Consider the following 114,390-nt stretch of genomic DNA (forward strand, 5'->3'; position numbering starts at 1 on the left):
GCGGCGCGGGTGAAGCTCAGGTGGCGGGTGGCCGCTTCGAAGCACTGCAGAGCGGTGATCGAGGGCAAATAGCGTTTGTTCAGCACGGCACGCCTCTTTTTATTCTTTGCATGAATAAACGGAATGATATCTCGCCTAATCGTCGTTTGTTGGCAAGTCTTGGGCCAGCTACAAATAGGGTTTGAATGGCCGTGCGTGTGGCGGCGCGATTTTTTGTGTGCAGATTGAAGGAGTGACCCATGGTTGCCGCATTGCTTGATCGTCTTGGGGTGAACCCGGCGCTGTACCAGGCGGGTAAACAGCCCGTGCATTCGCCGATTGATGGCAGCCTGATAGGCCGTGTGCACTGGCAAGGTGCCGCCGAGGTGGAGCAACAGGTCAGTCGCGCCGAGCATGCATTCGACGCCTGGCGTAAGGTGCCGGCCCCGCGTCGCGGCGAGCTGGTGCGCCAGTTGGGTGATGCGCTGCGCCAGCACAAGGCTGACCTGGGCGAACTCGTGTCCTGGGAAGCCGGCAAGATCACTCAGGAAGGCCTGGGCGAAGTACAGGAAATGATCGACATCTGCGACTTCGCCGTCGGCCTTTCGCGTCAGCTCTACGGATTGACCATCGCCTCCGAGCGTCCCGGCCACCACATGCGTGAAACCTGGCATCCATTGGGCGTGGTCGGCGTGATCAGCGCGTTCAACTTCCCGGTGGCCGTGTGGGCGTGGAACACCGCCCTGGCGCTGGTGTGCGGCAACGCGGTGATCTGGAAACCGTCGGAAAAGACCCCGCTCACTGCCCTGGCCTGCCAGGCCTTGTTCGAGCGCGTGCTGAAAACCTTCGATGGCGCCCCGGAGTACCTGAGCCAGGTGATCATCGGCGGTCGCGACGCCGGCGCAGCCCTGGTGGATGACCCGCGTGTGGCGCTGATCAGCGCCACCGGCAGCACCCGCATGGGCCGCGAAGTGGCGCCCAAGGTTGCGGCACGCTTTGCCCGCAGCATCCTCGAGCTGGGCGGCAACAACGCAATGATCCTCGGGCCGAGTGCCGACCTGGACATGGCCGTGCGCGCCATCCTGTTCAGTGCGGTGGGCACCGCCGGCCAGCGTTGCACCACCCTGCGCCGGTTGATCGCCCATGAGTCGGTCAAGGCCGATATCGTCGCGCGCCTCAAGGCCGCCTATGCCAAGGTGCGCATCGGCCATCCGCTGGAAGGCAATCTGATCGGCCCGCTGATCGACAAGCACGGTTTTGACGCCATGCAGGACGCGCTGGAACAGGCGTTGAGCGAAGGCGGCAAAGTGTTTGGCGGCCAGCGCCAACTGGAAGACACGTTCCCCAACGCCTACTACGTGTCGCCGGCGATTGTCGAAATGCCCGAGCAAAGCGACGTGGTATGCACCGAGACCTTCGCGCCGATTCTCTACGTGGTCGGTTACACCGAATTTGCCGAGGCCCTGCGCCTGAACAACGCCGTGCCCCAGGGCCTGTCATCGTGCATCTTCACCCTTGATGTGCGCGAGGCCGAGCAATTCATGTCGGCGGTGGGCAGCGATTGCGGGATCGCCAACGTCAACATCGGCCCGAGCGGCGCGGAGATCGGCGGCGCGTTCGGCGGCGAGAAAGAAACCGGCGGCGGGCGTGAGTCGGGTTCGGACGCATGGCGCGGGTACATGCGTCGCCAGACCAACACCGTGAACTACTCGCTGGAGCTGCCGCTGGCGCAGGGCATTACCTTCGACTGATTCCTTCAGTCGGAGCGGGGTCAATGTGGGAGCTGGCAAGCCAGCTCCCACATTTGATTTGCAATGATAAGAATGTTGTTTGTTGGGTCTCATCGGAGTCTGGCAATGGCACTGCGCGAAGCATGTTTGTGGGAACACCTCACTCCTGGCCGGCCGGACCGCGCCGCGCTCAAGGGCGAGGTCAAGGTGGATGTGTGCGTGATCGGCGCCGGCATCACCGGCTTGTCTGCGGCTGTGCACCTGCTCGAACAAGGTAAAAGCGTCGCCGTGCTCGAAGCCCATCGCACCGGCCACGGCGGGTCGGGGCGAAATGTCGGGCTGGTGAATGCGGGCCTGTGGATCCCGCCGGACGAGATCGAAGCCGGTTTCGGCGAAGCGGTGGGCAGCCAGCTCAACCGCATGCTGGGTGCGGCGCCGTCGCTGGTGTTCAGCCTGGTCGACAAATACAGCATCGATTGCCAACTGCGCCGCGAAGGCACCTTGCACATGGCGCACAACGCCCGTGGTGAGGCGGATTTGCGCAGCCGTGAAGAACAGTGGAAGCGCCGTGGTGCACCCGTGGAACTGCTGACCGGCCAGGCATGCGAGCAGGCCACCGGTACCCGCAAAATTTCCGCCGCCCTGCTCGACAAGCGCGCCGGCACCTTGAACCCGATGGCGTACACCACAGGCCTGGCGAATGCCGCGGCCCGCCTGGGCGGGCAGATGTTCGATCATTCCCCGGTGACCCAATTGGAGCGCCAGGGCGCGAACTGGTCGGTGCAGACCGCCCAAGGTTCGGTGCAGGCGGCCCAGGTGGTGATCGCCTCCAATGCCTACACCGAGGGCGAATGGACCGAGTTGCGGCGCAATTTTTTCCCCGGTTACTACTATCAGGTCGCCTCCGCGCCGCTTGCCGATGACGCCGCCCGGCAAATCCTCCCCGGCGGCCAGGGATCATGGGACACCCGCCAGGTGCTCAGCAGTATTCGCCGCGATGCCGATGGCCGCCTGTTGCTCGGCAGCCTGGGCAATGGCAATCAGAAGCCGGGCTGGTTCCTCAAGGCGTGGGCCGATCGAGTGCAGCGGCATTACTTCCCGTACCTCAAACCGGTGCAGTGGGAATACACCTGGACTGGCTGCATTGCGTTTACCCCGGATCACCTGATGCGCCTGTTCGAACCGGCGCCGGGCCTGGTCGCCGTCACCGGCTATAACGGACGCGGCGTCACCACCGCCAGCGTGGTGGGCAAGGCGTTTGCCGATTATCTATGTCAGCAGAATCCCCAAGCCTTGCCGATACCGTTTGCGCCGATGCTGCCCCTGACTGGCGTGGGCGTGCGCAGCTGTCTGTATGAGGCCGGGTTCTCGCTGTATCACGCCGGGCAATGCCTGCGGATCGTGATCTGATCAGCGACATAGCGCGTAAAAGCCTGCCTCTTCCAGGCAGGGTTCCCATCTGTATTGGTGCAAGTCGTAGCAATCGCGCACTGTAAATGTGCAGTTCCGTTACGCCTGTTGTTACAGACGAAGGGGCCTGCTGTTTGCGGTCCGGTTGCAGGTGCCACCGTGTCGGGTTGTACTTTTTTCGCTGGCTGGTTGCACCTCTGCGAGCCAGAGGGTTGCACGTACTGGCAAGCGGCGCCGAAACACCTGCAATAACAATGACACCGTGTCTTTTTGAAGAATAAAAAAGTAATGGCACGCGGCTTGCTCAGAGCTTCCCGTGAAAGGATTGAATGCAAGTCGTCGTGCCTAAAATCAAAAAATACGGAGCACCACTCATGTCTCAGACGTTTTACAAGAAAGGTTTTCTGGCCCTCGCCGTTGCAGCGGCGCTGGGTGTTTCTACGTTTGTTCAAGCTGATGTGAAAATCGGCGTGGCCGGCCCGATGACGGGTGCCAACGCTGCTTTCGGTGAGCAGTACATGAAGGGTGCCCAGGCGGCGGCCGATGTTATCAACAAGGCCGGCGGCATCAATGGCGAAAAAATCGTGCTGGTGGCCGGCGATGATGCGTGCGAGCCCAAACAGGCCGTCGCCGTGGCCAACCGCCTGGCCGACCAGGACAAAGTGATCGGCGTGGTCGGGCACTTCTGCTCCTCCAACACCATCCCGGCATCCGAGGTGTATGACGAGGCCGGCATCATTGCGATCACGCCCGGCTCCACCAACCCGCAGGTCACCGAACGCGGCCTCGGCGCGATGTTCCGCATGTGCGGGCGTGACGACCAGCAGGGCGTTGTCGCCGGCGACTACATCGTCGACGTGCTCAAGGGCAAGAAAGTCGCAGTCATCAACGACAAGGACACCTACGGCAAAGGCCTGGCCGACGCCACCGCTGCCCAGTTGACCAAGCGCGGTGTCAAGCCGGTGCTGGAAGAAGGCCTCACCCGTGGCGAGAAAGACTTCAGCGCCCTGGTCACCAAGATCCGCTCCACCGGCGCCGACGTCGTGTACTTCGGCGGCCTGCACCCGGAAGCCGGTCCTCTGGTACGGCAGATTCGTGAAGCGGGCCTCAAGGACGTCAAGTTCATGTCCGATGACGGCATCGTCACCGACGAACTGGTCGCCACCGCTGGCGGCAAGCAGTACGTGGACGGCGTGTACATGACCTTCGGCGCCGACCCGCGCAAACTGCCCGACAGCAAAACCGTCGTGGAAGAGTTCCAGAAGAGCGGCTATGAGCCGGAAGGCTACACCCTGTACGCCTACGCATCGGTCCAGGCCCTGGCGGCCGGCTTCAATGGCGCCAAGTCCAACAAGGGCGAAGATGCCGCCAAGTGGCTCAAGGCCAACCCGGTACAAACCGTGATGGGCAAGAAGGAATGGGACGGCAAGGGCGACCTCAAAGTCTCCGACTACGTGGTTTACCAGTGGGATAAAGACGGCAAATACCACCAGTTGGAAAAGCAGAAGTAAGCCTGAGCACCACCGTTCCAATGTGGGAGGGGGCAAGCCTCCTCCCACAGGGGACGGGGTTGTTATCGAGATCTGACTTTTCCTCCAGAAGCGCCGCACACCCACCCGGTGTGCAGGTGCTCACCGCGTGAGATTTGCGTTATGGATGGTATTTTCCTGCAGCAACTGGTCAACGGCCTGACCCTCGGGTCGGTCTACGGCCTGATCGCCATCGGCTACACAATGGTCTACGGCATCATTGGCATGATCAACTTCGCCCACGGCGAGGTTTATATGATTTCCGCTTACCTCGCGGCAATCAGTCTGGCACTGCTGGCTTACTTCGGCATCGAATCCTTCCCGCTGCTCATACTCGGCACCCTGATCTTCACCGTGGTTGTCACCGGCGTGTACGGCTGGGTGATCGAACGGGTCGCCTACAAACCGCTGCGCAACTCTACCCGACTGGCCCCGCTGATCAGCGCCATCGGGATTTCGCTGATCCTGCAGAACTACGCGCAGATCGCCCAGGGCGCCAAGCAACAAGGCATCCCGACCCTGCTGGCCGGCGCCTGGCGCGTCGATATCGGCAGCGGGTTCGTGCAACTCACTTACACCAAAGTGTTCATTCTCGTGGCCGCGTTTGCCGGCATGGCCTTGCTCACCTACATCATCAAGTACACCAAGCTGGGCCGCATGTGCCGCGCGACGCAGCAAGACCGCAAGATGGCCTCGATCCTCGGTATCAACACCGACCGCGTGATCTCCTATGTCTTCGTCATCGGTGCCGCCATGGCGGCCTTGGCCGGCGTGCTCATCACCCTCAACTACGGCACCTTCGACTTCTATGCCGGCTTCATCATCGGCATCAAGGCGTTTACCGCAGCGGTACTCGGCGGCATCGGCTCCCTGCCCGGGGCGATGCTGGGCGGGATCATCCTTGGTATCTCCGAGTCGCTGTTCTCGGGGTTGATCAACTCCGACTACAAAGACGTCTTCAGTTTCTCCCTGCTGGTGGTGATTCTGATTTTCCGTCCCCAGGGCCTGCTTGGTCGTCCTCTTGTGGCGAAGGTGTAAACATGTCTGCTGCCAAACCCATCGATATCAAGAAAAGTGTGGTCGATACGGTCCTCGCCGGGCTGATTTCCTTGATCGTGTTCGGTCCGATCGTCGGCGTGGTCCTCGACGGCTACAGCTTCAACCTGGAACCGGCCCGCGTCGGCCTGCTGGTGGCCATCGTGATGGTCGGCCGCTTCGCCATGAGCCTGTTCCTGCAAACCCCCAAGGGCCTGAAGATTCTGCAGGGCTTCGAAAGCAGTGGCTCCGGCGTGCATGTGCTGCCACCGGACTACAAGTCGCGGCTGCGCTGGATCATCCCGGCGCTGATCGTGATCGCCATCGTGTTTCCGATCTTCGCCAACAAGTACCTGCTTACCGTGGTCATCCTCGGGCTGATCTACGTGCTGCTCGGCCTGGGCCTGAACATCGTGGTCGGCCTGGCAGGCCTGCTCGACCTCGGTTACGTGGCGTTCTACGCCATCGGCGCCTACGGCCTGGCGCTGGGTTATCAATACCTCGGCCTGGGCTTCTGGACCGTGTTGCCACTGGCTGCCATCGCGGCGGCATTGGCGGGGTGCATACTCGGGTTTCCGGTGCTGCGAATGCACGGTGACTACCTGGCCATCGTGACCCTGGGCTTCGGTGAAATCATTCGCCTGGTGCTCAACAACTGGTTGTCGTTCACCGGCGGGCCGAACGGTATGCCGGTGCCGTCGCCGACCTTCCTCGGCCTTGAGTTCGGCAGGCGCGCGAAGGATGGCGGGATTCCGTTCCATGAATTTTTCGGCATCGACTACAACCCCAATATCAAATTCCTGTTTATCTACATCGTGCTGTTTCTGGTGGTGCTGGCCGTGCTTTATATCAAGCACCGCCTGACCCGCATGCCGGTCGGCCGCGCGTGGGAGGCCCTGCGTGAAGATGAGATCGCCTGCCGCTCCATGGGCCTGAACCATGTGCTGGTCAAGCTCTCGGCGTTCACCATCGGGGCATCGACAGCCGGTTTGGCCGGGGTGTTTTTTGCCAGCTACCAGGGCTTCGTGAACCCGTCGTCGTTCACCTTCTTCGAGTCGGCGCTGATCCTGGCCATTGTGGTGCTGGGTGGCATGGGCTCGACAGTGGGGGTGGTGATCGCGGCGTTCGTGTTGACCGTGGCGCCTGAACTGCTGCGCAGCTTCTCGGAATACCGCGTGCTGCTGTTTGGCGTGCTGATGGTGGTGATGATGATCTGGCGGCCGCGCGGCTTGATCCGCATCAGCCGAACCGGTGTGACCCCACGTAAAGGAGTGGCGCCATGAGCAAGGAAGTCGTCCTCAGCGTGGAACATTTGATGATGCACTTCGGTGGCATCAAGGCCTTGAGCGATGTGAGCCTCAAGGTCGAACGCAACTCGATCTTCGCCCTGATCGGCCCCAATGGCGCCGGCAAGACCACCGTGTTCAACTGCCTCACCGGCTTCTACAAGGCCAGCGGCGGCAAGATCCAGCTCAACGTGCGTGGCAAGCAGACCAACGTGATCCAGCTGCTGGGCGAACGCTTCCGGGCCACCGACTTCGTGTCGCCCAAGCGCTTTCTCAGCCGCGTGTACTACAAGATGTTTGGCGGCACCCACTTGGTCAACCGCGCAGGCCTGGCCCGGACGTTCCAGAACATTCGCCTGTTCAAGGAAATGTCGGTGCTGGAAAACCTGCTGGTGGCTCAGCACATGTGGGTCAACCGCAACATGCTGGCGGGCATCCTCAACACCAAGGGTTACCGCAAGGCTGAAAGCGATGCACTCGACCACGCCTTTTACTGGCTGGAAGTGGTCGATCTGGTGGACTGCGCCAACCGCCTGGCCGGCGAACTCTCCTATGGCCAGCAGCGCCGCCTGGAGATCGCCCGCGCCATGTGCACCCGGCCGCAGATCATCTGCCTGGACGAACCGGCGGCGGGCCTGAACCCTCAGGAAACCGAAGCCCTCAGCGCGATGATTCGCCTGTTGCGCGACGAGCACGATCTTACGGTGGTGCTGATCGAACATGACATGGGCATGGTGATGAGTATTTCCGACCACATCGTGGTGCTCGACCACGGCAACGTGATCGCTGAAGGCGGGCCGGAGGCGATCCGCAACGACCCGAAAGTGATTGCCGCCTATCTGGGCGCCGACGAAGAGGAGCTGGTATGAGCGGGCCTATCCTCGAAATGAAGGACCTGGATGTGTTCTACGGCCCGATCCAGGCCCTGAAAAAAGTCTCGCTGCACATCAACGAAGGTGAAACCGTGAGCCTGATCGGCTCCAACGGCGCGGGCAAGTCCACGCTGCTGATGTCGATCTTCGGTCAGCCACGGGCAGAGTCCGGGCAGATTCTGTACAACGGCGTCGACATTACCCACAAGTCCTCCCACTACATCGCCTCCAACGGCACCGCGCAGTCGCCGGAAGGGCGGCGGGTGTTCCCCGACATGACCGTCGAGGAAAACCTGCTGATGGGCACCATCCCCATCGGCGACAAGTTCGCGCAGGAAGACATGCAACGCATGTTCGAGCTGTTCCCACGGCTCAAGGAGCGGCGTAACCAGCGTGCCATGACCATGTCGGGCGGCGAGCAGCAAATGCTCGCCATCGCCCGCGCGCTGATGAGCCGGCCCAAGCTGCTGCTGCTGGACGAGCCAAGCCTGGGCCTGGCGCCGATTGTGGTGAAGCAGATCTTCTCCACCCTGCGCGAACTGGCGGCGACCGGCATGACCATCTTTCTGGTGGAGCAGAACGCCAACCACGCGCTGCGCCTGTCGGACCGCGCCTATGTGATGGTCAACGGCGAGATTCGCCTGACGGGCACCGGCAAGGAGTTGCTAGTGAACGAGGACGTGCGCAACGCCTACCTCGGCGGCCATTGATCGCTGTGGGAGGGAGCAAGCTCCCTCCCACATTGATTTTCTGTGTTCCACAAGACCCATTTCGAAATTGTGGAAAACAAATCCAGCCCCCCTCCAAACCGCGACATATAGCCGCCGCAAATCCCTGTTTTGTCACAGTTTTGACTTGTCCCCATCCGCTGTGGAACCGGCTGTGGGTAACGTGGGTGTAGCTGGCTGAAGGCCTTTAATTACGTGGCTTTCAGCGCGGTGGTTGTTTATTGATCAGCGTTTTTTTCGCGGGCTGTCGAGGGGTTTGTCAACCTGTTTAAAGACACAGGTATATGACCAAAACATGTCGGATCAGCCTGTGGATAAGTCTGTGACTAAACTCTGGAAAGACTGCCGTAGGGGGCGGATTAACTGGCCTGGAGCCATCGTTCGGATTTTTCCTCTTCACCCGGCCTACATACGACCCGGCCCAGGTCAAGCAAAAAACTTTGCAAAACCGCCTGCGGGCCTTGTGTACAGCGGCCTGAAGCCATTTCGACTTGCCCCCAAAGACTGTGGGCGCAGTTGTGGATAACCTGCGCGCACATGGCTGCAAGCCACGGTTCACAAGGTGTTGAGTCAGGCGATCAAAAAATGATCAGCAGGTGTGCCTGACGGTTGCCGCAAGCGCCGCGTACGGGCATTCTGCTGGCAACTTTTTTCCGATGTCCGCAAGGAGAACACCATGTCCGACACGTTGTTTATTACTGGCGCCACCTCAGGTTTCGGCGAAGCCTGCGCCCGTCGTTTTGCTGAGGCCGGCTGGAAACTGGTGCTCACCGGTCGCCGCGCCGAACGCTTGAATGCGCTGGTCGAAGAGCTTTCCAAACAGACCGAAGTGCACGGCCTGGTGGTGGATGTGCGTGACCGCAAGGGCATGGAAGAGGCGATCGCCCAGCTGCCGCCATCGTTCGCCACCCTGCGCGGGCTGATCAACAATGCCGGACTGGCGGTGGGCACCGACCCTGCGCCCAAGTGCAGCCTCGACGATTGGGAGACCATGGTCGACACCAACATCAAGGGCCTGCTGACCACGACCAACCTGCTGCTGCCGCGCCTGATCGCCCACGGGCGGGGCGCGGGCATCGTCAACCTGGGCTCCATCGCCGGTAACTACCCGTATCCGGGCAGCCACGTGTATGGCGCCTCCAAGGCATTCGTGAAGCAGTTCTCGCTGAACCTGCGTTGCGACCTGCAAGGCACCGGCGTGCGCGTGACCAACATTGAGCCGGGCTTGTGTGAGAGTGAGTTTTCGCTGGTGCGCTTTGGCGGCGATCAGGCGCGCTATGACGCCACCTACGCGGGCGCCGAGCCTATCCAGCCGCAGGATATTGCCGACACCATCTTCTGGGTGATGAACACTCCGGCGCACGTGAACATCAACCGGTTGGAACTGATGCCGGTGAGCCAGACGTGGGCAGGGTTTGCGATCGAGCGTGGTGCCAAGTAAGACTGCGTTGCCTGCATCGGGAGCAAGCCCCCTCCCACATTGGAATGTGGGAGGGGGCTTGCTCCCGATGGGGCCCTGAAGGTCAGCCCAACTGCCTGACCAACCCCTGATAACACGTCGCCAGGTGATAAGGCGTGGTCGAAGGCATATCCCGTCGGCTCACTGCCCCTTGCGCATCCAGGCATTCATGCCAGCCCTTGCGATGCAAAAAATGCTGCGCCAGCGCCTGCAACTGGCGCTGCACCCGCGCCTCGTTTCCCGGGCGCAAGGTCAGTGCGCGCAGGTATTCAGCCTGGGCCCAGATACGCTGAGTGCCGTCACGCACATGACCGTCAAGGTCGAGCATGCCGCTCACGGCACCGCTTACGTTATCCACACCCTTTTCTTCGGCGTAGGCAAACGCGCGGCTGAGTGACGCATGCAGCGGCGTGCCGCGCAGCACTGCGGATGAGTCGAGCAGGAAGAACCATTCGAACTGGTGGCCCGGCTCGAACCAGTTATCCACAGCGCCCAGCGGTTTTTCCAGCATCACGCCGTGCCCGGGGTCGATGAAACGCTGCTGCATGGCCGTCGCCAGGTTCAGCAGGGCGGTTTGCACGTCGGTGTCTTCACGTACCGCCAAGGTGGCGAGGAACGCTTCGGCCAAGTGCATCAATGGGTTTTGCAGCGGGCCGGACGAGAGCGACGACCAGTCGCGGTCCAGCACTGCGTCGTACAGACCGTCGCCGCTGGCGAAGCGCTGGGCAACCACTTCGAGCGCGGCATTGAGGACCGACGCCACCAGCGGCTCGCGCACCTTGGCCCAGTAATGGGCGCAGGCGAAGATGATGAACGCGTGGGTGTAGAGGTCTTTGCGCGTATCCAGCGGTTGGCCCGCGGGGTCGATGCTGTAGAACCAGCCGCCGTGCTCGGCGTCATGGAAGTGCTGTTGCAGGGAGCGGAACAGCGCGGCCGCGCGCGCGTGCGCAAAGTCGGTGTCGGGCTCGCCGATCAGGCTGGCAAACAGGTACAGCTGACGGGCGCAGGCCATGGCGCGGTAGCGTTGGGGTGGCAAGGGATGGTGATCAGCGTCGAGTGCCTCGTAGGGCAGCGCCAGCTCGGCATTCCAGCCCGGGCCTTGCCAGAGCGGCACGATCAGGTCACGGAAATGGGTGAGTACGGTATTCAAAAACGGTTGGGAAGCGCTGGGCATCGGCTGGCGTCGTCACGGCAGGGGCGTAGGCGCGCATGGTAGCAGGCTTGGGTGCGGTGGTGTCTGCGCCACCGTTATCGCGGACAAGCCCGCTCCCACATTTTTGAATGACGAATCCGCTCAAATGTGGGAGCTGGCTTGCCTGCGATGGGCCCGGCACAGGTGCCGAAATCAGCCCGCGAGCAACCACACGCCAGTCGCCGCCGAAGCTGCCCCAGCCACCCGCACCAACGGTGCCGCCGCTGCCGGCAACACACGCACCACGGCATAGCCGGCCGCGTGCAACAGGGCCGTCGCACCGACAAACCCCGCCGCGTACGCCCATGGGCTGGACATCGCCGGCAGCTCCAGGCCATGCGCCACGCCATGAAACAGCGCAAACAACGCTGTCGCACCCACCGCCACAAACAGCGGCGGACGCACCGCCAGCGCCACCGCCAGGCCCAGCGCCAGCACCGATGCGGCAATGCCGCTTTCCAGCGCTGGCAATGCCAGGCCTTCAAACCCCAGCACGCCGCCGATCAGCATGGTGCCGACGAAGGTGCAGGGCAGCGCCCAGCGCGCCGCGCCTTTTTGCTGGGCGGCCCACAGGCCCACGGCGAGCATCGCCAGCAGATGGTCGATACCGCCCAGGGGGTGGCTGATGCCGGCCACCAGGCCGTTATCGCCATGGCCCGGATGGGCGAAGGCCAAGGCAGGGGCCAGCAGCAGCGCAGCGGCGGCGAACAGTTTGTTGAGGCTCATAAACAGGCTCCGTAATGGGTTGATCAGGCGGCGGTCAGCAGGCCCTGGCGTTCGATGAAGGCGACGATTTCGTCCAGGCCGACGCCGGTTTTCTGGTTGCTGAACACAAAAGGTTTACCGTTGCGCATGCGCTGGGTGTCGCTGTTCATCAGTTCCAGCGAGGCGCCCACCAGCGGCGCCAGGTCGATCTTGTTGATCACCAGCAGGTCGGATTTGCAAATACCGGGCCCGCCCTTGCGCGGCAGCTTGTCGCCGGCCGACACATCGATCACGTAGATAGTCAGGTCTGACAGTTCCGGGCTGAAGGTGGCCGACAGGTTATCGCCGCCGGACTCCACCAGGATCAGGTCCAGGCCGGGAAAGCGCCGGTTGAGCTGGTCGACCGCTTCGAGGTTGATCGAGGCGTCCTCGCGGATCGCCGTGTGCGGGCAGCCGCCGGTTTCCACGCCGATGATGCGCTCCGGCGCCAGGGCTTGGTTGCGCACCAGAAAGTCGGCGTCTTCGCGGGTATAGATGTCATTGGTGACCACGGCCAGGTTGTAGCGATCGCGCAGCGCCAGGCACAGGGCCAGGGTGAGGGCAGTCTTGCCGGAGCCCACCGGGCCGCCGATGCCGACACGCAGGGGTTGTGAGTTCATGTGCTTCTCCACATCAAGGGAATCTAGGAACGGAACAGGCGGCTGTATTGGCGCTCGTGGGCCATGCATGCCAGAGACAGGCCGAACGCGGCGCTGCCCAGTGAGTGGGGGTCGATGCGCGCGGCGTCCTGCTGGGCCTGCTGCAGCAGTGGCAGCAGTTCACTGGTCAGGCGCTGCGCGGCTTGCTGGCCCAGGGGCAGGGTTTTCATCAGCACCGCCAGCTGGTTTTCCAGCCAGCTCCACAGCCAGGCGGCAAGGGCGTCGTCGGCGCTGATGTGCCAGGCGCGCGCGGCCAGCGCCCAGCCCAGGGCCAGGTGAGGTTCAGTGCGTTGCGCCAGAAAATCCCGTGCCGCGTCGTCCAGCTCGGGCAAGCCATTGAGCAGTTGTTGCAGCGAGTAGCCCATCTGCCGGCTCTCCTGGTACAGCTCGCGGGTTTCACGGCTGGCGCGGTGCTCTTCGCACAGCTGCGCCAGTTGCGACCAGTCATCCACGGCGGCGGCGCGGCAGTGGGCGAGCAGCAGTGGCGCCTCGAAGCGCGCCAGGTTGAGCAACAACTGGTCGCTGATCCAGCGGCGAGCGCTGGCGGCATCCGGCACGCGGCCGTTGTCCACGGCCATTTCCAGGCCTTGGGAGTAGCTGTAGCCGCCAATCGGCAATTGCGGACTGGCCAGGCGCAGCAATGCCCAGGCTGGATTCATGTACGCACGCCGAATTGATGCAGCTTGGGCGGGTAGTTGAAGTCTTCATCGCCATGGCGCGAGTGATGATGGCCGCCTCCGTACGCCCCGTGTTCGGGCTGGAACGGCGCCTCGATGGTGTCGGCCTGCGCGCCCAATTGTTCGAGCATGGCCTTGAGCACGTAGTCATCGAGCAGGCGCAACCAGCCATCGCCGACTTGCAGGGCCACGTGGCGGTTGCCCAGGTGATAGGCGGCGCGGGTCAGTTCAAATGCGCTGCTGCAGGTGACGTGCAGCAGTTGTTCAGGCCGTGCACACACGCGCACCACCCGGCCGTCTTCAGCCTGCAAGCATTCGCCGTCATGCAGCGGCGGCTGGCCACGCTCCAGAAACAGGCCGACGTCTTCGCCGTCGGCACTGAAACAGCGCAGGCGGCTTTTGCTGCGGGCTTCGAAGTTGAGCAGCAGCTCGGCGGCCCATTGGGCCTGGGGGGCGATTCGGCGGTGGATCACCAGCATCAGAGGGCTTCCAGCTATGAGCGATAACGGAGCTAGAGCAAGGGGCTTGCCAACGTGGGGCAGGTTGTAGGAATTGCCTGTCGGCGCGCGGCGCTGTGCCTCCGAATAGGGCGGCAGCTTATTCGGGGCGTGACTCACGATGGTGCGCTGCATGCGCTACGGCACTGGATGAGGGCGTTTTGCCTGGCGGCTTATTCGGTGCTGCCCAGGCCTTGCCAATGCTTGAGGCCAATGAAGATAAAGCGCAATTGCTGAGTGATTTTCGCCTGGGGCGTGAGGTGTTCAGGCAGGGCGTGGGCGGGTGGATCGATGATATCGGGCAGGGTGGCGAACACGCTCTTGACGATCAGGTCGGCCATCACATGCAAACCGTCGGCTTGCAGGTGCGCCAGCTTGGGCATGCGCGTGAGGTCGGCGGCGAGGTCACGGGTGATGTCTTCACGCAGGGCGCCGATGGCCTGGCGCACGGCGAGGCAGCCGCCGTATTGCTCACGGGCCAGGAACAGGAATTGCGAACGGTTGGCCGACACCACATCGAGAAAGATCCGCACCGAGGCATCGATGATGCCGCCCATCACGAATTCATTGTGGCGTACCAGGCGAATGGTGGCGCGAAAGGTCTGGCCGACCTCGCTGACCAGCACGAGCCCGAGCTGATCCATATCGGCAAAATGCCGGTAGAAACCTGTGGGCACGATCCCGGCCGTCTTCGCCACTTCACGCAGGCTCAGGCTGCCGAACCCACGGCCGCACTCCATCAGGTGGCGGGCTGCGTCCATCAGGGCGAGGCGGGTCTGTTGCTTCTGTTCGGCACGGGGCAGCATGGGCGGGTGAGCTTTGTCGGCAAGTACAGCGACGCACTCTAGCAAAAGCGCTTTGCTGGCGTCGAACTTGGCGGCGTGGAGCGAGGGGGATGCATTAAATTCAGGGAGGGGGCAGCGTCAGCGACCCTGGCGAGCAGGCTCGCTCCTGCGGATGCCGGAGCGAGCTGTCTGGGCCACCACAGGCTCAGCTCTGTGCTTGATGCAGTTCTTGCAGGCGATCGGCACCACCTTCGGCAACACCTTCAGTGTAGGCGCGCTCGTTGGCTTGCTCGGCGCCGCCTTCAACTAGGCCTTTTTCTTCCAGGCGGTGACGGCCGTTTTCGCTCAGGCCTTCGGTGTAGGCGCGTTTGTTGGCTTGCTCCGAACCGTTTTCAGCAACGCCTTTGGCGTAGTCGCGGTTCTCGTCTTCCTGCGAGCCGCTACGGGCCAGCGTCTGGCTCGACTGAGCGGCCTGGGCATGGTTTTGTGGGATAGTCTGTTCGGCGGCTGGCAGGGCAAAGGCACTGGAAGCGAGGACAGACAGCAGAACGGTAGCGAGTACTTGGCGTTTCATGATGGTTGCTCCTTGGGAGGGCGATAAAGTGGGTACAGGACTCATGCTACTCTCGATATATCGATATAAAAGTTCATAAACGCAATGGTAATAATCAACGCAATTGATGGTTCTGGCGGAAGGCTCTAGAGCGGGCCTCTCAAGCACGCGGTTTTGCACCCAAGTGGGTATTTTCGACACAATGGCGGGTAGCAATGGTGCAGGCGAGCAAACAAAATCTGTCGATCCGGTCAGGTAAAGAGCGTTCTGCGGTTAAATCAATCAACGGGTTAAACCCCGCTGCGGTTTGCCAGTCGTACCCTTATGAGCTGTATTCCAGCTATTCGTGTTCAGGAGTTCTGTGCAATGACGCGCACTCGTAAAATCGTCGCCTGGTGCTGCGCCAGCGTCGTCGTGTTAATCGCCGTGGTTGTGGTGTTCCTGGTGTTTTTCGACTGGAACCGCATCAAGCCGCCGCTCAATGCCAAAGTCTCCGAAGAACTGCATCGCCCGTTCGCCATCAATGGCAACCTCGCCGTGGTGTGGCAGCGCGAACCCGAGGAAGGCGGCTGGCGCGCCTGGGTGCCGTGGCCCCATGTGATCGCCGAAGACCTGACCCTGGGCAACCCGGACTGGTCGAAACAGCCGCAGATGGTCACGTTGAAAAAGGTCGAGCTGCGCATCTCGCCCCTGGCCCTGCTCGCGCAGCGCGTGGCGATCCCGCGTATCGACCTCACCGAACCGAGTGCCCAGCTGCAGCGCCTGGCCGATGGCCGCGCCAACTGGACGTTCACGTTCGACCCCAAGGACCCGGACGCCGAGCCGTCCAACTGGGTGGTCGACATCGGCGCCATCAAGTTCGACAAGGGTCATGTGACCCTCGACGACCAAACCCTCAAGACCCAGCTCGATGTGATCATCGACCCGCTGGGCCAACCTATTCCCTTTGCCGAAATCGTTGGCGATGCCGATGCCAAAAAAGCCCTGGAAAAAGGCTCCTCGCCGCAGGATTACGCGTTCGGGCTCAAGGTCAAAGGCCAATACCATGGGCAGACACTCGATGGTAACGGCAAGATCGGCGGCCTGCTGGCCCTGCAGGACGCGGCCAAACCGTTTCCACTGCAAGCCCAGGTCAAGATTGGCGACACCCGTATCGCCGTGGCCGGCACCCTGACCGACCCGCTCAACCTCGGCGCCCTGGACCTGCGCCTCAAACTCGCCGGCGCGAGCCTGGGCAACCTCTATCCGCTCACCGGCGTGACCTTGCCGGATTCGCCGGCCTATTCCACCGACGGCCACCTGATTGCCAAGCTGCATGAAGCCAGCGGTGCGTCGTTCCGCTATGAAAACTTCAACGGCAAGATCGGCAACAGCGATATCCACGGCGACCTGGCCTACGTCGCCAGCCAGCCACGGCCCAAGCTCAGCGGCACACTGGTGTCCAACCAGTTGCTGATGACCGACCTTGCGCCGCTGATCGGCGCCGACTCCAACGCCAAGCAAAAAGCCCGTGGCGGTGCCAGCAAGCAGCCGGCCACAAGGGTGCTGCCGGTGGAAGAGTTCCGCACCGAACGCTGGCGTGACATGGATGCCGATGTGGAATTTACCGGCAAACGCATCGTGCACAGCGCCGATCTGCCCTTCACCGATCTTTACACCCATGTGGTGCTCAACGACGGTGAACTGAGCCTGGAACCGCTGCGTTTCGGCGTGGCTGGCGGCAAACTGAATGCGCAGATTCGCCTCAACGGTCGCATCACACCGATGGAAGGCAGCGCGAAACTCACCGCGCGCAACTTCAAGCTCAAGCAGTTGTTCCCAACCTTCGAACCGATGAAAACCAGCTTTGGCGAACTCAATGGGGATGCCGACATTACGGGGCGCGGTAACTCCGTCGCGGCTTTGCTCGGCAGTTCCAACGGTGACTTGAAGATGTTGATCAACGACGGCGCGATCAGCCGTGGGCTGATGGAGATCGCCGGGCTTAATGTGGGTAACTACGTGGTTGGCCGCCTGTTTGGCGACAAGGAAGTGAAGATCAACTGCGCAGCGGCAGACTTCGGCATCAAGACGGGCCTGGCGACCACCCGACTGTTCGTGTTCGATACCGAGAACGCCATCATCTACATCGATGGCACCGCGAACATGGCCACCGAGCAGCTTGACCTCACGATTACCCCTGAATCCAAAGGCTTTCGCCTGTTCTCACTGCGTTCGCCGCTGTACGTGAATGGGCCGTTCATCAAGCCCAACGCCGGCGTCAAAGCCATCCCGCTGGCCCTGCGTGGCGCCGGCATGGTAGCCCTGGGCGTGATCGCAGGTCCGGCCGCCGGTCTGCTCGCGCTGGTGGCGCCGAGCGGCGGAGAGCCCAACGAGTGCGCACCGTTGCTGCAACAGATGAAGGAAGGCAAGGCGCCCAAGACTGTTAAATAGCTGACTCAACCCACAAGCCAATGTGGGACGGGCAAGCCCCAATGCCGTTCAGTTGAGCGAACGCGATGCTCAAAGCGACGAAGATTTAAGGTGGGAGTGGCGGTGCGACTCGCTCGCTAATGCTCGGTGTTCCCGAACGCAGGCTTTGGAGGATCGAGATCAAGAGCGCGGCGGCCTTATAGCCGACCGGTATTGTGAGCGCGACCAAATGTGGGAGCTGGCTTGCCTGCGAAAGCATGGGTCAGTCAACACCAATGCTTGCTGACCCACCGCTTTCGCGAGCAAGCCCCTCCCACCGTTCAAAAAAAGAGGGGAGCCGTTTGACCGGCTCCCCCCTCGTTTTTGCGTGACGACTTACAGGCTTTCGAGAATGTCCGCCATGTCGTCTGCGTGCTCTTCTTCCTGAGCCAGAATCCCTTCAAACAGACGACGGGTGGTTGGGTCCTTGTCGCCGATGTACTGGATGATCTCGCGGTAGCTGTCCACCGCGATGCGTTCGGCCACCAGGTCTTCGTAGACCATTTCCTTCAGCGAATTACCCGCCACGTACTGAGCGTGGGAGTTTTTCGACAGCAGGTCGGGGTTGAACTCCGGCTCGCCGCCCAGTTGAACGATGCGCTCGGCGAGTTTGTCGGCGTGTTCGGCTTCCTGGGTCGCGTGCTCGAGGAATTCATCGGCAGCTACGGAAGCCTTGATGCCGCTGGCCATGAAGTAGTGACGCTTGTAGCGCAGCACGCACACCAGCTCAGTGGCCAGCGATGCGTTGAGCAAGCGAATGATCTCTTCGCGGTCGGCGTTGTAGCCTTCGGTCACAGCGCCGTTTTCGACGTTCTGGCGGGCGCGACTGCGCAGGGTCGCAACGTCAGTCAAATGTGCTTCGGTCATCTCAATCTCCTGGTGCTAATCCGGTTGTACGCCACGCTCTGTCGGCGTGATCGCTACAGGTTGTGAGTCGCGGCCAGGGCAAAAAGTTTTATTGGATTTTACCGGATGTGTCACAAGGGCCTCGCTGACGGCTCTGTTTCACCGGTGTCGTCCAGCGTTCCGACAGGATCACCCCGCCCAGGGTCAGCAAGCCACCGACCAAGTGATACAGCGCCAGATCTTCTTTGAGCACCAGCGCCGCAATCAGCGCGGTGATCAACGGCAGCAGGTTGAAAAACAGCGTGGTGCGGCTCGGGCCCAAGGTCTTCACCGAATGCATCCACGCCAACGGCGCCAGCATCGATGCCAACAGACACGCGTACAGCACCAGCGGCACATTCGCCCAGCCCAGGCCCGCCTTGGGTGAGAACAGGAACAGCGGAAACAGCACCACCACCGCCACCAGCACCTGCAAATACAGCAACACCAACGGTGGCAGGCGCAGTTGCCATTTTTTCAGCAGGGTGCTGTAGATCGCGTAAGCCAGGGTAGCGACCAGCATCATGCCGTCGCCCAGGTTCACCCCGTGTTGCAACAGCACGCGCAGGCTGCCGGACGACACCACCACGACCACGCCGGCAAACGACAGCACCGCACCGGCCAGCGCACCGTACGTGAGGCGCTGGCCCAGGCTGATGATCGCGGCAGTCAGGGCCATCAAGGGCATCAGCGACAGGATGATGCCCATGTTGGTCGCCGAGGTCAGCGTCGCCGCGTAATAGGCCAGGCTCTGATACACCGCCATGCCCAGCACGCCCAGCACGAAAACCTTGCTCAGGTTCGGGCGGATGACTGACCAGTGGGCAATCACCGGCTTCAGCATGAACGGGGTGAACAGCAGCGCCGCCAGCAACCAGCGGTAAAAGCCGATTTCGGCCGGGAAGATCGCGCCCACGGCCAATTTGTTGATAACGGTGTTGCCGGCCCAGATAAAAATGGCCAGCAGGGGATACGCGTATTGCATGAACATCGCCGTACAGATGGATGGACGAGGATTATCCATCGTCCGCACAGGAAGGTGTAACAGGGTTTGACTACACTCTGCCCAGGCCGTGCCCGTCGGCGCGGTAACCGGGAGAAAATCCATGAAGATGCTGCGTATTCCATTGTTGATGATGGGCCTGCTGATGTGCTCTCAAGGCTTTGCCGCTACCGCCCAGCAAAACAAGATGACCACTTGCAACGCCGAAGCCACCACCAAGACCCTCAAGGGCGACGAGCGCAAAGCCTTCATGAAGACCTGCCTGTCGGCCCCGGCTGCCAACGATGCCAAGACCGTCACGCCGCAACAACAAAAGATGAAGGATTGCAATGCGTCGGCAAAAACCAAGGCGCTGGCCGGCGATGCGCGCAAGGCCTACATGAGCACCTGCCTCAAGGGCAACTGACAGCGCACATCCCCTGTGGGAGCGGGCTTGCTCCCACACTTGATCGCATTCACACCGTCACCTCTCGCTTGATTCCTGGAACGCTGGCAGACTGCCCATCCTTTTATCGCCGTTCGTTTTGAGGCTGTATGCCAACGTTTTCTCAGCGTCACGTGATATTGCTGGCCAGCTACATCATCATTTTTGGCGGGTTGTTGCTGGTGCTGCCGCTGAAGCTGCTGCCCAGCCTGCTGGCTGGCCTGCTGGTTTATGAACTGGTCAACATGCTCACCCCCCAACTGCAGCGGCTGATCGAAGGTCGCCGCGCGCGCTGGCTGGCGGTGGCGCTGCTCGGCACGCTGATCGTCAGCGTGCTGGCGCTGATCTTCGCCGGCGCCATCAGCTTTCTGCTGCACGAAGCGGAAAACCCCGGCGCCTCCCTCGACAAGTTCATGGGCGTGGTCGACCGCGCGCGAGGCCAGTTGCCACCGTTCCTCGACGCCTACCTGCCCGCCAGCGCCGCCGAGTTCCGCGTGGCCATCGGCGACTGGCTGAGCAAGCACCTGAGCGAGCTGCAACTGGTGGGCAAAGACGCCGCGCACATGTTCGTCACGCTGCTGATCGGCATGGTGCTCGGCGCCATCATCGCCCTGCAGCGTGTGCCTGACCTGACCAAACGCAAACCCCTGGCCGCCGCGCTGTTCGACCGCCTGCACCTGCTGGTGCAAGCCTTTCGCAACATCGTCTTCGCCCAGATCAAGATCGCCGCGCTCAACACCGCCTTCACCGCGATCTTCCTGGCCGTGGTGCTGCCGCTGTGCGGCATCCACCTGCCCCTGACCAAAACCCTGATCGTGCTGACCTTCCTGCTTGGCCTGCTGCCGGTGATCGGCAACCTGATGTCCAACACCCTGATCACCATCGTCGCGCTGTCGCTGTCGATCTGGGTGGCAGTGGCCGCGTTGGGTTACCTGATCGTGATCCACAAGGTCGAGTACTTCCTCAACGCCCGCATCGTCGGCGGGCAGATCAGTGCCAAGTCGTGGGAATTGCTGCTGGCGATGCTGGTGTTTGAAGCGGCGTTTGGCCTGCCGGGGGTGGTGGCGGGGCCGATTTACTACGCGTATTTGAAGAGTGAGTTGAAGCTCGGCGGGATGGTCTAGGGGGGCAAGGGCCTAGTCTTCGTTGCACTGGCGCTCCTTGCCGGGTGCGCCCCTTCGCATTCGGCCTGGGTCTCCAGCCGAGACGGCTCGAATGGCACACCGCTGGACTCACACATCTGCGCAAAATCGCCGGGTAAGTGTTCGGATTCGCTCTGGTCGCCTGCCAATCAGAACAGGGTATTTGACCGCGTCGTGGAGGAGGGACGGGCAAGAGCTATTACATTACGAGGATACGCGACTGTCGTTATTCCGTCTGGGTGCACGAGGACAGGGTGATCAAGTACTGGCGGTATGAGACGGAAAACACCGCAAGCTGCTACATTTTTTGAGGCGGCCGCTTGCCGGGGTGCCGATGCGCTTTTTTACAGGCGGCTACAGGCAGGTATTAATGCTATGTGCTGCAGTTATTTAGTTATTTCGTGGCCGAATCAGTGGGTACATTTGATTTAAATCAACGGTATTCAAAGGTGGCGGAATGTCCGGTATTAATGTTTCTAAAGATAATGATCAGGCGTTAGTTAAGGGCGTGGAGGCGATGGTGCATGGCGACCTTATTAATATCGTGGCGACCGCAGTTCCGGCGTGTCTGTTAACCGCTTCGACACAGACGCAGGGTGCTTTCAAGAATCTGAAGGTGTCCATGCCCGACTGGTGGGCGTCGGCTACTCGTGAGGAGCGCGCAGTTGCGGTCACTTACGTCGAGCAAAGTATAAAAACACACACTGAATACAGCGACGCGATTCGAGCAGTCAAAAGTCTCAACGATTTTGCAGCCCCGCTTTTGAAAAAAGAAATCAAAAAAGTTTTCGCCCTTGACCTGGATGTTAATCAGGTTTGGCTTGAGTTATATAGCCATGTCGGGGTGTTTCAGGATTACAGGGTTGAGTGTTTTTCGTTGTTAGAGGCTGCGCTTCATAATTTTGAACCCGCTGAGGAACGCTCGCGCGCGTTTTATATTAGTCAGTTTTTTAACTATAAAAGTTCAGGTGTTCGCAATGGAGTCAAAGGGCTGGATATCACGAAATTCGTCACGTTGTGTCGACGGCTTGATCTTGGTAAGAAGTACCAGCAACACATAAAAGAACAGTTGGGCTGGATTGACCCAACGCGACCTGCCACTGAGAAAAATGCCTTTATTCAGTACCAAAAAGCCTCGCTCAAGGCCGCCAGCTACATTGCCCTTTTGAAAAAAGATATTGAGCAAAAGCACTACCAGGCGTTGCTCTCGGTGATCAATCAGGAGAGTGATGTGAAGGTCGATGGCAAGCCGCTCTGGTTTCGTGGCTTGAGTTTCATGAAGATGAACCTAAGTGATTGTCTGGTGTTTCAAATTGCCGAAAAGGACCCAAACTGGTTCATGGATATGCTGTGGCCCCTGGTGGACAAGGACTCGGGGGCGGGTTTTATTGTTTATATCCCGGACGACCCTGATCATCCTGTCAAATACTACACCTCGTTGACTCAACTTAAGGCGCGGCTGACGTTGCAACTTCTGCGCAGAGACGAAATCTCTTCAACGGCCGCCCCCTCGCCCTATCAACAGTTCCTCAGCCGGTTCGTCGCACACAGGGCTCGCCCGGCTTTTTTGACTTACTTTACCGAACAGTTACCACGCAGTAGCTTTTTCGATAACCGGGTACATGAGCGACGTCAAAAAACGCAACTGGATTTTTTGCTGCAATTTTATCCACTCGGCCCTGCGCGAGATCCATGGGAAGACGGCGTTGACCTCTGGGCCTGTTTGTACAGACACCGGCGAGACCGACTGTTGGCGGATGCTGGTAGCCAAGCCGTGCCTACCGAGGAGGCTGATGCGCAAGGCCGTCGCAAGTGGCTGGCAGAATTGCTGGATGATTTTGTGACCATTGTCGGCATGGCCGCCTTTGTTGTTCCCCCGGTGGGTGTGGTGCTTTTGGGGGTTACGGCGGTTAACTTGATGAATGAGGTGTTGGAAGGTATCGAAGACCTTTCCATGGACGATAGGGAAGCGGGCTGGGCGCATATACTCGGAGTGGTCGAGGGTGTGATGAATATTGCGTTGACCGGCTTGGCGCTTGATTACGTGATGGCCGAAGAAATGAGCGCGTTCAAACCCGTGACGCGACCTGATGGAAGTAAACGGTTATGGAAACCTGATCTTTCCAGGTACCGCAGCGATGTATCGCTGGAGGGCATCGAACCCAACTCACGCGGGCAGTATGAGGTCGGTGGAAAAACATATGTACGGGTGGCGGGTGACACCTATGAGCAACGCCTGGACCCGACGCTTGGCAAGTGGCGCATCAACCACCCGACGGATGAAGGCGCCTATCAGCCGGTGCTCGATGAAGGCGCCAGTGGCGGAGTTTGGCAGCACGCCATGGATGATGCGCAGCCTGGCCCCAATACGCAGCAAAACCCAGTGTCATCGGAGCCAGTCGTCGATGTGCCCCAGACTGATGCCCCTGTGCCGACGCCTAACGTTCCTTCGGAAACGGATTCAGCACCTGCCCATTTGCGATACAGCGAGTATGCGGTGGAGCCATCAGCGATCGCCACGCTCACGCCCAATGAGCGGGGAATCTACCGTAGTAAGGATGGGCAGCGTTTCTTCATTCGTGAGACTAGAGAAGCAGGGGGCGAGTATGTTTATCAGATTCGCGACAGTTTCAATCTCAACGCCGACATCCTTGACGTCAATATTGTCGACGGTTCGACGAACCGGCAAACGGGGTACTGGCTACGACGTGTCGGTCCCGATCAGTGGGAGTCAATCGGGTTGGATGGAGGCGTTGGTCCGAGCCGTTTGATCAATGCAGGCGATGTGCGTGAGTGGAACGCTTTGCCCGCAGCCGCCCGCGCAGGCACTTCACTGCGCAAATTTGCCCGGCGCCGAGGGCTTTTTTACCCGACATTCAATCGCTATGTATTGGTGGATGGAGCGATTACACCGGAGGGGCAAGCGTTCCTCAACAATGCCCAAGCGCCTCGAGTGAGCGTGACTGCCGAACACCTGATTGAATGGGAGGGCATGTCGGCGCGAGAGCGGCATGAAACGACTCGCGAAGGTTTTGCCAACCAGCATTTGATCGATACTGAGTCACTCATGGCACACATCGCTCAGGATGGCTCGGTCAATGACGTAGGGAAGATGTTGCTCAAGCATGCGGGAGGTGGGGCTTATACCCGGATAACCAGTGACCATCTGGCTCAATGGAAAACGCTGTATGAAACCTCGGGTGCCAACGTGACAGCCAGTGAGTTCGCATTGCGTAATGACCTGAATCCTGTGCTGTGGGGCGACTACGTCAAACCCGACGGCAGCTTCACCAAGGCGGGCCTGCTTAAATTCGCCTTTGAACCCGCTGCTTATAATCCGCTCACGAATGCTCATCTTGCGAGGTGGTGGGAGCTTTCTGATACGCCTGCTAATAGTGTTTCGATGCAGGCCTTCGTCGAGCGCAACCAGATTGACCCAGCCGTTTGGGCACGTTATGTCGATGTGAACGGAAAGTTCACGGTTGAAGGCCGGCATCAGTTGATTTTCGGTGACGAAATGCCCTCGGGCTCAGGCTCTTTCGCGCCTGAAAGTGGGAGCAATAGACCGTTTATGGCACGTAAAAGTGCGAAAGTGGGCGTCAAGCGTTCCGCGCAAGGCGCTGGTTCCAGCAACATCAAGGTACCTAAGAAAGATGTGCGTGCGGGTTTTTCGGGTGACGCGAATTCGCCACTATTTGGCCATGAAATCAATAACGACCTGCCTATCCTGCAAGATCCGAATGATGTCACGCGTAGTCTCACAACGCAGCTGGAAGGCGACGTTGATGAAATAGTGGTGACTTACTGGAACCGTTTGCTGGCCGATGTTCCGACGCAGGAGCGGCTCAGGCTGCAGGAAAAAATCACTTGGGAAGCCCGTGACTGGGTTCGAGACGAAGGGCACCATAAGGTACGTTTTGACAGCCTGATGAAGGTCGCGAAGCTGAACGGGGGGCCGGAACGCGGCCTGTCGGTGATCGCACGCCGCAATATCAAACGATTCGAAGTGCTGGGCCCCTATTCAGGCAAGTTGCACCAGGGTGATAAGACGCTGCTTAAGGAGATTGCAGCCAAGGGGCACAAGGCGGTGGAAAGTTATTCGTTCTCCACGTTTTCCAATGATGGAACCCAGAGTGCCTACGGGAGCGGTAATACGCTAAGCCTGATCAACAGTCACGTTGCTCCGGGTCGGGAGTCGTTGGGGGCTGATAATGTCTCGAGCATTAGCTTTGGTCGTTACATGACATTTTTTGTGGCATGGAGTGATATTGAGAAGGGGGCGGAATTGCTGTTGGACTATGGCCCTGCCTACAAGTGGGATTGAGTGCCGGCGTGCAGGCAGAGGAAACCAAGGAAACGCCGAAGTAGGCGCATATTTCCGATAGATCGTAATGTTTGCACAGGAGGGGACTTGATTTGTGTTGGCCGGTTTTGGGGCCGCTACGCAGCCCCGCGCAAGCAAGCCCCCTCGTGTCAGTGGCCGTAGCGCTTGCTCGCCTCAATCGCCAACCCACTGCCGATACTGCCAAAGATATTCCCTTCCACATGCCGCGCATTCGGCAGCATCGCCGAGATGCTGTGGCGCAGCGCCGGGATGCCGCTGGAGCCGCCGGTAAAGAACACCGTGTCCACCTGCTCAACGCTCACCGAGGCGTCATTGAGCAATTGCGTGACACTGCCGCGCACGCGCTCCAGCAAATTGTCGATGGACGACTCGAACAGTGCCCGGCTCAACTCCACGCTCAGGCCTTTTTCGATGCGGTCCAGCGCCACATGGCGGCTGTCCTCATGGGTCAGCTGGATCTTGGTTTCTTCCACTTCCATCGCCAACCAGTGCCCGGCGCGCTGTTCGATCAACTTGAACAGGCGGTCGATGCCGCCGGTGTCTTCGATGTCGTAGCGCATGCTGCCCAGGGCCAACTGGGATTTTTGCGAGTACACCGAGTTGATGGTGTGCCAGGTGGCCAGGTTCATGTGGTGGCTGGTGGGCATGTAGGCGCCGCTCTTCATGCGGCTGCCGTAGCCGAACAGCGGCATCATGCCCTGCAGGCTCAGTTGCTTGTCGAAGTCGGTACCGCCGATGTGCACGCCGCCGGTGGCGAGGATGTCGCTTTGGCGGTTGTCGTTGTGGCGACGGTCCGGCGACAGGCGCACCAGCGAGAAGTCCGACGTACCGCCGCCGATGTCGACGATCAGCACCAGCTCTTCTTTCTGAATGGTCGACTCGTAGTCGAACGCCGCCGCAATCGGTTCGTACTGGAACGAAATGTCCTTGAAGCCAATGGCACGCGCCACGTCCACCAGGGTGTTTTCCGCTTCCTGGTCGGCCATGGGGTCGTCGTCGACGAAGAACACCGGGCGGCCCAGCACAACCTCTTCGAACTCACGACCCGCAGTGGCTTCGGCGCGGCTCTTGAGCTGGCCGATAAACAGCGCCAGCAGGTCGGTGAACGGCATGGCCGTGCCCAACACGCTGGTGTCGTGCTTGATCAGCTTGGAACCCAGCAGGCTCTTGAGCGAGCGCATCAGCCGGCCTTCGTAGTTTTCCAGGTATTCGTGCAGGGCCAGGCGGCCGTACACCGGGCGACGCTCCTCGAAGTTGAAGAACACCACCGACGGCAAGGTGATCTTGTCGTCCTCCAGCGCAATAAGCGTCTCCTCGCCGGGGCGGATCCAGCCGACGGTGGAGTTGGACGTGCCGAAGTCGATACCGCAGGCACGGGCTGGGGATGAGTTTTTCATGTCTATCGGGTTCCGGTCGAAAAACGGCCGCGCAGTGTATGCCAGTCGAGAGCGGATGCGTAGGCCGACCATCCGTTAAATAGTGCTTGAAACGGCGCGATTCGCCCCCACATCTGCTGCATACGGCACGCGCCGATAACACTTTGACGCACCCCCCGTGCACACCACTCAACACGTGCAAACCATCGCACGGTGTGGAACGGGCGGTGCGATCTCGATTTAAGGAAGGTGAACCGCCGATGGATTTCAAAGACTACTACAAGATTCTGGGTGTCGAGCCGAGCGCCGATGACAAGGAAATCAAGGCCGCTTATCGCAAGCTCGCGCGCAAATATCACCCGGATGTGAGCAAGGAAAAAGACGCCGAGTCCAAGTTCAAGGACGCGTCCGAAGCCTATGAGGCCCTCAAGAGCGCCGACAAGCGCGCCGAGTACGATGAGCTGCGCAAATACGGCCAGCATGGCCAGCCGTTCCAGGGCCCGCCGGGCTGGCAGAGCCGTGGTGGCTTTGGCGGTGGCGCGGGCACTGAGGATTTCTCCGACTTCTTCAGCTCGATCTTCGGCAATCGCGGCGACGGTTTTGGCGGCGGTCAGCGCCGTCCTGCCGGCCGTAAAGGCCAGGACGTGGAGATGCAACTGACGGTCTCGTTGGAAGAGACACTGTCCACCGAGTCCAAACAGATCAGCTTCCAGGTGCCGCAATACGACGCTTCGGGCCGGCATGTGAGCAACACCACCAAGAGCCTGAACGTGAAGATCCCCGCCGGCGTGGCCGACGGTGAGCGCATTCGCCTCAAGGCCCAGGGCGCGCCTGGCATCGGCGGCGGTGCCAACGGTGACCTGTACCTGATCATCAAGTTTGCCCCGCATCCCAAATTTGAAGTGGACGGCAACGACCTCATCATCAACCTGCCGCTGGCGCCTTGGGAGTTGGCGCTGGGCACGGAAGTGGCGGTGCCGACCCTTACCGGCAAAATCAACCTCAAGGTGCCGGCCGGCAGCCAGAACGGCCAGCGCATGCGCGCCAGGGGGCATGGCTTGCTGAACAAGGCGGGGGAGCGTGGTTATCTGTTCGTGCAGCTCAAGGCGGTGATGCCCAAGCAGGCTGACGACGAGACGATCGCGTTGTGGCAGGCGCTGGCCAGGAAAGCCAGCTTCAACCCGCGCGAGAACTTCTAAGGCGCCTCACTGCCGGTGCGAGCACGGCGAGTGTCAGAACAGAAAGTACCGCTGCGCCATCGGCAGCACGTCGGCCGGCTCGCACCACAGCAACACGCCGTCAGCCTTGACCTGATAGGTCTGCGGGTCCACTTCGATATCCGGCAGGTAATCGTTGTGGATCAGGTCGGATTTCTGCACGTTGCGGCAACCCTTGACCACCGCAATCTGCTTTTTCAAACCCAGGGCCTCGGGCAAGCCGGCGTCCTGCGCGGCCTGGCTGATAAAGGTCAGGCTGGTGGCGTGCAGCGAGCTGCCGAAACTGGCGAACATCGGACGATAATGCACCGGCTGCGGCGTTGGAATCGACGCGTTGGCGTCGCCCATCAAGCTTGAGGCAATCGCGCCGCCCTTGAGAATCAGGGTCGGCTTGATACCGAAAAACGCCGGACGCCACAGCACCAGATCCGCCCACTTGCCCACTTCGATCGAACCGACGATATGGCTCACACCGTGGGTGATCGCCGGGTTGATGGTGTATTTGGCGATGTAGCGCCTGGCGCGAAAGTTGTCGTTGCCAGGGCCGTCGCCGGGCAGCGGGCCACGCTGTTTTTTCATCTTGTCGGCGGTCTGCCAGGTGCGCGTGATCACTTCACCGACGCGGCCCATGGCCTGGCTGTCGGAGCTGATCATCGAGAACGCGCCGAGGTCGTGCAGGATGTCTTCGGCGGCGATGGTCTCGCGGCGGATGCGGCTTTCGGCGAAGGCCACGTCTTCGGCAATGCTGGGGTCCAGGTGATGGCAGACCATCAGCATGTCCAGGTGTTCGTCGATGGTGTTGCGCGTGAACGGCCGCGTCGGGTTGGTGGAGCTGGGCAGCACGTTGGGGAAACCGCAGGCCTTGATGATGTCCGGCGCGTGGCCGCCACCGGCGCCTTCGGTGTGATAGGTGTGAATGGTGCGGCCCTTGAGCGCAGCCAGGGTGGTTTCGACAAAGCCTGACTCATTGAGCGTGTCGCTGTGAATCGCTACCTGCACGTCGTATTGATCGGCGACACTCAGGCAATTGTCGATGCTCGCGGGTGTGGTGCCCCAGTCTTCATGCAGCTTCAAACCGATGGCGCCGGCCTTGACCTGTTCGATCAAGGGTTCGGGCAGGCTCGCGTTGCCCTTGCCGGTGAAACCGATGTTCATCGGGAACGAATCGCTGGCCTGGAGCATGCGCGCCAGGTGCCAGGGGCCCGAGGTGCAGGTGGTGGCGTTGGTGCCGGTGGCCGGCCCGGTGCCGCCGCCGATCATGGTGGTGACACCGCTGGTCAGCGCCTCTTCGATCTGCTGCGGGCAGATGAAATGCACATGGCTGTCGATGCCGCCAGCGGTGAGGATCATGCCTTCGCCGGCAATCACTTCGGTGCTGGCGCCGATGGCCATGGTCACGCCGGGTTGAATGTCCGGGTTGCCGGCCTTGCCGATGGCGTGGATACGACCGTTCTTGAGGCCCACATCGGCCTTGACGATGCCCCAGTGATCGATGATCAGCGCGTTGGTGATCAAGGTGTCGACCACTTCGTGGGCGAGCAACTGGCTCTGGCCCTGGCCGTCACGGATCACCTTGCCGCCGCCGAACTTGACCTCTTCGCCGTAGACGGTGAAGTCCTGTTCCACTTCGACGAACAGCTCGGTGTCGGCCAGGCGGACCTTGTCACCGACGGTGGGGCCGTACATGTCGGCGTAGGCTTGGCGGCTGATTTTCATAGGGGTGTCCTGAATAATGTGTGTTGAATATGAAATCGTTATCGCAGGCAAGCCAGCTCCCATAGGGGAATGCATTTCAACTGTGGGAGCTGGCTTGCCTGCGATGAGGCCCTATAGGTTGCCCATGATCCGGCCGGCAAACCCAAACACCCGTCGCCCACCGCTCAAATCCACTAACTCAATGTCGCGACTCTGCCCCGGCTCAAAGCGCACTGCCGTGCCCGCCGGGATATTGAGGCGCATGCCACGGCTCGCCGCACGGTCAAAGGTCAGCGCGTCGTTGGTTTCGAAAAAATGATAGTGCGAGCCCACCTGAATCGGCCGGTCGCCGCTGTTGGCCACGCTCAGCGTGACAGTGCGGCGGCCGACATTCAGCTCGATCTCGCCCGGCTGGATTTGATATTCACCAGGAATCATGCAGGTTGCCCCAGGGTCTTGAAGTAGATGGCGGTCGGGCTGTAGCGCCCGTCCGGGCTTTGGCAGTAGTCGGGCAGTTCACCGACTTTGGTGTAGTGCAGCGATTGGTAGAAGGCTTCCGCGCCGGAGCCAGCCTCGGTGTCCAGGAACAAGAGGCCGCGCCGGTGCTGGCGCGCGGCGAGTTCCAGAGTGTTCATCAATTGCTGGCCCAGGCCATGGCGGCGCGCAGTGCTGTGTACCAGCAGCTTTTGCACTTCGGCGCGGTTGCGGCCGTTGGCTTTCTGGCACAGCGCCAACTGCACGCTGGCGATCACCTGCTCGTCGCGCACCACCACCCACAGCAGCAGGCTCTGGTCTTCGATGCTGGCCTGTACGCCGATCAGGTAGGCGCGCGCCTGGGCCTCGTCGAAATCGGCCATGAAGCCGACCGAGGCGCCATGGCGCACCGCGTCCAGCAGCAGCTCGACCAACCCCAGGCGGTAATGGGCAAAGCTTTCAGCATTGACTCGACGCAGGTGCGCAGCACTCATCGATGTCACTCCTTGGGCGGTTCGGCGCCCGGGTTCAAGGCCAGTTGCATAAAGGTCAGGTCCAGCCAGCGGCCGAACTTGATACCCACTTGGGGCATCTGCCCGGTGGTGATGAACCCCACGCGTTCATGCAGGTGGATCGACGCCAGGTTGCCGCTTTCGATGGCGGCGACCATCACGTGCTTACCGCAGGTGCGCGCGCGTTCGATCAGCGCTTGCATCAAGCGCGGGCCGAGGCCTTTGCCGCGCTGGTCATGGCGCACGTACACCGAGTGTTCGACGCTGTAGCGAAAGCCTTCAAAGGGCCGCCAGTCGCCGAACGAGGCGTAGCCGGTGACTTCGTCGTTTTCGATGGACACCAGAATCGGGTAGCCCTGGGCCTGTCGCGCCTGGAACCAGGCTTGGCGGTTGGCCAGGTCCACCGGTTGTTCGTTCCAGATGGCGGTGGTGTTGAGCACCGCATCGTTGTAGATGGCGCGGATCGCCGGCAGGTCGCTTTCAATGGCATCACGAATCATGGCCGGTTTCTCACGCGATGGGCTGGTGGACGGTGACCAGCTTGGTGCCGTCCGGGAAGGTCGCTTCCACCTGGATATCCGGGATCATCTCCGGGATGCCTTCCATCACCTGTTCACGGCTGAGCAGGGTGGTGCCGTAGTGCATCAGGTCCGCTACGGTGCGGCCATCGCGCGCGCCTTCCATCAAGGCGGCGGAAATGTAGGCGATGGTTTCCGGGTAGTTGAGCTTCACTCCACGCGCCAAGCGGCGCTCGGCCACGAGGCCTGCGGTGAATATCAGCAGTTTGTCTTTTTCCCGTGGGGTCAGATCCATGGTTCAAGGTCCTTCAAAAAAGCATTCTTAAATACAACGAAGATCCCCTGTGGGAGCTGGCTTGCCTGCGATACAGGCGACTCGGTGTCTCTGATGTACCGAGGTGATGCCATCGCAGGCAAGCCAGCTCCCACAGGAAGACAGGCTACATATTGGGATCTTCATGTGCTCCAGATTCTCGGTGCTACCGCTTCCCGTCCCAGCACCGCCGGGCGCAGCAAACGCCATAAATCAATCAACCAGGCCCGCGCCAGCAGCGCTTCACTGGCCAGGCAGCGGGCCACCAGCAGATCGGGCAGTTGGGTCAGGTCGCCGCGCACCGCATGGGGCAGGGCGCGGCAGGCTTCAAGTAATTCAGGATCGATGTCGCCGGTGAGCAGCAGGGTGGCGAACACCGGTTGCCCGTCCAGCCCAATCGGTGAGTCAAGCAACCCATCGCCGCCCACGATGCGCTGGCGCTCATGCCAGAGCAACTGGCCGTCGCGGCGGATATCCAGGTGCGATTGAAAGTGCCCGAGGTCGAAGCGCTCGCCACTGGCCGGGCGGCCAAGGGCGACCACGTCCCAGTAGAACAGCCGGGCGTCGCCGTGCAGCTCGATACGCGTGGTGAGTTCGGCCTGGGCGGCGCTGAACACGATGGTTTCCTGGGGCAGCCATTCCAGGGTGGCGCCGGCTTCAACGGTCAATTCCAGCTGCTGAAACGCCGGACCGCCCGCGCGGTACCACTTGGCTGCGCCGGGGCTGGTCAGTTGCGCCCAGGCACCTTCGCCAACGTGCGCGCGGATATCCAGGCGATCACCGCCGGCAATACCGCCTGGCGGGTGCACGATGATGTGCTGGCACACTTCGGGGCCTTCGGCGTACAGGTGTTTTTGCACGCGCAGCGGGCCGATGTGCCTGCGCAGCACCGGGCGCGTGGTATCGCCGAAACGCGCGTAGCCGAGGTCCAGCGCGGCGTGCCAGCTGGGGGTGAACAGGGCAGGGGAAACGGGCAGGTTCATGGTTTTTGCTTAATGTCGGGACGCCACAGGTTAGATGGTTACGAGGCCGCGTACACCCTCGCTGTGCATATTTTCGCCACGGCCCTGCTGCACGATTTCACCCCGGGACATCACCAGGTACTGGTCGGCCAATTCGGCGGCGAAGTCGTAGAACTGTTCCACCAGCAAAATCGCCATATCGCCGCGTGCCGCGAGCTTCTTGATCACCGCGCCAATCTCCTTGATTACCGATGGCTGGATACCTTCGGTGGGTTCATCGAGAATCAGCAGGCGCGGGCGGCTGGCCAGGGCGCGGCCGATTGCCAATTGCTGTTGCTGCCCACCGGACAAGTCGCCGCCGCGTCGATGTTTCATTTGCAGCAACACCGGGAACAACTCGTAAATGAAGGCGGGCACCTCTTTGGCCTCGGAACCGGGGAAGCGTGACAGGCCCATCAACAGGTTTTCCTCCACCGTCAGCCGACCGAAAATCTCCCGGCCCTGGGGCACGTAGGCAATGCCCGCGTGCACACGCTGGTGCGGCTTGAGACCGGTGATCGCCTTGCCTTCCCAGTTCACCGCACCTTCTTTGGCCGGCAGCAAACCCATCAGGCACTTGAGCAGGGTGGTCTTGCCCACGCCGTTGCGTCCGAGCAGGCAGGTGACTTCGCCGATCTTCACGTCAAACGAAAGCCCGCGCAGGATGTGGCTGCCGCCGTAGTATTGGTGCAGTTTGTCGACTTGCAGCATGTTCAAATTCTCCTCAAATCGCGCTGGTGTCTGGCCTCTGTGGCGAGCAGGCGTGCATACCACCCACTGTTCAGCGACCGAGGTAAACCTCGATCACCCGCTCGTTTTCCTGTACCTGTTCCAGCGACCCTTCGGCCAACACGCTGCCCTGGTGCAATACGGTGACGTGATCGGCGATCGCGCCGACAAAGCCCATGTCGTGTTCCACCACCATCAGCGAATGCTTGCCCGCCAGGCGCTTGAACAGCTCGGCGGTGAACTCGGTTTCGGCATCGGTCATGCCCGCCACTGGCTCGTCGAGCAGCAACAGTTGCGGGTCCTGCATCAGCAGCATGCCGATTTCCAGAAACTGTTTTTGCCCGTGGGACAGTAAGCCGGCCGGGCGCTGCATCGAAGCGGTCAGGCGAATGGTATCGAGCACTTCCTCGATGCGGTCCTTCTGCTCGCCACTCAGGCGCGCGCGCAGGCTGGCCCAAACCGACTTGTCAGTCTTCTGCGCCAGCTCCAGGTTTTCGAACACGCTGAGCGCTTCGAACACTGTGGGCTTCTGGAATTTGCGGCCGATGCCAGCCTGGGCGATCTGCACTTCGCTCATGCGGGTCAAGTCCAGGGTTTCGCCGAACCAGGCCTTGCCGTGGCTGGGGCGGGTCTTGCCGGTGATCACGTCCATCAGCGTGGTCTTGCCCGCGCCGTTGGGGCCGATGATGCAGCGCAGTTCGCCAACGCCGATGTACAGGTTCAGCTCGTTGAGCGCCTTGAAACCATCGAAACTGACGCTGATGTCCTCTAGCGTCAGGAGGGTGCCGTGACGGGTATTGAGGCCCTTGCCTGCGGCTTGGCCGAGGCCGATGGCATCGCGGCCGCTGCCCGCATCGAAAATAGGTTCCAGCATGACGTTCCTCATTTTTTCAGCAGCCCGATCACGCCCTTGGGCAGGTACAGGGTGACGATGATGAACAGCGCCCCGAGGAAGAACAGCCAGTATTCCGGGAAGGCCACGGTGAACCAGCTCTTCATGCCATTGACCACGCCGGCGCCGAGCAACGGCCCGATCAGCGTGCCGCGTCCGCCCAGCACCACCCACACGGCGGCTTCAATCGAGTTGGTCGGCGACATTTCGCTGGGGTTGATGATGCCCACCTGCGGCACATACAACGCGCCGGCCAGGCCGCACAACACCGCGCTCAACACCCACACGAACAGCTTGAAACCGCGCGGGTCGTAGCCGCAGAACATCAGACGGTTTTCGGCATCGCGCAGGGCGGTCAGCACCCGGCCGAACTTGCTCTGCGCCAGGCGCCAGCCGATGTACAGGCTGGCGATCAGCAGCAGCACGGTGCTGATGAACAGCACCGCGCGGGTGCCGGGCTCGGTGATGCCGAACCCGAGGATGCTGCGGAAATTGGTAAAGCCGTTATTGCCGCCAAAGCCGGTCTCGTTGCGAAAGAACAACAGCATTCCGGCAAAGGTCAGCGCCTGGGTCATGATCGAGAAATACACGCCCTTGATGCGCGAGCGAAACGCGAAGAAGCCGAACACCAGCGCGAGCAGTCCGGGCGCCAGCACCACCAGGCACAGGGCCCAGAGGAAGTGATTGGTGCCGACCCAATACCAGGGCAATTGGGTCCACGACAAAAAGGTCATGAACGCCGGCAGTTCATCGCCAGCGGCCTGGCGCATCAGGTACATGCCCATGGCATAACCGCCCAGCGCAAAAAACAAACCGTGACCGAGGGACAGCATCCCTGCGTAGCCCCACACCAGGTCCAGCGCCAGGGCGACAATGGCGTAGCAGAGAATCTTGCCCACCAGCGTCAGGGTGTAGGCCGACACATGCAGCGCGTTATCGGCAGGCAAAAGCGACAGTAGCGGCAGCGCCAGCAGCACAGCGAGGATCACTGCACCGACGGCAATCGTCACTCTGGGGCCGGCCTTTTGCGTGGCCGTGAGCATCAATGGCTGGTTCATCAGTCGATCACCCGTCCTTTCAGTGCGAAGAGTCCCTGCGGACGTTTCTGGATAAACAGAATGATCAGCGCGAGGATCAGGATTTTTCCCAGCACGGCGCCGATCTGCGGTTCCAGAATCTTGTTGGCGATGCCCAGGCCAAACGCGGCCATGACGCTGCCGGCCAACTGGCCGACGCCGCCCAATACCACCACCAGGAACGAGTCGATGATGTAGCTCTGGCCCAGGTCGGGGCCGACGTTGCCGATTTGACTCAGCGCTACGCCGCCCAGGCCTGCGATGCCCGAGCCGAGGCCAAAGGCGAGCATGTCCACGCGCCCGGTGGGCACGCCGCAGCAAGCGGCCATGTTGCGGTTCTGGGTGACGGCGCGCACGTTGAGGCCCAGGCGCGTCTTGTTCAGCAGCAGCCAGGTCAGCACCACCACGAACAGCGCGAAGGCGATGATCACGATGCGGTTGTAAGGCAGCACCAGGTTGGGTAGCACCTGGATGCCGCCCGACAACCACTCCGGGTTCGACACTTCGACGTTCTGCGCGCCGAACACCAGGCGCACCAGTTGGATCAGCATCAGGCTGATGCCCCAGGTGGCGAGCAGGGTTTCCAGCGGGCGGCCATAGAGGTGACGAATCACCGTGCGCTCCAGCGCCATGCCGATGCAGGCGGTGACGAAGAATGCCACCGGCAGCGCAATCAGCGGATAGAACTCAATGGCGGCGGGCACGCAGCGCTGCATCAGCAACTGCACCACATAGGTGGAGTACGCGCCGAGCATCAGCATTTCGCCGTGGGCCATGTTGATCACGCCGAGCAGGCCGAAGGTGATCGCCAGCCCCAGCGCGGCCAGCAGCAGGATCGAGCCCAGGGACATGCCGCTGAAGGCCTGGCCGAGAATCTCGCCGACCATCAGCTTGCGTTTGACCTGGGCCAGGCTGGTCTCGGCGGCGGTGTGCACGGCGGCATCGGTTTCCACGCCGGGGGCGAGCAATGCTTCAAGGCGGGTACGGGCCAGCGGGTCGCCGGTGCCGCCGAGCAGGCGCACGGCGGCCAGGCGCACCACCGGGTCGCTGTCGACCAGTTGCAGGTTGGCCAGGGCCAGGCTGAGAGCGGTGTGCACGTTCTCGTCGGTCTCGGCGGCGACCTGCTGGTCGAGGAATTTGAGTTGCGCAGGCACGGCGCTTTTTTGCAGGGTACGGGCGGCCGCCAGGCGCAGCTTGGGGTCGGCGGCGAGCAATTGCTGGCTGGCCTGTACGTTGTCGATCAGGCCGCGCAGGCGGTTGTTCAGGCGCACGGTTCTGGTTTCGCCGTTGAGGGTGAGCTGGCCTTGTTGCAGGGCGTCGACCAACTCGATGCGCGCCGGGTCAGGCTGGGCGGCCCAGTTCTGCAGCAGCTTGGCTTGCTGCATCGGGTTAGCGTTGATGAAGTCTTCGGCGTCGCTGGCGTGTGCGGCGAGGGGCAGCCACAGCAGGGCGGCGAATATAAGGCGGTGCAGGGCAGTGGGCATAGTCTTGGGCCTTGCTCGAACAAATGTGGGAGCTGGCTTGCCTGCGATAGCGGTGCATCAGACCGACCGAGGTGTCTGCATCGCAGGCAAGCCAGCTCCCACAGGGTTGGGAACGATCGGCGGCTTAGTTGCTCTTCACCGCGTGATCCGGCTTCTTGTCATTGCCCGGAATGTAAGGGCTCCACGGTTGCGCGCGGATCGGCTCTTCGGTCTGCCACACCACCTGGAACTGCCCGTCGGCCTGGATCTCGCCGATCATCACCGGCTTGTGCAGGTGGTGGTTGGTCTTGTCCATGGTAAGGGTGAAGCCGGACGGCGCGGCGAAGGTCTGGCCAGCCAGGGCTTCACGCACTTTGTCGACATCGGTGGATTTGGCTTTCTCCGCCGCTTGCGCCCACATGTGGATACCCACGTAGGTGGCTTCCATCGGGTCGTTGGTCACGGCTTTGTCGGCGCCCGGCAGATTGTGTTTCTTCGCGTAGGCTTTCCAGTCGGCCACGAATTTCTTGTTCACCGGGTTCTCCACCGACTGGAAGTAGTTCCAGGCGGCGAGGTTGCCCACCAGCGGCTTGGTGTCGATGCCGCGCAGTTCTTCTTCACCCACCGAGAACGCCACCACCGGTACGTCGGTGGCTTTCAGGCCCTGGTTGGCCAGCTCTTTGTAGAACGGCACGTTGGAGTCGCCGTTGACGGTGGAGATCACAGCGGTCTTGCCGCCTGCGGAGAATTTCTTGATGTTGGCGACGATGGTCTGGTAGTCGGCATGGCCGAACGGGGTGTAGACCTCTTCGATGTCTTTATCCGCTACGCCTTTGGAGTGCAGGAACGAACGCAGGATTTTGTTGGTGGTGCGCGGGTACACGTAGTCGGTGCCCAGCAGGAAGAAGCGCTTGGCGCTGCCGCCTTCTTCGCTCATCAGGTATTCCACTGCCGGGATCGCTTGCTGGTTGGGCGCCGCACCGGTGTAGAACACGTTCGGCGACATCTCTTCGCCTTCGTATTGCACCGGGTAGAACAGCAGGCCGTTGAGTTCTTCGAACACCGGCAACACCGATTTGCGCGATACCGAGGTCCAGCAGCCGAACACCACGGCGACCTTGTCTTGGGTCAGCAACTGGCGGCCTTTCTCGGCGAACAGCGGCCAGTTCGACGCAGGGTCCACCACTACCGGCTCCAGCATCTTGCCGTTCACGCCGCCCTTGGCGTTGATCTCGTCGATGGTCATCAGCGCCATGTCTTTGAGCGAGGTCTCGGAGATGGCCATGGTGCCCGACAACGAGTGCAGGATGCCGACCTTGATGGTCTCGGCGGCTTGCACGGTCCAGGTCAGGCCCATGGCGACGATGGAGGCGGAAAGAGTGAAAGCCTTGATCAAGCTGCGACGCTTCATGGTGCGATCTCCGAAGACTCATGGTGTTGTAAGGGGCAGATGCAGGAGGCTTTGCAAGGGGTGTGCCTAGTCGCATAACCGCCCGCGGCCCTTGCCCGGCTCGAATGCAGGGCAGCGCCGCGCACCACAAACGGGCGAGTGGCGCAGGCGGTGCGCTCAGGCGCGCCACAATGGCGCGCACTCGCTATGTAGCGACTGGCGCGCGCCGGTTGGGTGGACAGTAGGGGGGATCTTCCATGCCATGGTGGCGTGGACGGCGGACCGCGAGTACGGGGGGAGGCCCTAACGCTTGCGCATCAAGCCGATAAAGAACAGCCCGCCAATCGCCGCCGTGGCCACGCCAATCGGCAGGTCCTCGGGGGCGATCAGGGTGCGTGCGGCCACGTCCACCCACACCAGAAACAGGCTGCCCAGCAGTGCGCACACCGGTAGCAGGCGGCGATGCTCGGCGCCTACCAGACGCCGCGCGATATGCGGCACCATCAGCCCGACAAAGCCGATGGAGCCGCTGATGGCCACCAGCACGCCGGTCATCAGCGAGGCCACCAGAAACACCTTCAGGCGCACCGTGCGTGCGTTGAGGCCCAGGGTCACGGCGGTCTGTTCGCCGGCCATCAGCGCGTTCAGCGGCCGGGCCATGCCCAGCAGAATCAGCAGGCCCAGCAGCACCGTGGCGGCGGGAATCGCCAGCAGCTCCCAGCGCGCCAAACCGAGGCCGCCGAGCATCCAGAACATCACCGCCGACGCCGCGCGGTGGTCGCCCATGAACAGCAGCAAATTGGCGGCGGCCATCATCACAAAGGACACCGCCACGCCGCACAGCAACAGGCGATCACTCTCCAGACGGCCATTGCGACTGGCCACCGCCAGCACCACCAGCATGCTCGCCAGCGCGCCGATGAACGCTGCGATGGGCAGAGTCAGCAAACCGATGATTTCCCCCACATGCAGCACCACGATCACCGCGCCCAGCGTGGCGCCCGAGGTCACGCCGAGCAGGTGCGGGTCGGCCAGTGGGTTGCGCGTGACCGCCTGCAACACCGCGCCGATCAGCGCCAGGCCCGCGCCCACCAATGCGCCGAGCAACATGCGCGGCACGCGAATCAGCCAGACAATATGTTCCTGCCCGGACGGCCAGTTCACCTCGCCGAATCCAAAGGCCTTGTGCAGCAGGATGCGCCACACCACGTCCACCGGCACCCGCGCCGGGCCAAAGCCCAGCGAGACCACGCAGGACACCAGCAACAGCGCGCCGAGTGCGGCGAGCAACAGGGCGTAGCGACGGCTGATCATTCGCCGTGAAACCCCTTTGCCAGGGTTTCCACTGCCTGCACGTTGTCGATGCCCGGCGTGGCCTGCACGTACGGAATCACGATAAAGCGCTGGTTCTTGATCGCGTCCACCCCTTGCAGCGCGGGATTATTGAGCAGGAATTGCTCCTTCTGGTCGGCCGTGACTTCGCTGTAGTCGACGATCACGATCACCTGGGGATTGCGCTCCACCACGGTTTCCCAGTTGATCCGGGTCCAGCTGGCGTCGACGTCGTCGAGGATATTGCGCCCGCCGGCGGCGGCGATCAGCGCCTGCGGCATGCCCAGGCGCCCGGAGGTCATGGCGCGGTCTTCGCCGCTGTCGTAGAGGAATACCCGGGGTTTGTCGGCGGGCAGGTCTTTTTGCACCTCGGCGATCTGCGCCTGCATCTGTGCGATCAGCCCATTGGCGCGGTCCTGCACGTCGAAGATCTTGCCCAGGTTGCGCAGGTCGTTGTAGGTGTCGTCCAGCGTCGCCGCCTTGCGTTTCATCACGAACGCGCAGGACTCGGTCAGCTCGTACACGTTGATGCCCAGGGGTTGCAGGGTGGCGGGCGTGAGGTCACCGCCCACGCGCATGCCGTAGTCCCAGCCGGCGAAGAAGAAATCCACGTTGGCGTTGAGCAGGGTTTCCACCGACGGATACTTGCTCGCCAGTTCCGGCAGGCCGTCGAGGATCGCGGACATCTCGGGAGTGACCGACTTCCAGCCAGTGACGCCGCTGTAGCCGGCCATGCGCGACTTCAAGCCCAGGGCGAGCATCATCTGGGTCATGTTGATGTCATGGCTGACGGCGTGCTGCGGCGCTTCCTGGAAGGTCACGTTGCGGTTGCAGCTCTTGATGGTCACCGGGTAATGGGTGGCCTCGGCGAACGCCTGGGCGGTGCCGAACAGCAGGGCGAGAGACAGCAGGGAGCGCAGGATCATGGTTGAGTTATCCAGGTGATTCGGGGGTAGCCGGACAAGGGATGAGTGTCGATCAGTGCCTGCACGCCAAACACGTCGTGCAGCAGTTCGGCGGTGAGGACTTCATGGGGCGTGCCGCTGGCGATGATGCGGCCGTGATCGATCACGTACAGGCGATCACAGAACGCGGCGGCCAGGTTCAGGTCGTGGATACTGGCCAGGGTGCCGATGTTCAGGCGCTTGACCAGGCGCAACAGCTCCAGTTGGTAACGCGGGTCGAGGTGGTTGGTCGGCTCGTCGAGAATCAGCAGGTGCGGCTCCTGGGCCAGGGCACGGGCGAGGATGACGCGCTGCTTTTCGCCGCCGGAGAGGGTGGCGAAGGCGTGGTCTTCGAAGCCGCTCATGCCGACCGATTCGAGCATGCTGCACACCAACTGCCGGTCGTGCACGGTATCGCCGTCGAACAGGCCCTTGTGGGGCGTGCGGCCCATGGCGACCACTTCGTCGACGCGCAGGCCGAAGGCATCGGGGAATTCCTGCAGCACCACGGCGATGCGTCGCGCGCACCACTTGGCGCTTTGCTGCCACACGTTCTGGTGCTGCAGCAGCACGTCGCCCTGGTCTGGTTTGCTGAAGCGGTAGGCGCAGCGCAGCAGACTGGTCTTGCCGCTGCCATTGGGACCGATCAGCCCCACGAACTCACCGGCGGCGACATGCAGGCTGGCGTCGCACAGGTGGAACTGATGATGACAGCTGCCATGGTCCCTTGGGGTCCAGGTGAGGTGGGCGAGGCTCAGTGCGGTCATGGTTTTCTCTGGTGCAAGGCCGATCAAATGTGGGCGCTGGCTTGCCTGCGATAGCGGTGCATCAGACTGACCGAGGTGTCCGCATCGCCGGCAAGCCGGTTCCCACAGGGGGTGTGTTGTGGCGGTTAGAAGGTGTAGTCCGCCGTGACAAGCAGGGAGCGTGGCTCGCCGAGGATCCACTGTTGGCCGTCGTTGTACTGGCTGACGGCGTAGGTGCGGTCGAGCAGGTTGTTCAGTTGCAGGCCCAGCGTCGTGTCGCGCAGCGCTTTCCATGACACGCTGGCGTCCACCACGGTGTAGCTCGGCAGTTCGTTCTGGTTGGCCATGTCGGCATAACGCGCGTCGACATACCGCACGCCGGCACCGGCGCGGATGTTATCGCTCAAGGCCTTGCTCAGCCACAGGTTGGCGGTGCGGCGCGGCACGTCCACCGGGCGGTTGCCGTCGCGCGATACCTGCACGCCGCCGACGTCCTGCTGGAAGTCGTCGTACTGCGCACGAACGAGGGCGGCGTTGGCTTGCAATTGCCAGGCATTGGGCAGTTGCAGGTCGAGGCTGGCTTCCAGGCCGCTGGAGGATTGCTGGCCGACTTGCTGCTTGAGGTTCGGGTTGCCCGGAACGTCGGTCAGCAGCTTCTTTTTCACGATGTGGTAGGCCGCCAGGGTCCAGTCGCCACGTCCGTTCCAGAATGCTTGCTTGATGCCGATTTCGCTTTGTCTGGCCGTGGACAGGTCGAACTGCTGCTGGCCCGGGCTCAGTGAGATCAGGCCGCCGACGCCGTCGGTGCTGGTGGCGTACTGGCCGTAGACCGAGGTGTCCGGCGTGATCGCATACACCAGTCCGGCCTTCCAGTTGTTGCCGGTAAGGGTTCTGCTTGTTTGGCTGCCATCGCGCAAGTCATCGCGATCGACATGGGCGTAGTCGCGGCGAATGCCGGTGACCAGTGCAAGCTGGTCGGTGAGCTGCAGGCGGTTCTCGGCAAAACCTGCGACGGTTTTAGTGGTGGTGGCAAACAGCGGTTTGAACGGATCGGCGCTGGCGAACGGCCCCGGTTGCGGGTGGTTCACGTCGATGGGCTGGCCGTTGGCAAAGGTGTCGTCAAACGGCGAGTTGCTGGCCAGGCGAAAGCGGATGCGGTTGTACTCAATGCCGGTCACGGTCTGGCTGTCGAGACCGAACAGTGCGTGCTTGAAGGTGAAGGTCTGGCGATCACCCACCTGTTCCTGATTGTGCTTGATGCCGAAGTTGCCGCTGCGGGTGAGTTGGCCGTTGGTGAAGTTGTAGTTCTCGGCGTTCTGCCAGCGGCGCTGGTTTTTCAGGTAGAACAACTCGTTGGTGGCGCTGACGTTGTCGCTGATCTGCCACTCGCTGGTCAGGCGCGTCCACTGGTCGTTGTAGTGCTGTGTGTCATTGCTGACGTTGTAGTTCCTGTCGCGCAGGCCCTTGTGCAACTGGCCATTGATCAACGGGGTGCCGAAGTAGTTTTGCGGTTGCTGGTCGCCGTAGTCGCTGGCGAGGGTAAAACTCAGGGTGTCCGCCGCCTGCCAGCGCAGGGCTCCGCTGACGAAGTCGCTGGCCGAGTCGCCACGGTCGATGAAGCCGTTGCTGCGCAGGCGGTTGAGGTTGAGGCGGTAGCTCAGCGTGTCGGTCAGTGAGCCGCCGCTGTCGAGGGCTTGCTGTTGGCGGTCGTAGGAGCCATAGCCAAGGCGCACATGGTTTTCGATTTCGCCTTCGAACGGCTTTTTCGGCACGGTATTGATCACCGCGCCGGTGGCGCCTTCGCCGTACAGCACTGAGGCCGGGCCGCGCAGCACGTCCACGCGTTCCACCGACCAAGTGTCCACCGGGAAGGTCGAGGTGCCCATGCCTATGTACATGCGGTTGCCGTCGTACAGCTGCATCACCGAACCCTGGCCGGTAAAACCACGGGCCGACAACGAGGTGCCGCCGTCGCCCGGTGAGCCTGTGCGGCTGATGCCGGTGGCGCGGGAGATGGCGTCCTGCACACTGGCATCGCCACGCTGGCGAATCTGCGTGCCGGTCTGGCTTTCGACACTGCCCGGGGTTTGCAGGGCGGTGAGGTTGAGGCGCGAGCCGGCGGTGGTCGGGGTGTTCAGGTCGACGCGTTCGTCATCCACGGCGGGCGCGGTGACGGGGCTGGCGGGCAGGGTCAGGGCCTGGGCGCTGTTGTGCAAGGCGAGCAGGCACAGGCCGGACGCTAGGTACTTGTTCATCGGTCGATCAGTCTTCCTGGGGTGTGCTCGCCGCAGTGCGCGGCGAGCAACGATAACGCACAAAGTGTTATAAGTTAACACTTATCGGCTGCGTGACTAAGGTTCGAGCAGCCTACACAAGCCTTGTGGCGTGGGCATCTCGCCGGATTCATGCGGAACCTGAGGCCGACTCACCTTGGGCAAACAGACGCGACAGTACCAGGCGATCCAGTACCCACACGGCGATCAAAGAAGCGCCCACCAACGGAAAAATGATCGCCAGGCCGAGCATGATCAGCATCGCGGTTTTCCATTTCGGCAGGTCATGGCGCAGCGGCGGAACACCGAGGCCGCCCAGGGGCCTGCGCTTCCACCAGATCACCACGCCACTGACCGCGCTGAGCAGAATCATCAGGCAGATCAGCAGGACGATCAGTTGGTTGACCCAGCCGAACATCTTGCCCTCGTGCAGCATCACACCGGTCTCGGTGGCGCGTGCAGCCAGGTTGTAGTGCTGCCAGCGCACGTCGGCGAGAACCTTGCCGGTGTACTGGTCCACGTGCAGGGTGGCGTCATTGCGCGGGTCGTCGGCGAACACCGAGACCGTGAACACGCCCGTGGCGGTGGTGGGGAAGGTGATGCTGTAGCCGGGTTCGACCTTGCGCGCAGTGGCCAGGTCGACCACCTGTTGCAGGCGCACGCTGGGCGCGGCGGGGCCTGCGTGCATGGCGCCGTGGTTCATGTGTTCGGCATGGTCGCCGGACATCGGCATCGGCGTGTTTTCCATGGCCCAGGGTACCGTCTGTTGGCTGGCAGTGTTGAGGATGCGCGCCTGCTGGTCGGACTGCGGCACGTTGTTCCACATCGCCGCCGGAAAGGTGTTCCACAGGTCGGCGTATTGCTTGCCCCAGAAGCCGGTCCAGGTCATGCCGCTGAGCAACATCACCAGCAGGAAGGCCGCGCCCCAGAAACCGGCGACGGCGTGCAGGTCGCGCCACAGCAGGCGCCCCCTGGCGTTCAGGCGGGGCCACAACACCCCGGCCGATGACTGGCCGCGCGGCCACCACAGGTACAGGCCGGACACCACCAGCATCACGCCCCAGCCTGCGGCAAGTTCCACCAGGCGGTCGCCGGTAGTGCCGATCATCAACTCACCGTGCAGCGCGCGGGCGATGGCTTGCAGGTTGTATTTGGCGTCCTGTTCGCCGAGTACGTTGCCGCGATAAGGGTCGACGAACACGGTGATTTCACGGCCGCCGTTATGCATGACGAACTGCGCGCTGCGAGTGGCGTCGGACGGTGGCAGGTACTTGCTGATCGTCGCCAGCGGGTAAGCGGCCCTGGCGCGCTGCAATTGTTCGTCGGCGCTCAAGGCGTGCTCGGCGCTGTCTACGGTGAGCAGGTCGGCGTACATCAGCGGGTCGAGCTGGGGTTTGAACAGGTAGATGATGCCGGTGAGGGCCAGCAGCACCATGAACGGCGCCACGAACAGGCCGGCGTAGAAGTGCCAGCGCCAGGCGAGGTTGTAGAAGGATACTTTTTGGGTGGTCATCAGGGGCTCCGCAAGCCTTTGAATGTTGGATGCCAGTTGGCTGTCATCGGGAGCAAACCCCTCCCACAGTTGATCTGTGAATACATTCAACAGATGGGAGGGGCTTGCTCTCGATGCTTTTAAGAAGCACTGGGTGTAAAGGGCTTATGCGGCAGCGGGCGGAGCGCGGCTACGGGCGCCGGGGAAGGTCTTTTGCCGGGCATGGCCCAGGCGCGGGGCGGGGATGATTGCGCCTGTCGGCGGCGGCGTGTCAAGGGCGACCCAGGACATGCCGCCGGGCAGAGCGGGGCAGCTGAACAGCAGGTCGCAATAGCCGCATTTTGCCCAGAGTGCGTGATGGTCGTCGGGGGCTTGAGGGTGGTGGGATTCGCCGTGGTGTGCCGGCATGTCCATGGACATGCTGGCGTGATGATTCATCGGCATCGCCTGGGAAATCAGCGGGCCGATAAAGATCATCAACATGGCGAACAGGCTGACCCAGCTGCCGCGTGCGAGGCGGTGGCGTGCAGACAACCCGGCGCGAGGGGCGCCCATCGATCAGCGACCTATTGGATGTGGTTGTGCGCGTGGGGCGGTGCCTTTTGCACCGACACCTGCACCTCGACCTTGCCGGCCTTTTCGAAGGTCAGGGTCAGCGGGAAGTGCTCGCCATCGGCCAATAAACTGCGGTCCTTGAGGCCCAGCAGCATCACGTGATACGCCATGGGTGCGAAGGTCAGCTCGCCCTTGGCCGGCACCGCGACGCTGGTCACCTGCTGCATCTTCATCAGGTCACCCTGCATCACATGCTCATGCAACTCGGCCTTGTCGGCCACGGGGGTGTCGACGCCGAGCAGGCGGTCCGGGGTTTTGCCGTCGTTATGAATCACGAAATACGCGGCGACAGTGGGCGCATTCGGTGGCAGCTCCTGGGACCAGGGATCGCTGACCAGCAGTTCGCCGGCCTTGTAGTCGTCGGCATTGGCGGCGCTGAACACCGGCATCAGCAAGGCGGCCAGCAACAGGGAAGATTTGAGCATGACAGTTCTCCAGAACGGTTTTGAACGCAGTTCACATGCGAAGCCAATCAAACCGTGGGAGAGGCGCGGGGGTTAAGGCTCGGCCATTGACCGCGCTGGGCGGGGGCTTGCAGCGACGGCGGTGCCAGGCCCTGCGAGGTTTCAAACCGTGTGACATACAACGGCGGCACATGCCCCGGCAGCGCCACCCATGGCGTCGAGCCCGAGCAGCACCAGCAATGCTGCATCGTGGAGTGATCGTCCTGCTGCGGCGCCGGGATTTCCAGCTTGCCCAGGGCGAGGGTCTCCAGGCTTGCGCCAGTGGACGAACAGAACCCGCCCCAGAACAGCTGCTTGATCGGATCGTGCGTCGTCTGCATCGCACTGGCCAGCGGCATGGCAAACGCATTGAACAGCACTGCAAGGCAGGCGATCCAGGCAAGTGCAAAGCGGTGACGGGCCATGGTGGACAATCCGTGGGGGGTAAGCGATCGGGCGGGTATTTAGCCTGATCGGGGTGGATAAGTAAAAAGCGCTGGTGTGGTGTCGCAGGGTTTGAGGATAGACGGGGTATCACCGCAACGCAGGCCCGCTATTGAGGCTCGCTCAGCATTGGAGTGGTCAGGCACGTTTAACGTGGCTGACACGCCGCCATGGGAAGCAGTCCCTCCCGCCTTTTGGCTATGCAGTGGGAACGCCATGGACCTGCATGTTCACCCCTAAAGCTTTTCTAATCACTGCGAAAATCGCCGCGAGGTTGTCCATGCTTGGGTTGCCGCTGGCTGAAAGCATCCGATGCAGGCTTTTACTGGGCTTGGCGGTTTCTTTCGCGAGCCCTTCGAAGCCGACTGTGGCGTTGACCAGATCACGCAGAATGACGCGTGAAATCTCCGGCTCGCCATCAAGGAGAGCTTGAGCAAATTCAGGATCGCGCTGAGCACGTTCGGCGATGGTGTGTTTATAGCTGCGGGTTAACGCCATGCTGGTTACCTCTTTTGCTTCAATTTCTTGTCTAGCTGATGACGATTGATCAACGATTTGACCTCTCTGAGATCGCGCCTTTGACTGGACTTGTCTGCGCCACCAAACAGGATGATTAAGCGGGGAAATTTGCCAACGCGATGAGTGTTTCTCCAGGCGACAATAGTTCCAGGTCCACGGTTGCCAAGACTGGCCGCCTCAACACCAGCACCGGCACCCCCAACTCCCGCGCCACCTCCAGCTTTGGCTCGGTGGCCGTGCTGCCACTGTTTTTGCTGATCAGCACATCAATTTGCTGCCGCGCGAACAACTGGCGCTCATCCTCGAGTAAAAACGGACCCCGCGCGCCGATCACTTCGCAGCGTTCATTGCCCGGGTACACCTCCAGTGCGCGCAGGGTCCAGAACTGGTGGGCAGGGATTTCATCAAGGTGCTGCAACGGCTCGCGGCCCAGGGTGAACAACGGTCGCTTGAACGGTTTCAACGCTTCGGCCAACTGCGTCCAGTCACCGACTTCGCGCCAGTCATCCCCGGCCTGCGGCTGCCACGCGGGACGTCGCAGCGCCCAGCACGGCACCCCGCAGGCGCGTGCCGCCTGGGCCGCGTTGTGGCTGATCTGCGCCGCATACGGGTGGGTGGCGTCGAGAATCAGGCTGATGCCTTCAGCGCGAACAAACTGCGCCAGGCCGTCCGCCCCGCCATAGCCCCCCACGCGCACCTGGCAGGTCAAGTCAGTGGGCACGCGCCCAACCCCTGCCAGGCTGTAGATATGCGGCGGCCCTAACGTGCGCGCGATGGCCAGCGCTTCGGTCACGCCGCCCAGCAGCAGAATCCTGTTCATAACGGCTTGACCACGTCCAGCAGGGTGATCGGCAGCGCCTGGCGCCATGTATCGAATTCCCCCAACGGCTGCGCCTGGGCCACGTGGATGCGCGTGAGTTCGCCGCCATGCCGGGCTCGCCAGTTCATCAGGGTCATTTCGCTTTGCAGGGTCACCGCATTGGCGACCAGCCGTCCGCCCGGGCGCAAATGCTGCCAGCAGGTTTCCAGCACGCCCTCGCGGGTGACGCCGCCGCCGATGAAGATCGCGTCCGGTGCCTCAAGTCCCGTCAGGATCTCCGGCGCCTTGCCGCGAATCAGTTGAAGGCCGGGCACGCCAAGGGCATCACGGTTGTGTTCGATCAGGCCCTGGCGCCCGCTATCGGCTTCAATCGCCAGCGCGCGGCAGCTGGGGTGCGTGCGCATCCATTCGATGCCGATGGAGCCGCTGCCCGCGCCCACGTCCCACAACAGTTCGCCGGGCATCGGCGCGAGGCGGGCGAGGGTCATGGCGCGCACGTCGCGTTTGGTCAGTTGGCCGTCATGCTGGAACGCCGAATCCGGCAGGCCGGCCAGGCGTGACAGGCGCGGCGTGTCACCGCGGGCCTGGCAGTCGATGGCGACCAGGTTCAAATCGGCGACCCGGGCGAACGCCCACGACTGCGCCAGCCCATCAATGCGCTGCTCATCCGCGCCGCCCAAGTGTTCAAACACGCTCAGTCGGCTCGGTCCAAACCCGGCCTGCGTCAACAGCGCGGCGATCAAGCCAGGGCTGCTGCCGTCGTTGCTCAGCACCAGCAAACGCACGCCGCTGGCCAGATAGGCATTCAGTGCTGCCAACGGCCGAGCGACGACGGACAGCGTCACCACATCCTGCAATGGCCAGCCCAGCCGCGCCGCCGCCAGTGAGACGGAGGAAGGTGCCGGCAACACCAGCAGCTCATCCACCGCCACCTGTCGCGCCAGGCTGGCGCCCACGCCGTAGAACATAGGGTCGCCACTGGCCAGCACGCACACCGGCTCACCGCGCTGCGCCAGCACCGGTTCCAGGGAAAACGGGCTCGGCCACCGCTGTCGTTCGCCGCGGATACACACCGGCAGCAGGTCCAACTGGCGCTGAGCACCTATAATCCGCGTGGCGCGCAACAGGGCGTGCCGGGCGTTTCTGCCCAGCCCCTTGAAGCCGTCTTCACCGATGCCTACAACCGTCAGCCAGGGCGACATATCCATTCCTTGAGCGACATCCGACGGGCAGGCTTTTCATGCCGCCGGACAAAGCAGGCATAATACCGCGCCTTTACCCGTCAACCGGTAGCCCCGTGAACCCATCGCCCGCCCTGAACACCTTGCGCCCCTCGGCTTGTCCGGGGTTGCTGCGTATCGTCCAGGCGTTGGATGGCGGCATCTGCCGGATCAAACTGGCCGGCGGCTCGATCACCGCAATGCAAGCCCACGCCGTGGCGGACGCGGCCCGGGCCTACGCGGGCGGCGTGATCGAGGCAACCAACCGCGCCAACCTGCAGGTTCGCGGGATCGGTGCCGAGCAGGACGCCCTGATCGCGGCGCTGCTGGCCGCAGGCCTTGGGCCCAATAATGCAGCGGGCGACGACGTGCGCAACCTGATGCTCAGCCCCAGCGCCGGCATCGACCCGCAGATGCTGCTCGACACCCGCCCGCTGGCCGAGCAGATTCTCGCTACCCTGGAAAACCATCCGCGCTTTCATGAGCTGTCGGCCAAGTTCGCCGTGCAACTGGACGGCGGCGAAGCCCTGGCGATGCTCGAACACCATCACGACTTGTGGCTGTCGGCGTTTGAGCAGGACGGCGATACCTTGCTGGCGTTCGGTCTGGCCGGATGCCCGGGGCGGGATGCGCCACTGGCCGCCGTGCGCCTGGAGCAGGGGCATGCCCTGGTGGTCGCGGTGCTGGAAGCCTTCCTGGCGCTGGCGACGGCGCAACAAACGCGCATGCGTCATCTGGTTGTGGATAACCTAGTCAGCCGTCTGAGCCTGCCGCTGCTGCCGGCGGAGGGTTTCAAGCGCCCGGCCAGTGGCGCCTTGCGGCACCTGGGCAGTTATCCACAGCGCCAGGACAACCGGTATTACGTCGCCGTCGTTGCCCCTTTGGGTCGACTGGATTCGAAGATGCTCCACGGTGCCGCGCAACTGGCCAGTGAATACGGCGACGGCACCTTGCGCTTCACGCCCTGGCAAGGCGTGCTGTTGCCCAACCTCACCCAACCTGAAGCGGTGACTGCAGGTTTGGCGCAGCTGGGCTTTGTGTGTTCGGCCGGCCAACCCCTGGCCCGCGTGATCGCCTGCACCGGTTCCAGCGGCTGCGCCAAGGGCCTGGCCGACACCAAGACCGATGCCCTTGGCCTGCCGCCCGGTCATGACGTGCACCTGTCCGGCTGTTCGCGCTCCTGCGCCGCCGCGCACACCGCGCCGGTCACCTTGCTGGCGGTGAGCCCCGGCCACTACGACCTCTATTTTCGCGATGCAGCCCAGCCGGGTTTCGGCCGGCTGCACGCGCGCAACCTTTCCATTGAAGCGGCGAGCGCCGTGTTGCGCGCTCGTCCACGGAGCAACACCGATGATTGATTACATCCGCGACGGTCAGGAGATCTATCGCAACTCCTTCGCCATTATTCGCGCGGAAGCCAACCTGGAGCGCATCCCGGCCGACCTGGAAAAGCTCGCGGTGCGGGTGATTCATGCGTGCGGCATGGTCGACGCCATCGACGGCCTGCAGTTTTCCGAAGGCGCCGGCAAGGCCGGGCGCGAGGCTTTGGCCGCCGGCGCGCCAATCCTGTGTGACGCGCGGATGGTCTCCGAAGGCGTGACCCGCACGCGTCTGCCGGCCAACAATCAGGTGATCTGCACCCTGCGTGACGACAGCGTGCCGCAGTTGGCGCGCGAATTGGGCAACACCCGTTCTGCCGCCGCGCTGGAGCTGTGGCGCCCGCACCTGGAAGGCAGCGTGGTGGTGATCGGCAACGCACCGACCGCGCTGTTTTACCTGCTGGAGATGCTCGATGCCGGCGCGCCGAAACCGGCGCTGATCCTCGGCTTCCCCGTTGGCTTTGTCGGCGCCGCCGAATCCAAGGCGATGCTCGCCGCCGACAGCCGTGGCGTGCCCTTCGTGATCATGCAGGGTCGCCTCGGCGGCAGCGCCATGGCCGCCGCCGCCGTCAATGCGCTTGCCACGGAGGTGGAGTGATGCCGGCACGCGGACGCTTGATTGGCCTGGGCGTCGGCCCCGGCGACCCGGAGCTGATCACTGTCAAGGCGCTGCGCCTGCTGCGCGAATCGCCGGTGGTGGCGTACTTCGTGGCCAAGGGCAAGAAGGGCAACGCGTTCAGTATCATCGAGGATCATCTGGTGCCCCAGCAGACGCTGATGCCGCTGGTGTACCCGGTGACCACCGAAGCACTGCCGGCGCCGCTGTCCTACGAAGAGGTGATCAGCGATTTCTACGACACCGCCAGCCTGCACGTTGCGGCGCATCTGGACGCCGGCCGCGATGTGGCGGTGATCTGCGAGGGCGATCCGTTCTTCTACGGCTCCTACATGTACCTGCACGACCGCCTCGCCGAGCGCTACGAAGCGCAGGTCATTCCCGGCGTGTGCTCGATGCTCGGCGGCGCTTCGGTGCTCGGCGCGCCGTTGGTGTATCGCAACCAGAGCCTGTCGGTGCTGTCGGGCGTATTGCCCCATGAAGACCTCAAGCGCCGCCTGGCCGATGCCGACGCGGCGGTGATCATGAAACTGGGCCGCAACTTCCCCAAGGTACGCCAGGTGCTGGAAGAGCTGGGGCTCGCTGACCGTGCGCTGTATGTGGAGCGCGCGACCATGGCCAATCAGAAAATCGTGCCGCTGGATCAGGTGGTGCCAATGTCGTCGCCGTATTTCTCGCTGATCATCGTGCCCGGTGAACGGTGGCAAGGGTGATCAATCCTGCGATCGTCATCCTTGGCCAGGGCAGCCTCGCCACTGCGCGCCTTATTCAGCAGGTGTACCCCGGCGCGTTAATCCATGGCCTGGCCGGACGCGTCGAAGGCGCTGACCACGCCTACAGTGAATTTGGCGCCACGCTGCGCCAGCTGTACCAGCAGGGCACGCCGCTGATTGCGCTGTGCGCCGCCGGCATCGTTATTCGCACACTGGCGCCTTTGCTGTTGGAAAAGGGCGAAGAGCCCGCCGTGCTGGCGGTGGCCGAGGACGGCAGTGCGGTGGTGCCGCTGCTCGGTGGCCTGGGCGGTGTGAACGTCATGGCGCGGGACATCGCGGCAGCATTGAACGTGGCGGCGGCGATCACCACCAGTGGCGAGCTGCGTTTCGGCACCTGCTTGCTCAACCCGCCCAAGGGGTATGAGCTGGGGGACCTGGAGCTGGGCAAGCGCTTTGTCAGCGATCTGCTGGCCGGCGAACGGGTGCGCATCGAAGGGGCGGCGCCGTGGTTGGACGAGGCCAACCTGCCCCAGGATCAGCAGGCACATCTGGCGATTCACGTGGGCAGCGCCGCGCGCGCGCCTGCGGCCAATGAACTGCTGATCTACCCGAAAAATGTAAGCGTCACCTGCAAACCGGGTGCGCAATTGGCTGAGCGGGTTCGCGAAGCGTTGGACCAGGCCGGCGTCGCGCTGCAGTCGCTGGCCTGCCTGTTGGCCAGTGACACGCAGATGGCGGACGCGTCGCTGCACGACGCCGCTGCGCAGTTGGCGGTGCCGCTGCGGTTCGCCAGCGTCAGCCAGGACGCCGATATCGTGATCAACGTCGCCGAGCAGCCGCTGGATCTGGCCCGGGTAGGTCGCGCGCGTGGCCGTGTGGCAGTGATCGGCCTGGGCCCCGGCGCTGCCGAGTTGATGGTGCCAGCGGTGAAAGCCGAGTTGGCGCGCTGCACCGATGTGCTGGGCTACGAGACTTACGTGCGCATGGCCGGGCCGTTCCGCGACGATCAGGTGCAACACTGCACCGACAACCGCGAAGAAATGCAGCGCGCGCGTCACGCTTTCGAACTGGCCGTGCAAGGCCGTTCGGTGGTGGTGGTATCGTCCGGCGATCCGGGGGTATTTGCGATGGCGGCGGCAGTGATCGAGGCGCTGCACGAATCCAGCGACCCGGCGTGGCATCAGGTCGACCTGCAGATCTTGCCAGGGGTGTCCGCGTCGCTGGCGACCGCCGCCCAGGCCGGCGCGCCGCTGGGTCATGACTTCTGCATGATGTCGCTGTCGGACAACCTCAAGCCCTGGTCGATCATCGAGAAACGCCTGGACCTCGCGTCCCAGGCTGACCTGGCGTTGGCGTTCTACAACCCGATCTCCCGCGCACGGCCGTGGCAGCTGGGGCGAGCGCTGGACATCGTCGCGCAGCACCGCACGCCCGAAACGCCGGTGGTGCTCGGCCGTGACATCGGTCGACCGGGCCAGACCTTGCGCGTCACCACCCTGGGGCAACTCACGCCCGAGCAGGTGGACATGCGCACCATGGTGCTGATCGGCTCGTCCACCACCTGCACGTTCCCGCGTGCCGGTGGCGGTGAATGGGTGTACACGCCGCGCTGGTACGGCGACAAACCCAACGCCTGATGCCGTGGGAAAGCGCCGATTAATCCTGGGTTTTGCCTCGGGTTATCCGGCGCTTTTTCTTTTTCCATCGACGAAATGTGCGCGACCTGGCGTTGCGCCCCGCAATGGCTGGGCGGCGTGTTCCGGTGCGCGCCAGCAAGGGATAAGTGTCGTCTGGCAAGCCCGCCCGCCCCTGGACTAGGGTGAAAGCAGCCCCAATGTGGGGTGCTTGTGGAGAGCTGAACATGGAGCGACATCATAGAAGGATCAACAGTACAAAAAGGCGCAAGTTGATTGCGGCCTACAAGCTGCCGGCGTCGGCAGGCGCGCCGGCTACCGCCGCGCCCGAGCCGGAGGACGAATCGAATGCGGCGGTGGTCAATAACAGCGTGATCTCGTTTGCCGAGGGCCTGTCGAGCCTGAGCCGCGAATACATCCGTAAAAGTTACCTGCTGGCCAGCAGTTATGTTAGCGATGTGTTGAAGATTCATCGCGGCACCGAGGCGTGGTACGACGAATTCATCAAGGTGATGATCAGCCTGGGCTGGCTGCCGATGCGCAGCAGCTTCGAGCGGGTGTCCAGCAGTGGCAAGGGCCTGACGGTGCAACTGACGGTGCTGAACATGATCGCCGCGATGCTCGCTTCGACCGCACTGGCCGGGCCGGTGCTGGCGGCCTTGCCCCGGCTGGCGGCGGATGCGCTGGAGGCCATGAAGCAGCAACCCGCCTCGCTCGAGCTGTTCAAGCGCAACAGCTCGCTGCAGCAGGGCGGTGACTTTGGCGTGGCGTCCTGCACCGAAGCCAACGGCGAAGTGATGATGGTGCTGGTGACCTACAGTAGCCGTGGCGTGAGCAAACAGGTGGGTCTGCCGTTTCTGGAATGGGACAGCTCCTCGTTCGAGGCCTTCAGCGGGCAGACGTGCCTGGTGCTGAATACGTCGCTGGTCAACGAAAAAACCATCCAACTGATGCGCGAGAGCGCGGGGGACAAGGTGCAGTCGGCTATAGCCAGATACCGCATCTGAGGCACCTTTTTTCAGGCCTGTGAGATCAATTGTGGGACAGGGCTTGCCCGGTAAGGCGGTGCGTCAGTCAATATCAATGTTCGCTGGACTACCGTCTTCGCAGGCAAGCCAGCTCCCACATTTGATCTTCGTTGCCTTGAGCATGGCGTTCGCTTAACTGACTGGCATCAGGGCAAGCCCCAATGCCGTTCAGTTAAGCGCAGATTCCCTGTGGCGAGCAGGCTTGTCCTGCGTTGGGCTGCGCAGCAGCCCCAAAACCAGGCGCTGGGCCGTATCAGGTACACCGCGTTTCGCTGGAGTGGGGGCGCTTCGCACCCCAACGCGGGGCAAGCCCGCTCGCCACAGCGGCTAGAGTTTGCTGCAAGGCGGCGCAGTTGACATCAGGAAGGCTCGTGCTCGGGTCGCTGTTGGCGCTGTGCCACCCAGAATTCCACCAGCTCACGCAATTGCGACAGCTCCACCGGTTTGGCCATGTGCCCGTCCATCCCGGCCTGGCGTGCGCGCTCTTTGTGTTCCGAAAGAATATGCGCGGTCAGCGCCACCACCGGGGTGCGTATCCGCTGGTGGCTGACTTCCCACGCGCGCAACTGCTGGGTGGCGGAGAAGCCATCGAGGATCGGCATTTCGCAGTCCATCAACACCAGGTCGTAGCGCTGGGCCTTCATCGCTTGCAGGGCCTCTTCGCCATTGCTGGCAGTGTCCGGATTGAGGTTGAGCTTGCCGAGCATGCCGCGAATCACTTTGGTGGAGATGCTGTTGTCTTCGGCCACCAGGATGCGGAAGTCGGCCGGCACGGTGATCGCAGCCGGCGTGCTGAGGTGCACGCGTGGCTGCACGTTGCCTTTGTTGCGTTGGGTCAGTTCGTCGGCCAGGGTGGTCTTGAGCGTGTAGCCGGCCACCGGCTTGGCGAGGATGCGCTTGATCCCGCTGTTGCGCGCGATGATCTTGCTCGGCGCATTGCTGATACCGGTGAGCATGATCAACAGGATGTCGTGGTTCAGGCTCGGGTCTTCCTTGATCTTCGCCGCGAGCTGCATGCCGGTCATGCCGGGCATGTTCTGGTCCAGCAGCACAATGTCGAAGTAATCACGCAGGTGTGCCTTGGTGCGCAGCAGCGCCAGGGCTTCCTTGCCGGACGACACGGCGCTGACATTCAGGCCCCAGGCGCTGCACTGCTGCACCAGTACCTTGCGGCACGTGTCGTTGTCGTCCACTACCAGTACGCGAGCATCCTGCAGCGGGCCGTCGAGGTCGCAGGTCGGGTGTTCCAGGCGCTGCGGGTCCAGCGGCAAGGTCAGCCACAAGGTGCTGCCCTGATGCGTGCCGCTCTTGATGCCGAACTCGCCGTTCATCAACAGGATCAACTGGCGCGCGATCACCAGGCCCAGGTGGCCGCTCAGGCGTGTGGTCGATACGAAATTCTTGCTGTGCAGTTCGCTGTGCAGCAGAGCGTCGCGTTCGGCGGCGTCCATCGGCAGGCCGCTGTCCTGCACGGCAATGCGCAGGCGTGGCTGGGTGTTGCGGTCTTCCAGCGCGATCACGATCAGCACTTCGCCTTCGTCGGTTTTCTGCAGGGCGTTTTCCAACAGGCTCAGCATCGCCTGGCGCAGGCGCGTGGGGTCGCCGCTGATGACGCGGGGGACTTGGGGTTGGATAAAGCTGATCAGTTCGACGTTCTGCTGTTCGGCCTTGGCGCGGAAGATACTCAGGCAGTCGTCGATCAATGCGTTGAGGTCGAACTGCACGTCATCGAGCTCGATCTGCCCGGACTCGAGATTGGAAATGTCGAGAATTTCGTTGATCAGCGTAAGCAGTTCGTTACCGGCACTGTGGATGGTCTGCACATAGTCGCGCTGCTTGACCGACAGCGGCGTGCCCAGCAGCAACTCGGTCATGCCCAGCACGCCGTTCATGGGGGTGCGGATTTCGTGGCTGATCTTCGCCAGGAACTCGGCCTTGGCGGCGATTTCGGCGTTGCTCGCGGCCAGGTCGCGGCTGAGGCTGAAGCGGGTTTCGACAATGGCGCGCTGGCGCTCTCCCAAGGCCAGGCTCATCAGCAGGCCGCTCAGGCAGATAAAGCCGAGCAGCGTCACGATCAGCCCTTGCGGTGCCACCATGGTCAGGCCGAGCAGGGCGGGCAGGATGATCAGCGTGCCGATGTTGAACACCACCATCGCCGCCACGAACAGGCGCGCCGGGCGGTAGCCTTTTTGCCAGTGATAGGCTGAGACGAACAGCATGCTCAGGCCGGCCAGGGCCACCAGGGCGTAGGTGATGATGTTCAGTGGCAGGGTGTTGACGAACAGCAGCAACAGGCCGCACAGCACGATCACCAGGATATCGGCCATCAACAGCTTGTTCAGCGGGTGCGAGCCCAGCGGCATGAAGAAACGGTATGCATACATCAGCCCGCAGGGCGCGGTGAGCAGCAGGGCCAGGTAGGCGCCGGGGGTCTGGATCGCGTGCCAGTTGGGCAGCCACGGCCCCACAAGGTTAAGCAGCAGCGCCAGGCTGAGCATCAGCAGCACTTCGCAGGCCGCCAGCCACAGGCTGCTGCGCGAGCGGTGATAGGCGAAACGCGTGAGGTTATGCAGGATCAGCATCGCCAGCACGCCGAACAGCAGGCCGTAGATCAGCGTCTGGTTCTGGTTCGCGGCGGCCAGCACCGCCGGCTCCAGGGTAATATAGGGGCGTAGCTCGTGTTCCGACACCAGGCGCAGGTACACATCGAGGGGCTTCTGGCTCTGGGGCATCGGCAGCATGAAATCGCTGCTGGGCAGCGGGCGCTCCGCCTGCGGCTGGCGGGTGCCGGTGTTCTGCTGTTCGACCAGGGTGTCACCGTCCAGCACATACAGGCTCAGGTGCGACAGGTCGGGAGCGAATACCCGCAGCAGTTGCTCGTGCTTGCCGGGTTGCAGCTTGAAGCGGACCCACAATGCGCCGTCCGGTGGGGCAGCGGTGATCCGGTCAAGTTCGGTGGGGCTGAATTGATTGGTGTAGCGCGGGGACCGGATGTCGCTCAGTTGCAGGTCGGCCTGTTCGTCGAGCAATATCGCCCAACCACTGCCTTGTGCGGCCGCCTGGGCCGGGAACAAGCAGAGCAATGTCAGCAGGCTGACAGTGAAACCTATGGCGATCCTGAGCCAGCGCAAGGCGAAATCCCTTCGTAGGTTGATGCACGGATGAACTATGCGCGGGGAGGCATGAGTACGGCAAGGGCCGAAGGCCCTCACCTAACCGAACGGCTAGCTACGCGTTTTCGCCACGTTCACGGGCAATGGCGCGGTAGCCGATGTCCGTGCGGTAAAAACAGCCTTTCCAATCAATCTTCGCGGCCAACTTGTACGCCTGTTGCTGCGCGGCGTCGACACTGGCGCACATCGCGGTGGCGCACAACACGCGACCACCGGCGGTAACGACCTTGCCATCCTTGAGCGCGGTGCCCGCATGGAACACCTTGCCTTCCAGCGTAGCAGCGTCTTCGAGACCTTCAATCACATCGCCCTTGGCATAGTCGGCGGGGTAACCCCCGGCGGCCAGCACAATGCCGACGCTCGGGCGCGGGTCCCACTGCGCTTCGATCTTGTCCAGGGCCTGGGCCAGAGCGGCTTCCACCAGCAGCACCAGGCTCGATTGCAGGCGCAGCATCACCGGCTGGGTTTCCGGGTCGCCGAAGCGGCAGTTGAACTCGATGACTTTCGGGTTGCCGGCCTTGTCGATCATCAGTCCCGCGTACAGGAAACCGGTGTAGACGTTGCCTTCGTCGGCCATGCCGCGCACGGTCGGCCAGATCACCAGGTCCATGACGCGCTGATGCACGTCGCTGGTGACCACCGGGGCAGGGGAGTAGGCGCCCATGCCGCCGGTATTCGGACCGCTGTCACCGTTGCCGACGCGCTTGTGGTCCTGGCTGGTGGCCATCGGCAATACGTTCTTGCCATCGACCATCACGATAAAGCTGGCTTCTTCGCCGTCGAGGAACTCCTCGATCACCACCCGCGAACCTGCATCACCAAAGGCATTGCCGGCGAGCATGTCGCGCACGGCGTCTTCGGCTTCCTGCAGGGTCATGGCGACGATCACGCCTTTACCGGCGGCCAGGCCATCGGCCTTGATCACGATCGGCGCGCCTTTTTCACGCAGGTAAGCCAGGGCCGGCTCGATCTCGGTGAAGTTCTGGTAGTCGGCGGTCGGGATCTTGTGGCGCGCCAGGAAATCCTTGGTAAAGGCTTTCGAGCCTTCCAGTTGCGCGGCGCCGGCGGTAGGGCCGAAGCAATCCAGGTTACGGCTGCGGAACAGATCGACGACGCCGGCAACCAGCGGCACTTCCGGGCCGACGATGGTCAGGGCAACGTTCTTCTCGGCAAAATCTGCCAACTGCTCCAGGGCCAGCACGTCGATGGCGACGTTTTCGCACTTGGCTTCGATGGCGGTACCGGCGTTGCCGGGGGCGACGAAGACTTTCTGGACGCGTGGGTCCTGGGCAACTTTCCAGGCCAGGGCGTGTTCACGGCCACCGCTGCCAATGATCAAAACATTCATTTCAAAAACCTCGGATGACGCTGAATTCTGGAAACAATGCGGGCTGCTTTTCTGTGGGAGCGGGCTTGCCTGCGATGGCATCGACTCGGTGCATCTGATACATCGAGTCGCCCGCATCGCAGGCAAGCCAGCTCCCACACAAGCCAGTGCCCACCAGGCAAATTGGATCAGTGACGGAAGTGGCGCATGCCGGTGAAGACCATGGCTATGCCGGCTTCATCAGCGGCGGCAATTACTTCGGCGTCACGCATCGAGCCGCCTGGCTGGATGACGGCGGTCACACCGGCTTTCGCGGCATTGTCCAGGCCGTCGCGGAACGGGAAGAACGCGTCGGACGCCATCACCGAACCCACCACCTGCAAACCGGCGTGCTCAGCCTTGATCGCGGCGATACGCGCCGAGTTCACGCGGCTCATCTGGCCCGCGCCGACGCCGATGGTCTGGCGGTTCTTGGCGTACACAATGGCGTTGGATTTAACGTACTTGGCCACTTTCCAGGCGAAGATCAGGTCGTTGATCTCTTGCTCGGTCGGCGCGCGCTTGGTCACGACTTTCAGGTCTTCGCTGCCGATCATGCCGATGTCGCGGCTCTGTACCAGCAAGCCACCGTTGACGCGCTTGTAGTCCCACGCAGCGGCGCGGTCAGCCGACCACTCGCCGCAGGCCAGCAGGCGCACGTTGGCCTTGGCGGCAACGATGGCGCGGGCTTCTTCGCTGACGCTTGGGGCGATGATCACTTCGACGAACTGCCGCTCGACGATGGCCTTGGCGGTCTCGGCGTCCAGCTCACGGTTGAAGGCGATGATGCCGCCGAAGGCCGACTCGGTGTCGGTGGCGTAGGCCAGTTCGTAGGCCTGGCGAATCCCGCCTTCCGCGTCGGGGCTGACCGCCACGCCGCACGGGTTGGCGTGCTTGACGATCACGCAGGCCGGCTTGACGAAGCTCTTCACGCACTCCAGCGCGGCGTCGGTGTCGGCCACGTTGTTGTAGGAAAGCTCTTTGCCTTGCAGCTGGGTCGCGGTGGCGATGCCGACTTCGGCAGGTTTGGCTTCCACGTAGAACGCCGCGCTCTGGTGCGGGTTCTCGCCGTAGCGCATTTCCTGCGCCTTGATGAACTGGCTGTTGAAGGTGCGCGGGAATTGGCTGCGGTCGGAGGTCGAGAGGGTGTCGGCGGCCTGATTCACGGTGCCCATGTAGTTGGCGATCATGCCGTCGTAGGCGGCGGTGTGTTCGAACGCCTTGAGCATCAGGTCAAAGCGCTGGGCGTAGGTCAGGCCACCGGCCTTGAGGCCTTCGAGCACCTGGGCGTAGTCGCTGGCGTTGACCACAATGGCCACGTCTTTATGGTTCTTGGCCGCCGAGCGGACCATGGTCGGGCCGCCGATGTCGATGTTTTCGATGGCGGTCGGCAGGTCGCAGCCGGGCTTGTTGATGGTGGCTTCGAACGGGTAGAGGTTGACGGCCACCAGGTCGATCGGCTTGATGCCGTGCTCGCTCATGATGGCGTCGTCGATACCGCGACGGCCGAGAATGCCGCCGTGGATTTTCGGGTGCAGGGTCTTGACCCGACCGTCCATCATTTCTGCGAAACCGGTGTAGTCCGCCACTTCCACTGCGGCCACGCCGTTGTCCTGCAGCAGTTTGAAGGTCCCGCCCGTGGAGAGGATTTCCACGCCCAGGGCTTCCAGCTCCCGGGCAAATTCGAGGATCCCGGTCTTGTCGGAAACACTGATCAAGGCGCGGCGGATCGGCAGGCGGGTAGTCTGGTCGGTCATTTCAATTTCCATCAAAAGCAAAGGAGTCAGCAAAAAAGGCGACCGGTTCTACGCGGGCGCCTTTCTGGTTGGATTGAATGCTTACAGCAAATCGTACTGCTTGAGCTTTTTGCGCAAGGTGCCACGGTTGAGGCCGAGCAGCTCACTGGCTTTGGTCTGGTTGCCCTTGACGTAGTTCATCACGCTTTCGAGCAAGGGCGCCTCGACTTCGGAAAGCACCAGGTTGTACACGTCCGTGACGGAAGCGCCCTCAAGGTGGGCGAAATAATTGTGCAGCGCCTTCTCCACACTCCCGCGAAGGGTCTGGCCTTCTTCGCTCGGCGTGTTCAGGTGCTGTTTCAAATTGACGTTGTCGCTCACGGGTGCTGTTCCACTCACTAAAGTCTCGGTCATCATCGTCATGCGGCCACCCATTCTCCGTCCCCTGCTTTCAGGCTCTTGTCTCGCTCGGTAAAGAACTCACGAACGGCGGTGACCTGTGCTTGCGTTTCATCCAAACGATTGAACCCGGCGCGAAACTCCCTGGCGCCTGGCAGGGTTGCGAGATACCAACCCACATGCTTGCGAGCAATGCGCACGCCCATCACATCGCCATAAAACGTGTGAAGGGCCGCCAGATGCTCTAGCAGAATACGTTCCACCTCGGGCAGCTCCGGTGCCGGCAATACCTCGCCGGTGCGCAGGAAATGCTCGATCTCACGAAAGATCCATGGCCGCCCCTGAGCGGCCCGGCCAATCAACAGGCCATCGGCGCCGGTGGCGTGCAGCACGCGCCGGGCTTTCTCGGCTGAGTCGATATCGCCATTGGCAAACACCGGCATCGACACCGCCTGCTTGATCGCGGCAATGGTGTCGTACTCGGCTTCACCGGTATACAGATCGGCGCGTGTGCGACCATGCACCGCCAGCGCCGTAATGCCTGCCTGTTCGGCGATCTTCGCCACCGTCAGGCCGTTCTTGTTGTCCCGGTCCCAGCCGGTACGGATCTTCAGGGTCACCGGCACATCGACTGCGGCCACAACGGCCTGCAGGATCTCGGCAACCAACTGCTCGTCCTTCAACAGCGCGGAACCGGCGGCCTTGTTGCAGACCTTCTTGGCCGGGCAGCCCATGTTGATATCAATGATCTGTGCACCCAGCTCCACATTGGCCCGGGCCGCGTCCGCCAGCATCTGCGCATCACCACCGGCGATCTGTACCGAGCGGGGCTCGGGATCACCTTCGTGGATCATGCGCATCCGCGATTTGCGGGTGTTCCACAAGCTCATGTCGCTGGTGACCATTTCCGAGACTACAAGACCCGCACCCAAGCGTTTGCACAGCTGACGAAAGGGCTGGTCGGTGACACCCGCCATCGGGGCGAGGATCAAGCCGTTCTGCAATGTGTATGAGCCGATGCGTACCGCCGACATAGGACTTCCCTGTTGTGGGGCCGGATCATTAGAGTTCGAAAAAGGGTTGGCATGATACCCGCTCTCGATGACTGGATAAAGGCTGAATTGGATAAAATCTGAACAGTTATTTCTTTATCGCCGCCGGTCAGGTGGCCGGCGGCCTTGGCATGAAACTGCCGCCAAAGCCCCGCTGTGCGGACCTTTTCACTCGGGCGAATGAAAGCTCAGGCTGTAATTCACGGCTTTGTTGCCGGGGTCGAGGATATCCAGGGAAATATGGATCGGCGTTTGTGATGGCATTTCGCTCACTCCGGCCAGTTCGCCGCTCAGGTATTCGGCAGGCTTGAAGCGACGACTGGCGATCAGGCCACCGTTCATGTCGGCAAAGCGCAGTTCCAGCAAGGGGAAGGGCTGGGAGAATGTCGCACGGTTGTAGATGATCGCATCCACCACCAGTGCACCAGCGAATTCAGGGTGGCTGCGCACCACCAGGTTGCTGCTCTTGATATGCGCGATATCGACCCGCGATGGCACCTTGCAGCCCAGCACGGGGCACACTTGCTGGAACCAGGGGCGGTAAGCGTCCTGGCGCGCGAGGTCGTCGAACTGGTAGGCAATGAACTGCCCGGCGAGGCCGGCAGCGGCGAGCAGCACCAGCAGTATCCACAGCAGGCGACGGCCCGGCGTCGATGCGGGTTTTTGCGTGTACAGGTGCAGCGGGTCGTCTTCGAGGTCCAGCAGTTGCTCGTCGTGAACACGGGTCTCGGCGCGCGGGCGCTTGCGGCGCAGCGGCGGGCGTTGTTCCTGCGGTTCGGCGGCGTGGGTCAGGAGCGTGAACGGAGGGTCAGGATTTTCATCCTCCACCGCGGGTTCGTCGTCGATGGCCTCGACGCGCCGCGACATGGACGGCTCGGTGCGCTGCCGGCCACCGCTCGGCTCAGCGGGCTCGTCGACAGTCTGGGTGCGCTCCTGCGGCGGTTCGCTGAACAGGCTCGCGGCCCATTTTTCTTCCTCGGCCTTCACGTTGTCGCGGCTGGCGCTGAGGGCATCGTCCTTTTGTCGACGGTCGGAGCCTGCGTGACGACGCTCCGCGCCCAGCGGTTTTTCGCGTTGTTCCAGCTTGGCCAGTTCTTCGTCCAGATCCAGGTTGTCCAGGTCCAGCTCTTCTGCGGTCCACTGTTTCTGGCTGATGGCGCGCGGCGACTCGGGTGTCGGTTCGACGGCGACCGGCAGGTCGGCGTCGCCGGCCTCGGCGCGCTGATCGAGCAATTGGCGCAGGGCGTTGAACACCTGAAGACACGAGCCGCAACGCACCACGCCGCGGGCCGCACTCAATTGAGCGTGGTTGACGCGAAAGCGCGATTGGCAATGTGGGCACTGGGTGACGAAACTGTCGCTCATGCGTTCATCCGATTCAGGCAGGCGGTCATTCTAGCGCCGACGTCCGCTGATGCGTACCCAGCCATCGCGGTTGGCGATCGGGTCCAGCTCGAAATCCTTGGCGTAAGCCGCGGCCACGTCTTCGCCCTGCTCGGCCAGGATGCCCGACAGGGCCAGGTGCCCGCCCGACCGGACCAGGCTCGACAGTTGCGGCGCCAGGGAAACCAGCGGGCCGGCGAGGATGTTGGCCACCAGCACATCGGCCTGTACCTGCGGCAAATCTGCCGGCAGGTAGAGTGGGAATTTGCCTTCAGGAATGTTGTTTCGCCCGGCGTTGTCGCGGGACGCTTCCAGTGCCTGCACGTCGATATCGGTGCCCACGGCCTCCCTGGCGCCCAGCAACAGTGCGGCGATGGCCAGGATCCCCGAGCCGCAGCCGAAGTCCAGCACATTGCAGTCGGTCAGGTCCTGGCCGTCCAGCCATTCCAGGCACAGCGCGGTGGTGGGGTGGGTGCCGGTGCCGAACGCCAGGCCCGGGTCCAGCAGCAGGTTGACCGCATCGGGTTCAGGCGCGGCGTGCCAGCTCGGCACGATCCACAGGCGCTGGCCGAAACGCATCGGCTGGAAGTTGTCCATCCAGCTGCGCTCCCAGTCCTGGTCCTCGATCACTTCGCTGTGATGCTCGGGCAGCGGGCTGCCGGTGAGCAGTTCCATATGGGCCAGCACGGTGGCGGCATCGGTGCCGTCTTCGAACAGCGCCAGCAAATGGGTGTGAGACCACAGCGGGGTGGTGTTGAGCTCGGGTTCGAAGATCGGCTGGTCTTCGGCGTCCATGAAGGTCACCGACACGGCGCCCACTTCGAGGAACGCGTCTTCGTAGGTTTCGGCTTGTTCTGGGCTGATGGCGAGACGGACTTGCAGCCAAGGCATGGCGGGCACCTTTGGAAAAAATGAGTGTGCGACGGCAGGGTCGCGAAAGCGCGCAAGTTTACGCGAGCGGCGAGTTTGTGGCGAGCGGGCTTATGTGGGAGCTGGCACACATGGGGCGGCGGTGTTCTTGAGGGTCCACAAACAACAAAGCCGCCCGAAGGCGGCTTTGTTGGGTGGGGCACTTACTGGTTGGCCAGCTTGTGTTCCAGGTAGTGAATGTTCACCCCCCCTTCGCAGAAGCCTTCATCGCGGACCAGCTCCCGGTGCAGCGGGATGTTGGTCTTGATGCCGTCTACCACGATTTCGTCCAGGGCATTACGCATGCGGGCCATGGCCTCGTCGCGGGTGGCGCCCCAGGTGATCAGCTTGCCGATCAGCGAGTCGTAGTTGGACGGAACCTTGTAGCCGCTGTACAGGTGCGAATCGACGCGAACGCCGTTGCCGCCCGGAGCATGGAAGTGCTTGACCAGGCCTGGACTCGGGATAAAGGTTTTCGGGTCTTCGGCGTTGATGCGGCACTCGAGGGAGTGGCCATGCATCTTCACGTCGTCCTGGGTGAAGGACAGCACGTTGCCGGCGGCGATGCTCAGCATCTCCTTGACGATGTCGATACCAGTGACCATCTCCGATACCGGGTGCTCTACCTGCACACGAGTGTTCATCTCGATGAAGTAGAAGCGACCGTTCTCGTAGAGGAACTCGAAGGTGCCGGCGCCACGGTAGTTGATGTCGATGCACGCCTTGACGCAGCGCGCCAGTACTTCCTGGCGAGCCTTTTCATCCAGGCCCGGTGCCGGGGCTTCTTCCAACACCTTCTGGTGACGACGTTGCAGCGAGCAATCGCGGTCGCCCAGGTGGATGGCGTGGCCCTGGCCATCGGACAGCACCTGCACTTCCACGTGACGTGGGTTGGTCAGGTACTTCTCCAGGTAGACCATCGGGTTGCCGAACCAGGCGCCCGCTTCGGAGCGGGTCTGCTTGGCGGCTTCGATCAGGTCTTCTTCCTTATGCACCACGCGCATGCCGCGACCACCACCGCCACCGGCGGCCTTGATGATCACCGGGTAACCGACTTCGCGACCAATGCGCAGGGCGGTTGCCTCGTCTTCCGGCAGCGGGCCGTCGGAGCCTGGAACGGTCGGCACGCCGGCCGCGATCATCGCGTCCTTGGCCGAGACCTTATCGCCCATCAGACGAATGGTGTCGGCTTTCGGGCCGATGAAGGCAAACCCGGACTTCTCGACCTGTTCGGCGAAATCGGCGTTTTCCGCAAGGAAGCCGTAGCCCGGGTGGATACCATCAGCGCCGGTCACTTCAGCGGCCGCGATGATGTTCGAGACCTTCAGGTAAGAGTTCGCGGCCAGTGGCGGGCCGATGCAGATGCTTTCGTCCGCCAGTTTCACGTGCATCAATTCGGTATCGGCCGTCGAGTAAACAGCGACGGTCTTGATGCCCTCTTCCTTACAGGCGCGCAGGATACGCAGCGCGATCTCGCCGCGGTTGGCGATCAGGACTTTTTGCAGTTTCTTCGCAGGTTTCAACATCGAAGGTGCTCCGCGGTTCAAGCGATGGTGAACAGCGGCTGGTCGTACTCAACCGGCTGACCGTTTTCTACCAGGATGGATTCAATGACGCCGGCTTTTTCAGCGGTGATGTGGTTCATCATCTTCATCGCTTCAACGATGCAGATGGTGTCGCCCACTTTCACGGTCTTGCCGACTTCAACGAAGGCTGGCGAGGTCGGTGCCGGGGTGCGGTAGAAAGTACCGACCATTGGCGACTTGACCACGAAGCCGTTCAGCACAGGCTCTGCCGGTGCGGCAGGCGCGGCGGCGGCAGGTGCGGCGGCCGGAGCAGCAGCGGCTGGAGCCGGCGCTTGCATCTGCGGCGCGTAAAACTGTTGAGCCGGGGTCTTGCTGTGACGGCTGATCCGTACGGACTCTTCGCCTTCCTTGATTTCCAGCTCGTCGATACCGGATTCTTCCAGCAGTTCGATCAGTTTCTTGACTTTACGGATATCCATGAATCATCAACTCCCAAGGGACGGTCAGGGGCGCTTGGCCGGTTGTTCAAGTTGTTCCAGGGCGGCCTCCAGGGCCAGTCGGTAACCGCTGGCGCCAAGGCCGCAGATCACACCTACCGCTACATCGGAAAAGTAGGAGTGATGGCGGAAAGCTTCGCGTTTGTGCACGTTCGACAAATGCACTTCGATGAATGGGATGCTCACCGCCAGCAGCGCGTCACGTAATGCAACACTTGTGTGCGTAAAAGCGGCGGGATTGATCAGGATAAAATCCACGCCTTCGCCACGCGCGGCATGGATGCGATCAATCAATTCGTACTCGGCGTTGCTTTGCAGGTAGAGCAAATGGTGGCCGGCTTCACGAGCCCTGCGTTCCAGGTCGAGGTTGATCTGGTCCAGGGTGACTGCCCCGTAGACGCCCGGTTCGCGGGTGCCAAGCAGGTTCAGGTTGGGTCCGTGAAGGACCAGAAAGGTCGCCATCGGCTGTTCCTTGTTATTGATGTGGGTACGACAGAACCCGGCGACTATGCCGCAAAGCCTTTGTGACTGTCCAGTTCTATGCAGTAGGCAGCACGATTAGCGAGGATTGCGAAAAATTTGTGACTGGGGGGCGGTATTCGGTCATAGGTAACACCGTCTCGAATCCTGTGGGGAACAAATGCGGGAGTAACGAAGCTCAAAGGTGGGAGCAGGCTTGCTCCCACATTTTTATACGCGGAAAGCTTTGACAGCGGTATTGAGCTGCCCACCCAGCACCAGCAGATGCTCACCCTGGCTGCGCCCCTGCCCGATCCGCAGCAGATTATCCTCACCCAGTTGATGAATCCGCTCGCTGTTGTCGCGTATCTCGCTCACTGCGCCACTTTGCTGCGCGGTCACGTCGGCGATACGCACCGCCGTCTCGGCAATGGTCTGGATCGCCCCGACGATCTCATCCAGCGCGCCATCCGCCGCCTGGGCTTGCTGGGCGGTGGCCTCGGCGTGTTCGACCTGGGTGCGCATGCCTTGCACCGACTGATGGGCGGCGGTTTGCAGGCCGGCGATCAGGCTCTGGATCTGGGCAGTGGCGCCGGCGGTGCGCTGGGCCAGGGAGCGCACTTCGTCGGCGACCACGGCGAACCCGCGCCCGGCCTCGCCGGCGCGGGCGGCTTCAATGGCCGCGTTGAGCGCCAGCAGGTTGGTCTGGTCGGCAATCGAGCGGATCACGGTGAGCACGCCGCCGATGGTGGCCGATTCTTCTGCGAGTTTTTCGATCATCTGCGCGTTCTGCTGCACCTCGCCCACCAGCGCGCGCAGCCCGGTCAGGCTCAGGCCGATCACGCGCTGGCCCTGTTCCACCGCCTGACCGGCGCTGCGACTGGCGCCGGCGGCCTGGCTGGCATCGCCGGCAACCTGCTGGATGGTCGCCTCCAGTTCGCCCAGCGAGTCGCGAATCTGCGCGGTGTCCCCGGCCTGGCGTTCGGCGCCGTCGTGCAGGCCGCTGCTCAGCTCGGCCAGGGTGCGACTGGTGCCGGCCACTGCTTCGGCATTGCCGCGAATGGTGCCTACCAGTTCCACCAGATACGTGCGCAGACGGTTGAGGGACGCTTCGATGTCATGCAGTTCGCGGTTGGTCCGGCCCAAGGCAATCGGCTGGCTGAAGTCGCCTTCGGCCCAGGTCGACAGGGCCGGTGCCAGGCTGGTCAGTGTGCGCGCCAGGTGCCGTTGCAGGGTGTCGATCAGCAGCGCGATCAGCAGGATCAGGCCGATCATCAGCCCTTGCATCAGGCGCACTTCGCCCTGGATCTTGCCGTGCTGGGCGCGCACCACCGGCTCCAGCCCGGCAATGGCCTGCTGCACGGCGGCGATTTTCAGTTGGGTGGCGGTGCCGAGATCAGCGCGTTGCTGGATCTGTTCGCGGGTACGCTTGAGTTCGGCGGGGTAGCGGGTGAGCAGGCTGTTGAGTTCACGCTTGAGGTCCACGCCAGTGTCCTGGGCTTCGGCCTGCGTGGTGTTTTCCAGGCCCATCAGCGCTGAAAAATCGTCGGCATTGGACTCGGCGTTGGCCTTGACGCCCAGCAGCGGCAGGTGTTCCAGCACCTCGGCCTGAGTGCGGATATTGCTGACTTCGCGCTCCACATCGTCGGCCAGTTCCGCGCGCCCGCTGCTCACCACTTTGTCGCGGGCCAGGGATAACCGGCCCAGGTGCTGCGACGCTGCCAGCAGCGGCGGCAGGTAGCGGGTGGCGTCCGCCGAGTTTACGCCGCTGGCGTACTGACTGAGCTGGTCAAGGTTGGCGCCCACTTCACGCTCGGCTTGCAGCAACAGGGCCTGGGGATCGCCGGCCAGTTTACCGGCGGCCAGCAGGTCGGTTTTGCTGAAGGCTTCCAGGTTCGTCAGGCTGGGGCGCAGACTTTGCGCAAGCTCGGCGGGCAGTTCGTCGAGCTGCCGCAACAGGGTTTCCAGGCTCTGGCCGGCGCTGCTCAGGCGCAGGGCATCGCCGCTGGCCAGGTAGTCGTCGATATTGCGCGCGGCCTGGTTCTGAAACGTCTGTGACAGGCCCAGGTAACGCTCCATGAGCAAATAGGGGCGCTCCAGCGCGCGTTGCGACCACCACAGCGTCGCCCCCAGCGCCAGGCATACGGCCACGAGCAGCAGGGTATTGAGATTGGTCAGCAGCTTCAGGCGCATGCGAGGTTTCTACCGACAGCAAAAGGTAAGCGCCTGAAGTTATTGCGTTTTCATTACATCCGTATGACGGAATCAGTCGATTCAGGTGAAAAGATGGCACTTTGATTCGAGGCGTGCGCGGCATGCACGCGGTTGCGCCCGGCGTGCTTGGCGCGGTACAGCGCTTCGTCGGCCTGGGCGGCCATCATCAGGCTGTCGGAATCGTCGCGCAGCGCCACCAGCCCGGCGCTGAAGGTGCACCACAAATCCTGCGGCTTGGCCGGGTAGTGGATTTCGGCAAAGCGCCCACGAATCTCATCCAGCACCCTGCAGGCCGACTCCAGGTCGGTATCGGGCATCACGATGGCGAATTCTTCGCCGCCGTAGCGCCCGATGTAGTCGGTTTTGCGCAGGCGCTGCTTGAGAAACAGCGCCAGGCTCTTGATCACGCGGTCGCCCATGGGGTGGCCGTGGCTGTCGTTGACCCGCTTGAAGTGGTCGATGTCGAGCATGGCAAAGCTCAGCGGCTTGTTTTCGCGGCGTGCGCGAAAGCTGCAATCTTCGAGCAGTTGCAGGATATGAGTGTGGTTGTACAGCCCGGTCAGGCTGTCACGCACCATCCGCGCCTTGAGGTTACGGGCGCGGGCAGCGCGGTTGCGCACGGTGGTGATCAGGTGGCGCGGCTTGATCGGCTTGGTGAGGAAGTCGTCGCCGCCTTCGCTCATGGCGTCCAGCTGCTTGTCCAGGTCGTCTTCGGCCGACAGGTAGATGATCGGCACACTCACGTAGCGGTCGTTATGCCGGATCACTTTGGCCAGTTCGGTGCCGGTGCAGGCGGGCATGTACATGTCGAGGATGATCAGGTCGGGCTGAAAATCGGCCAGCTCGGCCATGGCCTGGATCGGCTCGATCAGCGTGCGGGTGACGATGCCGGCGCTATTGAGCAGACGCTCCGTGTGCAGCGCCTGGGCCCGCGAATCGTCGATGATCAACACTTTATAGGGTTCGTACTGGGCGACGCAGGTGAGCACCTCGATCTTTTCCAGCAGGCTAGACGCTTCGAGGGTGCCGGTGAGGAATTCCTGGCCGCCGGCACGCACCGCCGCCAGGCGCGTCGGGGTGTCGGTTTCATGCAGGCTGAAAAACAGCAGCGGCAGTTTCTGCTCCAGCCCCTCCTGGGCTTCGGCGGCGAGTTTGAGGCCCATGCCCGCGCCGCAGAAGTCCACGTCCATCACCAATGCCGACGGCAGGCGCTCGGCCATGGACGAGCGAAACGCCGCGACGCTGTCCAGGGATTGTGCACTTAAACCAAAGAATTCCAGCTGCTTGGCCAGCCGTTCGGCGCGGTCGTGATCGGCCAGCATCACGTAGATCGGCTTGCGCATCGGCGGCAGGAAGGTTTGCTCCAGTTGATCGCCCTGGCGCAGGCCGGTGCGCGACAGGCGCTGCATCAGGCGGTTGAGGTCGGTGATCAGGTGGCTGCTCAGGCGGCCGCGATTGGCGTCCACCGCTTTGAGCGAGTCGCCGATATGCCGCGCCAGCTGGCTGTGTTCGGGCTGTTCGAAGCGCTCGGCAAAGCGCAGCAGGCGCAGGTTGGCTTCGCTGAGTTCGCAAAAGTCGGCCTCGGACCATTCGCTGCGTTGCAAGCGCTGCCAGATCTCGAGAATTTGACGCGCCTGATGAATTACCCGCTGGGCAAAGTGCTGCTTGAGGCGCTCACGGCTGGGGTCTTCTGACTCGGTCATATCCTGACTACTAGTTAGGCTGCATGCTGAGGTCGACTGATGGCGCTATGCTAGCACCTCTTTCGGTCGGATGAGTGTCGTATGTCAATAAACTGCGACGCAGCCGATATTCAGTCACCGTGTTGCCGACGCGCCGCGCAAAAAAAAGCGTGCATCCTTTATAGTCGACTGCCCGACAACCGCCAGTTTGCGCAAAGCCTGCGCACTGACGGGCACGATGGGTTAGGGTTGTGGTCGGACTATTTGAACGCACGCCGCCTTTTGAAGTGCATGAACTCAAGTGATTGAAAGGATATCGCCATGCTGGACTGGAAAAATCGCGCAGGCAGTGCCAAAGGCCCCGCCCCTGAGCCCAAGTCGACCCACCGCGGCTATTTGCGCAGCGTCCTGATGAGCCGCGCCGTGCTGGGTGTGCTCGGCTTGTACCTGTTGGTCACCGGCGCCCTGGGCTGGTATTGGAGCGAAGAGCCTGCGCTGTTTCCGGTGCAGCAGAATGCCCAGCTTGCCGCCGAGCAGGAAGGCAAGCAGATGGTGATCGGCTACACCACCGTCGAAACCCTAAAGACCGTGGTCGGCACCTTGCTGAACAAACCGGGCGGCTATATCTCCAACGACCGCTTCCCGCCTGGCCTGTGGATGGACAACATGCCGAGCTGGGAGTACGGCGTGCTGGTGCAGGTGCGTGACCTCACCCGTGCCCTGCGCAAGGACTTCGCCCGCTCCCAGTCTCAATCGGCCGAAGACGCAGATCTGGCCAAGGCCGAGCCGCGCTTCAATTTCGACAACAAGAGTTGGGTGCTGCCATCCAGCGAGTCGGAATACCAGGAAGGCATCAACTCCCTGAGCCGCTACGAAGCACGTCTGTCCGACCCGAACCAGCGCGGCGCGCTGTTTTACGCGCGTGCCGACAACCTCAACAACTGGCTGGGCGATGTGGCCACGCGCCTGGGCTCGCTGTCGCAACGTCTGTCGGCCAGCGTAGGCCGGGTGAAACTCAACACCGCGCTGAAAACCGAGGCGCTGGCACCGGGTGAGGTGCCGCAGGTCGATGAAGAAGTGGTGGAAACCCCATGGATGCAGATCGACAACGTGTTCTACGAGGCACGCGGGCAGGCCTGGGCCTTGTCCCACCTGCTGCGCGCGATCGAAGTCGATTTTGCCGACGTGCTGGCCAAGAAAAACGCCACCGTGAGCGTACGTCAGATCATTCGTGAGCTGGAGGCCTCGCAGGAACCGGTGTGGAGTCCTATGATTCTTAACGGCAGTGGCTTCGGTGTACTGGCGAACCATTCGCTGGTGATGGCCAACTATATTTCCCGAGCAAACGCTGCAGTGATCGATTTGCGTCAGCTCCTCAATCAGGGTTGATGATGGACACAATGGAGAAAGAGGCCGCCCACCGAGCGGCCTCGGATGCTGAACTGATCTGCTGGGTGGACGAGCAGGACAACCTGCTCGGCCACCTTGTACGTTCCGACCTTCGCCAGCGCGGCCTGATCGGCCGCTGCACCTTTATCTTTCTGTTCAACGCCAAGGGCGAGCTGTGTGTGCATCGGCGCACCCTGAGCAAGGCGCTGTACCCCGGATTCTGGGACACGGCAGCCGGTGGCATGGTGGCGGCCGGGGAAAGCTATGCCGTGTCGGCGGCCCGTGAACTGGAAGAAGAGCTTGGGGTGAGCGGGGTTGAGCTGGTCGAACATGACCACTTCTACTTCGAAGACGGCGACAGCCGGCTGTGGTGCAAGTCCTACTCCGCGGTGTGGGACGGGCCCTTGTGCGTGCAGCCCGAAGAGGTCATGGAAGCGCGCTTTTTACCCCTCCAAACCGTCCTCGCAGAGGCCGAGCAAAAGCCTTACTGCCCGGACGCCCAGGAGGGCTTGCGGCGCTATCTGGCTTCACGTCGCTAAAGCAGCATGAATTGGCGCCATTTGGCCCTTAGCAAGCTGCGTTTTTGCCGTTACACTGCGCGCCTTTTCACCCGAACCGCCTTGGCGGTTTGGTAGCGCTGCCCCTGCCTGAGTGGGGCTTCGCGGTCGATATTCGCCCTGTGCGAGCATCGATCAGTCTCCATCCTCCCAAGAGGATTGCCGGTGGCCAAAAAAGCCGCATCCTTCGCCGCCCTCGGTGGCCTGGTATTTTCCACCGACGCAGGTCGACACTGCCCGGACTGTCGCCAGCCCGTGGACGCCTGCCTCTGCAAACAGACCCAGATCCCCGAAGGTGACGGCATTGCCCGCGTGCGCCGCGAAAGCAAAGGCCGTGGCGGCAAGACGGTGACCACCATCACCGGCGTGCCCCTGGCCGAAGACGCGCTCAAGGAACTGGCCACTTCGCTGAAAAAGCGCTGTGGCACCGGCGGTGCGTTGAAGGACGGGGTCATCGAGATCCAGGGCGATCACGTCGAACTGCTGTTGGCCGAGCTGATCAAGCTCGGTTACAAGGCCAGGAAGTCCGGCGGCTGAGAGCCGCTTGCCAACCTGTGTCTAAACTCTGCCCCGCAGGCGAGGTCTCACCTGCTTACAGGCAAATCGTCATTTTTATTCTTTAGACTGCGCCAGCCTCCGCTTGAGGTGGCGCTTTCGCCTTCATTTATAGGGGACTTCGATGTCCGTACGACGCACACGCAAAGACGATGGCAGCCAATGGACCGTTGCGGACAGCCGCAGTGTTTACGGGATTCGCCATTGGGGGGCCGGGTATTTCGCGATCAATGAAGCCGGTCGCGTCGAAGTCCGTCCCAACGGCCCGAACAGCACCCCTGTCGACCTCTACGAGCAGGTTGACCAACTGCGTAAAAGCGGCCTGTCGCTGCCGTTGCTGGTGCGTTTCCCCGATATTCTGCAAGACCGCGTGCGCCAGCTCACCGGAGCCTTCGATGCGAACATCGAGCGCCTGGAATACCAGAGCAAATACACCGCGCTGTACCCGATCAAGGTGAACCAGCAGGAGGCGGTGATCGAAAACATCATCGCCACCCAGAACGTGTCCATCGGCCTGGAAGCCGGCTCCAAGCCGGAGCTGCTGGCGGTGCTGGCCCTGGCACCCAAGGGCGGCACCATCGTCTGCAACGGTTACAAGGACCGTGAGTTCATCCGCCTGGCACTGATGGGCCAGAAGCTCGGCCACAACGTGTTTATCGTGATCGAAAAAGAATCCGAAGTTGAGCTGGTGATCGAAGAGGCCGCCAGCCTCAAGGTCAAGCCACAGGTCGGCCTGCGCGTGCGCCTGTCGTCCCTGGCCTCGAGCAAGTGGGCCGACACCGGTGGCGAAAAGTCCAAGTTCGGCCTGTCGGCGGCGCAATTGCTGTCGGTGGTTGAGCGCTTTCGTGCAGCCGGCCTGGATCAGGGCATCCGCCTTCTGCACTTCCACATGGGTTCGCAAATCGCCAACCTGGCTGACTACCAGCACGGCTTCAAGGAAGCCATTCGTTACTACGGCGAACTGCGCAACCTCGGCCTGCCGGTGGACCACATCGACGTGGGCGGTGGCTTGGGCGTGGACTACGACGGCACCCACTCGCGCAACGCCAGCTCCATCAACTACGACATGGACGACTACGCCGGCGTGGTGGTGGGCATGCTCAAGGAATTCTGCGACGCGCAGAGCCTGCCGCACCCGAACATCTTCTCCGAAAGCGGCCGCTCGCTGACCGCCCACCACGCCATGCTGGTGGTGCAGGTTACCGACGTCGAAAAACACAACGACGAAATCCCGACCATCGAAAACAAGGAAAGCCTGCCCGAAACCGTGCAATGGCTGGTGGACTTGCTGGGTCCGACCGACATCGAGATGGTCACCGAAACCTACTGGCGCGCCACCCACTACATGAGCGACGTGGCCACCCAGTACGCTGATGGCAAGCTGACCCTGGCCGAAAAAGCCCTGGCCGAACAGTGCTACTTCGCCGTGTGCCGCCGCCTGCACAACTCGCTCAAGGCGCGTCAGCGTTCCCATCGCCAGGTGCTGGACGAGCTCAATGACAAGCTGGCCGACAAGTACATCTGCAACTTCTCGGTATTCCAGAGCCTGCCCGACACCTGGGCCATCGGCCAGGTGCTGCCGATTCTGCCGCTGCACCGCCTCGACGAAGAGCCGTTGCGCCGCGCGGTGTTGCAGGACCTGACCTGCGACTCCGACGGCAAGATCAAGCAATACGTCGACGAGCAGAGCATCGAGACCAGCCTGCCGGTGCACGCCCTTAACGAAGGCGAAGACTACCTGCTGGGTATCTTCCTGGTGGGCGCGTACCAGGAAATTCTGGGTGATATGCACAACCTGTTCGGTGACACCGACTCGGTGAACATCTACCAGCGCGAAGACGGCTCGGTGTACAGCGCTGGCATCGAAACCCACGACACCATCGAAGACATGCTGCGTTACGTGCACCTGTCGCCGGAGGAGTTGATGACCCACTACCGCGACAAGTGCGCGAGCGCGAAGATCTCCGCGTCGGAACGCACCCAGTTCCTGGACGCGTTGCGTCTGGGCCTGACGCGATCCTCGTACCTGTCCTCGTAACCCCTGTGGGAGGGGGCAAGCCCCTCCCACATTTGAAGCACTGCTAATCCTGAACTTTTGTGGGGGCTGAGCAATGTCCAGCAAATGGCTGCAAATGTTCACTCTCGCGATGGCTGCCTTCCTGGCAGCCTGCTCGCCCATCAAAGTGCTCAATGCACTCACACCCTCCAGCACCTTCACCAAAACATCCGCAATCGCCTACGGCAGCGATCCCCGCCAGACACTCGATATCTACCGCCCCGTTCCGGCTATTTCCAATGCTCCGGTAGTGGTGTTTTTCTACGGCGGCACCTGGAACAGCGGCGCCAGAGACGATTACGGTTTCGTCGGCGAAGCCCTGGCCTCGCGCGGCATTGTGGTGGTGATTGCCGATTACCGGCTCTACCCGCAAGTGCGCTACCCCGCGTTTTTGCAGGACGGCGCAAAAGCAGTAGCCTGGACCGTTCAGCACGGCGCCGAATACGGTGCCGACCCCAAGCGGCTCTACGTGATGGGCCACAGCTCCGGCGCGTACAACGCCGCGATGCTGGCGCTGGATGCTCGCTGGCTGAGGGAAGAGGGTTTGACCCCTTCGATATTCAAAGGCTGGATCGGCCTGGCCGGGCCTTATGACTTTTTGCCGATTGAAAACCCGGACGTGAAACCGGTGTTTTTCTTCCCCGATTCACCGCCGGATTCGCAGCCGATCAACCATGTCAGCGCTGCGGCGCCGCCGAGCCTGTTGATCGCTTCGAATGACGACAACTTGGTCAATCCCACGCGCAATACTGGTGGGCTGGCTGAGCGTCTGAGGGTGGCTGGCGTGCCGGTGCAGACATTCTATTTCAGCCGCACCAACCATCAGACGCTGGTGGCGGCCCTGTCCAAACCCCTGCGCTGGCTGGCGCCAGTGCTGGATCGCGTCACGGCATTCATCCAAGCCAGCGACCCTGTCGATTAAGGCGCCAGGCAATGGCCCACAAGGTAAGGCTGCGCACCGCCATGAACAGCAGGAAGCTGATCCACAGGCCGTGGTTGCCGTAACCCTGCAACAGCCAGGCAATGGGCAACAGGATCAGCACCGTCAGCAGCATGCCGTTGCGCATCTCGCGCGCGCGGGTGGCGCCGATAAACAGACCGTCGAGCACGTAACTCCACACCGCAATCAGCGGTAGCACCGCCAGATACGGCAGGTAGCGGTCGGCGGTGTCGCGCACACTGGGGATGTCGGTCTGCATGGCGATAAACAGGTGGCCGGCGAAGGTGAACAGCAGGGCGAAGCCGACGCTGGCGATCAGTGACCAGCCGCAGGCGACGATCAGTGAGCGGCGCAAAGCCTGGCGGTCGTGGGCGCCGATGGCGTGACCGCACAGGGCTTCCACCGCGTGGGCCAGGCCGTCCAGTGCGTGGGCAGTCAGCAACAGGCCGTTGAGCAGCAGCGCATTGGCCGCCACCGTGGCATCACCCAAACGCGCGCCTTGCACGGTGATCATGAAAAACACCGACTGCAAGGCCAGGCTGCGGATAAAAATGTCGCGGTTGACCGCCAGCAGCGGGCGCCAGTTCTGCCACACCTTGAGCGCGGCCCAGGCGATCTGTCCGGGGTAGGCGCGCAGGGCCTTTTGCGTGAGTGCCAGGCCCAGCAGGGCGCCGGTCCATTCGGCGATCACCGACGCGCGTGCGGAGCCGAGCACGCCCCAATCCAGGCCGAGCACGAACCACAGGTTGAGTGCGATGTTCACCAGGTTGGTGGTCAGCAGAATCGCCAGCGGCGCCCGAGCGTTCTGGGTGCCGAGAAACCAGCCGACCAGGGCGTAGCTGGCCAGCGCGGCAGGCAGGCCGAACAGGCGGGTGTGGAAGAACTCGCGGGTGAGTTGGCCCAGTTCGGGCGAAGGCTGCATCCATTCCAGCGCCAGATGGCTCAGAGGGATGCCCACGGTGCCGAGCAGCATCGCCAGGCCCAGCGCCAGCAGCAGGCCCTGCAGCAGAATTTGCCGCAACGCCGCGCCGTCATTGCGCCCGGCAGCCTGGGCGGCAAAGCCGGTGGAGCCCATGCGCAGAAAGCCCATGGCCCAGGCGAGGAAGGTATACAGCGTGGCCCCGACCGCGACCGCGCCCAACTGGTGGGCGTGGGGCAAGTGGCCGATGACCATGCTGTCCACCAGCGCCACCAGCGGCACGGAGATGTTCGAAAGAATCATCGGCGCCGCCAGCGCCCAGACACGGCGATGAGTGGGGCGGTCGCGCCAGTCGGTCAATAAGGTCGGCATGGGGGCTCCTTCGGGGAGCGGCATTGTAACCTCGTATTAACCACACCAAGGAACCAATGTGGGAGGCATTGTCGCGCAGCAAACAGCGTCTCTGTGGCGAGCGGGCTTGCCACAGGAGTGTGATTGCCTGAAGTTTCAGGTTTTAAAATCAACCCGTTATTTTGTGTTTGATAAAAGGTCTCTCCACCTTTTGATCTCCAGCGGCAGTCTCGCTACGGCTGATATATAGTTCACACCCGGTTCCCTCTTACTACGAGTGCCCCATGCTTAACAAAGGATTGTTCCTGGCCTGTGCGCTGGCCCTGCTGAGTGCCTGCGATTCTTCCGATAAACCGGCTGCACCGTCTGCGCCCAGCGCGGCGGCAGTGCCCAAATCGGCCAGGGCGGCGCCGGATGTGGCAGCGTTGAAGCAGCGCTACGCCGGGCGCGAGTTGAGTGTGGTGGACGTGTCCGAGGTGCAACTGGACGGCGCCAGCACGCTGTCGGTGAGCTTTTCCATTCCCCTGGACCCCGATCAGACATTCGCCGACAAGCTCCATCTGGTCGACAGCAAGTCCGGCAAGGTCGATGGCGCCTGGGAGCTGTCCGACAACCTGATGGAACTGCGCCTGCGCCACCTTGAGCCGCAGCGCAAACTGGTGCTCACCGTCGACCCCGGAGTGAAGGCGGTGAACAACGCTCTGCTGCCCGCCGAATACAGCGCCCGCCTGGAAACCCGCGACCTGCAAGCCACCGTCGGCTTCGCCAGCCGCGGCACCCTGTTGCCTACGCGTCTGGCCGAAGGTTTGCCGGTGATTGCGCTGAATGTTGACAAGATCGACGTGGAATTCTTCCGCATCAAGCCCGAATCCCTGCCTTCGTTCCTGGCGCAGTGGGGCCGCAACACCAGCCTGCAAAGCTACGAGTCCCAGGAGCTGCTGCCCCTGGCCGACCTGGTCTACGGTGGCCGTTTCGACCTGAACCCGGCACGCAACACCCGCGAGACGCTGTTGTTGCCGATCGCAGGCCTCAAGCAATTGCAGCAACCGGGCGTGTATCTGGCGGTGATGCGCGCGTCGGGCACCTACAATTACTCGCAGCCGGCCACACTGTTCACCTTGAGTGATATCGGCCTGTCGGTGCATCGCTACGCCAATCGTCTGGATGTATTTACCCAGGCACTGGAAGGCGGCAAGGCGCTGGAGGGCGTCGAGCTTGAAGTGCTGGACGCCGAGGGCCGCGTATTGGGTCAGGGCAAGACGGAACAGGGCGGCCACGCCGAGCTGCCGCTGCCGAAAAAAGCCCAGGTGCTGTTGGCCAGGCAGGGCGAGCAAACCAGCCTGTTGCGTCTGGACAGTGCGGCCCTGGACCTGGCCGAATTCGATATCGGCGGGCAACCGTCGCACCCGTTGCAGTTTTTTGTGTTCGGCCCGCGCGACCTGTATCGCCCCGGCGAAACGGTGCTGCTCAATGCTCTGTTGCGCGACAAGGACGGCAACGCCGTCAAGCCGCAGCCGGTGAGCGTCGAGGTGCGCCGCCCGGATGAACAGGTGAGCCGCAAGTTCGTGTGGGAAGCCGACGCCTCCGGCCTCTATCAATACCCCTTGCAACTGGCAGGCGAAGCGCCGACCGGGCGCTGGCAACTGGTGTTCGATCTGGGTGACGGCAAGCCGCAGCTGTATGAATTTCTTGTCGAGGACTTCCTGCCCGAGCGGTTGGCGCTGGAACTCAAGGGCAGCGACACCGCGCTGAGCCCGGCGGACAACCCGGTGATCCAGGTGAATGGGCGCTACCTGTACGGCGCGCCGGCATCGGGCAATCGGGTCAGCGGCCAAGTCTACGTGCGCCCGCTGCGTGAGGCGGTCAAGTCGCTGCCGGGTTATCAATTCGGCTCGGTCACCGAAGAAGAGCTGAGCCAGGATTTCGAACTGGACGAAAGCGTACTCGACGCCAAAGGCCAGCAAGCGTTGACCCTGGAAAGCAAATGGTCCGAGGCCAAGTCGCCGCTGCAACTGATCGTGCAGGCCAGCCTGCAGGAGTCCGGCGGGCGCCCGATCACCCGGCGTCTGGTGCAGCCGATCTGGCCGGCCGAGCAACTGCCTGGCCTGCGCGGGCTGTTTGACGGCAAGGAAACCAATGGCGACGGCCCGGCGGAATTCGAAGTGCTGGTGGCCAACCAGGAAGGGCAGAAGCTCGCCGCGCACAACCTCAAGGTGCGCCTGGTGCGCGAGCGCCGCGACTACTACTGGAACTACTCCGACAACGACGGCTGGAGCTATCACTTCAACGAAAAATTCCTCAACCTCGACGAGCAGATCCTCAACATCAAGGCCGGCGACACCGCCAGAGTCAGCTTCCAGGTGGAATGGGGCCCGTACCGCGTCGAAGTGGAAGACCCGCAGACCGGGTTGGTCAGCAGCCTGCGGTTCTGGGCCGGTTACCAGGCCCAGGACAACACCGAAGGCGGCGCCGTGCGCCCGGATCAGGTCAAGCTGGCACTGGATAAACCCGCCTATGGCGACGGCGACACAGCGAATGTCACGGTGACGCCGCCGGCGGCTGGTAAAGGCTACCTGTTGGTGGAATCCGCCGAAGGGCCGTTGTGGTGGGAGGAAATCGACGTACCTGCCGAAGGCAAAAGCTTTGCCGTGAAACTGGACCCGAAATGGGCGCGGCATGACCTGTACGTGAGTGCGCTGGTGGTTCGTCCCGGCGAGCGCAAGGCCAATATCACCCCCAAGCGGGCCGTGGGCCTGTTGCACCTGCCGCTGGATCGCACCCAGCGCAAACTCGCCCTGACCCTCACGGCGCCGGAAAAAATGCGCCCCAAACAACCGCTGACGGTGAAGATTGCCGCCAAAAACGCCGACGGCAGCGTGCCCAAGCAGGTGCATGTGCTGCTGGCGGCGGTGGACGTGGGCATTCTCAATATCACCGAATACCCGACACCCGACCCGTACTCCAGCCTGTTCGGCCGCAAGGCCTATGGTGTCGATCAGTTCGACATCTACGGCCAGTTGATCGAGGCCGGGCAGGGCCGTCTGGCCAGCCTGGCGTTCGGTGGTGACGCGGCGCTGGCCAAGGGCGGCAAGCGCCCGGACACCAGCGTGACCATCGTCGCCCTGCAAAGCGCGCCGGTTACCTTGAACGAGCAGGGCGAGGGCGAAGTCAGCGTCAATATTCCCGACTTCAACGGCGAACTGCGCCTGATGGCCCAGGCCTGGAGCGATGACCGCTACGGCATGGCCGAAGGCAAGACAGTGATCGCCGCGCCGCTGATCGCCGAACTGTCGGCGCCGCGCTTTCTGGCCGGTGGCGACCAGACTACCCTGGCGCTGGACCTGTCCAACCTGTCGGGCAAGGCGCAGAAACTGGAGGTGCAGTTGCGCGCCGAAGGGCAACTGGAGTTGGTCAACAGCGGCGCGCAAACCGTCGAATTGAAGCAGGGCCAGCGCACCACGTTGCGCATTCCGGTGAAAGCCTGGGGCGGCCTGGGGCAGGGCAAGGTCAAGGTGAGCGTCAACGGCCTGGACCTGCCGGGGGAAAACCTGCCGCCTTTCAGCCGCGAATGGACGCTGGGCGTGCGCCCGGCCTACCCGGCGTTGCTCAAACATTACCGCGCGGTGCTCAAGGATCAGCCGTGGAGCCTGCCAGCGGGCGCGCTGGATCAGTTCGACGCCTCCGGGCGTGAGGCGCTGTTGAGCCTGTCGAGCCGGCCGCCGTTGAACCTCGGCGCGCAAATCGCGGCGCTCAAGGCGTACCCCTACGGTTGTCTGGAGCAAACCGCCAGCGGCCTGTACCCCTCGCTGTATGCCGACGAGGCGTTGCTCAAGCGTCTGAGCATCAAGGGCGAGCCGGACGCCGAGCGCAAGCGCAAGATCGAACTGGGCATCGAGCGCCTGCTGGGCATGCAGCGCTATAACGGCAGCTTTGGCCTGTGGGGCGCCGATGGCGAGGAAGAGTACTGGCTGACCGCCTATGTCACCGACTTCCTGCTGCGCGCCCGCGACCAAGGCTTTGCGGTGCCGCCTGAAGCCTTGAAAAAAGCCAGTGAGCGCCTGCTGCGCTATGTGCAGGAGCGTAACCTGATCGAGGTGGATTACAGCGACAACGCCGAACACACCCGCTTTGCCGTGCAGGCCTACGCCGGTATGGTGCTGGCGCGCAGTCAACAGGCACCATTGGGCGCATTGCGCAGCATTTTCGAGCGGCGCAGCGACGCGCGTTCCGGGTTGCCGCTGGTGCAACTGTCCATCGCCTTGCAGAAGATGGGCGATCAGCCACGGGCCGATCAGGCGTTACAGGCAGGGCTCGCCGCCCAGCGCAGCGCCAAGGAATGGCTGGCCGACTACGGCAGCCCGCTGCGCGATCAGGCGATGATTCTGGCGTTGCTGGAGGAAAATGACCTGGCCAAGGGCACGCGTGAAGAGCGCCTGTTCAGCTTGTCGGACCAATTGGCGGCCAGCCCGTACCTGTCGACCCAGGAGCGCAATTCACTGTTCCTGGCCGGGCGGCTCGGGTTTTCCCTGCCCGAGGCGAACTGGCAGGTAGCCCTGACCGGCAGCGGCGGCACGCAGGAGCTGAACAACCAGCACTCCACCGTGCAACTGGATGACACGTCGCTGGCAAGCGACATCAGCCTGAGCAATGGGGGCCAAACGCCGGTGTATCAGCAATTGACCATTTCCGGTTATCCACAGGTGCCACCAGCACCGGGCGGCGACAACCTGAGTATCCGCCGCGAATACCTGGGCATGAACGGTCAGCCGCTGAACCTGCACAACCTCAACAGCGGCGACCTGGTGCTGGTGCACCTGACGGTCGGCGCCAAACAGCGCGTGCCGGATGCCCTGGTGGTGGACCTGCTGCCGGCCGGTCTGGAGCTGGAAAACCAGAACCTGGCGCAAAGCGCCGCCAGCCTGGAAAACGCCAGCAGCCAGGTGAAGGAATGGCGCGAGTCGATGCAGAACGCCTCGCTCAAGCATCAGGAGTTCCGCGATGACCGCTACGTGGCGGCGCTGAACCTGGACGGCTACGGCGCCACGCACCTGCTGTACCTGGCGCGTGCGGTCACCCCGGGCACCTACCGTGTGCCGCCGTCGCAGGTGGAGTCGATGTACCGGCCGAACTGGCAGGCGGTGGGAGAGACCCCGGCAGACATGGTGATCAAGGGCCGCTGAGGCCCGGCACTGAACGCAGGGAAGTGGGGGAGGAGGCTGGCTGGGTCAGTGCACGACCCAGCTCAGCAACCACAACCCCAGCATCAGCCAGATGATCCCCATGATGATCGAGGCGCGCATGAACGCACGGACCGCCGAGTACAGCAGCATCAAGCCAATGATCAGGGTAATGATGCTGATGATCGAGGTGTCCATGCCCAGGGTGCGCGACAGGCCTTCGACAAAGTTGCCGCCGGCATGGGTCAAGGCCCCGAACAGGCCGCTGAGGCCGTCGACGATAAACCGGATCACTGAACCCAGTGCCTGGCCCAACCATTCAAAGAAGCTTTCTACCTGCATGTGTGTGTCCTGATGAGAGGGTGGGCGTGTCTGTGCCTTTGGTTGCCGATAACGCGGGCTAGTTCCCTGCAAGCATAGAGGTTTGGCGGTTTGAGTTTTCGATTAATCATGCAATTCAAGGTGGGAGGGGACTTGTTCCCGATAGCGGTGTGTCAGCTGTGAATAAGTTGGCTGGAAGGTCGCCATCGGGAGCAAGCCCCCTCCCACAGGTGCTGCGCTGGGGCTTTGCAAGTGTGTTGTTGGTGATAGCGCTGTTGTGGCTGGCCGACCGCCTCTGGCCCTTGCCCCTGCCCCAGGACGACCTCGCCCGTGTGGTGCTGGCCGAGGATGGCACGCCATTGTGGCGCTTTGCCGATGCCAACGGCGTGTGGCGCTACCCCGTGCAAACCGGTGAAGTCTCGCCGTATTACCTCGACGCGCTGCTCACCTACGAAGACCGCTGGTTTTACGAACACCCCGGCGTAAACCCGCTGTCGCTGGTGCGCGCCACCTGGCAGAACCTTACCGGCGCGCGGGTGGTATCGGGCGGCAGCACGCTGTCGATGCAGGTGGCACGCCTGCTCGATCCGCATTCGCGCACCTGGCACGGCAAGTTGCGCCAGCTGTGGCGCACTGCGCAACTGGAATGGCACCTGTCCAAGGAGCAGATTCTCAACCTTTACCTCAACCGCGCGCCGTTCGGCGGCACCTTGCAGGGCGTGGCGGCGGCCAGTTGGGCTTATCTGGGCAAGTCTCCAGCGCAGCTTACCCATGCTGAAGCCGCCATGCTCGCAGTATTGCCCCAGGCGCCCAGCCGTCTGCGCCCGGACCGTCACGCGCAGCGCGCCCAGCAAGCCCGCGACAAAGTGCTGCGCCGCCTCGCCGAGTTCCAGGTGTGGCCGCAGTCGGCGGTCGATGAGGCCCTGGAAGAACCGCTGCTGCTGGCGCCGCGCCTGGAACCGAGCCTGGCGCCGTTGCTGGCGCGCCGCCTCAACCGCACGGACAGCCCGCCGCTGATCCGCACCACGCTGGACGCCACCCTGCAGCGCCGTCTCGAAGACCTGTTGCTGGGCTGGCGCGCGCGTCTGCCCGAACACACCTCGGCCGCGATTCTGGTGGTGGAGGAAGAAACCATGGCCGTGCGCGCTTACCTGGGGTCGGTGGACATCAACGACGCCAGGCGTTTCGGCCATGTGGACATGATCAGCGCACTGCGCTCGCCCGGCTCCACCTTAAAACCGTTTTTGTATGGCATGGCTTTGGACGAAGGACTGATCCATTCCGAATCCCTGCTGCAGGACGTGCCCCGGCGCTACGGCGATTATCGCCCGGGCAATTTCTCCATGGGCTTTACCGGCGCGGTGCCGGCCAGTACGGCGCTGTCCAGTTCGTTGAACCTGCCGGCGGTGCAGTTGTTGGAGGCGTACGGGCCCAAGCGGTTTGCCGCGCAGATGCGCATCGGCGGCGTGCCCTTGGCGTTGCCGGCGCTGGCCGAGCCGAACCTGGCGCTGATCCTCGGCGGCGCGGGCAGTCGTCTTGAGGATTTGGTGAGTGGCTACAGCGCATTCGCCCGCGACGGCAAAAGCGCGACCATTCGCTTGCAGCCGGACGACGTCCTGCGTGAGCGCCCACTGTTGTCGCCAGGGTCCGCCTGGATTGTGCGGCGCATCCTCAGCGGCCAGGCGCGGCCCGACCGTGACCCGCGTGCCGAGCTGGTGCAACGCCCCGCGCTGGCCTGGAAAACCGGCACCAGCTATGGCTTTCGCGATGCCTGGGCGATTGGCGTGGGGCCGCGCTATCTGATCGGCGTGTGGATCGGCCGCCCGGACGGTACGCCGGTGCCGGGGCAGTTCGGCCTGGCGTCGGCGGCGCCGCTGATGTTGCAGGTGCACGACGTGCTGGCCAACCGCGACAGTCAGCGCGGTATCAGCGCGCCGGTCAAACCGGTGCCGGTCAATGTGGGCGTGGCGGCGATCTGCTGGCCGCTGGGTCAGCCCATGAGCCGCAGCGATCCGAATTGTCGGCGCCAGCGCTTTGCCTGGACGCTGGACAACACCACGCCGCCGACCCTGCTGGCGCTGGACCAGCCGCTGAGTGTGGGCCTTAAGGAAACCGTGTGGGTCAACGCGCGGGGCTTGCGCGTCGACGCCCAATGCCCTGGCGCCGTAGCCCGGGACATTGCCCTGTGGCCCGCGCCGCTGGAGCCGTGGTTGCCGAAGGCGGAGCGCCGTGACGCGCGCATTCCGGCGGCAGACCCGGATTGCCCGCCGCCAGCACTGGCGGCGGCGTCGCCGTTGTCGATTGTGGGCGTGCGCGAAGGTGACCAGTTGCGCCTGCCGGCTGCCAGCCAGCAGACGCTGCGCCTGAAGTTGTCAGCGCTGGGCGGCAGTGGCCGGCGCTGGTGGTTCCTCAACGGTGCGCCACTGGGTGACAGTGCCAATCAGGACAGCATCAATGCCAGCTTTGATCGGCTGGGGCGGTATCAACTGAGTGTGCTGGATGAGGCGGGGCAGACGGCTCGGCTTGAGTTCAGTGTTGTTGACTAGGGCTCCCGATAGCGTCCTGAAAGCCACCGCAGGCTATTCACTTGCCTTCAAGGCCCATCCCCCCGAAGCTATACGCCTTCAGGAGCCCAGCATGAACCTCGAACACCTCACCGAACGCCTGCACCGCATCCGCGATACCAACGACTGGAAGCAGTTCCACAGCCCGAAAAATCTGGCCATGGCCGCCAGTGTGGAAATGGCCGAGCTGGTGGAAATCTTCCAATGGCTCAGCGAAGACCAGTCGCGCCAGCTACCGCCGGAGAAACTTGCCCATGCCGGGCAGGAAGTCGGTGATATCGTCTTGTACCTGCTGTTGCTGTGCAGTGAACTGGGCCTGGACATGGACGCGGTGGTGCGCGCCAAGCTGGCCGACAGCGAACGGCGGTTCGCCCATGAGTGATCGCCACTTCGACCAGTTGGCCACGCGCTTCGCCGAGAAAATCTACGGCGGGGCCAAGGGTGCCATCCGCCTGGCGGTGCTCCAGGCCGACCTCGCCGAGGCTTTGCCGCAACGCCCATTGCGCGTGCTGGACATCGGCGCGGGGCTGGGCCACATGTCGCTGTGGCTCGCCGAACGCGGTCACACGGTGACGCTGGCCGAGCCCGCCGCGCCGATGCTCGACGGCGCGCGCCAGCGTTTCGCCGAGGCAGGGCAGAGCGCAACCTTCATTCATGCGCCCTGGCAGGAACTGCCCGGCCAGCTCACCGAACCCTACGACCTGGTGCTGTGCCACGCCGTGCTGGAATGGCTGGCCGAACCCCACGCGATCCTGCCGGTGCTGCATCAACTGACCGTGCCGGGTGGCTGGCTATCGCTGGCGTTCTACAACCGCGATGCGTTGATCTACCGCAACCTGCTCAAGGGCCACTTTCGCAAGATGCGCAACAACGACATGGCTGGCGAGAAGCAGAGCCTCACGCCACAGCAACCGCTCGATCCACGGGAATTGGCGGCGCAACTCGCAGGCCTCTGGCAGGTCGAAAGCCAAAGTGGTGTCAGGGTGTTTCACGACTACATGCCGGTGGAATTCCAGGCCCGGGCCCAGTTGCAGGATTTAGTCGAGATGGAGCTCGCTTATCGTCGTCACCCAGGCTTTGCCGGACTTGGGCGCTATTTGCACTGGATGTGTCGTCCGGTTTAAGCACGCCAGTTTGCGGAGGTCGAAATGCGTCGTCTCTGTTTGATTCTGTTATCCCTGGGCCTGGGCGCCTGTTCCAGCCCCAACCCTTACGTGGCCAGTTCGGCGCCGATGCCGCCGGCACCCGCGCAAGCGGCCAGGGTGTTCGATGCCAGCGCGTATCCGGCGCCGGTGCGCGACTACGGCGCCTACCGCAACTGGGCCTGGCGCAACGGCCAGCTCCCGGCGGGCAGTGCCTGGGCGGATTCGGCGCAGATTGCCGAGGCGGTCAGCGGCGCGCTGGACCAGCGTGGCCTGCGCCCGCTGCACGACAACCGCGCGCCCGACCTGTTGGTCAGCGCGGATGTGCACACGGAAAAGCGCTTGCGGCAGGTGCGCGATGACTATGGTTACAACGGCGGTTACAACGGCGGCTACGGTGGCTACAACCGCTATGGCAATGGCTACGGCATGTACAACTCGGCGCCGCTGGTGCGCACTTATGAAGTGCAGGTGGTTGTGGTGCGGGTCGACCTCTTCGACGCGCGCAGCGGCCAGCCGGTGTGGAGTGCCAGCGCCGAAACCGGCAGCTCGGGCAGCCTTGGCGAGCGCGCCGATGCGTTGCGCCAGGCGGTGCAAAAGGCGCTGACGGCGTATCCTCCGCATTAACGCTAGGGTCTGGGAGAACTATCATGTTTGGACGTATCGCTGCGCTTGCCGTTGTTCTGCTGCTGGGCGGTTGCCAGAGCGGCCAGGTCAACCACGATTTTGACGCCAGCCGAGACTTCGGCGCCTACCGCAGTTGGGCTTGGAAAGACCCGGCCCTGCAATACAGCCCGGATGACCCGCGCATCAAGAGTGACCTCACCGAACAGCGCATCCGCCAGGCCGTGGGCGAGCAACTGGACCAGCGCGGCCTGCGCCCTGCCGCGTCAGGCGCTCGGGCCGACCTGCGTGTGCAGGCCTACCTGATCGTCGAAGACCGCCAGCAACAAGTCACCACCAACTACGGTGGCCCGTGGGGCAACCCGTGGAACGGCTACTGGGGCGCGCCGATGTACAACGAAACGCGCAACCTCACCTACAAGGTGGCGACTCTGCAGATCGACCTGCTCGACGGCAAGGACGGCAAGCTGGTGTGGCGCGGCAGTGACGAGCAATTGATGGCCAGCTCACCCAACCCGCAGGATCGCAGTGATGCTGTTCGTAAAACGGTGGCGCGAATTCTCTCCAGCTACCCGCCCCGTTAACGACACTCCGGATCTGGCAGGCCAGCACATTCCTTTGGCAAGCCCCCAATGCCGGTCAGTTAAGGAAAATGTGTGTGGTTATTGTGGCAAGCGGGCTTGCCCCGCGTAGGGGTGCGAAGCGCCCCCAATTCAGCAAAATGTGGTGTACCTGATACGGCTCAGCGCCTGGTTGTGGGGCTGCTGCGCAGCCCAACGCAGGACAAGCCTGCTCGCCACAGCGTGATGCTCAAAGCAACGAGCGGTGCGACTTTTCATTGCCCCAACACTCGGCACCTCGCTCAGGCTCGGCCAGCGTGTTTGACGGGGCGCCTCAGATCAAAAGCAAAAGCGCGGCGGCCGTAGAGCCGACCGGTATGGGTGAGTGTGAACGCGATCAAATGTGGGAGCGGGCTTGCCCGCGAAGGCGTCGGCCCTGCAAACATTGAGGTCGACTGACCCACCGCTTCCGCGGGCAAGTCGCAGCGCCGTTCCCACAGGGGATTTACGCTTAACTGAAAGGCATTAGGGCAAGCCCGCTCGCTACAGAGGTTCCAGTGTCCGCCAGGTGCCGACCATGTGCCGAATATCCCCCGCGCCTTTGAGCTGTAATTCACCGCTGGCCCCAGGTGCGCTGGCGTACAGCGTCACCTCTCCGGGCAGACGTACCGGTTTCCTGAATTCCACCTCGATCTCCACATTCGCCGCAGGCAAGTGTTCGCCCAGCGCGGCGAGCATGCGCGCCTTGTTCCACAGGCCATGGGCGATGGCCTGGGGGAAGCCGAACAGTTTGGCGGTGAGCGCGCTCAGGTGGATCGGGTTGTAGTCGCCGGACACCCGCGCGTAACGTCGGCCAATGTCGGCCGGGGCTTTCCAGCGGGTCAGTTCGCTGACGTCCACGGGCGCAGGCCGCGTGTCATCCGACGCTTGCCCGTCGAGCTTGACGCCTCGGCACAGCATGCGGCTCTCGGCCTGCCACAGCAAACCGAGGGCATCGTGGGCGGTGGTCACCAGATCGAAGGTGGCGCCCTTGGCGTGAGGCGTGAGGTTTTCGGCATGCACCGCCAGGGTCAGTTCGCTGACACCGCCCAGGGGGCGATGCAGGCGGATGCGGTTGCTCAGGTGGATCAGCCCCAGCAGAGGGAAGGGGAACTGTCGGTCGGTGAGCAGCTGCATCTGCAAGCCGAACGCGAGGATATGCGGGTAAGTCGCCGGCAATATCGGCCCGTCGGCGAAGCCGCAGACCTTGCGATACGCCGCTACGTTCTGGGGCTCAAGGCTGACCCGGCAGCGCAGGCCCTTATCGGGCAGTGTGCTGCAGCTGATCTTGCGCTTGAGCGCCGCGCGCCAGTACAACGGCGGTAGAAACGGCGTGCTGCCCAGTGTTTGCCAGTCCATGCTCACGCTCCCAGAAAACTTTGCCCACAGACCCGCAGGGCCTGGCCGGTGACCGCGCCGGCCCCCGGCTGGCCAAGCCACGCCACGGCTTCGGCGACGTCCTGGGGCAGGCCGCCCTGGCCCAGTGAACTCATGCGCCGCCCGGCCTCACGCAGGGCGAACGGAATATGCGCGGTCATCCGGGTTTCGATGAACCCCGGCGCCACCGCATTGATGCTGACTCCTCGTTGCTGCAGCAGCGGTGCCCAGGCCTGGGCCAGGCCGATCAGTCCGGCCTTGCTCGCGGCGTAGTTGGTCTGCCCGCGGTTGCCGGCGATGCCGCTGATGGAGGCCAGCAGCACCACGCGCGCGTTGTCGTGCAGGGTGCCGCTGTCGAGCAGGGCCTTGGTCAGCACCTGCGGCGCATTGAGATTGACCGCCAGCGCCGCGTCCCAGTACTCCGGAGTCATGTTGGCCAGGGTCTTGTCGCGGGTGATGCCAGCGTTGTGCACCACGATATCGAGGCCGTCGGGCAGGTGTTCGATCAACTGGCTGGCGGCGTCTTCGGCGCAGATATCCAGGGTGATGGTGCGCGCGCTCAGGCGCGCGGCCAGGGCGTCGAGGTCGGCCTTGGCCTGGGGCACGTCCAGCAGGATCACCTCGGCGCCATCGCGGGCCAGGGTTTCGGCGATGGAGGCGCCAATGCCACGGGCGGCGCCGGTGACCAGCGCCTTGCGCCCCGCCAATGGGCGCGTCCAGTCCTCCACCAGCGTGGCGCACGCTTGCAGGCGCAGCACCTGGCCTGAGATGTAGGCGCTTTTAGGCGAGAGGAAAAACCTCAGCGCGCCTTCCAGCTGGTCTTCAGCTCCCTCGCCGACATACAGCAACTGCAGCACACCGCCGCTGCGCAGCTCCTTGGCCAGGGAACGGCTGAACCCTTCGAGGGCGCGCTGGGCGCTGGCGGCAAACGGGTCATTGAGACCTTCCGGCGCGCGGCCGAGGATCACCAGGTGGGCGCTGTGGTCGAGGTTCTTCAACAGCGGCTGGAAGAACTCGCGCAATTGCTTGAGCTGATCGGTGTGCTGCAAGCCGCTGGCGTCGAACACCACCGCCTTGAGTTTGGGGCCGTGGCCGGGAATCCAGGTCGAGGTCTCGGTGCCATAGCGGTAGGTGGCGTCGGTGAGTTTGTGGGCAAACGCCTGCACCTTGTCGGCCAGTGCGCCGCCGCCCAGCAACAGTGCACCTTCCACCGGGCGCAGGCGCCCCGCTTGCCAGCGTTCCAGCCGCACCGGTGACGGCAGGCCAATGGCGGCGACCAGGCGATGGCCGAAGCTTGAGTTGGCGAAGTCGATATAACGGTCAGACATGGAACGCTCTCCGAAAGCTGGGGTTCAAAAGGTTGACCATTCCAGGGTAGCAGTCGTTCGACTAGGCTCAGTGATCCAACCCGCAACCGACAGAGGGAGCTTCTTATGACTCAAGTGCGCCGTGTGGCGATCATTGGCGGTAACCGCATTCCGTTCGCCCGCTCCAATGGTCCCTACGCCACCGCGAGCAATCAGGCGATGCTGACCGCTGCCCTGGAAGGCCTGATCGAGCGCTACGACCTGCACGGCCAGCGCATCGGCGAAGTGGTCGCCGGCGCGGTGCTCAAGCATTCGCGCGACTTCAACCTCACCCGCGAATGCGTGCTGGGCTCGCGGCTGGCGCCGCAGACCCCGGCCTATGACATCCAGCAGGCCTGCGGCACGGGGCTGGAGGCGGCGTTGCTGGTGGCCAACAAAATCGCCCTGGGCCAGATCGAGTGCGGTATCGCCGGCGGCGTCGACACCACCTCGGACGCGCCGATTGGCGTGAATGAAGGGCTGCGCAAGATCCTGCTGCAAGCCAACCGCAGCAAGTCCATGGCGGATAAATTAAAAGTACTGTTACAACTTCGTCCGCAGCACCTCAAGCCTGAGTTGCCGCGCAATGGCGAACCGCGCACCAAAATGTCGATGGGCCAGCACTGTGAATTGATGGCGCAGACCTGGCAGATTCCTCGTGCCGAGCAGGACCAGTTGGCCCTTGAGAGCCACCAGAAAATGGCTGCGGCCTTTGCCGAAGGCTGGCACAACGATTTGCTCACGCCGTTTATGGGCCTTACCCGCGACAACAACCTGCGCCCCGACCTGAGCCTGGAAAAACTTGCCGCGCTCAAGCCTGCTTTCGAGCGCAGTGAAAAAGGCACTCTTACCGCCGGCAACTCCACGCCGCTCACCGATGGTGCTTCCCTGGTGTTGCTGGGCAGCGAAGCCTGGGCCCGTGAGCGCGGCTTGCCGATTCTGGCCTACCTGCGCGACGGCGAATCGGCGGCGGTGGATTTCGTCAACGGCGCCGAAGGCCTGTTGATGGCGCCGGTGTACGCGGTGCCGCGCCTGCTGGCGAGGAATGGTCTGACGCTGCAGGACTTTGATTACTACGAAATCCACGAAGCTTTCGCCGCCCAGGTGCTGTGCACGCTCAAGGCCTGGGAAGACGCCGACTACTGCAAGACGCGCTTGGGCCTGGACGCGCCGCTGGGGGCCATCGACCGCAGCCGGCTGAACGTCAAGGGCAGCTCCCTGGCCGCCGGGCACCCGTTTGCGGCTACCGGTGGGCGCATCGTCGCCAACCTGTCCAAGCTGCTCGACGTGGCGGGCAAGGGGCGGGGGCTGATTTCGATCTGTGCCGCGGGCGGGCAGGGGGTTACTGCCATCATTGAACGTTAATGGGCAGTGAAATTGGCACACAGGATGCATTCTTGGATGGTCAAAGGTCGGTCGCCTCTCCCACCGGCGCGCCGATTGCCGTATAACGAGTGCCATACGCGTATTTGGTAATAAAGGACCCACAATAAAAGCTGATGAAGACTCCTAAACGCATTGAACCCCTGATCGAAGACGGTCTGGTCGACGAAGTGCTGCGCCCTCTGATGAGTGGTAAAGAAGCAGCTGTTTATGTGGTGCGCTGCGGCAACGAATTGCGTTGCGCCAAGGTTTACAAGGAGGCGAACAAACGAAGTTTTCGTCAGGCGTCCGAATACCAGGAGGGCCGCAAGGTCCGCAACAGCCGGCAGGCCCGGGCCATGGCCAAGGGTTCCAAGTTCGGCAAGAAAGAAACCGAAGACGCCTGGCAGAACGCGGAAGTGGCGGCATTGTTCCGCCTGGCCGGTGCAGGCGTTCGCGTGCCCAAGCCGTACGACTTCCTTGAAGGCGTGTTGTTGATGGAACTGGTGGCCGATGAGTACGGCGATGCGGCGCCGCGTCTGAACGACGTGACCCTGGACCCGGACCAGGCGCGCGAATACCACGCCTTCCTGATCTCCCAGATCGTGCTGATGCTGTGTACCGGCCTGGTGCACGGTGACCTGTCGGAGTTCAACGTACTGCTCACGCCCACGGGCCCGGTGATCATCGACCTGCCCCAGGCGGTGGATGCGGCGGGCAACAACCATGCGTTCAGCATGCTGGAGCGCGACGTGGGCAACATGGCGTCCTACTTCGGGCGCTTTGCCCCGGAGTTGAAAACGACCAGGTACGCAAAGGAAATGTGGGCGTTGTACGAAGCCGGCACCCTGCACCCGGCCAGCGTGTTGACCGGCGAGTTCGACGAGCCGGAAGAGCTGGCGGATGTGGGCGGTGTGATCCGCGAAATCGAAGCGGCGCGGCTGGATGAGGCGCGCAAGCAGGCGATTCGGGCGGCGGATGACGCGCCACCGAGCAAAGGATCCGACGAGCCACCGCCGCCGCCTTGGATGCAGTGATCTTTGGCTGTATAGCCATCAACTGCGGGAGGCTCCGTCAAGTCTTCGACTTGGCGCTGTCGCACAGCAAACTGGACTCTCTGTGGCGAGCGGGCTTTTTGTGGCGAGCGGGCTTGTCCCGCGTTGGGGCGCGCAGCGCCCCCCAATCAAGGAAAGCGCGGTGTACCTGGCACTGCGCGGAGCATGGTTTTGGGGCCGCCGCGCAGCCCAACGCGGGGCAAGCCCGCTCGCCAAAGGAATGTGGCTGACTGAAATTTCAGGCTTTAAAAATCAAAAAGTCATTTTGTGTTTGATTCGATAAGAGGGAGCGATGCCCCTCCCACATTGATTGCGCGTGCGATCAGTTGCAGCAACTGCCTGACGCCAATTCCTTGAGAATTGGACAGTCCGGCCTGTGATCGCCCTGGCAGTGATCCATCAGGTCCTGCAAGGTGTCGCGCAGTTGTCCAAGCTCCACAATCTTCTGGTTCAAGGTGTCGATATGCTGACGCGCCAGTGCCTTTACATCGGCGCTGGCGCGTTGCCGGTCCTGCCACAGGGTCAGCAACTTGCCGACCTCTTCCAATGAAAACCCAAGGTCGCGCGAGCGTTTGATGAACGCCAGGGTGTGCAGGTCCTGCGCGCCGTATACGCGGTAGCCACTGTCGGTGCGCTGGGCGGCTTCGAGCAGGCCGATGGATTCGTAGTAGCGAATCATCTTTGCGCTCAGTCCACTCTGGCGAGCGGCTTGGCCGATGTTCATGGGCGTTGGTCCTCCAGATGCTGCGGTTTCCAGGTGTTCAACAGTAGCGCATTGCTCACCACACTGACGCTGGACAAGGCCATCGCCGCGCCGGCAATCACCGGGTTGAGCAGGCCGAACGCCGCCAGCGGAATGCCGATCACGTTAAACACAAAGGCCCAGAACAGGTTCTGGCGGATTTTTGCGTGGGTTTTGCGGCAGATCTGCAGCGCCGCCGGCACCAGGCGCGGGTCGCCGCGCATCAGGGTGATACCGGCGGCGTGCATGGCCACGTCGGTGCCGCCGCCCATGGCAATGCCGATATCGGCAGCGGCCAGGGCCGGAGCGTCATTGATGCCGTCGCCGACCATCGCCACCACGCCGGTTTTTTTCAACTGCGCGATGATCGCGGCTTTATCGGCAGGCAGCACCTGCGCGTGCACGTCCCCGATGCCCAGCGCCTGGGCCACGGCCTGCGCGCTGCCGCGATTGTCGCCGGTGAGCAAGTGGCTGCTGATGTGTTGCGCCTTGAGTGCCTGTACCGCCGCCAGCGCACCGGGCTTGAGCGTATCGCCAAAGGCGAACAGCCCGAGCACGCGCGGTTGCGGGCCTTGTTCGATCAGCCAGGACAAGGTGCGGCCTTCGGCTTCCCAGGCGCTGGCTCGGTTAGCCAGTTCGCCTGCGCTTAAACCGTGCTCCTGCAGCATGCGCGTGTTGCCCAGCGCCAGTTGCCTGCCGTCAACGGTGCCGGTCATGCCGCGCCCGCTCAGGGATTGGCTGGCGCTCGCGTCGGCGACGGACAGACCCTGTTCCTTGCAGGCATCCAGTACAGCCTTGGCTAACGGGTGCTGGCTGCCACGTTGCAACGCGCCGGCCTGTTGCAACAGCAGGGACTCGCTGCCCTCCACCGACGCCAGGTGCGCGATGTTGGGGGCCCCGCAGGTGAGCGTGCCGGTCTTGTCGAACACTACGGCGCTCACGTCATGGGCACGCTCCAGCGCCTCGGCGTCCTTGATCAGAATGCCGTGACGCGCGGCGACGCCGGTGCCGGCCATGATCGCGGTGGGTGTGGCCAGGCCCAGGGCGCAGGGGCAGGCGATCACCAGTACGGCGACCGCATGGATGATCGCGGTTTCCAGCGGCGCGCCGTACAGCCACCAGCCCACCAACGTGATCAACGCCAGCGCCAGCACTGTCGGGACGAATACCTGACTGACCTTGTCCACCTGTTTCTGGATCGGTGCCTTCGCCGCCTGGGCGTCTTCCACCAGGCGAATGATCCGCGCCAGCACGCTTTCCGCGCCAAGGGCCAGGGTGCGCACCAGCAGGCGGCCTTCGCCGTTGATGGCGCCTCCGGTGACCGGATCGCCAGGCTGCTTGGGCACCGGCAGGCTTTCGCCGCTGATCAGCGCTTCGTCGGCGTGGCTGAAGCCTTCCACCACTTCACCATCTACCGCAAAGCGCTCGCCGGGTTTGACCACAACCAGGTCATGGCGCTTGAGCTGGTGGATGGCGACGGTTTCTTCAAGCCCGTCGCGCATGCGTACCGCCTGCTCCGGGCGCAGGGCCTCAAGGGCACGGATGGCGCTGGCGGTCTGGCGTTTGGCGCGGCTTTCCAGGTGTTTGCCGAGCAGCACCAGGGCGATCACCACGGCGGATGCTTCGAAATACAAATGCGGTGCGGCGGCGGTCAGCCATTGATGGACGCTGAGGCCATAAGCGGCGCTGGTGCCGATGGTGACCAGCAGGTCCATATTTCCAGTGCCGGCTCGCACGGCCTTCCAGGCGGCGCTGTAAAACCGCGCGCCGAGGATGAACTGCACCGGCGTGGCCAGGGCGAACTGCGCCCAGGCCGGAAGCATCCAGTGCAGGCCGAAAGGTTGCACAAGCATCGGCAGCACCAGGGGCAACGCCAGCGCAATCGCCAACAGCAATGCCCAGCGCTCGCGGTGCAGGCGTCGGGCCTGGTCGGCCTGGGTGTCGATGTGAGTTTGCGGCAGGGTGGCGGTGTAGCCGGCCTTGTCGACGGCGGCGATCAAGACGCCGGGGTCCATTGGGCCCAGCACGTCGACATGGGCGCGCTCGCTGGCCAGGTTGACGCTGACGCTTTGCACGCCCGGTACCTGGCCCAGCGCGCGTTCGACCCGGCCGGCACAGCTGGCGCAACTCATGCCGCTGATGGGCAGGTCGAAGGTGGTGGATCGGTTCATGGGGCAGTCCTCCAAGGGAAGTTGCCCCCAAGCATCAACCTTGACCTGTGGGGAAGGTCAAGGGTGACGTTTCAGTAATCGAGTTCGGCCGCCTTGAGGTACATGCCGTCCGGCCCCTGTGCGATGCGCAACTTGCGTATGTCGCCAGCCTTGAGCGTGATGTTTTGCGCAGGTGGCGCGAGCAGGCCCGGCAGGCAACCCGGGGTCTGGCCCGGCAGCAGCTTGAGACGCAGCGACACATCGCCCGGTGGCAGGTTGAAGGAGGTGGACTCCTCCTGGAACAGGCGGCCGGCCAGTTGGTCCTGGATGTAGAGGCCGATTTCGCAGGTGGTCGGCACTTCCAGGCGTTCGCGGGAAATGATCAGTACCGCGTAATCCTGTGCGGCGCTGGCCAGGGGCGCAGCGGTAGACAGGCTCAGCAGGCCGGCAACGGCAAAATACGACCAGCGCATGGCGAATGCTCCGTGGTTCAGATGCAAAGGTAGGTGCAGCTTGGCCGACAGCGCGTGCAAATACCAGCCCGGCCGATGTTGTTGGAACTTGATGGGAAGACGGCTACAGGGATGTCTGAACTTCAATAGTTAGCGAGCTATCGTTCTATCCAAGACACTCACCCGCAGCTAGACTATCGGGCTGCCGACTCACTTGGGTGTCTGATGAACCTTCGCATAATCCTGATCCTGGGCGCCTTGAGCGCCTTCGCGCCGTTGTCGATCGATTTTTACCTGCCGGGCTTTCCGGCCATGGCCACGGCGTTTGCCACCGATGAAAAACATATCCAGCTGACCCTGGCGGTGTATTTCGCCGGCCTGGCCATTGGTCAATTGATCTACGGCCCGCTGGCCGACCGCTTCGGGCGTCGGGTGCCGCTGCTCAGCGGTGTGATCCTGTTTACCCTCGCTTCTTGCGCCTGCGCCTACGCGCCGTCCCTGGAATGGCTGATCGGCGCGCGCTTCGTGCAGGCCCTGGGCGGGTGCGCGGGCATGGTGATTTCCCGCGCGGTGGTCAGTGACAAGTGCGATGCCATAGGCTCGGCCAAGGTGTATTCGCAACTGATGCTGGTGACCGGCCTGGCGCCGATCCTGGCGCCGTTGGCGGGCGGGGTCATGGTCGGCTTGTGGGGCTGGCAGTCGATCTTTCTGGCGTTGTCGCTGTTCAGCGCACTGGCCGCCATCGCGGTGGCCGTGGGGTTGCCGGAAACCTTCCCGGCCCATCAAGCGCGTCAACCGTTGTCGGGTTCGTTGCGTCGTTACGCCGCGTTGCTCTCGGACCGCGTCTACCTCGGTTACGCGCTGACCGGCGGTATCTCGATCGCCGGGATGTTTGCCTACATCGCCGGTTCGCCTTTCGTCTTCATCAAGCTCTATGGCGTGGCGCCTGAGCATTACGGCTGGCTGTTCGGCTCCAATGCGGCGGGCTTTATCCTGATGGCGCAGGTGAATGCGCGGCTGCTGGCCAAGCGTGGGCCGGCGTTCCTGCTGTCGCGTACCGTGTGGTTGTATGCGTTGGCGGCGCTCACGTTGCTGGGCATTGCCGCGCTGCGCACCGAGGCGCTATGGCCGTTGCTGGTGCCGCTGTTTATCTGCATCGCCAGCCTGGGGTGTATTTTGCCGAACACCTCGGCCTGCGCCATGACCGGGCAGGGTGCGCGGGCCGGCAGTGCCTCGGCGTTGCTGGGGTGCATTCAGTTTGGCGTGGCGGCGGGGGCCGCTTCGCTGGTGGGGGTGTTGCATGACGGCACCGCGCTGCCGATGGCGATGGTCATCAGCCTGTGCGGGGTGCTCGCGGTGACCATTGCCATGTCGACCCAGCGCCTGCAGCGGGCGCGGGCCGAACAGGTGCAGGTCTGACCGATCAGAACCCTTCGAGCACGATCTTGCCCTTGGCCTTGCCGCTTTCGAGCAACGCGTGGGCACGGCGCAGGTTGTCGGCGTTGATCACGCCGAAGTGCTCGCCCAGTGTGGTTTTCAGAACGCCGTCGTCGATCAGCTCGGCCACACGGTTAAGCAGGTTGTGTTGCTCGATCATGTCCGGTGTTTCGAACATCGAGCGGGTGTACATGAACTCCCAGTGCAGCGACAAGCTCTTGCGCTTGAGCGTGCTGACGTCCAGTGCCTTGGGGTCGTCGATCAGCGCCAGCTTGCCCTGAGGTTGCAGCGCCTCCACCAGTTGATCCAGGTGATGCTCGGTCTGGGTCAGGCTGGCAACGTGGGTCACCTGCGGGTGGCCGGCCTGCTGCAGGGCCTGGCTCAGCGGTTTGCTGTGGTCGATCACCAGGTGGGCGCCGAGGTCTTTGGCCCAGGCCTGGGTTTCCGGGCGCGAGGCGGTGCCGATTACCTTCAACGCGGTAAGCCGGCTGGCCAACTGGGTAAGGATCGAGCCCACGCCTCCGGCAGCGCCGACGATCAGTAGGCTCTGGCCTTCGTCTTCTTGCCCTTCACGCACCTGCAGGCGCTCGAACAGCAGTTCCCAGGCGGTGATGGCGGTCAGGGGCAGGGCGGCTGCTTCGGCGAAACTCAAGCGCTTGGGCATGTGCCCGACGATGCGTTCGTCGACGGTGTGCAGCTCGCTGTTGCCGCCCGGGCGCACCAGGGAGCCGGCGTAGAACACCTTGTCACCGGCCTTGAACAGCGTCACGTCGCTGCCAACCGCCTTGACCACGCCCGCCACGTCCCAGCCCAGCACCTTGGCGTCGCCGTTTTCCGGGGCGACGTTCTGGCGGATCTTGGTATCGACCGGGTTGACCGAGATGGCTTTGACCTCCACCAGCAAGTCGCGCGGGCCGGCGACAGGTTCAGGCAGTTCGATGTCCTGCAGGGATTTTGGATCGTTGATCGGCAGTGAGGCGTAGTAGGCGATGGCTTTCATGGGGGCTCCGTAAGAGGGTGATTGGGCAGTCGCGGTGATCAGGCGAGCAATGTCAGGCGCTTGAGTTCGAAGTGTTCGATGACCTCGGCGGCCTTGGCGCGAAAGCTCTGGATATGGGCGCTCTGGTCGTGGTCGGCGAGGGCGGCATCGTCGCTCCAGCGTTCGAGCATGTAGAAGGTCTGCGGGTGTTGCAGGTCCTGGTGCAGGTCGTATTGCTCACAACCGGCCTCAAGGCGGGTGGGCTCCAACAGCTCTCGCAGGAGTTTTTCCAGGGTGTCCTGTTGGTCGGGCTTGGCGATCAGCGTGGCGATGACGTTAAAAGCGGTGGACATAATCGACTCCAGACACGAGATGAACGGGATGTCCAGATGATTGGCTATTTGCTGCGCGGATAAAAGCCGCTAAAACAGAGGTCTGTTTCAACAATATTTTGATAATGGGCGGGTTTGATGCTGCGTTTTGATGATTTGCAGTTGTTTGTGCGCGCTGCGGACCTGGGCAGTCTGTCGGCGGCGGCGCGGGTGATGGACCTGTCGCCGGCAGTGGCGAGTGCCGCCCTCAAGCGCATCGAGCAGCAACTGGGCGCGCGCTTGCTGGCGCGTTCCACCCGCAGTTTGCGCCTGACAGCCGAGGGTGAGGGCTTCCTGGATTACGCGCGCACCGCGTTGGGTGCGTTGGAGGACGGGCGGCGCCATCTGGCCAGCGGCCAGGACCACGTCAGCGGTGTGCTCCAACTGTCGGCACCCTCGGATTTCGGGCGCAACCTGCTGTTGCCTTGGCTGGATGAGTTCCAGCGCGAGCACCCGCAACTGAACATTCGTCTGCTGCTGGGCGATCGCATTGCCGATCTGTTTCGCCAGCCGGTGGATATTGCCCTGCGCTATGGTGAGCCCGAGGACTCCAGCCTGGTGGCGTTGCCGGTCGCACCGGACAATATCCGCGTACTGTGCGCCGCCCCCGGCTATCTCGCGCGGCATGGCGAGCCGCAGCAGCTGGAGCAACTGGCCCAGCACAATTGCCTGCTGTATATGCTCGGCACCCGCGTGCACGATCAATGGGGCTTTCACGATGGCAAGCGGAAGGTCGGCCTGACGGTCACGGGCGATCGCTTCAGTGATGACGCCGATGTGGTGCGGCGCTGGGCTGTGGCGGGCATGGGCATTGCCTACAAGTCTTGGCTGGATGTGAGCGCCGACGTGCTGGCCGGGCGCCTGCGTTTGATCCTGCCGGCGCTGCGCGGCGAGGGCACACCCCTCAATCTGCTGTGCGCGCACCGTGCGCAATTGAGCAAGCCCATCAAGCTGCTGCGGGAAATGCTCGTGTCCCGTTGTGCGACATTGACGGCGCAAATGCCAGGGTGAATACGTCCGAAGTAAAACCTTCCATCAAAGCCGGAAATTTCACGCAGCTCATGTCCCTATCCACGCTGTAAGACCCCATGGAACCGCCGGTTTGTGTGCCTGTACTCTGGCGGCCACCGCATCAGAAAATGCGTCAACAGGGAGTGGATAGATGGAACAGGCACCATGCATCAGTCGTATTGCCAGCTTGCTGGCCGAGCCCAAGCGCACCGCCATGCTCTGGGCATTGATGGACGGTTCGGCCAAGTCGTCGGAGGAATTGGCGACGCTGGCCGGCGTGTCGTCGACCTCGGCCAATGCTCACCTGGCTCGACTGGCCGGCAGTGGCCTGCTGAGGGTTGAGGTGCGGCGTGGCCGGCGCGTCTTCCGCGTTGCCGCCGCCGATGTCAGCCTGGCTATCGACGCCCTGGCCAGCACCACCATGGCCAGTGCCGCGCGTTGTTCGCCCCACGTGACACCTGCGTCGTTGGCGGCACCGGCGTCGTTGCGTCACGTGCGCTTGTGCCACGGCCACCTGGGCGGTGAACTGGCGGCGCAGTTGTATCAACGGATGACGGCGGCGGGGTGGATCGAGCGGTGTGAGCAGCGCGTCGAAGTTACCCCAAAGGGCGCGCAGCAACTGGCGGGCCTGGGAATCTTCACCCAGGCGCTGGCCGCGCCGCTGGTGTGCGACTGTTTCGATTGGAGCCAGCAGCAGCCACACTTGGGTGGTGCTTTGGCGGCGGGCCTGCTGCAACTGTTTTTGCAGTCGAACTGGATCAGCACCACCCACGAGTCTCGCGGCCTGTTGGTGAGCCCTGCGGGGCTGCTGGAAATCGCCCGTCTGGCCGAACCGGCCCAGGCCTGAGGCGCTTGGCGTCGTTCAGGGTTTCGGTCAGGTCGCATCCAGCAATAGCCCGTCAAAACGATGCCGCACACTCGCCGTGGGGACTTTCACACTGGGGGTGCAGCATGGGCAGGCAAGGCTATAGCGCGGCGGAACGGCTGGAACGGTTACCTTTGAGCGGCTATCACCGCGTCATTTTTATCATCATCGCCCTGGCGTTTTTCTTCGACTCCATGGACCTGGCGATGATGACCTTTCTGTTGGGCTTGATCAAAACCGAGTTCGGCTTGAGCACAGCCCAGGCCGGGTTGCTCGCCAGCTCGAGTTTTTTCGGCATGGTGGTGGGCGCGTCCCTGTCCGGCATGCTGGCGGACCGCTTCGGCCGCAAGCCGGTGTTCCAGTGGAGCATCGTGCTGTGGGGCCTGGCCAGTTACCTGTGCTCGACGGCGCAGACGGTGGAGGCGCTGACCTTGTTCCGCGTGCTGCTCGGCATCGGCATGGGCATGGAGTTTCCGATTGCCCAGTCGATGCTGTCGGAGCTGATTCCCGCCAAGCGGCGCGGGCGCTACATCGCCTTGATGGACGGCTTCTGGCCGTTGGGCTTTGTGGCCGCCGGCGTGCTGTCTTACTTCCTGTTGCCGGTGATTGGCTGGCGCGACATCTTCCTGGTGCTGGCGGTGCCGGCGGTGTTTGTCCTGGCGATCCGCTTTTTTATTCCGGAGTCACCGCGCTGGCTGGAGCAGGCCGGGCGGCATGCGGCGGCCGACAAGGTACTGCTGGGGATCGAGCAGAAGGTGCGCGATTCGCTGGGCCGCGCGGACTTGCCCGAACCGATTGCATTGCCACGGGTGGAGAGTGCGCCGGGCACGTTCTTCTCTGCATTTCACCAGCTGTGGTCGGCGCAGTACCGCCAGCGCACGATGATGATCTGGAGCGTGTGGTTCTTTGCCTTGCTCGGGTTCTACGGGTTGACCTCATGGCTGAGTGCACTGCTGCAACAGTCCGGGTTTGCGGTGACGCAGTCGGTGTATTACACGGTGATCATTTCCCTGGGCGGAATTCCCGGCTTCCTGATGGCGGCCTGGCTGGTGGAGCGCTGGGGACGCAAACCGGTGTGCGTGGTGACGCTGCTGGGCGGCGGGGTGATGGCGTTTCTCTACGGACAAAGCGCGGTGTTTGGCGGCAACGTGGGCCTGCTGATCACCTCGGGGCTGCTGATGCAGTTCTTCCTGTTTGGCATGTGGGCGGTGCTGTACACCTACACGCCGGAGCTTTACCCCACATCGGCGCGAGCGACAGGCTCCGGGTTTGCCTCGGCCATCGGCCGGGTCGGCTCGCTGCTCGGGCCGCTGGTGACCGGACTGGTATTCCCGATCACCGGGCAGGGCGGGGTGTTTGCCCTGGGCGCGCTGTGCTTTGCCGTGGCGGCAGTAGTTGTGTGGGTGTTCGGGATGGAGACGAAGGGCAAGACCCTGGAAGAACTCAGCGAGGCATGAAGAACACTGCATACCGGAGTGTGGGAGGGGCTTGCTCGCGAAAGCGGTGGGTCAGTCAACAGCAATGTTTGCAGGGCCGACGCCTTCGCGGGCAAGCCCGCTCCCACATTTGATCGCGTTCACACTCACCCATACCGGTCGGCTCTAAGGCCCCGCGCTTTTGCTTTTGATCTGAGGCGCCCCGTCAAACACGCTGGCCGAGCCTGAGCGAGGTGCCGAGTGTTGGGGCAAAGACTTTTTGCTTACTTTTGGGTCTTTCCAAAAGTGAGCCGCCGTAAGGGCGGCCCCCTAAGTCGCCGTTACCGCAGCACCGGATATGCACACCGAAAAATCGCCTTCGCAGGCAAGCCAGCCCCCACATTTGGTTTTGTGGATTCAGTTATGGCTTGATCAACCGTGCATCCAGGCTGTTTTGCGCCAGGCGTTTGGCCTGGTCCTGGGTCATGCCCAGGCTGGTGTACAGCGCGTGGAAGTTCTCGGTGACATAACCGCCGAAGTACGCCGGGTCATCGGAGTTCACCGTCACTTTCACGCCACGCTCGAGCATGTCGAGGATGTTGTGCTGGGCCATGTCGTCGAATACGCAGAGCTTGGTGTTGGACAACGGGCACACGGTCAGCGGGATCTGTTCGTCGATGATGCGCTGCATGAGGCGCTCGTCTTCGATGGCGCGCACGCCATGGTCGATGCGCTGGATCTTCAGCAGGTCGATGGCTTCCCAGATGTACTCGGGCGGGCCTTCTTCGCCGGCGTGGGCCACGGTGAGGAAGCCTTCGCCACGGGCGCGGTCGAACACGCGCTGGAACTTGCTCGGCGGGTGACCCATTTCCGAACTGTCCAGGCCCACGGCCACGAAGGCGTCACGGAACGGCAGCGCCTGGTCGAGGGTTTTCTCGGCTTCGGCTTCGCTCAGGTGGCGCAGGAAGCTGAGGATCAGGCCGCTGGTGATGCCCAGTTGCTGCTCGCCATCCTTGAGTGCGGCGGCGATGCCGTTGAGCACCACTTCAAAGGGGATGCCACGGTCGGTGTGGGTTTGCGGGTCGAAGAACGGTTCGGTGTGAATCACGTTCTGGGCCTTGCAGCGCAGCAGGTACGCCCAGGTCAGGTCGTAGAAGTCCTGGGAGGTGCGCAACACGTCGGCGCCCTTGTAATACAGGTCGAGAAATTCCTGCAGGTTGTTGAAGGCGTAGGCCTTGCGCAGGGCTTCGACGTCGTTCCACGGCAGCGCGATCTTGTTGCGTTCGGCCAGGGCGAACAGCAGCTCAGGCTCCAGCGAGCCTTCCAGGTGCAGGTGCAATTCAGCCTTGGGCAGGGCATTGAGCCAATCGTACATAGTCAAATTCTCATCAGGTGCAATGGCGGCATTCTACAGGCCATGGCAGAAATAATCGGCAAAACCTGACCGGCAGGAGAGTATTCCTATTATTCGCGCAAGGGCGACTTGAACTAAGGTGTAACGAAACGTTAGCGGCGCGATGCAGTCTGTACCCCATCAATGACTGATTTGCCCTACCAGAAGGCCCGCAATGCTTACCTCACTCAAGCAAGAAAAATTCATGCTGCTGGCGCTGATTGCCGCCATCGCCGCTTACCCGCTGGAGCACTGGATGCTGCACAGCGGGCAGGTCGTGGCGCTGGTGGCGGGCCTGGCGCTGATCGGCTTTATCGTGATGGCGTCGATGCGCGTTGCCCATCATGCCGAGCAATTGGCGGAAAAGGTCGGCGACCCCTACGGCACCATGATCCTGACGCTGGCCGCGGTGCTGGTGGAAGTGGTGATCCTGGCGATCATGATGAGCAACGAGCCGTCGCCCACGCTGGTGCGCGACACCATTTATTCGGCGGTGATGCTGGATATCAACGGCATCCTCGGCCTAGCCGCGTTGATGGGAGGCATCAAGCACGGCGAACAGTCCTACAACGATGACTCGGCGCGCACCTACAGCGTGATGATCCTGACCGCCATGGGTGTGTCGATGGTGGTGCCGGAATTTATCCCCGAGGCCGACTGGAAAATTTACTCGGCGTTTACCATCGGCGCGATGGTGGTGCTCTACACCTTGTTCCTGCGCATGCAGGTCGGGCCGCACAGTTACTTCTTCAGCTACAGCTACCCGGAAAAACGCCGCAAGAAACTGCCGGAAGCCGAGCATGAGGCGCCGGTGAGCCTGGCATTTTCCATCGGTACTCTGGTGTTCGGCGTGATCGTGATTGGTGCGCTGGCCGAGGTGATGTCCAAAACCCTCGACCTGGGCCTGGAAGGCACGGGCGCACCGCCGGTGATCACGGCGATTGTGGTGGCGGCCATTTCGGCGGCGCCGGAGATCCTGACGGCGTTGCGCGCGGCGTTGGCCAATCGCATGCAGTCGGTGGTGAACATTGCCTTGGGTGCTTCGTTGTCGACGGTGATTCTGACCGTACCGGTGATGGAGGCCATGGCGCTGTACAGCGGCCAGCCGTTCCAGATGGCGATGACTCCGGTGCAGACGGTGATGGTGTTTATCACGCTGATCGTGAGTGCGATCAACCTCAACGACGGCGAAACCAATGCCATCGAAGGGATGACGCACTTTGTGCTGTTTGCGACGTTCATCATGTTGTCGCTGCTCGGACTTTAAGCAGCGCATAACCAAGGTGGAGGGGGCTTGCTCCCGATAGCAGTGGATCAGTCAGCTTATCTGTAGCTGACACACTGTCATCGGGAGCAAGCCCCCTCTCACATTTTGAACGCTGTCTGGCTCAGGTTCCTGCGATCAATTGCCGCGCGGCCTGGGTGTGATCGGCGATCAGGCCCTTGAGGTCCAGCCCTTCGACCTGGCCGTCGATGACGCGCCACTGACCAGCAACCATCACCCGGTCCGCCCGGTCTGCGCCGCACAGCAGCAGCGCCGAAAGCGGATCATGGCTGCCGGAAAACCGCAGTTCATCGAGTTTGAACAGCGCCAGATCCGCCTGTTTGCCTACGGCCAGTTCACCGATATCCGTACGCCCTAGTAGTTGCGCCGAGCCTTGGGTCGCCCAGCCGAGCACGCCTGCGGGGGTGATTTTTTCGGCGCCGTAGCGCAGGCGCTGGATATACAACGCCTGGCGCGTCTCGAGGATCATGTTCGACGCATCGTTGGAGGCCGAACCGTCGACGCCAAGGCCTATCGGCGCGCCGGCGGCGAGCAGGTCGAGGGTGGGGCAGATGCCGGACGCCAGGCGCATGTTCGAACTGGGGCAATGGCAGATACCGGTGCCGGCTGCGCCCAGGCGTGCGATTTCGTCCGGGTTGAAATGAATGCCATGGGCCAGCCAGGTACGTGGGCCGAGCCAGCCAACGCTGTCGAGGTAATCCACGGTGCGCAGGCCGAAGCGTTGCAGGCAGAAGTCTTCTTCGTCGAGGGTCTCGGCCAGGTGCGTGTGCAGGCGCACATCGAGTTGACTGGCCATTTCGGCGCTGGCGCGCATGATTTCCGGCGTGACCGAAAATGGCGAGCAGGGCGCCAGGGCAATCTGGACCTTCGCGCCGTCGCCGCGTTCATGGTATTGGCGGATCAGGCGCTGGCTGTCGTCGAGAATCACTTGGCCTTGCTGCACGGTCTGTTGCGGCGGCAGGCCACCGTCGGCTTCGCCCAGGCTCATGGAACCGCGGGTGAGCATGGCGCGCATGCCCAGCTCGCGCACGCTTTGCACTTGAACATCGATGGCATTTTCCAGCCCATCGGGGAACAGGTAATGATGGTCGGCAGCGGTGGTGCAGCCGGAGAGCAACAGTTCGGCGAGTGCCACTTTGGAGGCCAGCGCGAGCTTTTCCGGAGTCAGGCGCGCCCACACCGGGTACAGGGTTTTCAGCCAGGGGAACAACGGCTGGTTGACCACCGGGGCCCAGGCGCGGGTCAGGGTCTGGTAGAAGTGGTGATGGGTGTTGATCAGGCCCGGCAGGATCACATGCTCGCGGGCGTCGAACACTTGGGTGCAGGGCGTCGAGGGCGCCTGGTCGTGGGCCAGCACTTCGCTGATTACACCGTCTTGCAGCACCAGGCCGCCGCGGGCATCGAGGCTATTGGCGGTGAATATCGCGAGGGGGTTTTTTAACCAGATACGGGTCGCAGGCATTGGCCGGCTCCTCTGAATGATGGGTTCAGGTTTGCCAGCTCAGTGTTGCCCTGTCTGCTGATCCAGGGTCGCCGGGGAGGGCGAGGTGCTGGAGCGAGCAAGCTCGCTCCAGGCGCGAAGACTACCAGGCGATGGTGTCGCCCTTGTAGTCCACGAAGTGATGGCCGCCTTTGCCGGTGTAGGCATTTACCTGATCCACCAGGCCGCGCACGCTGGTGTCGACATCGATATGGGCGTTCTCACCGCCCATGTCGGTCTTCACCCAGCCCGGATGCAGGGACAGCACAGTGAGTTTTTTTCCGCCCAGCTGGGTGACGAAACTGTTGGTCATGGAGTTGAGCGCCGCCTTGCTGGCTTTGTACAGCGCCATATCTGAACCGTCCGGGATGGTCACGCTGCCCAGCACCGAACTCATGAACGCCAGCACGCCGCTGTCCTTGCGGATTTGCCCGACAAAGCGCTGGGCCAGGTTGATTGGCGCCACAGCGTTGGTGAAAAACAGCTGGCCGACCTGCGCCAGAGTGGCGTGGCCCGGTTCCTGGTTATCCGGGCCCTTGACGCCAGCGTTGACGAACAGCAGGTCGAAGGTGCGGTCCTTGAGACGCTGGCTCAGGGCGATCACGGCTTGCTGATCGTCCATGTCCAGTTTTTCGATCTGGACCGGGCCGACGGCCTTGAGGGCATCGGCCTTGCCCGGGTCGCGCACGGTGGCGGTGACGTCCCAGCCGTCCTGCAGCAATTGCTTGACCAGGCCAAGGCCCAGGCCGCGCGAGGCGCCGATGATCAGTGCGGTTTTTTGCGTAGACATGAAAAGCTTCCTTTGCAGTAGCGGTTCAGGGTGCAGTGGGCAACAGTAGCAGGTTCAGCGTTGCAGCAGGATACGGCCACGGCTCAGGTCGGCCAGTTGGGTTTGCAGGGTGTCGATGTGTGCTTCGCCCAGGGCCAGTTGCAGCTCGACACCGTTGGCGGTGAAATGCTCTTCCACCAGCAGCCCGCCCAGCTCGGCCACGCGCAGCTTGACCAGATTCAGTTCGGCGAAGCCGCAGGCGCAACTCAGCCCCACGCGGCTGATCAGCTCGATGCGTTCGGCCGTTTGCAGGCACTTGTTGGCGCCGCCGCCATAGGCACGCGCCAGCCCACCAGTGCCTAGCTGGATGCCGCCGTACCAGCGAATCACCAGCACCGCGACCTGATCGAACCCTTGCGCCTCGATGGCGGCGAGTATCGGGCGCCCGGCGGTGCCACCGGGCTCGCCGTCGTCGTGGCTGCGGTATTGATCGGCCAGTTTCCAGGCCCAGCAGTTGTGGGTGGCGTTCAGGTCACTGTGGTGCTCGATAAAGGCTTGAGCGTCCTGCGCGCTGGTGATCGGCGCGGCCAGCGTGATAAAGCGGCTCTTGCGTATTTCTTCGCGAAACTCGCAAAGGCCGGTCAGCGTGTAAGGCATAAGTCGATTCGTTTATTGGGCTGGCTTGATGCCACAGCCTTTGAGAATGATGTGGATCAGGTTGGTGCCGGCTTCTTCCATGTCTTGCTTGGTCAGTCGGGTGCGACCGGTAACGCGGCAGATCTGAGTAGCAAAGTCGGCGTAGTGCTGGGTGCTGCCCCACAGCAGGAAGATCAGGTGCACGGGGTCGATCGGGTCCATCTTGCCGGCGTCGATCCAGGCTTGGAATACCGCTGCACGGCCACTGAACCAGGCGCGGTAGTCCTGGCTGAAATATTCGGTGAGGCATTCGCCGCCACTGATGATCTCCATCGCGAAGATCCGCGAGGCCTGGGGCTGGCGCCGCGAGAATTCCATCTTGGTGCGGATGTAGCGGGTGAGCGCCACGGCGGGATCGTCCTCGGCGGTCAGCGCGTTGAAGGTGCTGTCCCACAGTTCGAGGATATTGCTGAGCACCGCGATGTACAGGCCCAGCTTGTTGGTGAAGTAGTAATGCAGGTTGGCCTTGGGCAGTCCGGCACTGGCCGCGATGGTGTTCATGCTCGTGCCTTTGTAGCCATGGCGCGCGAACTCGTCTTCAGCAGCCCGCAGAATCGCTTGTTCGTTCTTTTGCCGAATGCGGCTGGCAGGTTTACCGGCGTGGTTGCTGTGGGCAGGAACTTCGAGGCTCATGGAGGTTTCCGTGCTGATCGATAGAGACGACGTGTGCACAGATAACCCACCCTCAAGCCTCAGACAAGTCCTGATGCAATAAAACCGTCAAAGCGGTTCCAGGGTGTCGCTTTCGGTGGCCGGGTTTGCGGCAACCGAGGTCGCCTTGGCTTCGGGCAGCAGCAGGCACAGCACGATAGCGGTCAAGCCGCCACTGGTGATGGCCGAGTCGAACAGGTTCTGCACCAGGGTAGGCATCAGGTGCAGCAGATTGGGCTGGGCGGCGATGCCCAGGCCCACCCCGAACGAGGTGGCTATGATCAGCATGCTGCGCCGGTCCAGCGGAGCCTGGGCGAGGATGCGCACGCCAGCGGCGGCCACGCTGCCGAACATCACCAGGGTCGCGCCACCCAGCACCGGTTTGGGAATTTGCTGCAGCACGGCGCCAATCAGCGGAAACAATCCGAGGCAAAACAACAGCACGCCTATATATAAGCCGACGTAACGGCTGGCCACGCCCGTGAGTTGGATCACACCGTTGTTCTGCGCAAAGGTGGTGTTGGGAAATGCGCTGAAGGTAGCGGCGATCATGCAGCTCACGCCGTCTCCCACCACACCGCCCTTGAGTCGGCTGATATAGGAAGGGCCGCTGATGGGGTGGCGGGCGATCATGCAGTTGGCGGTGAGGTCGCCCACGGTTTCGATGCTGCTGATCAGATAGATCAGCGCGATCGGCAGGAAGGCGCTCCAGTCGAAAGTGAACCCGAAGCGAAACGGGGTCGGCACGCTGATCCAAGGCAGGTCCGGCAGCGCCTGTGGCAGGAGTTTGCCGCTGAACCAGGCGGCCAGGCTGCCCAGGGCCAGACCGATGATGATGGCCGAGAGGCGCACCCATGGCGTGGTGGAGCGGTTGAGCAGGATGATTGTCAGCACCACGAACAGGCCGAGCGCGAGGTTGGTGGGCGCGCCGAAGTCGGGGGCGTTGAAGCCGCCGCCCAGGTCGGTGATGCCGACTTTGATCAGGCTGATGCCGATCAGCGTGATCACGATGCCGGTCACGAGCGGGGTGATCACCCGGCGCAGTTGGCCGATGAAGCGGCTGAGCACGATCTGCACCGCCGCACCGAAGAAACACACGCCGAAGATCATCGCCATGATGTCCTCCGGGCTGCCGCCGCGTTGCTTCACCAAGAAACCCGCCGACAGCACCGCACCGAGAAACGCGAAGCTGGTGCCTTGCAGGCAGATCATACCGGCCCCGATACCGAACGGCCTGCGCGCCTGGATGAAGGTGCCTGCGCCGGAAACCATCAGCGCCATGCTGATCAGGTAGGGCAAGTAGGCGGTGAGGCCCAGGGTGGAGCCGATGATCAGCGGCGGGGTGATGATGCCGACGAAGGCGGCCAGCACATGTTGCAGCGCGGCGAGCATGGCCGGTAAGGGTTTGGGGCGGTCGTCGAGGCCGTAGATCAGGTCGCTGGGGCTCAAGGATTCTGGGGGCATGGTGGGTCAACTCGGGGCGGACGGTTCAAGGTAGTTGCGTCCTTGCAAAAAACTGTCCAATTGCTCAGCTTTTTGCTTGAGGCCCCAAGTCAGCGGGTTGCGGCGAGGCTATCGAGAAAGCTCTCCAGCACCAAATGGGGGCGACGGCCCTTTCGCGTGACCGATGCCAGGCTCAAATCGTAAAAGCGTGTAGCCGATTTCAGCGCGCGTAGTCGGCCTTGTTGCACCCACAGGCTGGCGTAGTGGTCGGGTAAATAACCGATATAGCGCCCGGTGAGGATCAGGAACGCCATGCCTTCACGGTCTGAGGCGCTGGCCGTGCAGCGCAGGGCCTGGTAGTGCGCCTGGATTTCGGCGGGCAGGCGGAAAGTGGGTGCGATGGCGTCCTGGCTGTCGATGCGGGCATCGTCCAGCTGTTTGTCGTCGGCGTAGAACAATGGATGGCCCACCGCGCAATAGAGCAGTGAACGTTCGCTGTACAGCGGCTGGTATTCAAGGCCGGACAGCGCGCTGGCCTGGGGCACGACGCCGACATGCAGGCGGCCGTCGAGTACGCCTTGTTCCACTTCGTTGGGGGCGATCATGCGGATCTGGATCTGCACGTCCGGGCCGCGTTCCTTCAATTGCGCCAACGCGTGGGTGATGCGCATGTGGGGCAGGGTGACGAGGTTATCGGTGAGGCCGATGATCAACTCGCCGCGCAGGTGCTGATGCAGGCCGTTGACCTCGGTACGGAAACTTTCCAGCGCACTCAACAGTTGCAGAGCGGACTGGTAAACCTCGCGGCCTTCTTCGGTCAGCGAGAACCCGGCGCGCCCACGTTGGCAGAGCCTTAAGCCGAGGCGTTGCTCCAGGTCGCTCATTTGCTGGCTGATGGCCGAGCGGCCAATGCCGAGTACGGTCTCCGCAGCCGAAAAACCACCGCATTCGACCACGCTGCGAAAGATGCGCAGCAGGCGGATATCGAAGTCGCTGACTTGAGCGAGGGGATCTTGCCTGCGACTGCTCATAGTTTAGTGAGGGCCTGACTGAAGGTTAGAAAAGTTGAATTTCATCGACTTTATCGCCGTGGCAATTTACTCGCAACTACGCTTTATCGATCCCGACGCCGCCGTTTGCCCTGCGAGGTTTTGCTGATGAACATGCCCGAAAATGCCCCATCGTCCCTTGCCAGCCAGCTGAAGCTGGATGCGCACTGGATGCCGTACACCGCCAACCGCAGTTTCCAGCGTGACCCTCGTCTGATCGTGGCAGCGCACGGTAGCTGGTTGACGGATGACAAGGGGCGCCAGGTGTATGACTCGTTGTCGGGCCTGTGGACCTGTGGCGCCGGGCACACGCGCAAGGAGATCCAGGAAGCGGTGGCCAGGCAGCTGGGTACATTGGACTACTCGCCGGGCTTTCAATACGGTCATCCGCTGTCCTTCCAGTTGGCGGAAAAGATTACCGAGCTGACCCCGGGCAACCTCAACCATGTGTTCTTCACCGATTCGGGCTCCGAGTGCGCCGATACCGCGGTGAAGATGGTGCGTGCCTACTGGCGCCTGAAAGGCCAGGCCACCAAGACCAAGATGATTGGCCGCGCCCGTGGTTATCACGGTGTGAATATTGCCGGGACCAGCCTGGGCGGGGTCAACGGCAACCGCAAGATGTTTGGTCAGGCCATGATGGATGTTGACCATCTGCCCCACACGTTGCTGGCGAGCAACGCGTTCTCACGGGGAATGCCGGAGCAGGGCGGCATCGCGTTGGCCGATGAGTTGCTCAAGCTGATCGAGTTGCACGACGCCTCGAATATCGCCGCCGTATTTGTCGAGCCGATGGCCGGTTCAGCCGGTGTGCTGGTGCCGCCACAGGGGTATCTCAAGCGTCTGCGCGAGATTTGCGATCAGCACAATATCCTGCTGGTGTTCGATGAAGTGATCACCGGTTTCGGCCGTACTGGCTCAATGTTTGGTGCAGACAGTTTCGGCGTGACGCCGGACCTGATGTGTATCGCCAAGCAAGTCACCAACGGCGCGATCCCCATGGGCGCGGTGGTTGCCAGCAGTGAGATCTATCAGGCCTTCATGAACCAGGCGACGCCGGAGTACGCGGTGGAATTCCCCCACGGCTACACCTATTCGGCTCACCCGGTGGCCTGTGCGGCGGGCTTGGCGGCACTCGATCTGTTGCAGAAGGAAAACCTGGTGCAGAGCGTGGCCGAAGTCGCACCACACTTCGAGAATGCGCTGCATGGTTTGAAGGGCAGCAAGAACGTCGTCGATATCCGCAACTATGGCCTGGCCGGTGCCATCCAGATTGCGCCGCGTGATGGTGATGCGATTGTGCGTCCCTTTGAAGCGGGCATTGCGTTGTGGAAGGCTGGTTTCTACGTGCGCTTTGGCGGGGACACCTTGCAGTTCGGGCCAATGTTCAACAGCAAGGCGCAGGACCTGGATCGTTTGTTCGATGCAGTCGGCGAAGTGTTGCGCACAATCGATTGATTTTCTCCTTCTATATAGAACAAATTTTCAGGAGCCTGCATGAGCGTTATCCAGCATTTGATCAACGGTGAGTTGGTCAGCGACAGCGGCCGTACGGCCGATGTTTACAATCCGTCCACCGGCCAGGTGATCCACCAGGTGCCGTTGGCCAGTCGTGAAACCATTCAACGTGCGATTGATACCGCCAAGGCTGCATTCCCGGCGTGGCGCAATACCCCGGCCGCCAAGCGGGCGCAGGTGATGTTTCGTTTCAAGCAACTGCTTGAGCAGAACGAGGCGCGTATTGCGCAGTTGATCAGCGAGGAGCATGGCAAGACGCTGGAAGACGCCGCCGGTGAGTTGAAGCGCGGGATCGAGAACGTGGAATACGCGTGTTCGGCGCCGGAGATCCTCAAGGGCGAGTACAGCCGCAATGTGGGGCCGAATATTGATGCCTGGTCGGATTTCCAGCCGCTGGGCGTGGTGGCGGGTATTACGCCGTTCAACTTCCCGGCGATGGTGCCGTTGTGGATGTATCCGCTGGCGATCGTGTGCGGTAACTGTTTCATCCTCAAGCCGTCGGAGCGCGATCCGAGCTCAACGCTGTTGATCGCGCAATTGCTGCAGGAAGCCGGCTTGCCCAAGGGCGTGCTGAGTGTGGTGCACGGCGACAAGGGGGCGGTGGATGCCTTGATTGAAGCGCCAGAGGTCAAGGCGCTGAGCTTTGTGGGGTCGACGCCGATTGCCGAGTACATCTATGCCGAGGCGACCCGGCGCGGCAAACGCGTCCAGGCGCTGGGCGGCGCGAAGAACCACGCGGTGCTGATGCCGGATGCGGACCTGGACAACGCCGTCAGTGCCCTGATGGGCGCTGCCTATGGTTCGTGCGGTGAGCGGTGCATGGCGATCTCGGTGGCGGTGTGCGTGGGCGACCAGGTGGCGGATGCGTTGATCGCCAAGCTGGTGCCGCAGATCAAGGCGCTGAAGATAGGCGCGGGCACTACGTGCGGCCTGGATATGGGGCCGTTGGTCACGGGGCAGGCGCGGGACAAGGTTAGTGGCTATATAGAGGATGGCGTGGCGTCGGGTGCTGAGCTGGTGGTGGATGGGCGTGGCTTGAGCATTGCCGGGAACGAGCAGGGCTTCTTTTTGGGCGGCAGTCTGTTTGACCGTGTGACCCCTGAGATGCGTATCTATAAGGAAGAGATCTTCGGGCCTGTGCTGTGCGTGGTGCGAGTGAGCAGCCTGGAAGCGGCGATGCAACTGATCAACGATCACGAGTATGGCAACGGTACGTGCATTTTTACCCGTGACGGCGAGGCTGCGCGGTTGTTCTGTGACGAAATTGAAGTGGGCATGGTGGGTGTCAACGTTCCGCTGCCGGTGCCGGTGGCCTATCACAGTTTCGGTGGCTGGAAGCGTTCACTGTTTGGTGACTTGCATGCCTATGGGCCTGATGGGGTGCGGTTTTACACGCGCCGCAAGGCAATCACCCAGCGCTGGCCGCAGCGGGCCAGTCATGAAGCGTCGCAGTTTGCTTTCCCCAGTTTGTAGGAAGCAGTGAGAGCCGGCCCCTCTGGGGCCGGCTTTTGCGTTTTGCGGTATATGGCAGAAAGATGAAAAAAGAAGTTGACGGCAGATTCTGGACGTCTATAATTCGCCCCACTTCCGGCGCAGTCGAAACGGAAAACTCCTTGGTAAACAAGTAGTTACGCGGAATTCGACAGCGGGTTGCTTCAGGTCATCGAAGCCCAGAAGGAGTTGATAGTGCGGTGT

99 protein-coding genes and 1 pseudogene (1 of these 100 cut by a window edge) are annotated in these 114,390 nt (G+C 62.7%); 39 read left to right on the forward strand and 61 right to left on the reverse strand.

The window, feature by feature from the left end; genetic code table 11:
• A protein-coding gene (locus TU75_RS06690) for a LysR family transcriptional regulator (RefSeq protein WP_003236193.1) crosses the window boundary here: on the reverse strand, positions 1-86 show its 5' end (the start). 805 nt of this gene lie to the left of the window's left edge; 86 of the gene's 891 nt are visible here — the first part of the coding sequence; the start codon lies at positions 84-86; the stop codon falls past the left edge of the window.
• A 153-nt stretch (positions 87-239) separates the two neighbouring features.
• Here TU75_RS06690 and amaB point away from each other — a divergent pair, with 153 nt between their 5' ends.
• From amaB to TU75_RS06730, 8 genes are all read left to right on the forward strand, one after another.
• Complete coding sequence (gene amaB, locus TU75_RS06695) at positions 240-1,730, forward strand: L-piperidine-6-carboxylate dehydrogenase (RefSeq protein WP_003236191.1); 1,491 nt, start codon at positions 240-242, stop codon at positions 1,728-1,730.
• 105 nt (positions 1,731-1,835) lie between these two features.
• Positions 1,836-3,119, forward strand: coding sequence for an L-pipecolate oxidase (amaA, locus tag TU75_RS06700; RefSeq protein ID WP_060548501.1), 1,284 nt, complete (start codon positions 1,836-1,838; stop codon positions 3,117-3,119).
• A gap of 374 nt (positions 3,120-3,493) precedes the next feature.
• Positions 3,494-4,630 (forward strand): branched-chain amino acid ABC transporter substrate-binding protein, encoded by a 1,137-nt coding sequence (locus tag TU75_RS06705; RefSeq protein ID WP_003236187.1) that lies wholly within the window; start codon positions 3,494-3,496, stop codon positions 4,628-4,630.
• Between the two features lie 141 nt (positions 4,631-4,771).
• Positions 4,772-5,686 carry an ABC transporter permease subunit gene (locus TU75_RS06710; RefSeq protein WP_003236186.1) on the forward strand — a complete coding sequence of 305 codons (915 nt, stop codon included), beginning with the start codon at positions 4,772-4,774 and terminating at the stop codon, positions 5,684-5,686.
• A 2-nt stretch (positions 5,687-5,688) separates the two neighbouring features.
• Complete coding sequence (gene livM, locus TU75_RS06715; protein WP_003236184.1) at positions 5,689-6,966, forward strand: high-affinity branched-chain amino acid ABC transporter permease LivM; 1,278 nt, start codon at positions 5,689-5,691, stop codon at positions 6,964-6,966.
• Positions 6,963-7,838, forward strand: a complete 876-nt coding sequence (locus tag TU75_RS06720) for an ABC transporter ATP-binding protein (protein ID WP_003236182.1) — start codon at positions 6,963-6,965, stop codon at positions 7,836-7,838. Before livM ends, TU75_RS06720 begins: the two co-directional genes overlap by 4 nt.
• Complete coding sequence (locus TU75_RS06725) at positions 7,835-8,551, forward strand: ABC transporter ATP-binding protein (protein ID WP_060548502.1); 717 nt, start codon at positions 7,835-7,837, stop codon at positions 8,549-8,551. Before TU75_RS06720 ends, TU75_RS06725 begins: the two co-directional genes overlap by 4 nt.
• A 694-nt stretch (positions 8,552-9,245) precedes the next feature.
• Positions 9,246-10,010, forward strand: coding sequence for an SDR family oxidoreductase (locus tag TU75_RS06730; protein ID WP_003236177.1), 765 nt, complete (start codon positions 9,246-9,248; stop codon positions 10,008-10,010).
• Positions 10,011-10,092: 82 nt separating this feature from the next.
• Here TU75_RS06730 and TU75_RS06735 read toward each other — a convergent pair whose 3' ends face one another.
• From TU75_RS06735 to TU75_RS06765, 7 genes are all read right to left on the reverse strand, one after another.
• On the reverse strand, positions 10,093-11,202 hold the full coding sequence (locus TU75_RS06735; RefSeq protein WP_015373645.1) for an AGE family epimerase/isomerase: 1,110 nt from the start codon (positions 11,200-11,202) through the stop codon (positions 10,093-10,095).
• A 171-nt stretch (positions 11,203-11,373) separates the two neighbouring features.
• Entirely contained in the window at positions 11,374-11,946 is a 573-nt protein-coding gene (locus TU75_RS06740) for a HupE/UreJ family protein (protein ID WP_003236174.1), read from the reverse strand.
• A gap of 23 nt (positions 11,947-11,969) precedes the next feature.
• Positions 11,970-12,584 (reverse strand): urease accessory protein UreG, encoded by a 615-nt coding sequence (ureG, locus tag TU75_RS06745; RefSeq protein WP_003236172.1) that lies wholly within the window; start codon positions 12,582-12,584, stop codon positions 11,970-11,972.
• Between the two features lie 23 nt (positions 12,585-12,607).
• Complete coding sequence (locus TU75_RS06750) at positions 12,608-13,282, reverse strand: urease accessory protein UreF (RefSeq protein WP_060548503.1); 675 nt, start codon at positions 13,280-13,282, stop codon at positions 12,608-12,610.
• On the reverse strand, positions 13,279-13,779 hold the full coding sequence (gene ureE / locus TU75_RS06755) for an urease accessory protein UreE (RefSeq protein ID WP_060548504.1): 501 nt from the start codon (positions 13,777-13,779) through the stop codon (positions 13,279-13,281). The genes TU75_RS06750 and ureE overlap by 4 nt, the downstream gene beginning before the upstream one ends.
• Before the next feature lie 191 nt (positions 13,780-13,970).
• The gene (locus TU75_RS06760; protein ID WP_003236166.1) at positions 13,971-14,603 is read right to left on the reverse strand and encodes a TetR family transcriptional regulator; all 633 of its coding nucleotides are present in this window, start codon (positions 14,601-14,603) and stop codon (positions 13,971-13,973) included.
• A 184-nt stretch (positions 14,604-14,787) separates the two neighbouring features.
• Positions 14,788-15,156 (reverse strand): hypothetical protein, encoded by a 369-nt coding sequence (locus TU75_RS06765; RefSeq protein WP_060548505.1) that lies wholly within the window; start codon positions 15,154-15,156, stop codon positions 14,788-14,790.
• 345 nt (positions 15,157-15,501) lie between these two features.
• Between TU75_RS06765 and TU75_RS06770 the strand changes: the two genes are divergently transcribed.
• Positions 15,502-17,568 (forward strand): AsmA family protein, encoded by a 2,067-nt coding sequence (locus TU75_RS06770; RefSeq protein ID WP_060548506.1) that lies wholly within the window; start codon positions 15,502-15,504, stop codon positions 17,566-17,568.
• A gap of 354 nt (positions 17,569-17,922) precedes the next feature.
• Here TU75_RS06770 and TU75_RS06775 read toward each other — a convergent pair whose 3' ends face one another.
• Entirely contained in the window at positions 17,923-18,453 is a 531-nt protein-coding gene (locus TU75_RS06775; RefSeq protein WP_060548507.1) for a ferritin-like domain-containing protein, read from the reverse strand.
• Between the two features lie 88 nt (positions 18,454-18,541).
• Positions 18,542-19,456 carry a DMT family transporter gene (locus TU75_RS06780; RefSeq protein WP_060548553.1) on the reverse strand — a complete coding sequence of 305 codons (915 nt, stop codon included), beginning with the start codon at positions 19,454-19,456 and terminating at the stop codon, positions 18,542-18,544.
• A gap of 121 nt (positions 19,457-19,577) precedes the next feature.
• On the opposite strand from TU75_RS06780, the gene TU75_RS06785 reads away from it, so the two are divergent.
• The 3 genes from TU75_RS06785 to TU75_RS06795 all read left to right on the forward strand — a co-directional run bounded on the left by TU75_RS06785 (position 19,578) and on the right by TU75_RS06795 (position 25,364).
• The gene (locus TU75_RS06785) at positions 19,578-19,880 is read left to right on the forward strand and encodes a PsiF family protein (RefSeq protein ID WP_060548508.1); all 303 of its coding nucleotides are present in this window, start codon (positions 19,578-19,580) and stop codon (positions 19,878-19,880) included.
• Between the two features lie 128 nt (positions 19,881-20,008).
• Positions 20,009-21,022: an AI-2E family transporter gene (locus TU75_RS06790; protein ID WP_003236152.1), complete on the forward strand. Its 1,014-nt coding sequence runs from the start codon at positions 20,009-20,011 to the stop codon at positions 21,020-21,022.
• A gap of 475 nt (positions 21,023-21,497) precedes the next feature.
• Positions 21,498-25,364: a dermonecrotic toxin domain-containing protein gene (locus TU75_RS06795; RefSeq protein ID WP_060548509.1), complete on the forward strand. Its 3,867-nt coding sequence runs from the start codon at positions 21,498-21,500 to the stop codon at positions 25,362-25,364.
• 149 nt (positions 25,365-25,513) lie between these two features.
• Here TU75_RS06795 and TU75_RS06800 read toward each other — a convergent pair whose 3' ends face one another.
• Positions 25,514-26,782 carry an Hsp70 family protein gene (locus TU75_RS06800; protein ID WP_060548510.1) on the reverse strand — a complete coding sequence of 423 codons (1,269 nt, stop codon included), beginning with the start codon at positions 26,780-26,782 and terminating at the stop codon, positions 25,514-25,516.
• A 239-nt stretch (positions 26,783-27,021) separates the two neighbouring features.
• Between TU75_RS06800 and TU75_RS06805 the strand changes: the two genes are divergently transcribed.
• Positions 27,022-27,960 carry a DnaJ C-terminal domain-containing protein gene (locus TU75_RS06805; RefSeq protein WP_003236147.1) on the forward strand — a complete coding sequence of 313 codons (939 nt, stop codon included), beginning with the start codon at positions 27,022-27,024 and terminating at the stop codon, positions 27,958-27,960.
• A 33-nt stretch (positions 27,961-27,993) separates the two neighbouring features.
• On the opposite strand, the gene ureC is transcribed toward TU75_RS06805, so the two are convergent.
• From ureC to TU75_RS06915, 22 genes are all read right to left on the reverse strand, one after another.
• Entirely contained in the window at positions 27,994-29,694 is a 1,701-nt protein-coding gene (gene ureC / locus TU75_RS06810) for an urease subunit alpha (RefSeq protein ID WP_003236145.1), read from the reverse strand.
• Between the two features lie 111 nt (positions 29,695-29,805).
• Complete coding sequence (locus TU75_RS06815) at positions 29,806-30,111, reverse strand: urease subunit beta (protein WP_060548511.1); 306 nt, start codon at positions 30,109-30,111, stop codon at positions 29,806-29,808.
• Positions 30,108-30,641 carry a GNAT family N-acetyltransferase gene (locus tag TU75_RS06820; protein WP_060548512.1) on the reverse strand — a complete coding sequence of 178 codons (534 nt, stop codon included), beginning with the start codon at positions 30,639-30,641 and terminating at the stop codon, positions 30,108-30,110. The genes TU75_RS06815 and TU75_RS06820 overlap by 4 nt, the downstream gene beginning before the upstream one ends.
• 5 nt (positions 30,642-30,646) lie before the next feature.
• Positions 30,647-31,159 (reverse strand): GNAT family N-acetyltransferase, encoded by a 513-nt coding sequence (locus TU75_RS06825; protein ID WP_003236139.1) that lies wholly within the window; start codon positions 31,157-31,159, stop codon positions 30,647-30,649.
• Positions 31,160-31,169: 10 nt separating this feature from the next.
• The gene (gene ureA, locus TU75_RS06830) at positions 31,170-31,472 is read right to left on the reverse strand and encodes an urease subunit gamma (protein WP_003171437.1); all 303 of its coding nucleotides are present in this window, start codon (positions 31,470-31,472) and stop codon (positions 31,170-31,172) included.
• Between the two features lie 161 nt (positions 31,473-31,633).
• Positions 31,634-32,473: an urease accessory protein UreD gene (locus tag TU75_RS06835; protein WP_015373652.1), complete on the reverse strand. Its 840-nt coding sequence runs from the start codon at positions 32,471-32,473 to the stop codon at positions 31,634-31,636.
• 30 nt (positions 32,474-32,503) lie between these two features.
• Positions 32,504-33,202, reverse strand: coding sequence for an urea ABC transporter ATP-binding subunit UrtE (urtE, locus tag TU75_RS06840; protein ID WP_015373653.1), 699 nt, complete (start codon positions 33,200-33,202; stop codon positions 32,504-32,506).
• 70 nt (positions 33,203-33,272) lie between these two features.
• Complete coding sequence (gene urtD / locus TU75_RS06845; protein WP_032871113.1) at positions 33,273-34,106, reverse strand: urea ABC transporter ATP-binding protein UrtD; 834 nt, start codon at positions 34,104-34,106, stop codon at positions 33,273-33,275.
• Entirely contained in the window at positions 34,103-35,170 is a 1,068-nt protein-coding gene (urtC, locus tag TU75_RS06850) for an urea ABC transporter permease subunit UrtC (RefSeq protein WP_060548513.1), read from the reverse strand. The genes urtD and urtC overlap by 4 nt, the downstream gene beginning before the upstream one ends.
• Positions 35,170-36,672 (reverse strand): urea ABC transporter permease subunit UrtB, encoded by a 1,503-nt coding sequence (urtB, locus tag TU75_RS06855; protein WP_060548514.1) that lies wholly within the window; start codon positions 36,670-36,672, stop codon positions 35,170-35,172. The genes urtC and urtB overlap by 1 nt, the downstream gene beginning before the upstream one ends.
• Positions 36,673-36,796: 124 nt before the next feature.
• Entirely contained in the window at positions 36,797-38,062 is a 1,266-nt protein-coding gene (gene urtA / locus TU75_RS06860; RefSeq protein WP_060548515.1) for an urea ABC transporter substrate-binding protein, read from the reverse strand.
• Positions 38,063-38,344: 282 nt separating this feature from the next.
• Positions 38,345-39,355, reverse strand: a complete 1,011-nt coding sequence (locus TU75_RS06865) for a FecCD family ABC transporter permease (protein ID WP_015373655.1) — start codon at positions 39,353-39,355, stop codon at positions 38,345-38,347.
• A complete protein-coding gene (locus TU75_RS06870) occupies positions 39,352-40,299 on the reverse strand; it encodes an ABC transporter substrate-binding protein (protein WP_060548516.1) in 948 nt (315 codons plus the stop codon). Before TU75_RS06870 ends, TU75_RS06865 begins: the two co-directional genes overlap by 4 nt.
• The gene (locus TU75_RS06875) at positions 40,296-41,084 is read right to left on the reverse strand and encodes an ABC transporter ATP-binding protein (protein ID WP_060548517.1); all 789 of its coding nucleotides are present in this window, start codon (positions 41,082-41,084) and stop codon (positions 40,296-40,298) included. Before TU75_RS06875 ends, TU75_RS06870 begins: the two co-directional genes overlap by 4 nt.
• 125 nt (positions 41,085-41,209) lie before the next feature.
• Positions 41,210-43,318 carry a TonB-dependent receptor gene (locus tag TU75_RS06880; RefSeq protein ID WP_060548518.1) on the reverse strand — a complete coding sequence of 703 codons (2,109 nt, stop codon included), beginning with the start codon at positions 43,316-43,318 and terminating at the stop codon, positions 41,210-41,212.
• Between the two features lie 148 nt (positions 43,319-43,466).
• The gene (locus TU75_RS06885; RefSeq protein ID WP_060548519.1) at positions 43,467-44,849 is read right to left on the reverse strand and encodes a PepSY-associated TM helix domain-containing protein; all 1,383 of its coding nucleotides are present in this window, start codon (positions 44,847-44,849) and stop codon (positions 43,467-43,469) included.
• A gap of 144 nt (positions 44,850-44,993) precedes the next feature.
• Entirely contained in the window at positions 44,994-45,383 is a 390-nt protein-coding gene (locus TU75_RS06890) for a DUF2946 domain-containing protein (RefSeq protein ID WP_060548520.1), read from the reverse strand.
• Between the two features lie 11 nt (positions 45,384-45,394).
• Positions 45,395-45,868: a copper chaperone PCu(A)C gene (locus tag TU75_RS06895; protein WP_003236115.1), complete on the reverse strand. Its 474-nt coding sequence runs from the start codon at positions 45,866-45,868 to the stop codon at positions 45,395-45,397.
• A gap of 47 nt (positions 45,869-45,915) precedes the next feature.
• Positions 45,916-46,311: a DUF2946 domain-containing protein gene (locus TU75_RS06900; protein WP_060548521.1), complete on the reverse strand. Its 396-nt coding sequence runs from the start codon at positions 46,309-46,311 to the stop codon at positions 45,916-45,918.
• A gap of 217 nt (positions 46,312-46,528) precedes the next feature.
• The gene (locus TU75_RS06905; protein WP_003236111.1) at positions 46,529-46,828 is read right to left on the reverse strand and encodes a helix-turn-helix domain-containing transcriptional regulator; all 300 of its coding nucleotides are present in this window, start codon (positions 46,826-46,828) and stop codon (positions 46,529-46,531) included.
• A gap of 115 nt (positions 46,829-46,943) precedes the next feature.
• A complete protein-coding gene (locus tag TU75_RS06910) occupies positions 46,944-47,669 on the reverse strand; it encodes a cobalt-precorrin-6A reductase (protein ID WP_060548522.1) in 726 nt (241 codons plus the stop codon).
• Entirely contained in the window at positions 47,666-48,871 is a 1,206-nt protein-coding gene (locus TU75_RS06915) for a bifunctional cobalt-precorrin-7 (C(5))-methyltransferase/cobalt-precorrin-6B (C(15))-methyltransferase (protein ID WP_060548523.1), read from the reverse strand. The genes TU75_RS06910 and TU75_RS06915 overlap by 4 nt, the downstream gene beginning before the upstream one ends.
• A gap of 38 nt (positions 48,872-48,909) precedes the next feature.
• Here TU75_RS06915 and cobG point away from each other — a divergent pair, with 38 nt between their 5' ends.
• From cobG to TU75_RS06940, 5 genes are all read left to right on the forward strand, one after another.
• Positions 48,910-50,247 (forward strand): precorrin-3B synthase, encoded by a 1,338-nt coding sequence (gene cobG, locus TU75_RS06920; protein WP_060548524.1) that lies wholly within the window; start codon positions 48,910-48,912, stop codon positions 50,245-50,247.
• On the forward strand, positions 50,240-50,866 hold the full coding sequence (locus TU75_RS06925) for a precorrin-8X methylmutase (protein ID WP_003236104.1): 627 nt from the start codon (positions 50,240-50,242) through the stop codon (positions 50,864-50,866). Before cobG ends, TU75_RS06925 begins: the two co-directional genes overlap by 8 nt.
• A complete protein-coding gene (locus TU75_RS06930) occupies positions 50,866-51,597 on the forward strand; it encodes a precorrin-2 C(20)-methyltransferase (RefSeq protein WP_003236102.1) in 732 nt (243 codons plus the stop codon). The genes TU75_RS06925 and TU75_RS06930 overlap by 1 nt, the downstream gene beginning before the upstream one ends.
• Positions 51,597-53,234, forward strand: coding sequence for a precorrin-3B C(17)-methyltransferase (gene cobJ / locus TU75_RS06935; RefSeq protein ID WP_060548554.1), 1,638 nt, complete (start codon positions 51,597-51,599; stop codon positions 53,232-53,234). The genes TU75_RS06930 and cobJ overlap by 1 nt, the downstream gene beginning before the upstream one ends.
• A gap of 224 nt (positions 53,235-53,458) precedes the next feature.
• On the forward strand, positions 53,459-54,238 hold the full coding sequence (locus TU75_RS06940) for a hypothetical protein (RefSeq protein WP_060548525.1): 780 nt from the start codon (positions 53,459-53,461) through the stop codon (positions 54,236-54,238).
• Between the two features lie 380 nt (positions 54,239-54,618).
• Here the strand turns inward: TU75_RS06940 and TU75_RS06945 are convergent, their stop codons facing one another.
• The 12 genes and pseudogenes from TU75_RS06945 to TU75_RS07000 all read right to left on the reverse strand — a co-directional run bounded on the left by TU75_RS06945 (position 54,619) and on the right by TU75_RS07000 (position 70,676).
• On the reverse strand, positions 54,619-57,390 hold the full coding sequence (locus TU75_RS06945; RefSeq protein ID WP_060548526.1) for a hybrid sensor histidine kinase/response regulator: 2,772 nt from the start codon (positions 57,388-57,390) through the stop codon (positions 54,619-54,621).
• 97 nt (positions 57,391-57,487) lie between these two features.
• Entirely contained in the window at positions 57,488-58,780 is a 1,293-nt protein-coding gene (purD, locus tag TU75_RS06950; RefSeq protein ID WP_060548527.1) for a phosphoribosylamine--glycine ligase, read from the reverse strand.
• Positions 58,781-58,947: 167 nt separating this feature from the next.
• Positions 58,948-60,555: a bifunctional phosphoribosylaminoimidazolecarboxamide formyltransferase/IMP cyclohydrolase gene (purH, locus tag TU75_RS06955; RefSeq protein ID WP_015373669.1), complete on the reverse strand. Its 1,608-nt coding sequence runs from the start codon at positions 60,553-60,555 to the stop codon at positions 58,948-58,950.
• A gap of 81 nt (positions 60,556-60,636) precedes the next feature.
• Complete coding sequence (gene fis / locus TU75_RS06960; protein WP_003221275.1) at positions 60,637-60,957, reverse strand: DNA-binding transcriptional regulator Fis; 321 nt, start codon at positions 60,955-60,957, stop codon at positions 60,637-60,639.
• Positions 60,954-61,967: a tRNA dihydrouridine synthase DusB gene (gene dusB, locus TU75_RS06965; RefSeq protein WP_060548528.1), complete on the reverse strand. Its 1,014-nt coding sequence runs from the start codon at positions 61,965-61,967 to the stop codon at positions 60,954-60,956. The genes fis and dusB overlap by 4 nt, the downstream gene beginning before the upstream one ends.
• Positions 61,968-62,153: 186 nt before the next feature.
• A complete protein-coding gene (locus TU75_RS06970) occupies positions 62,154-63,350 on the reverse strand; it encodes a DUF3426 domain-containing protein (RefSeq protein WP_003233184.1) in 1,197 nt (398 codons plus the stop codon).
• A 30-nt stretch (positions 63,351-63,380) separates the two neighbouring features.
• Positions 63,381-64,259 (reverse strand): 50S ribosomal protein L11 methyltransferase, encoded by an 879-nt coding sequence (gene prmA, locus TU75_RS06975; RefSeq protein WP_060548529.1) that lies wholly within the window; start codon positions 64,257-64,259, stop codon positions 63,381-63,383.
• Between the two features lie 182 nt (positions 64,260-64,441).
• Positions 64,442-65,803 carry an acetyl-CoA carboxylase biotin carboxylase subunit gene (accC, locus tag TU75_RS06980; RefSeq protein ID WP_003233180.1) on the reverse strand — a complete coding sequence of 454 codons (1,362 nt, stop codon included), beginning with the start codon at positions 65,801-65,803 and terminating at the stop codon, positions 64,442-64,444.
• 17 nt (positions 65,804-65,820) lie between these two features.
• Positions 65,821-66,282: an acetyl-CoA carboxylase biotin carboxyl carrier protein gene (accB, locus tag TU75_RS06985; protein WP_060548530.1), complete on the reverse strand. Its 462-nt coding sequence runs from the start codon at positions 66,280-66,282 to the stop codon at positions 65,821-65,823.
• Between the two features lie 24 nt (positions 66,283-66,306).
• Entirely contained in the window at positions 66,307-66,762 is a 456-nt protein-coding gene (gene aroQ / locus TU75_RS06990) for a type II 3-dehydroquinate dehydratase (RefSeq protein WP_015373673.1), read from the reverse strand.
• 228 nt (positions 66,763-66,990) lie between these two features.
• Positions 66,991-67,506, reverse strand: a pseudogene (locus TU75_RS28495) (methyl-accepting chemotaxis protein); the annotation flags it as partial.
• 1,499 nt (positions 67,507-69,005) lie between these two features.
• Complete coding sequence (locus TU75_RS07000; protein WP_060548532.1) at positions 69,006-70,676, reverse strand: response regulator; 1,671 nt, start codon at positions 70,674-70,676, stop codon at positions 69,006-69,008.
• 300 nt (positions 70,677-70,976) lie between these two features.
• Between TU75_RS07000 and TU75_RS07005 the strand changes: the two genes are divergently transcribed.
• From TU75_RS07005 to TU75_RS07025, 5 genes are all read left to right on the forward strand, one after another.
• Positions 70,977-72,044: a DUF2333 family protein gene (locus tag TU75_RS07005; RefSeq protein WP_003233172.1), complete on the forward strand. Its 1,068-nt coding sequence runs from the start codon at positions 70,977-70,979 to the stop codon at positions 72,042-72,044.
• Between the two features lie 2 nt (positions 72,045-72,046).
• Positions 72,047-72,583, forward strand: coding sequence for an NUDIX hydrolase (locus tag TU75_RS07010; RefSeq protein ID WP_015373675.1), 537 nt, complete (start codon positions 72,047-72,049; stop codon positions 72,581-72,583).
• A gap of 183 nt (positions 72,584-72,766) precedes the next feature.
• Positions 72,767-73,138 (forward strand): translation initiation factor Sui1, encoded by a 372-nt coding sequence (locus tag TU75_RS07015; protein WP_003233169.1) that lies wholly within the window; start codon positions 72,767-72,769, stop codon positions 73,136-73,138.
• Between the two features lie 142 nt (positions 73,139-73,280).
• Positions 73,281-75,194 carry an arginine decarboxylase gene (gene speA / locus TU75_RS07020; protein ID WP_003233168.1) on the forward strand — a complete coding sequence of 638 codons (1,914 nt, stop codon included), beginning with the start codon at positions 73,281-73,283 and terminating at the stop codon, positions 75,192-75,194.
• Between the two features lie 73 nt (positions 75,195-75,267).
• On the forward strand, positions 75,268-76,134 hold the full coding sequence (locus TU75_RS07025; RefSeq protein ID WP_060548533.1) for an alpha/beta hydrolase: 867 nt from the start codon (positions 75,268-75,270) through the stop codon (positions 76,132-76,134).
• Here TU75_RS07025 and TU75_RS07030 read toward each other — a convergent pair.
• Positions 76,106-77,443, reverse strand: coding sequence for an MATE family efflux transporter (locus TU75_RS07030; RefSeq protein ID WP_060548534.1), 1,338 nt, complete (start codon positions 77,441-77,443; stop codon positions 76,106-76,108). The genes TU75_RS07025 and TU75_RS07030 overlap by 29 nt on opposite strands.
• 263 nt (positions 77,444-77,706) lie before the next feature.
• Between TU75_RS07030 and TU75_RS07035 the strand changes: the two genes are divergently transcribed.
• Complete coding sequence (locus TU75_RS07035; RefSeq protein ID WP_060548535.1) at positions 77,707-82,602, forward strand: alpha-2-macroglobulin family protein; 4,896 nt, start codon at positions 77,707-77,709, stop codon at positions 82,600-82,602.
• 45 nt (positions 82,603-82,647) lie between these two features.
• On the opposite strand, the gene TU75_RS07040 is transcribed toward TU75_RS07035, so the two are convergent.
• On the reverse strand, positions 82,648-82,941 hold the full coding sequence (locus tag TU75_RS07040; protein WP_003233162.1) for a hypothetical protein: 294 nt from the start codon (positions 82,939-82,941) through the stop codon (positions 82,648-82,650).
• A gap of 233 nt (positions 82,942-83,174) precedes the next feature.
• Here TU75_RS07040 and pbpC point away from each other — a divergent pair, with 233 nt between their 5' ends.
• The 5 genes from pbpC to TU75_RS07065 all read left to right on the forward strand — a co-directional run bounded on the left by pbpC (position 83,175) and on the right by TU75_RS07065 (position 87,834).
• Positions 83,175-85,466 (forward strand): peptidoglycan glycosyltransferase PbpC, encoded by a 2,292-nt coding sequence (gene pbpC / locus TU75_RS07045; protein WP_060548555.1) that lies wholly within the window; start codon positions 83,175-83,177, stop codon positions 85,464-85,466.
• A 91-nt stretch (positions 85,467-85,557) separates the two neighbouring features.
• The gene (locus TU75_RS07050; RefSeq protein WP_003233158.1) at positions 85,558-85,866 is read left to right on the forward strand and encodes a MazG-like family protein; all 309 of its coding nucleotides are present in this window, start codon (positions 85,558-85,560) and stop codon (positions 85,864-85,866) included.
• Positions 85,859-86,608, forward strand: coding sequence for a methyltransferase domain-containing protein (locus TU75_RS07055; protein ID WP_060548536.1), 750 nt, complete (start codon positions 85,859-85,861; stop codon positions 86,606-86,608). Before TU75_RS07050 ends, TU75_RS07055 begins: the two co-directional genes overlap by 8 nt.
• Positions 86,609-86,632: 24 nt before the next feature.
• A complete protein-coding gene (locus tag TU75_RS07060) occupies positions 86,633-87,253 on the forward strand; it encodes a DUF4136 domain-containing protein (RefSeq protein ID WP_015373681.1) in 621 nt (206 codons plus the stop codon).
• Positions 87,254-87,276: 23 nt separating this feature from the next.
• The gene (locus tag TU75_RS07065; protein ID WP_060548537.1) at positions 87,277-87,834 is read left to right on the forward strand and encodes a DUF4136 domain-containing protein; all 558 of its coding nucleotides are present in this window, start codon (positions 87,277-87,279) and stop codon (positions 87,832-87,834) included.
• Positions 87,835-88,353: 519 nt separating this feature from the next.
• Here the strand turns inward: TU75_RS07065 and TU75_RS07070 are convergent.
• Positions 88,354-89,208: a MaoC family dehydratase gene (locus TU75_RS07070; RefSeq protein WP_060548538.1), complete on the reverse strand. Its 855-nt coding sequence runs from the start codon at positions 89,206-89,208 to the stop codon at positions 88,354-88,356.
• 2 nt (positions 89,209-89,210) lie between these two features.
• The gene (locus tag TU75_RS07075) at positions 89,211-90,554 is read right to left on the reverse strand and encodes a 3-oxoacyl-ACP reductase (protein WP_060548539.1); all 1,344 of its coding nucleotides are present in this window, start codon (positions 90,552-90,554) and stop codon (positions 89,211-89,213) included.
• 105 nt (positions 90,555-90,659) lie between these two features.
• Here TU75_RS07075 and TU75_RS07080 point away from each other — a divergent pair, with 105 nt between their 5' ends.
• The 3 genes from TU75_RS07080 to TU75_RS27305 all read left to right on the forward strand — a co-directional run bounded on the left by TU75_RS07080 (position 90,660) and on the right by TU75_RS27305 (position 93,272).
• Positions 90,660-91,937, forward strand: a complete 1,278-nt coding sequence (locus TU75_RS07080; protein WP_060548540.1) for an acetyl-CoA C-acetyltransferase — start codon at positions 90,660-90,662, stop codon at positions 91,935-91,937.
• Between the two features lie 134 nt (positions 91,938-92,071).
• Positions 92,072-92,971 carry a PA4780 family RIO1-like protein kinase gene (locus tag TU75_RS07085; RefSeq protein ID WP_003233143.1) on the forward strand — a complete coding sequence of 300 codons (900 nt, stop codon included), beginning with the start codon at positions 92,072-92,074 and terminating at the stop codon, positions 92,969-92,971.
• Between the two features lie 160 nt (positions 92,972-93,131).
• On the forward strand, positions 93,132-93,272 hold the full coding sequence (locus TU75_RS27305; RefSeq protein WP_156422776.1) for a hypothetical protein: 141 nt from the start codon (positions 93,132-93,134) through the stop codon (positions 93,270-93,272).
• 39 nt (positions 93,273-93,311) lie between these two features.
• Here TU75_RS27305 and cueR read toward each other — a convergent pair whose 3' ends face one another.
• The 3 genes from cueR to TU75_RS07100 form a co-directional block, all read right to left on the reverse strand.
• The gene (gene cueR, locus TU75_RS07090; protein ID WP_003233141.1) at positions 93,312-93,713 is read right to left on the reverse strand and encodes a Cu(I)-responsive transcriptional regulator; all 402 of its coding nucleotides are present in this window, start codon (positions 93,711-93,713) and stop codon (positions 93,312-93,314) included.
• Positions 93,710-95,902 (reverse strand): heavy metal translocating P-type ATPase, encoded by a 2,193-nt coding sequence (locus TU75_RS07095; RefSeq protein ID WP_060548541.1) that lies wholly within the window; start codon positions 95,900-95,902, stop codon positions 93,710-93,712. The genes cueR and TU75_RS07095 overlap by 4 nt, the downstream gene beginning before the upstream one ends.
• 71 nt (positions 95,903-95,973) lie before the next feature.
• On the reverse strand, positions 95,974-96,354 hold the full coding sequence (locus TU75_RS07100) for a hypothetical protein (protein ID WP_003233137.1): 381 nt from the start codon (positions 96,352-96,354) through the stop codon (positions 95,974-95,976).
• Positions 96,355-96,558: 204 nt separating this feature from the next.
• Between TU75_RS07100 and TU75_RS07105 the strand changes: the two genes are divergently transcribed.
• Positions 96,559-97,752 (forward strand): multidrug effflux MFS transporter, encoded by a 1,194-nt coding sequence (locus TU75_RS07105; RefSeq protein WP_060548542.1) that lies wholly within the window; start codon positions 96,559-96,561, stop codon positions 97,750-97,752.
• A 4-nt stretch (positions 97,753-97,756) separates the two neighbouring features.
• On the opposite strand, the gene TU75_RS07110 is transcribed toward TU75_RS07105, so the two are convergent.
• Positions 97,757-98,770, reverse strand: a complete 1,014-nt coding sequence (locus TU75_RS07110; RefSeq protein WP_060548543.1) for a zinc-binding alcohol dehydrogenase family protein — start codon at positions 98,768-98,770, stop codon at positions 97,757-97,759.
• Positions 98,771-98,808: 38 nt separating this feature from the next.
• Positions 98,809-99,102: a putative quinol monooxygenase gene (locus tag TU75_RS07115; RefSeq protein ID WP_003233131.1), complete on the reverse strand. Its 294-nt coding sequence runs from the start codon at positions 99,100-99,102 to the stop codon at positions 98,809-98,811.
• A gap of 117 nt (positions 99,103-99,219) precedes the next feature.
• Here TU75_RS07115 and TU75_RS07120 point away from each other — a divergent pair, with 117 nt between their 5' ends.
• From TU75_RS07120 to TU75_RS07130, 3 genes are all read left to right on the forward strand, one after another.
• Positions 99,220-100,131, forward strand: coding sequence for a LysR family transcriptional regulator (locus TU75_RS07120; RefSeq protein WP_060548544.1), 912 nt, complete (start codon positions 99,220-99,222; stop codon positions 100,129-100,131).
• 151 nt (positions 100,132-100,282) lie between these two features.
• Positions 100,283-100,978, forward strand: a complete 696-nt coding sequence (locus TU75_RS07125; RefSeq protein WP_060548545.1) for a winged helix-turn-helix domain-containing protein — start codon at positions 100,283-100,285, stop codon at positions 100,976-100,978.
• 104 nt (positions 100,979-101,082) lie between these two features.
• Entirely contained in the window at positions 101,083-102,453 is a 1,371-nt protein-coding gene (locus TU75_RS07130; RefSeq protein ID WP_060548546.1) for an MFS transporter, read from the forward strand.
• A 379-nt stretch (positions 102,454-102,832) separates the two neighbouring features.
• On the opposite strand, the gene TU75_RS07135 is transcribed toward TU75_RS07130, so the two are convergent.
• Positions 102,833-103,786 (reverse strand): adenosine deaminase, encoded by a 954-nt coding sequence (locus tag TU75_RS07135; RefSeq protein ID WP_003233123.1) that lies wholly within the window; start codon positions 103,784-103,786, stop codon positions 102,833-102,835.
• Between the two features lie 193 nt (positions 103,787-103,979).
• Between TU75_RS07135 and TU75_RS07140 the strand changes: the two genes are divergently transcribed.
• A complete protein-coding gene (locus tag TU75_RS07140) occupies positions 103,980-105,071 on the forward strand; it encodes a calcium:cation antiporter (RefSeq protein WP_003233121.1) in 1,092 nt (363 codons plus the stop codon).
• Between the two features lie 121 nt (positions 105,072-105,192).
• Here TU75_RS07140 and TU75_RS07145 read toward each other — a convergent pair whose 3' ends face one another.
• The 6 genes from TU75_RS07145 to TU75_RS07170 all read right to left on the reverse strand — a co-directional run bounded on the left by TU75_RS07145 (position 105,193) and on the right by TU75_RS07170 (position 111,159).
• Positions 105,193-106,551 (reverse strand): 8-oxoguanine deaminase, encoded by a 1,359-nt coding sequence (locus tag TU75_RS07145; RefSeq protein ID WP_003233119.1) that lies wholly within the window; start codon positions 106,549-106,551, stop codon positions 105,193-105,195.
• Between the two features lie 121 nt (positions 106,552-106,672).
• Positions 106,673-107,359, reverse strand: a complete 687-nt coding sequence (locus tag TU75_RS07150; protein WP_015373690.1) for an SDR family oxidoreductase — start codon at positions 107,357-107,359, stop codon at positions 106,673-106,675.
• A gap of 54 nt (positions 107,360-107,413) precedes the next feature.
• Positions 107,414-107,995 carry an IMPACT family protein gene (locus TU75_RS07155; RefSeq protein ID WP_060548547.1) on the reverse strand — a complete coding sequence of 194 codons (582 nt, stop codon included), beginning with the start codon at positions 107,993-107,995 and terminating at the stop codon, positions 107,414-107,416.
• A gap of 12 nt (positions 107,996-108,007) precedes the next feature.
• Complete coding sequence (locus TU75_RS07160; RefSeq protein WP_003233113.1) at positions 108,008-108,667, reverse strand: TetR/AcrR family transcriptional regulator; 660 nt, start codon at positions 108,665-108,667, stop codon at positions 108,008-108,010.
• An 87-nt stretch (positions 108,668-108,754) separates the two neighbouring features.
• Positions 108,755-110,149, reverse strand: a complete 1,395-nt coding sequence (locus TU75_RS07165; protein WP_060548548.1) for a uracil-xanthine permease family protein — start codon at positions 110,147-110,149, stop codon at positions 108,755-108,757.
• An 89-nt stretch (positions 110,150-110,238) separates the two neighbouring features.
• Positions 110,239-111,159: a LysR family transcriptional regulator gene (locus TU75_RS07170; protein ID WP_060548549.1), complete on the reverse strand. Its 921-nt coding sequence runs from the start codon at positions 111,157-111,159 to the stop codon at positions 110,239-110,241.
• Positions 111,160-111,285: 126 nt separating this feature from the next.
• Here TU75_RS07170 and aptA point away from each other — a divergent pair, with 126 nt between their 5' ends.
• Positions 111,286-112,635 (forward strand): omega-aminotransferase AptA, encoded by a 1,350-nt coding sequence (gene aptA, locus TU75_RS07175; protein WP_060548550.1) that lies wholly within the window; start codon positions 111,286-111,288, stop codon positions 112,633-112,635.
• Positions 112,636-112,674: 39 nt separating this feature from the next.
• Entirely contained in the window at positions 112,675-114,168 is a 1,494-nt protein-coding gene (locus tag TU75_RS07180) for a CoA-acylating methylmalonate-semialdehyde dehydrogenase (RefSeq protein WP_003233104.1), read from the forward strand.
• The last annotated feature ends 222 nt before the right edge of the window (positions 114,169-114,390 follow it).

It is taken from the genome of Pseudomonas poae, assembly GCF_001439785.1.
GTDB classification, from domain to species: Bacteria; Pseudomonadota; Gammaproteobacteria; order Pseudomonadales; family Pseudomonadaceae; genus Aquipseudomonas; species Aquipseudomonas poae.

Bases quoted from the DNA above. Each gene is read 5' to 3' on its own strand.
- TU75_RS07115 (WP_003233131.1), bottom strand. From the start codon at position 99,102: ATGTCCACCGCTTTTAACGTCATCGCCACGCTGATCGCCAAGCCCGAC.
- TU75_RS06915 (WP_060548523.1), bottom strand. From the start codon at position 48,871: ATGTCGCCCTGGCTGACGGTTGTAGGCATCGGTGAAGACGGCTTCAAG.
- TU75_RS07145 (WP_003233119.1), bottom strand. From the start codon at position 106,551: ATGCCTGCGACCCGTATCTGGTTAAAAAACCCCCTCGCGATATTCACC.
- TU75_RS06880 (WP_060548518.1), bottom strand. From the start codon at position 43,318: ATGAACAAGTACCTAGCGTCCGGCCTGTGCCTGCTCGCCTTGCACAAC.
- TU75_RS07010 (WP_015373675.1), top strand. From the start codon at position 72,047: ATGGACACAATGGAGAAAGAGGCCGCCCACCGAGCGGCCTCGGATGCT.
- TU75_RS06910 (WP_060548522.1), bottom strand. From the start codon at position 47,669: ATGAACAGGATTCTGCTGCTGGGCGGCGTGACCGAAGCGCTGGCCATC.
- prmA (WP_060548529.1), bottom strand. From the start codon at position 64,259: ATGCCTTGGCTGCAAGTCCGTCTCGCCATCAGCCCAGAACAAGCCGAA.
- urtB (WP_060548514.1), bottom strand. From the start codon at position 36,672: ATGCCCACTGCCCTGCACCGCCTTATATTCGCCGCCCTGCTGTGGCTG.
- TU75_RS06835 (WP_015373652.1), bottom strand. From the start codon at position 32,473: ATGAACCTGCCCGTTTCCCCTGCCCTGTTCACCCCCAGCTGGCACGCC.
- TU75_RS07065 (WP_060548537.1), top strand. From the start codon at position 87,277: ATGTTTGGACGTATCGCTGCGCTTGCCGTTGTTCTGCTGCTGGGCGGT.
- TU75_RS06875 (WP_060548517.1), bottom strand. From the start codon at position 41,084: ATGACCGCACTGAGCCTCGCCCACCTCACCTGGACCCCAAGGGACCAT.
- urtD (WP_032871113.1), bottom strand. From the start codon at position 34,106: ATGAGGAACGTCATGCTGGAACCTATTTTCGATGCGGGCAGCGGCCGC.
- TU75_RS06760 (WP_003236166.1), bottom strand. From the start codon at position 14,603: ATGCTGCCCCGTGCCGAACAGAAGCAACAGACCCGCCTCGCCCTGATG.
- TU75_RS06785 (WP_060548508.1), top strand. From the start codon at position 19,578: ATGAAGATGCTGCGTATTCCATTGTTGATGATGGGCCTGCTGATGTGC.
- TU75_RS07100 (WP_003233137.1), bottom strand. From the start codon at position 96,354: ATGCGCTGGTCGTATTTTGCCGTTGCCGGCCTGCTGAGCCTGTCTACC.
- cobG (WP_060548524.1), top strand. From the start codon at position 48,910: ATGCCGCCGGACAAAGCAGGCATAATACCGCGCCTTTACCCGTCAACC.
- urtC (WP_060548513.1), bottom strand. From the start codon at position 35,170: ATGAACCAGCCATTGATGCTCACGGCCACGCAAAAGGCCGGCCCCAGA.
- amaA (WP_060548501.1), top strand. From the start codon at position 1,836: ATGGCACTGCGCGAAGCATGTTTGTGGGAACACCTCACTCCTGGCCGG.
- urtA (WP_060548515.1), bottom strand. From the start codon at position 38,062: ATGAAGCGTCGCAGCTTGATCAAGGCTTTCACTCTTTCCGCCTCCATC.
- livM (WP_003236184.1), top strand. From the start codon at position 5,689: ATGTCTGCTGCCAAACCCATCGATATCAAGAAAAGTGTGGTCGATACG.
- TU75_RS06750 (WP_060548503.1), bottom strand. From the start codon at position 13,282: ATGAATCCAGCCTGGGCATTGCTGCGCCTGGCCAGTCCGCAATTGCCG.
- TU75_RS07180 (WP_003233104.1), top strand. From the start codon at position 112,675: ATGAGCGTTATCCAGCATTTGATCAACGGTGAGTTGGTCAGCGACAGC.
- TU75_RS07095 (WP_060548541.1), bottom strand. From the start codon at position 95,902: ATGAACCGATCCACCACCTTCGACCTGCCCATCAGCGGCATGAGTTGC.
- TU75_RS06820 (WP_060548512.1), bottom strand. From the start codon at position 30,641: ATGAGTGCTGCGCACCTGCGTCGAGTCAATGCTGAAAGCTTTGCCCAT.
- TU75_RS06710 (WP_003236186.1), top strand. From the start codon at position 4,772: ATGGATGGTATTTTCCTGCAGCAACTGGTCAACGGCCTGACCCTCGGG.
- aptA (WP_060548550.1), top strand. From the start codon at position 111,286: ATGAACATGCCCGAAAATGCCCCATCGTCCCTTGCCAGCCAGCTGAAG.
- accB (WP_060548530.1), bottom strand. From the start codon at position 66,282: ATGGATATCCGTAAAGTCAAGAAACTGATCGAACTGCTGGAAGAATCC.
- TU75_RS06740 (WP_003236174.1), bottom strand. From the start codon at position 11,946: ATGAGCCTCAACAAACTGTTCGCCGCCGCTGCGCTGCTGCTGGCCCCT.
- TU75_RS07120 (WP_060548544.1), top strand. From the start codon at position 99,220: ATGCTGCGTTTTGATGATTTGCAGTTGTTTGTGCGCGCTGCGGACCTG.
- ureA (WP_003171437.1), bottom strand. From the start codon at position 31,472: ATGGATCTGACCCCACGGGAAAAAGACAAACTGCTGATATTCACCGCA.
- TU75_RS06905 (WP_003236111.1), bottom strand. From the start codon at position 46,828: ATGGCGTTAACCCGCAGCTATAAACACACCATCGCCGAACGTGCTCAG.
- TU75_RS07150 (WP_015373690.1), bottom strand. From the start codon at position 107,359: ATGTCTACGCAAAAAACCGCACTGATCATCGGCGCCTCGCGCGGCCTG.
- TU75_RS06775 (WP_060548507.1), bottom strand. From the start codon at position 18,453: ATGACCGAAGCACATTTGACTGACGTTGCGACCCTGCGCAGTCGCGCC.
- ureE (WP_060548504.1), bottom strand. From the start codon at position 13,779: ATGCTGGTGATCCACCGCCGAATCGCCCCCCAGGCCCAATGGGCCGCC.
- TU75_RS06735 (WP_015373645.1), bottom strand. From the start codon at position 11,202: ATGCCCAGCGCTTCCCAACCGTTTTTGAATACCGTACTCACCCATTTC.
- TU75_RS06930 (WP_003236102.1), top strand. From the start codon at position 50,866: ATGCCGGCACGCGGACGCTTGATTGGCCTGGGCGTCGGCCCCGGCGAC.
- TU75_RS07035 (WP_060548535.1), top strand. From the start codon at position 77,707: ATGCTTAACAAAGGATTGTTCCTGGCCTGTGCGCTGGCCCTGCTGAGT.
- TU75_RS06800 (WP_060548510.1), bottom strand. From the start codon at position 26,782: ATGAAAAACTCATCCCCAGCCCGTGCCTGCGGTATCGACTTCGGCACG.
- TU75_RS07050 (WP_003233158.1), top strand. From the start codon at position 85,558: ATGAACCTCGAACACCTCACCGAACGCCTGCACCGCATCCGCGATACC.
- TU75_RS07135 (WP_003233123.1), bottom strand. From the start codon at position 103,786: ATGTACGATTGGCTCAATGCCCTGCCCAAGGCTGAATTGCACCTGCAC.
- TU75_RS07080 (WP_060548540.1), top strand. From the start codon at position 90,660: ATGACTCAAGTGCGCCGTGTGGCGATCATTGGCGGTAACCGCATTCCG.
- dusB (WP_060548528.1), bottom strand. From the start codon at position 61,967: ATGTCGGCGGTACGCATCGGCTCATACACATTGCAGAACGGCTTGATC.
- TU75_RS06900 (WP_060548521.1), bottom strand. From the start codon at position 46,311: ATGGCCCGTCACCGCTTTGCACTTGCCTGGATCGCCTGCCTTGCAGTG.
- purD (WP_060548527.1), bottom strand. From the start codon at position 58,780: ATGAATGTTTTGATCATTGGCAGCGGTGGCCGTGAACACGCCCTGGCC.
- TU75_RS06720 (WP_003236182.1), top strand. From the start codon at position 6,963: ATGAGCAAGGAAGTCGTCCTCAGCGTGGAACATTTGATGATGCACTTC.
- TU75_RS07155 (WP_060548547.1), bottom strand. From the start codon at position 107,995: ATGCCTTACACGCTGACCGGCCTTTGCGAGTTTCGCGAAGAAATACGC.
- TU75_RS06705 (WP_003236187.1), top strand. From the start codon at position 3,494: ATGTCTCAGACGTTTTACAAGAAAGGTTTTCTGGCCCTCGCCGTTGCA.
- TU75_RS07160 (WP_003233113.1), bottom strand. From the start codon at position 108,667: ATGAGCCTCGAAGTTCCTGCCCACAGCAACCACGCCGGTAAACCTGCC.
- TU75_RS06780 (WP_060548553.1), bottom strand. From the start codon at position 19,456: ATGCAATACGCGTATCCCCTGCTGGCCATTTTTATCTGGGCCGGCAAC.
- TU75_RS07000 (WP_060548532.1), bottom strand. From the start codon at position 70,676: ATGACCGAGTCAGAAGACCCCAGCCGTGAGCGCCTCAAGCAGCACTTT.
- TU75_RS07025 (WP_060548533.1), top strand. From the start codon at position 75,268: ATGTCCAGCAAATGGCTGCAAATGTTCACTCTCGCGATGGCTGCCTTC.
- TU75_RS07105 (WP_060548542.1), top strand. From the start codon at position 96,559: ATGAACCTTCGCATAATCCTGATCCTGGGCGCCTTGAGCGCCTTCGCG.
- TU75_RS07070 (WP_060548538.1), bottom strand. From the start codon at position 89,208: ATGGACTGGCAAACACTGGGCAGCACGCCGTTTCTACCGCCGTTGTAC.
- TU75_RS06725 (WP_060548502.1), top strand. From the start codon at position 7,835: ATGAGCGGGCCTATCCTCGAAATGAAGGACCTGGATGTGTTCTACGGC.
- TU75_RS06765 (WP_060548505.1), bottom strand. From the start codon at position 15,156: ATGAAACGCCAAGTACTCGCTACCGTTCTGCTGTCTGTCCTCGCTTCC.
- ureG (WP_003236172.1), bottom strand. From the start codon at position 12,584: ATGAACTCACAACCCCTGCGTGTCGGCATCGGCGGCCCGGTGGGCTCC.
- TU75_RS07055 (WP_060548536.1), top strand. From the start codon at position 85,859: ATGAGTGATCGCCACTTCGACCAGTTGGCCACGCGCTTCGCCGAGAAA.
- TU75_RS07060 (WP_015373681.1), top strand. From the start codon at position 86,633: ATGCGTCGTCTCTGTTTGATTCTGTTATCCCTGGGCCTGGGCGCCTGT.
- ureC (WP_003236145.1), bottom strand. From the start codon at position 29,694: ATGAAAATCAGCCGCCAAGCCTACGCCGACATGTACGGCCCCACCGTC.
- TU75_RS07125 (WP_060548545.1), top strand. From the start codon at position 100,283: ATGGAACAGGCACCATGCATCAGTCGTATTGCCAGCTTGCTGGCCGAG.
- TU75_RS07110 (WP_060548543.1), bottom strand. From the start codon at position 98,770: ATGAAAGCCATCGCCTACTACGCCTCACTGCCGATCAACGATCCAAAA.
- TU75_RS06770 (WP_060548506.1), top strand. From the start codon at position 15,502: ATGACGCGCACTCGTAAAATCGTCGCCTGGTGCTGCGCCAGCGTCGTC.
- TU75_RS06865 (WP_015373655.1), bottom strand. From the start codon at position 39,355: ATGATCAGCCGTCGCTACGCCCTGTTGCTCGCCGCACTCGGCGCGCTG.
- TU75_RS06825 (WP_003236139.1), bottom strand. From the start codon at position 31,159: ATGATTCGTGATGCCATTGAAAGCGACCTGCCGGCGATCCGCGCCATC.
- purH (WP_015373669.1), bottom strand. From the start codon at position 60,555: ATGACCGACCAGACTACCCGCCTGCCGATCCGCCGCGCCTTGATCAGT.
- TU75_RS06940 (WP_060548525.1), top strand. From the start codon at position 53,459: ATGGAGCGACATCATAGAAGGATCAACAGTACAAAAAGGCGCAAGTTG.
- TU75_RS06730 (WP_003236177.1), top strand. From the start codon at position 9,246: ATGTCCGACACGTTGTTTATTACTGGCGCCACCTCAGGTTTCGGCGAA.
- TU75_RS07005 (WP_003233172.1), top strand. From the start codon at position 70,977: ATGCTGGACTGGAAAAATCGCGCAGGCAGTGCCAAAGGCCCCGCCCCT.
- TU75_RS07085 (WP_003233143.1), top strand. From the start codon at position 92,072: ATGAAGACTCCTAAACGCATTGAACCCCTGATCGAAGACGGTCTGGTC.
- TU75_RS07040 (WP_003233162.1), bottom strand. From the start codon at position 82,941: ATGCAGGTAGAAAGCTTCTTTGAATGGTTGGGCCAGGCACTGGGTTCA.
- cueR (WP_003233141.1), bottom strand. From the start codon at position 93,713: ATGAACATCGGCCAAGCCGCTCGCCAGAGTGGACTGAGCGCAAAGATG.
- aroQ (WP_015373673.1), bottom strand. From the start codon at position 66,762: ATGGCGACCTTTCTGGTCCTTCACGGACCCAACCTGAACCTGCTTGGC.
- TU75_RS06890 (WP_060548520.1), bottom strand. From the start codon at position 45,383: ATGGGCGCCCCTCGCGCCGGGTTGTCTGCACGCCACCGCCTCGCACGC.
- fis (WP_003221275.1), bottom strand. From the start codon at position 60,957: ATGACGATGATGACCGAGACTTTAGTGAGTGGAACAGCACCCGTGAGC.
- TU75_RS06885 (WP_060548519.1), bottom strand. From the start codon at position 44,849: ATGACCACCCAAAAAGTATCCTTCTACAACCTCGCCTGGCGCTGGCAC.
- TU75_RS06790 (WP_003236152.1), top strand. From the start codon at position 20,009: ATGCCAACGTTTTCTCAGCGTCACGTGATATTGCTGGCCAGCTACATC.
- TU75_RS06925 (WP_003236104.1), top strand. From the start codon at position 50,240: ATGATTGATTACATCCGCGACGGTCAGGAGATCTATCGCAACTCCTTC.
- TU75_RS06895 (WP_003236115.1), bottom strand. From the start codon at position 45,868: ATGCTCAAATCTTCCCTGTTGCTGGCCGCCTTGCTGATGCCGGTGTTC.
- TU75_RS06870 (WP_060548516.1), bottom strand. From the start codon at position 40,299: ATGATCCTGCGCTCCCTGCTGTCTCTCGCCCTGCTGTTCGGCACCGCC.
- TU75_RS07075 (WP_060548539.1), bottom strand. From the start codon at position 90,554: ATGTCTGACCGTTATATCGACTTCGCCAACTCAAGCTTCGGCCATCGC.
- TU75_RS06970 (WP_003233184.1), bottom strand. From the start codon at position 63,350: ATGAGCGACAGTTTCGTCACCCAGTGCCCACATTGCCAATCGCGCTTT.
- TU75_RS06805 (WP_003236147.1), top strand. From the start codon at position 27,022: ATGGATTTCAAAGACTACTACAAGATTCTGGGTGTCGAGCCGAGCGCC.
- amaB (WP_003236191.1), top strand. From the start codon at position 240: ATGGTTGCCGCATTGCTTGATCGTCTTGGGGTGAACCCGGCGCTGTAC.
- TU75_RS07140 (WP_003233121.1), top strand. From the start codon at position 103,980: ATGCTTACCTCACTCAAGCAAGAAAAATTCATGCTGCTGGCGCTGATT.
- TU75_RS07130 (WP_060548546.1), top strand. From the start codon at position 101,083: ATGGGCAGGCAAGGCTATAGCGCGGCGGAACGGCTGGAACGGTTACCT.
- TU75_RS07165 (WP_060548548.1), bottom strand. From the start codon at position 110,149: ATGCCCCCAGAATCCTTGAGCCCCAGCGACCTGATCTACGGCCTCGAC.
- accC (WP_003233180.1), bottom strand. From the start codon at position 65,803: ATGTTGAAACCTGCGAAGAAACTGCAAAAAGTCCTGATCGCCAACCGC.
- speA (WP_003233168.1), top strand. From the start codon at position 73,281: ATGTCCGTACGACGCACACGCAAAGACGATGGCAGCCAATGGACCGTT.
- TU75_RS06795 (WP_060548509.1), top strand. From the start codon at position 21,498: ATGTCCGGTATTAATGTTTCTAAAGATAATGATCAGGCGTTAGTTAAG.
- TU75_RS07170 (WP_060548549.1), bottom strand. From the start codon at position 111,159: ATGAGCAGTCGCAGGCAAGATCCCCTCGCTCAAGTCAGCGACTTCGAT.
- urtE (WP_015373653.1), bottom strand. From the start codon at position 33,202: ATGCTGCAAGTCGACAAACTGCACCAATACTACGGCGGCAGCCACATC.
- TU75_RS06815 (WP_060548511.1), bottom strand. From the start codon at position 30,111: ATGATTCCTGGTGAATATCAAATCCAGCCGGGCGAGATCGAGCTGAAT.
- TU75_RS07030 (WP_060548534.1), bottom strand. From the start codon at position 77,443: ATGCCGACCTTATTGACCGACTGGCGCGACCGCCCCACTCATCGCCGT.